We start from the raw sequence: 95,359 nt of genomic DNA, 5'->3' as shown, positions 1-95,359 counted from the left end.
TGCTGGCCACGGGCCACGTTGTCCTGGATGGTGGAGATTTCCTTCTGCAGCTTCTGCTGCTTCTCCTTGGCCCCGTTGTACTTCTCGGTGGCCTGTTCCGCCTGCTCGTAGAGCTTGTCGACCTTCGCCTTGACCTCGTCCTTGCCGAGCTTCTCGCTCGGAGCGGCGTTGGCGGCGTTCGCGCTCAGCACGACGGCGGCGGCTGCCGCGGTGGTCAGCACGGTGACACGCGTGCGGCTCGGCTGCTTGGGTCGACGATGGGACGCCACGAGGGACGGTCTCCTTGCTCCTTCAGCCGCCTGCCGGGCACGTCGGTGGGCGGTCCCCTTCGCCGTCACTCCTGCTGAGTGATCGCCTGAGCGGGGGCTGGAGCATGACCTTAATGACTTTCCTATGGATAGATCAAATGTTTGCATGGAGGGCCCCGTTCGCCGTGCGCGGCCCCGGGACGCCGGGAGGGCGTGCCGTCGGCCGACCGGCACGCCCTCAAGTGAACCTGTTCGCGGGGGAGTTGACGCGCTCCGCCGCCGCTGCGCAGGCTCAGCGCAGACGCAGCGCCTCGCGGACCGTGGTGAACAGGTCGGTCTGGTTGGTGATGCCGAGGACCCGGTAGGCCAGTGGGCCCTGGGCGGCGATACGGACCTCGGTGCCGGTGTGCTCCTGGGACTGGCCCGGGGTGTTGGTCGAGTAGTTGACCTTGAGCTGCTGGCCCTCGTCGGTGACCAGGGTGGAGGACAGGCCGGGCGGGGTGGCCTCCAGCGGCACGATCTGGCTGGTGTGGCCGTGGTCGGCGGTGGTGACGACCAGGGTGTCGGGGTGCTTGGCCGCGTAGGCGCGGGCCACCTTCACCGCACGGTCGAACGCCGCGGTCTCACCGATCTGGCCGCAGGGGTCGGCGGCGTGGTCCTGCTTGTCGATCGAGGCGCCCTCGATCTGCAGGAAGAAGCCCTGCTTGGAGCGCTTGGCCTGCTGCTTGGCCTCCAGCAGCTGGATCGCCTTGGTGGCGGAGTCGGCGAGGCTGGGGGTGCCGGACGGGCGGCTCGGGTTGGAGGTGACGCACCGCTGGGGGGCCGTGCCGCCGACCGCCGCCGCCTTGCCGGTCCACTCGGTGGCCACGTTGCCCGGAGCGAAGAGGCCGAGGACCGGCCGGCCCGCCTTGGCCGCCTTCATGGACGCGTCGTCGGTGACGACCTGGTAGCCCTGCTTCCGCGCCTGCTGAGTGACCGTAAGGCCCTTGTACTTCCCGTCGGTGACGGCCTGGTCGAAGCGCTGCCTGCCACCGCCGAAGAGCACGTCGACCTTGTGGTTGACCTCCTGTTCGGCGATCGAGCCCGGACCGCCGGCGGCGATCGTGTCGCCGGGGCACTTGGCCATGTCGGCCGGCCCCTGGCAGGAGCGGTCGGTGACGTGGGAGGCGAGCACGGCCGGGGTGGCGTCGGTGACTTCGGCGGTGGTGACGTCGCCGGTGGCGTAACCGTTCTTCCGCGCCAGCTCCAGCAGGGTCTTCACCGGCTTGTCCGTGCCGGGGGTCTTGGAGATACGGCCGTTCACCGTCTTCACACCGGTGGCCCAGCCCGTGCCGCTGGCGGCGGAGTCGGTGACGTAGTCCGGGGTGCCGTCGGCGTGCACGGCGTAGGTGGTGTAGGCGCCGGTGAGCGGGAACTTGTCCATGTTCAGGCGCCCGTTGGCGCCCACGGTGTAGTCACGGGCGAGGGTGATCTCCGAGTCGCCCATGCCGTCGCCGATCAGCAGGATGACGTTCTTCGCCTTCCCGTCCTGGATCGCGTTCCGTGCCTGCTCCTTGCCGCCGGAGGCGCCGGCGGCGCTGGTGATGGCCACGGCGGCGGTGGTGGCGGTGACCAGCGCGGTCGCGACAGTGAGGCGACGGCGGGTGGCTCTGTGCATGAAATGACTCCTTGAGGCGTCCGGTGATCGGAAGCGGGGATCGACGGAGACCAGATCACCAGGCGTCGGCGAAGCGGAGGTGAACTACCGGCCGTGTGCACGTATCCAGGTCATGACACGCGGTAGCTCATGAACCAGTGGGTGTCGAAGTAGCGGGCCATCGTGTACGGGTGGTGCGGGTCGACGAGGATGCGGCAGACGAACCGCGCGGTCCCGCTGTCGAAGAGGTGGTCCTTGGTGTTGTCGAAGGACCGGACCACGACGGGCCAGCGGTCGGGGTCGTCGCCGTCGGCCCGCCAGCAGTACAGGTCCTCGTGCTCGGTGCCCGCCCAGATGAGCAGGCCGTCCTCCCTGAGCCCCGCCCACGGCTCCTGGTTCAGGTCCAGATACGCGTCGAAGGCGCCCACGCCGAACGTCTCGACCATCCGCTTGTAGTCGCGCGGCAGCTCGGTGCCCAGCCGCGACTCCATCTCCGCCCAGTCCACGTCCGGCCGCTGGGCGGGCCGTGTCCAGCCGGTGATCTCCTTGAGACGCTCCATCCAGTCGACGTCCTCGTCCGGAACGACCGCCAGGGGCTGCGGCACCTCCCGGTGAGCGACCGTCAGCACCGGCCGTTCGGCCCCCTCGGCGTCCCGTGCCGTACCCGTGGCGATCCACCGATCCCCGTACGCCCACGCCCGTATCGTCACGGCCCGGTCCTCGAAGGGGACGAGGAGGGCCGCGCCCCTGGACTCGTCGACCGTCGGATCGGTGAAGCCGTCGAGGACGAGAGTGCGCGGCACGCCGTACCTGCCGCCGAGCAGTTCGGTCAGTTCACGCACGTCCAGGTCGCCGGGCAGGTACATGTGGCCGTCCCCCGGCCCGAGTCGGGTCAGCAGGTCGTCGACGGCGGCTTGGGTGAGCTCCATTCCGGACAGTGAAGCGCACCGCACCGACAATCGACGCGCTCGATCCGCGCCGGCGTCTCCGCCCCCTGGACGTGCGGGTACTGCGTGTCGCCGCCTGGCCCCGGCGTACCGCCCGTCGCGCGAGGCGAGGGGCGAGGGGCGGTCACGACCGGCCGGCGGTCCTGCCGACCAGGAACCCCACCGCGCCGGACAGCGTGGCCAGTTCCGGGTAGTCCTCCTCGTCGATACGGACTCCCGTCCGCTCGGACAGCAGTTCCACGAGGCTGAGGAAATCGAGTGAATCGAGTTCGAGCACGTCGCGGAACCTGTCGTCCGGTTCGATCAGGCTGAAGTCGGCGTCGGGCACGATCTGCGTGATCGACTCCTTGACCACCGACGCGGCGTCCGCGTTGTTCAGGGGCTTCATCCGGCTCACAGCTCCTCGGGTTTCCGCAGCAGTCGCTCGACCGCCGTGAGGTAGCGCGCTCCCACGGCGCCGTCCGTGGCCCGATGGTCGGCGGCCAGGGTCGCGGTCACCACCGGACGTACCCCGAGCATGCCGCCCGCGGCCCAGGGCCGCTCGACCACCGCTCCGAAGCCGACCAGGGCCACCTGAGGCGGGTGGATGACCCCGAACACCGCCTCCACGCCCTGGTCGCCCAGGTTGGTGACGGTCAGGGTGGCGCCGGCCGTCTCGCTGCCGCGCAGCCGTCCGCGGCGGGCGCGCTGGACCAGGTCCTTGAGGCGGGCCATGAGGTCGTCCGGGGACAGGGTGTCGGCGTGGTGGATCACCGGCGCGAGCAGCCCGCCCTGCCGGATCGACACCGCGACGCCCAGATTGACCTCGGCCCCCGGCACGAACCCGTCGTCCCGCCAGTGGCCGTTGAGAGCCGGCACCTCGCGCGCCGCCGCCGCGGCGGCCTTGAGCAGCAGGGCCGCGGGCACGAGGCGGCCGGCGGGCGGACGACCGCGGTTGATGCGGCGCAGCCAGTCCTCGGCCGCCGTGAGGTCGATGGTGGTGGACAGGTAGTAGTGCGGGATCTCCCGCTTGGACCGGCTCATGAGGTCGGCGATGGCGCGGCGCATGGCGTCCGTGCGTTCCTCCGGGCGGCCGACGGCCGGTGCCGCCGTGTGCGGGCGCTCCTCGCCGTCGCGCGGGCGGCGCTCCGGCCGCTCGGTTTCCTTCACTCCGGCGCCCGCGCGCGAGGCCGTGTGCACGTCCGCCGCCCGTACGGCTCCGCCCTCCCCGGTGCCCCGTACCGTCGTCAGGTCGATGCCGAGGTCGTGGGCGAGGCGCCGGGCGTACGGGGTGGCCCGCACCCCGGGTGCGCGGGGCGGCGGGGCGTGCTCCACGTCGGCACGGGTGACCCGTCCGCCCGGTCCGGTGCCGTGCACCGTCGTCAGGTCGACACCGCGCAGCACCGCGAGGTGCCGTACGAGGGGCCCGGCTCCGCCGTCCGGCACGCTTCCGGCGGACGGCTCCGGTGGTGCCTGCGCGTCGGCCGTCACGGCTCCGGCGGACGGCTCCGGTGGTGCCTGCGCGGGCTGCCCGGGCGGCCGGAGAGCCCGCCCGCGGGGCTCGGTGGCTCCCGTCGTCACCGGCCGCTCCTCACGGGCGCCCGCCCGCACGCCGGGCGCGGCGCCCTCGATCGACGCGAGCGGTGTCCCCACCGGCACCCGGGTCCCCGGCTCGACGAGCAGCCGTTCCACGGTCCCGGACTCGAAGCACTCCACCTCGATGGCCGCCTTGTCCGTCTCCACGACCGCCACGACGTCGCCCCTGTGCACCGGGTCGCCGGGCCCCACGAGCCATTCCCGCAGCACGCCCTCGTCCATGTCCGCGCCGAGTGAGGGCATGGTGAACGCCGTCATCTCAGCCCGACCTCCCGAGGACGGCCCGCGGGTCCGTCGCGTCGGCTCCGGCCGGCACGGGTTCGCCCACGGCGCGACGCGCGGCGGCGACGATTCCGCCCACCTGAGGCAGCGCGGCCTGCTCGAGCCCGCGCGCGTACGGGATGGGCACTTCGGCGCTGCACACGCGCTCGACGGGGGCGTCGAGATCGTAGAAGTGCTGTTCGGTGAGGCGCGCGGAGATCTCCGCGGCCAGGCTGCCGGTGCGCCAGCCCTCGTCGACGACGACGGCACGGTGCGTGCGCGCCACCGACGCGCCGACGGTGGCGTCGTCCAGTGGGCGCAGCGTGCGCAGGTCCACGACCTCAGCGCTGATGCCGCCGCTCCCGAGGTCGTCGGCGGCGGCCAGTGCCTTGGGCAGGGAGCCGCCGTAGGTGATCAGGGAGACGTCCGTGCCGGGCCGGCGGACGGCCGCGTGGTCGATGTCGACCGGGCCCGGGTCGGCGGGCGGCTCGCCGGAGACGTTGTACAGGCTGCCGTGCTCGAAGATCAGCACCGGGTCGGGGTCGGCGAGTGCGGGGGCCAGCATGTACCGGGCGTCGGTGACGGTGGCCGGGGCGAGCACCCGCAGGCCGGGGATGTGGGCGTACCAGCCCTCCAGGCTGTGCGAGTGCTGGGCCGCGAGCTGCCGTCCCGCGCCCGTGGTCATCCGGATCACTATCGGTACGGGGAGCTGGCCGCCCGACATGTGCAGCAGGGTCGCCGCGTTGTTGAGGATCTGGTCCAGGGCCAGCAGGCTGAAGTTGACCGTCATGATCTCGACGACGGGCCGCATGCCCGCCAGGGCCGCACCGATGCCGGCGCCGACGAACGCCGACTCGGACAGCGGGGCGTCGCGGATCCGGTCGGGCCCGAACTCCTCCAGCAGGCCGAGACTGACGCCGAAACACCCGCCGTACCGGCCCACGTCCTCACCCATCAGGAACACCCGCTCGTCGGCGCGCAGGGCCTCGCGCAGCGCTTCGCGCATGGCCTCGCGGTAGGTCGTCCTCCGGTCGGAGGGCGCGCCGGCCCCGGCGGTACGCGTGTGCGTCGTGGTCATGGCCGGATCGCCTCCACCGGACTGGTGACGTACTTCAGCAGGTCCTCGACGGGCTCCTCGGGAGCCTGCTCGGCCGCCGCCACGGCCGCGTCGATCTCGGCGGCCAGACGGTCCTCCAGAGCCGTCCGGGCCTTGTCGGGCAGCTCCTTCGCCTCCCGCAGCCGCCGCGCGAGCCCCTCGACCGGGTCGCGTTCCTTCCACCGCTCGATCTCCGCCTTGTCGCGGTAACGGTCGGAGTCGTACATGGAATGTGCGCGGAAGCGGTACGTGCGCATCTCCAGGAAGTGCGGTCCGGTTCCGCCGCGCACGCCTTCGGCCGCCCGCAGGGCAGCGTCCTCGACGGCGAGCACGTCCATGCCGTCGACGGCCCAGGAGACCATGCCGTACCCGGCGGCACGCAGCGCGAGGTCGGTCTGCGCCTGGTGGCGGGCCAGGGCCGTGCCCATCGCGTACAGGTTGTTCTCGCAGACCAGCAGCAGCGGCAGTCGCCACAGCGCGGCGAGGTTGGCGGTCTCGTGGAACTCGCCCTCCGCGAAGGCGCCGTCACCGAAGAAGCAGCAGGTGACCCGGTCGCGGCCGGTCATGCGGTCGGCCAGGGCGAGCCCGGCCGCGAGCGGGAGCCCGCCGCCGACGATCGCGTTGCCGCCGAAGAAGCGCCGGCCGGTGTCGAAGAGGTGCATCGAGCCGCCGCGGCCCCGGCTGCATCCGGTGACCTTGCCGAACATCTCCGCCATGATCGCCTCGGCCGGGACCCCGCGGGCGAGTGCGTGCCCGTGTTCGCGGTAGGTCGACACGACCGCGTCGTCGTCCGTGAGCGCCTCGTTGACGCCGACGGCCACGGCCTCCTCACCGATGTAGAGGTGCATGAAGCCCCGGATGCGCGCCGCGCTGTACAGCTCCACGCAGCGTTCCTCGAACCGGCGGACGCGCAGCATCGACTCCAGCAGGGCCAGCCGGTGCGCGGCCGGACCGGCCGCCCGGGTGGCGGGCCGCGATGTGCGCCGGGATCGGGTGGTGGTCATGCGGACCGCTCCGTCCTCGCCGTGGCGGACGACGCCTCGGGGGCGGAGTCCTCGAGAGTGGAGATGTCGCCCTCGGGCAGACCGAGTTCCCGTGCCCGCAGCAGGCGGCGCATGACCTTGCCGCTGCGGGTGTGCGGCAGCCGCTGGTCGAAGGCGATCTCGCGGGGCGCCACCGCCGGCCCCAGCCGGCGCCGGGCGAAGGCCAGCAGTTCCCGCCGCATCGTGGTGGTCGCGTCGAAGCCCGGCCGCAGCGTGACGAACGCCTTGACGATGTTCCCCGCCACGGCATCGGGGCGGCCGATGACCCCGGACTCGGCGACCGCCGGATGCTCCATCAGGGCGCTCTCGACCTCGAAGGGCCCGATGAGGTGGCCCGCCGACTTGATGACGTCGTCGGCGCGCCCGACGAACCAGTACCAGCCGTCCGCGTCGCGCCGCACCAGGTCACCGGTCAGGTACCAGCCGTCCGCGAACGCCGCCGCGGTGCGCGGCTCGTCATGGAGGTAGCCGCGGAACATGGACGGCCAGCCGGGCCGCAGTGCCAGCTCACCCTCGACGCCGGGCTCCTCCAGCACGGTGACGTGCCCGTCGGCGACCTCGGCCCGGCCGTCCTCGCCGCGTCGCAGCACCGCCGCCTCCACACCGGGCAGCGGGCGCCCCATCGAACCGGGGCGGATGTCGCAGGCGGCGAAGTTGGCGATCATGATGGCGCCGGTCTCGGTCTGCCACCAGTTGTCGTGCACCGGCAGCCCGAGCGCGTCCCGCCCCCACACCACGGCCTCCGGGTTGAGCGGCTCACCCACCGACGCGATGAACCGCAACGCGCTCAGGTCGAAGGAGCGGGGCAGGTCGAACGGCCCCGTCCTCGGCGTCGTCCGCATCAGCATGCGCAGAGCCGTCGGCGCCGTGTACCAGACGCTCACCCGCTGTTCGGCGAGGATCCGGTACCAGCGGCGGGCGTCGTAGTCGCCCTCGTCCACCACGACCGTCACGCCGTGCATGAGCGGGGCGGTGATCCCGTACGACATCCCGGTCACCCAGCCCGGGTCCGCGGTGCACCAGTAGACGTCGTCCTCGTGCAGGTCGAGGGCGTACAGCGCGGACGTGTAGTGGGCGACGGCCGCCTCGTGCACGTGCACGGCACCCTTGGGAATGCCCGTCGTGCCGCTCGTGAAGTGCAGCAGGGCCATGTCGTGCGGCGAGGTCGGCGGGATGGTGAAGGTGTCGGCCGCGTCGGCCATCAGCGCGGCGAGCGAGAGCGTGCCGGGCAGGTCGTCCGCCCCGTCGCCGACGATCAGCACATGACGTAGGACGGCGAGGTCGTGGCGTCGCCCGGCGACCTTCCTGCGGTACAGATCCGCGGTGGTGACCAGCACCTGCGCGTCGCTCAGCGTCATCCGCTGGAACACCGGGTCCGGTCCGAAGGCGGAGAACAGCGGGCACAGGACACTGGTGTTCTTCAGCGTGCCGAGAACCGCGGTGTACAGCTCGGGGCAGCGCCCCAGCAGCGTCACCACCCGGTCGCCGCGCCCGATGCCGAGGGCCCGGAGCACGTTGGCGAAACGCGCGGTCGACCGGGCCAGCTCGCCGTACGTCACGGAGGTGACGGAGTCGTCCCGCCCGACACAGCGCAGCGCGACCGCCGCGGCCCGGTCCGATGCCGCGTGCCGGTCCACGGCCTCGTGCGCGATGTTGAGCCCCCGCTCACCGGGCAGCCCCCGCAGCCTGGCACGGGCCGCCCGCCACGAGAAGCTCGCGCGCTCCTTGTCGTAGTCGCGCAGATTGGGGGCGGTGCGCGGCGGGGTGGCCTTGCGGACGGTCTCCCATGGCATGCCGGCCCCTCCTTCCTTCGGGCCTGCTTCGACCATCCGCCCGGACCGCGCCGTCCGCACAGGGTCGAAGGGCCCCCGTGCGGGGCCGGACGGCGCAAGTCCACGGCCGCCGCTTCGGCATCCGGGCGCAGGCGGTCGCGACGGGGGCCCAATGGCCCCCGCGCACGTGCCCACGTGGCTCTGTCGGCGCGGCGACATGCCGGAAAAGCTGAGATCGTGGGCCTGGGGGGACGGCAGGGTCCACGTGCCGTCCGCTGTGCCGAAGGAGGTCGGTCATGAGTGCCGACACCCATGGGAACCCGGCCCCGCCTCCCGCCGACGGGCGCGTGATGGGCAAGGACGGCATGGCCGCGCTCGTGGCCGTGCTGATCCGGCGTGGATTCACCGTGATCGGCCCGACGGTCCGGGACGGCGCCATCGAGCTGGCGGAGCTCGGGTCGGCCGACGAACTGCCGTACGGATGGGGGGTGGAGCTGGAAGCCGGGCGGTACCGGCTGCGGGAGCGGCCGGACGGCGCGGCCTTCAAACACGCGGCGGGCCCCCAGTCGTGGAAGTCCTTCCTGCACCCGGCGCGGGTGAGGCAGTGGAGCGCCGACCGGGCGGAGGGGGAACTGGTGCTCACGGCCGACAAGGCCGAACCGCCGCGATACGCCTTCCTGGGCGTACGCCCCTGTGATCTGCGGGCCATCGCCGTCCAGGACCGGGTGCTCACCGGTGGGGCGTACCGCGATCCCGGCTACGAGGGGCGGCGCTCCGGCGCCCTGCTGATCGCGGTCGAGTGCACCGAGCCCGGCGCCACCTGCTTCTGCGTCTCGATGGGCAGCGGACCCGCCGCCGGTCCCGGCTACGACCTGGCGATGACCGAGGTGGCCGACGCGGACGGGCACCGCTTCTGGGTCCGCGGCGGCAGCCGGGAAGGCGCGGAGATCCTGGCCGAACTGCCCACTCGCCCGGCCGACCCGGAGACCCGGGCGACGGCTCGCGCGGACGTCCTGGCCGCCGCGGACCGCATGGGACGGACCATGCCCGAAGCGGACCTGCGGGAGCTCATGGCCGGGACACTCGAGGCGCCCCGCTGGGACGACGTCGCCGGGCGCTGCCTGACCTGCGGCAACTGCACCATGGTCTGCCCCACCTGCTTCTGCACCACGACCGAGGACGTCACCGACCTCACCGGTGACCACGCGGAGCGCTGGCGGCTGTGGGACTCCTGCTTCGACCTGGACTTCTCCCAACTGCACGGCGGCCCGGTCCGCGCCACCGCGCGCAGCCGCTACCGGCAGTGGATGACCCACAAACTCGGCACCTGGTACGACCAGTTCGGCTCCTCCGGCTGCGTCGGCTGCGGCCGCTGCATCGTGTGGTGCCCGGTCGGCATCGACATCACCGAGGAGGCCGCCGCACTGCACGACTGGACACGGCCAGGGGCACCGCCCTCGCAGGAGACGGCGCCGTGACCACCGTGGCGCCCCCGCTGCCGTACCGCGTCGCCGGCACGTGGACCGAGACCGCCGACACCCGTTCGATCGAGCTGGTGCCGGACGGAACGGCACTCGCTCCGTTCGCACCGGGGCAGTTCGCGATGATCTACGCGTTCGGAGTCGGCGAAGTGCCCCTCTCGGTCAGCGCCCTGCGGGGCCGCGCCGGGGGTCTCGTGCACACCGTGCGAGCGGTGGGCGCGGTCTCCGCCGCCCTGTACCGGCTGCGCCCCGGTGACACCGTCGGTCTCAGCGGCCCGTACGGCACCGGCTGGGACCTCGACGCGGCCACCGGCCACGATGTGCTGGTCGTCGCCGGTGGCATCGGACTGGCCCCGTTGCGGCCGGTCGTGCACGCGGTCCTGGAACGGCCGGCCGCGTACGGCCGGCTAGCGGTCCTGGTGGGCGCCCGCACTCCCGCCGACCTGGCCTACCGGGACGAGATCGAGAGCTGGCGCGGCGCTGCCCGGGTTGAGGTGACGGTCGACCGGCCCGGTCCGGGCCGGCGGGGCGCGGTGGGCGTCGTCACCACCCTCCTCGACCGTCTGGACCTGCGACCTGAACGGACCTGTGCGCTGGTGTGCGGGCCCGAGGTGATGATGCGGCACACCGCACGCGACCTCGTGACCCGGGGACTGGTCCCGCACCGCGTCCAGGTGTCCCTGGAACGGAACATGCGCTGTGCCACCGGCCACTGCGGCCACTGCCAGCTCGGCCCGCTCCTGCTGTGCCGCGACGGGCCGGTCGTCGGGTACGACCGCGTGGCACACCTGCTTCTCGTACGGGAGCTGTGACATGGTCACCGAGCCCGGACCGGCCACCGGCCCACGGCCGACGCTCGCCGTGTGGAAGTTCGCCTCCTGCGACGGCTGCCAGCTGACTCTGCTCGACTGCGAGGACGAACTCCTCGGCCTCGCCGAGCGCGTACGCATCGACCACTTCCTCGAGATGACCCCGGTCGAGGGCGGCGGCGCGGAGCGCGCACGGCTCGACGGCCGCGGGCCGTACGACCTCTCCCTGGTCGAGGGGTCGATCACCACCGCCGAGGACGCCGAGCGGATCCGGCACGTCCGTCGCATCTCCCGGTACCTGGTGACCATCGGAGCCTGCGCCACCGCGGGCGGCATCCAGGCCCTGCGCAACTTCGCCGACGTCGAGGAGTTCCTCGCCGCGGTCTACGCCCGGCCGGAGTACATCGAGACGCTGGAGACCTCGACACCGATCTCGGCCCACGTCCCGGTCGACTTCGAACTGCGCGGCTGCCCCATCGACCGCCGCCAGCTTCTCGAGGTCATCACCGCCCACCTGGCCGGACGCAAACCCCTGATCTCCAGCCACAGCGTCTGCTTCGAGTGCAAGAGACGCGGCACCACCTGCGTCACCGTGGCCCACGGCACCCCCTGTCTGGGCCCGGTCACGCACGCCGGGTGCGGGGCCATCTGCCCCGCCTACGGACGCGGATGCTACGGCTGCTTCGGACCGTCGGCCGTACCCAACCTGCGCTCCATGGTCGCCGAGTTGCGCCACGACGGGATGAGCGAGCGGGACGTCCAGCGTGTCTTCCGGACCTTCAACGCCGCGTCGCCGGAACATGCCCCCATACCCGATCTCGCGGCCGAGGAGCGACAGAACCCGACGGCCTGACCGCACCGGCCCGGAAAGGCTCGCATGAACCATCGCGGAACCCGCGACCTGCGACTGGACGCGCTGGCCAGGGTGGAGGGCGAGGCCGCCCTCCACCTGCGCGTCGACGGGGACACGGTCACCGAGACGCGACTGCGTATCTACGAGCCTCCGCGCTTCTTCGAGGCCCTCCTGACAGGCCGGGGCCACACCGAACCCCCCGACATCACCGCCCGCATCTGCGGCATCTGCCCGGTCGCCTACCAGATGAGCGCCTGCCAGGCGATCGAGAACGCCTGCGGCGTCACGGTGGACGGCCCCCTCGCAGAACTGCGCCGCCTGCTGTACTGCGGCGAGTGGATCGAGAGCCACACCCTGCACATCCACCTGCTGCACGCCCCGGACTTCCTCGGATGCGCGGACGTCGTGGAGCTGGCCCGCCGGGAGCGAGCCGCCGTCGAGCGCGGCCTGAGAATCAAGCAGACCGGCAACGCGATCCTCGAACAGCTCGGCGGCCGCCCCATCCACCCGGTCAACGTCCGCGTCGGCGGCTTCTACCGGACGCCCGCACCGGAGGAACTCCGCCCGCTGGCGGAGCGGCTGCGGCAGGCCCGCGAGGACGCTCTGGAAACGGTCCGCTGGGTCGCGGCGTTCGACTTCCCCGACGCCGTCTGCGACCACGACCTCCTCGCCCTGCGCGACCCGGGCCGCTACGCCATCGACTCCGGAACACCGGCGGTCATGGCCGCGCGGGGCCAGGGCCCGGCACCGCGCGAGTTCCCGCTGTCCGACTTCGAACAGCGCGTGCGGCAGGGGCAGGTACCGCACTCCACCGCCCTGACGGCCACCCTCGACGGCCGCCGTCACCTGACCGGCCCGCTGGCCCGCTACGCGATCAACGGCCGGTGGCTGCATCCGGGGGCCGCCGAGGCGGGGCGGGACGCCGGCCTGGGCGACCCGCTGACCGGCGCCGTCTGCGACAACCCCTTCCGCAGCATCGTCGTACGTGCGGTGGAAGTGGTCCAGGCCGTCGAGGAGGCCCTGCGGATCATCGACGGATACGAACGGCCTCCCCGGCCGGCCGTCGAGGTCCAGCCGCGCCAGGGGACCGGCGCCGGCGCCACCGAGGCTCCTCGCGGGCTGCTGTATCACCGCTACACCCTTACGGAGGACGGCACCCTCACCGGGGCCCGTATCGTCCCGCCCACGGCCCAGAACCAGGCGGCCATCGAGGAGGACGTGCGCGGAGCGGCGCAGGCGCGACTGCGCTCGGCGGGGCCCGCCGCCGACGACGAGGAGCTCACCCACCTGTGCGAACGGGCCATCCGCAATCACGATCCGTGCATCTCCTGCGCGGCCCACTTCCTCGACGTGACGGTGCGACGCGCATGACCGGCCGGGTGGTGGTGATCGGAGTGGGCAACCCGCTGCGCGGTGACGACGGAGTCGGTCCGGCGGCGGTGGAGGCCCTGCGGGGCCGTGTCCCCGACGGCACCGTCCTGACGGTCAGCGACGGCGAACCGGGGCGCATGCTCGACCTGTGGGGCGGCGCGGACGCGGTGGTCGTGGTGGAGGCGCTCCGCGCGCGGCCGGGCCGCCCGGGGACGCTGCACACCTTCACGGCGGCGGAAGCGGCCGGCCGGACCCCGGGGACGGCGAGTACGCACGCGCTCGGCCTAGGGGAGTGCCTCGCCCTGGCGGAGACCCTCGACCGGCTGCCGCCGAGGCTCGTGGTGCACGCCATGGAGGTGGCGGACGTCGCACTCGGCGCACGCTTCAGCGACGCGGTGCGGTCGGCGCTCCCCGAGTTGATCGACCGGGTCGCCGCGTCCGTCCGGCAGACAGCGGGGAGGGACTGAGCCGGGCCCCTGTCATTGGAAAGCCGCGTGGATCTCCTGCTCCGTCGCCTCGTGCGACACGAGCAGGAGTTCGTCACCGGGGAGCAGGCGCACCTCGGGGCGGGGCACCGTGGGCCGCCCGTCGCGCACCACGGTGGCGACCACGGTGCCGGCCGGCAGCACGATCTCGCCGAGCGTGTGCCCCGCGGCCCGTGACGCCTCGGTGATCGCGGTCTCGATGACCTCGACGCCCGCCTTGCTCAGCCGCAGCAGGGCCACCGTGTCCGTGGCGCCGGTGGCCTCCTCGATGAGGGAGATCAGCGGAGTGGCCGAAGGGACGGCCACGTCGACACCCCACCGCTGGTCGAAGAGCCAGGCGTTCTCCTCCTCGTTGACACGCGCCGCCACCCGTCCCACCCCGAACTGCCGCTTGGCCAGCAGACCGATGACGAGGTTGTCCTCGTCGCGGCCGGTGGCGGCGATGACGAGGTCGCAGGCGAGGGCACCGGCGTGCTCCAGCACGCCCGGCTCACAGGCGTCCCCGGCCACGACGCGCACCTCCCGCAGGCCGCCGAGTTCGGCCACCCGGTCGTCGTCGTACTCGACCAGGGTGACGTCGTTGCGCGCTGCGGACAGCACCTGGGCGATCTGCGTGCCGAGCCGGCCCGCGCCCGCGATCAGGACCTTCACGTTCCCAGCTCCTTGTCGAGAAAGCCGCTCAGCCGGCCCAGCGCCGTCGCGGCGACGCTGAAGGTCACGACGTCACCGGGATGGGCCAGCACACCGTGGGCGGGCAGCAGGGACCGCCCGGCACGGGTGATCTCCACGACCCGGATCTCGCCCTCCACGTCGAACTCGGTGACCTGCCGTCCGGCGAGATACGACGGCAGCCGGGAGCGGACGAGGAGCGTCTCGCCGTTGCCGAAGGAGAAGTCCGGGGTGAGATGGCGGTGCAACAGCATCTGATGGATGCGGTTGACCGCCCAGCGGACGCTCGAGATCGTCGGGATCCCCAGTTCCCGGTAGATGTCGGCGCGGCGCGGATCATGGATGCGGGCCAGGACGATCGGCACCCGGTACGTCTCCTTGGCGGTCCGGGCGCTGACGATGTTGCTGTTGTCCCCGGACGTGACCGCGACGAAGGCGTCCGCGTGGGCGATTCCGGCCGTCTCCAGCACAGGGCGGCTGAACCCGTTGCCCACGTGGAAACCCCCGGAGAAGCCCGGTGACAGCTTCTTGCGCGCCGCGAGCCGCAGGTCGACGAGCCGTACGTCGTGGCCCTCGGCGGCGAGCCGCGTGGCCAGAGCGGCCCCGACCCGGCCGCAGCCCGCGATGATCACTCTCATGGCGTTCCTCCCTTCGAACCTGTCCGCCGGCGCCGCAGCGCCCACTTCCTGACTTCCTCGGCAGCCAGGAGCAGCGCCCCGAACGCGGTCAGGACCGCCCAGTCGGCGGGCGCCAGTGGTGCGGTGTTGAAGACCGCCTGGAGCGGTGGCGCGTAGCTGATGGCCGCCATCAGGCCGATACCGAAGCACCCCGCGGCCAGCAGCCACGGATTGCCGAGCAGTCCGGCCCGGAAGACGCTCTGCCGGTCGGTGCGCACGGCGAGCGCGTTGAAGAACTGGCTGACGACGATGCCCGCCTGGACCATGGTGATCGCTTCCCGGTAGACGGGATCGCTCCGGGTGAAGTCCGCGTACGGGATGCCGGAGGCGTGGATGTGCCAGAAGAAGACGGCGCACACCCCGAGGGCCTGGATGCCGCCGAGAAACAGGATGCGGCCCATGACAGCCGCCGAGAACAGCCGCTCCCGGCGCGGCCTCGGCGGGTTGTTCATGACGTCGGGCTCCATCGGCTCCGCACCGAGAGCCAGAGCGGGCAGCACATCCGAGCCGAGGTCGATGGCGAGGATCTGCACGGCCGTGATCGGCACCAGCGGGAACCCGGCGAAGGTCGCCGCCAGGATCGGCGCGAGTTCGGCGATGTTGTGGCTGAAGAGGTAGATCAGGAACTTGCGGATGTTCCGGTAGACCGAACGCCCCAGTCCGACGGCGGTCGTGATGGACGCGAAGGAGTCGTCGAGCAGCACCATCACGGCCGCCTCGCGGGCCACGTCGGTGCCCGAGGCGCCCATGGCGACGCCGATGTCGGCGTGCTTGAGGGCCGGGGCGTCGTTGGCGCCGTCGCCCGTGACGGCGACCACCTCGCCGCGCCGCTGCAATGCCGTGACCACCCGCATCTTGTGCTCGGGACTGACCCGGCACAGCAGCAGTTCGGTGGAGCCGGCCAGCAGGGCGTCGACGCCGGTGTCGTCCAGCGCGTCCAGCTGCGGGCCCGTCGCCACGGTCGGGTTGGGCTCGCGCACGATGCCGACACGGCGGGCGACGGCCTCCGCGGTCAGCGGATGGTCACCGGTGACCATGACGATCCGCACCCCGGCACGCCGGCAGGCGTCCACCGCGTCGCGCACCTCCGGCCGGGGCGGGTCGTACATCCCGGCGAGCCCGAGCAGGGTCAGCCGCGTCTCGACCTCTTCCGGTGGCGGCCGCGGACCGGCGATCTCCCGCCGCGCGACCGCGAGCACCCGCAGGCCCTGTCCGGCCATCTCGTCCGCGGCCGCCGCCACTCGACCGCGCCCGGCGTCCGTCAGCGGTGTCCTCGTGCCACCCCGCTCCACGGCGTCGCAGCGGGTGAGCAGTTCGAGCGGTGCGCCCTTGGCGTACGCGAAGAGGCTGCCGTCGCTGTCGCGGTGCACGGTGCTCATGAGTTTGCGGACGGAGTCGAAGGGATGCTCCGCCACCCGTGGTGTCCGGGCCTCCTCGGCCGCCGGATCGAGGCCCGCTTTCCGGGCGGCCACCAGCAGGGCGCCCTCGGTGGTGTCCCCGAGCACCCGCCAAGGGTCCCGCCCGGCCGGCGGCACCAGCCGGGCGTTCCCGCACAGGGCCGCCGCCCGCAGCAGCTCCCGGACGGACTCCGCGTCGGCGATCTCGCCGACGGGCGCGTACCCCACTCCGGTGACGGCGTGCGACACACCGTCCGCCCACAGCCGTACGACGGTCATCTCGGCCTGGGTGAGGGTGCCCGTCTTGTCGGTGCAGATCACGCTGGTCGAGCCCAGCGCCTCCACCGCGAGCAACTGCTTGACCAGCGCGTGCCGGCGGGCCATGCGGCGCACTCCGATCGCCAGGGACACGGAGAGCGTGGCCGGCAGCCCCTCGGGCACGAGGGCGACCATGACGCCCAGGGAGAAGACGAACGTGTCCACGAACGGCTGCCCGCTGGGAACGCGCACCGCGAACAGGAGGGCGCCGGTCGCGAGCGCCACTCCCGCGACCCGGCGGGCCATGACGGCCACCTGACGCTGCAGCGGCGTCTTCTGCCTCGGGGCGGTGGCGGCGAGCCGGAAGATCCGCCCGAACTCGGTGGCCGCTCCGGTGGCGAACACGACGGCCTTGCCGGTGCCCGCGACCAGGTCGGTGCCCATGAACAGGCAGTTGCGCGCCTGGAGCGGCGGCCCCGACGGCACGGGTTCCGCGACGCGGGCGACGGGATCGCTCTCGCCGGTGAGCGCGGCGTTGTTGACGGCCGCCTCCTGGGCCTCGACCAGCCGGCAGTCGGCCGGCACCGCGTCCCCGGCCTCCAGGATCACCAGGTCGCCCGGCACCAGATCCCTTGCGGGCAGCTCTCGTCGCACCGCGTCGCGCAGTACGCGGCAGGTGTGCGGCACCATCGCCTGCAGGGACTCCGCCGTGCGCTCGGCCGAGTACTCCTGCGCGAAGCCGATGCCGGCGTTCAGCAGCACCACTCCGAGGATCGCCAGCGCCAGTTGCAGGGTGGCCGGATCCCGGGGCCGCTCCAGCCAGTACGCGAGGAACGTGATCGCCGAGGAGACGAGCAGGACCACCGCGAAGAGGTCGGTGAACTGTGCGACCAGCAGACGCCAGGCGTGGCCGTGACTCACCGGGGGAAGTTCGTTGGGGCCGTAGCGGTCCCGGCGCGTGGCCGTCTCGGCCGGGGTGAGACCGCGTGGTGAGCCACCGGCGGCGGCGAAGACGCCGGCGACCGGCAGGGTGGCGATGGACGAGGCGGACGGGTCCTGCCGATCCGGTCCTCGAGCCGTCGCCGTGACGCCCGTCCGCGGTCCGTCCGCGCGGACCACGGCCGTTTCCTGCCGAACGGGGCGAGGACTCATGCCCCGGTCTCCGAGGGAGGTCCCGGCGGCTCCCGCAGGACGCTCCAGGCGACCGGGCCCAGCAGATCGGCCAGCCGCCGGAAGACGTCGAGGAAGAGGTCGTCGATCGTCAGCACGCCCACCACCCGTCCCGCGTCCAGAGCCGGGAGCCGGCGGACCCCCGTGCGGCGGAACGTACGGTAGGCCGACTGAAGATCGTCGGTGGCTTCGACCGTGACGACGCTCGGTGACATGACCTCGTCCGCCCGGGCCGACACGCCCAGGCCTTCACCCATGCCGCGTACGGCGAGGTCGCGGTCGGTGACGATGCCGCGAAGTGCTCCGTCCTCGACCACGAGGACGGAGCCGACGGCGGACTCGGTCATCCGCCGGATCACCTCGGCCAGGGAGACGTGCGGGGCGACACACACCGGGGGAGCGGTCATGACCTCGGCGACCTTCATACGACGGCTCCTTGCTCTCCGGTGGGTCCGGCTGGGTCCGGCTGGATCCGGCTCGCAGGACGCCGAGCGGGCCGGCCACCGGCCGCCGTGGACCCGCGGGACCTTCAAGGCCATGACCGAGCCCGCGGTCACGTTGGCTCCCTGGTGCCTGGCCGTGTCGCCCACCTGGACGGGGTGCCCGAGCGCCGTTTCCATGCAAGGCCCTGGCACCGCGGGCCTGCCAGGGGCCATTGGTCCCGAGCGCGGGAGGGGCGGGCCGCCCGGCGCCCGTTGGGGCCGTGTGGCCCCTGATCCGTGCGGCGTCGCGGCGTCACCCTGGTGACGGAACCCCTGACAACGGGAGGTGGAGTCGATGTCCCGCACCGTCACCGTAGGCCTCGACGATGCGCCCGAGAGCCGGGCCGCAGCCGAGTGGGCGGCGCGCGAGGCGCTGCTGCGAGGCCTGCCCCTGAAGATCGTGCACGTCCAGGAACCGACGCCCGGGTACGCGGCCCGGATTCCGCTGCTGGAACTCGACAGCTATCAGCGGTGGGCCGAGCGGTTGGCGCACGAGTCCGCGGACGGTATCCGGCTTCGCCACCCGGACATCGAGGTGATCACCGAGCAGCTCACAGGGACCGTGGCCGACGTCCTGTGCGAGGCCGCGGGCTTCGCCGAGCTGCTGGTCCTGGGCTCCCGGGGCCTGGGAGGACTCGGCGGCTTCATGGTCGGCTCGGCCAGTCTGGGCGTCGTGGCCCGCGCCGAGCGTCCCGTCGTGCTGGTACGCGCGGGAGAGCAGGCCGCTGACGAGCACAGGCCGGATCCGGCGGGCGTGCCGTCCGCCGCGGCGCCTTTCCGGCCCGTCGTGCTGGGCCTCGACATCGATAGCCCGGACGACACGCTGCTGGAGTTCGCCTTCGACGCCGCCGCACGCCGGAGAACCGCCCTGCGGGCCGTACACGCCTGGCCCGAGCCGCCGGCCTCCTTCCCCCGCTTCCCAGGTGACGCCGAGCTCCACGACTCGCTCGAGCGCGCGCAGGCCACCCTGCTGAACAAGGTGCTGCGTCCCTGGCGGCAGAAGTTCCCGGACGTCGAGGTGCTCGAGGCGAGCCGGTGCGGCAGTGCCGCACAGGTTCTCGCGAGCGATTCCCGGGACGCCTCCCTGGTGGTCGTGGGCCGGCGCATCCGCACCAGCCCGCTCGGTCCCCACATCGGCCATGTCACGCACTCCGCCCTGCACCACATCGCCGCGCCCGTCGCGGTCGTCGCGCACAGCTGAGCCGCCACCCCCGAGGGGCCATGGGGGACTTCCGGTCCATGGGGTACGTCCGAGGGGCCAGGGGGCTCTTCACCGCGGTCCGCCGCGGATCAGCCCGTCCTCGGGCCCCACCGCCGTCCCACCGCGGCCCACTCCTGGTCCCAGTCGGCCGCGCGACGGCGGTCGAGCCGCGCTCGCGCGACGGCGCCCGCACCGAGGACCGGGGCCGCGACGGCGAGGGCGGCCGCGGCTGCGAAGAGGGCGGCCTCGACGTGCCCTTCGGCACGGCCCGTCGGCGGGGAGGGCGTGAGCCGGCCCTGGTCGTCCTGCCGGACCACGACCCCGGCTCCTGCCCGCAGCCCTCCGTCCACCGGCGTGCGCCCGGTACGGGAGGCGCCGTCGGGAGCCGTCCAGCGCACGGAGGCCCGGACCCGGTCGGCCGCCGACCAGCCCGCGCCGACGCCGTGCGGCGCGTCGGCGAGCAGGACCGCTCGAACGGGATGCCGATGCGCGCGCTGCTCGGTGAACTCGTGCTCGGCGCTCCGGGCCGTGACCAGTGCGGCAGCGGCACCACCGATCATCACCACGACCCACACGGCAAGGAGGACCCAGGCCTCGACGATGTCCTCGTGCCGCCGCAGCGGATTGCTCCGCCACCGCCACAGCCGCTTCGTGCCACCCATCACGGAGCACCTCCTCCTCGTGGTGACACTCTCGACGGTGACTCCGGCGGGGCCCCGCACACAGGGGTCGACAGGCCCCGGCGCCGGGCCGCCCGGACCCGGATCGCGCGGGGGAAGACCCATCCGGCCCCCTGGGCCGCTCGGCGTCGTGCCGGGGCCGCCCGGCTCGCATGATCGCCGCCCGCTTCGCAGAATGGTGCCGTACCCAACCTGCCACGCGTACGCGCAACGGAGGGGCCGGGGCGATGCCCGATTCACGTAACGACGGCGATCCGCCGCCGCGTGCGAACGTGTCCGAGACCCACACCGCGATCCTGTTCTTCGTCGGCGACCGCGCCTACAAGCTCAAGAAGCCGGTCGACCTGGGGTTCCTGGACTGCACCACGGTGGCGGCCCGCCGCGCCGCGTGCGAGCGGGAACTCACCCTCAACCGCCGGTTCTCTCCCGACGTCTACATCGGGCTGGGCGAGTTCCGCGGCCCTGGGACGGAAGAGCCAGAGCCACTCGTGGTGATGCGCCGCATGCCGGAGCACCGCCGCCTCGCCCACCTGGTGCGGGAAGGAGCCGCCGTCGACGACATGCTGCGCGCCGTCGCCCGGCAGCTCGCCGCGTGGCACGCGGAGGCGCCCCGCGGCCGGGACATCGACGAGCAGGGCACCCGGGACGCGCTGTCCTCACGCTGGGAGGACAGCTTCGCCCAGGTGCGCTCGCTGGGTGCCGACGGTTTCGGGTCCGACGAGGTGACGGAGACCGAGAGTCTGGTGCGCCGCTACCTCGCGGGTCGCGAGCGCCTGTTCGACTCCCGCATCGGGCAGGGCCGGGTGGTCGACGGTCACGGCGACCTGCTCGCCGAGGACATCTTCTGTCTCGACGACGGTCCTCGCGTCCTGGACTGCCTGGAGTTCGACGACCGGCTCCGCTACGTCGACGGACTGGACGACGCGGCCTTCCTCGCCATGGACCTGGAACAGCTCGGCGCGCCGGAGGCCGCGGCGTACTTCCTCGCCCACTACGGCGCGTTCTCCGGTGATCCCGCGCCGCCGTCCCTGTGGCATCACTACGTCGCCTATCGCGCGTTCGTACGCGCCAAGGTCTCCCTGATCCAGGCCCGTCAGGGCGCGTCCGGCGCGCGGGCGGCGGCCGGGCGGCTGGCCTTGACGGCGCTGCGGCACCTGCGCACCTCCGCCGTCCGCCTCGTCCTCGTCGGCGGCCTCCCGGGCAGCGGGAAGTCCACCCTCTCCGCTGCGCTGACCGACCGGCTGGGCGTCACCCTGCTCAGCAGCGACCGGGTCCGCAAGGAGCTGGCGGGCGTCCCCGTGCACCGGTCCGCGGCGGCCGGCTACGGCCAGGGGCTGTACACGCCCGAGTGGACGGCCAGGACCTACGGGACCCTGCTCGACCACGCGGCCGCCCTGCTGTCGTCGGGCGAGTCCGTAGTCCTGGACGCCACCTGGTCCGACGCGGCACAACGCGAGGCGGCCCTGCGGGTGGCCGAACGCACCAGCGCCGACCTGGTGGCCCTGCGCTGCCATGTGCCGGACGAGGTCTCGGCGGCCCGCCTGACCACGCGCGCCCCGGGCGCCTCCGACGCCGGCCCCGACATCGCGGCCGCCATGGCGGCGAGGGAACCGCCGTGGCCCGAGGCCGTCCCGGTCGACACCAGCGGCGCGCTGGAGTCCGCGGTCGCCCGGGCGCTGACGGCCGTTCGCCCGTGGAGCACCGGTCGGGCCCCGGTCTTCCGCCGCCCGTACCCGGAGCCGGACTGAATGGCCCCGACGGTCAGTCCGCCGCGGACGTGTCCGGGGCCGTGGCGGCGGGGTCGCGGCCGGGAGGACCCGACGCCCAGGCGACGGCGTCCTCGAGTTCGGTGTACTCGAACCGCGGTACTTCGGCCCGGACGAAGTGGTTCGCGAAGTGGGGCGCGAGTTCGGCGAACCTGCTGTCGGCCGCCAGCGCGATCCGCTTGACCCGCCGGTGGTGATCACGGACGAATCGAACGTGCCGGAGCAGGCCCTTGATGTTCTCCCAGCCCGGGAAGGCGCGCGCGTGCACCACGACGCCGTCGAGTGCGTCATGGGTGTCGAGCCAGTTGTCGACGGTCTGTGCCAGCGCGTCGAAGTCCTGCACGCGCAGCGGCTGATCGACCTCGATCACGACCACCCCGGCCTCGGACCGGAGCTGGTGGGACACGCCCGGACCTTCGGGCAGGGAGGTGAGCCAGCGCAGAGCCTCCTCGCGGTCCGCGCAGCCGTAGACGCGTACCGGGCAGGGCATCAGGAAGCTCGCAAGCCGGGTCGACTCCCGGATCCAGCGGACGTCGCTGACGACCGCGCATCCCTCGAACAGGCGCATGGCGCCGACGCCCACCTTGAGCTCCTCCCAGCCGGCTGCCGGCGTGTACGACCGGAACTCCGGGCCGCATTCCCACAGGAGCCGGATGCGGCGGCCCTCCCTGCGCGCCTCGTCGAGGAGCGGCTCGATCACGGCTTCGTAGTCGTCCTTCGACACCGTGCCGATCGCCTTGACCGCGTCGACCCCCGGGGGCGCGTCCTGGGCTCTTTCAAGCATGGCGTTCCTTCTCTCGGGTCGGCCCCGGCCCTGCCGCTCAGCACCAGTGTGAAGTGCCCGCCCTTCGCGCGCACACCGGCGGACGGCGGTCCACGCAGCCGTCTCCACATGCGGCGGGGAGGGCACCTGGGGATCCTCGAAGGGGGGAACCCGCCCAGCCCGGCATGCGCGCGACGTCCGGACGAGCCACCCGTCCGGACTCGTTCACCGGCATCGCCGGCTCAGCACCAGACGGAGGCCGCCGCCATGCAACCCGTCGTCACCGTGGGCCTCGACGGCTCGCCCGAGAGTCTGACCGCCGCCCGCTGGGGCGCCGACGAGGCCGAGAAGCGGGGGCTCACCCTGCGTCTGCTGCACGCATGGCCACTGCTGGCGCCGGAACCGGCCCGCGTCCCCGCGGAGGCCGACCAGAACTACTGGGCGAACCGTCTCGTCCATACCGCGCAGGCGGAACTCCGGGCACGCCATCCAGGTCTCTCCGTCGTCGGGGACCTGGTCGCCGACGACGCCCAGAACGCGCTTCTGCGCGCCGCCTCGGAGTCGGAGCTGACCGTGCTCGGCTCGCGGGGTCTGGAGCCCGTCCAGAGCTATTTCCTGGGTGATGTCAGCATGCCCGTCGTGGCACGGGCCGAGCGCCCCGTGGTGCTGGTCCGGGCGGAGCCGGGCGAGGCGACGGCGCCCTCGGCGGTCCGGAGCCGGGTGGTCGTGGGCCTGCAGCCGAACGGCCCCAGCGACGACCTGCTCGAATTCGCCTTCCACACCGCCGCTGCCAGGGCTGTGCCGCTGGTGGCCGTCTACGGACGCAGCGTGCCGCTGCACGCCCGTGTGCCCTGGGGCCTGGACCATGCCGTCACCGAGGAGCTGACGCGCGACGCCCGCGAGCGGTTGAGCGGCGTGCTGCGACCGTGGCGGGAGAAGTACCCGCGGGTGGACGTGGTCGACAGCGTCCGTCTCGAAAGCCCCGCCAAGGCCGTCGTGGAGGCCGCCGAAGGCGCGGCGCTGCTGGTGGTGGGCCGCCGCCGGCATCGTCCCGGTCCGGCGCTTCGCCTGGGTCCGGTGGTGCAGGCCGCCATCCATCACGGACGCTGCCCCGTCGCGGTCGTCCCCCACGACTGAGGGGGCCGGCGCGGCGGGGTGAGCCGCGCCCCTGGGCTCGTCGGCCGCCGGATCGGGGCAGCCGCGCCGGATCCGGCGTCACGTGCCGGTAAGGCCCGCCTCTTCCGGTTCCGGCTCGGTGCGGGCGGCGGAATCGCTCAGGCCGAGGCGGAGGTGCTCGACGTGGTGGATGGCCTGGTCGATGAGTTCCGCGACGTGGTTGTCGTAGAGGGAGTACACGATCGAGCGGCCCTTGCGGGTACCGACGACGAGGCCGAGGTTGCGCAACAGGCGCAACTGGTGGGAACAGGCGGACTGTTCCATGCCGACCTCGGCGGCCAGCTCGGTCGCGGGCAGGGGGCCTTCGCGCAGGCGGGAGAGGATGAGCAGCCGCGAGGGGGTCGCCAGCGCCTGGAGGGTGGTGGCCACCTTGGCGGCGCCGGCCGCGTCCAGGCTCCTGCGCGGGACGTGTCCTGTTGGTGGTGCGGCTCCATGACCCATGCGCTCATGGTACGGCACCACGAATGAACACATGAATGAGTCTTCATTTATTCCTGTTACGGTGGTGAGGACGGACTCCGCTCTGCCCACCAACGAAGGACCCGCGTCGATGTCATCCACTCTCACTCGTCCGGCGCCGCCCGGTGCCGCGTACGACGCCGGCGCGCCCCGTCGCCGCACCCGGATCCTCGCCCTGCCCGAGGCCCGCTGGGCGGCTGCCGCGCTGGTGCTGTTCCTGATCGCGCTGCCGCTGTATCTGTCCGGGGCACCGGCCTGGACATGGGGCACGCTGTTCGCGGCCGTCTACGTGACGGGCGGCTGGGAACCGGGCTGGGCCGGGCTTCGGGCGCTGCGGGAGAAGACCCTGGACGTGGACCTGCTGATGGTGGTCGCCGCGCTCGGGGCGGCGGCGATCGGGCAGGTGCTGGACGGCGCGCTGCTCATCGTCATCTTCGCCACCTCGGGAGCGCTGGAGGCGATCGCCACGGCCCGCACCGCCGACTCGGTGCGCGGCCTGCTCGACCTCGCGCCCGCCACGGCCACCCGGATCGCCGACGACGGCGCCGAGGAGACGGTCCCCACCGGGCGGCTCGCGGTGGGCGAGATCATCCTGGTGCGGCCCGGTGAGCGCATCGGCGCCGACGGCCGCGTGCTGGACGGGGCCGGCGAGGTGGATCAGGCCACCATCACCGGTGAGCCGCTGCCGGTGGCGAAGGAAGCGGGGGACGAGGTGTTCGCCGGCACCCTGAACGGCACCGGCGCGCTGCGGGTGAAGGTCGAGCGGGACCCGTCCGACTCGGTGATCGCCCGGATCGTGGCCATGGTCGAGGAAGCCTCGGAGACCAAGGCCCCGACCCAGCTGTTCATCGAGAAGGTCGAACAGCGCTATTCCATCGGCATGGTGGCCGCCACCCTCGCGCTCTTCGTGCTCCCGCTCGCCTTCGGGGCCGCGCTGCAGCCGACGCTGCTGAGGGCCATGACCTTCATGATCGTCGCCTCGCCCTGCGCGGTGGTGCTGGCCACCATGCCGCCGCTGCTGTCCGCCATCGCCAACGCCGGCCGCCACGGCGTGCTGGTCAAGTCGGCCGTGGTCATGGAACGCCTCGGGGAGGTCGATGCGGTGGCGCTCGACAAGACGGGCACCCTGACCGAGGGGACCCCGAGGGTGACCGGCGTCCGTCCCCTGACCGCCTCCGGCCTGACGGAGGACGAGGTGCTGCGGCTCGCCGCGGCGGCCGAACTCCCCAGCGAGCACCCGCTGGCCCGGGCGATCGTGGACGCCGCCCGCACCCGCGGTCTGGGCCTTCCCCCGGCGCAGGACTTCGACTCCGCGCCCGGCACCGGCGTGCGCGCCACCGTCGAAGGCAGGACGGTCGCGGTCGGCAGCCCGGTCCGCCTGTCGGACAACCGCACGGGCCATCCCGGCATGACCGCGGCGGCGGGCCTGGAGGAAGAGGGCCGCACGGCCGTGCTGGTCACCCTCGACGGCGAGCCGGCAGGGGTCCTGGGCATCGCCGACCGGCTGCGTGACGAAGCCGCCTCCACCGTCGCGGCCCTGGGCGGGCTGACGGGCGTCACCCCGGTGCTGGTCACCGGTGACAACCCACGCGCGGCGGCCCGGCTCGCCGCGGAGGTCGGCATCACGGACGTCCGCGCGGGGCTGCTGCCGCAGGACAAGGTGACGGCGGTACGGGAGCTGGAACGGGCGGGGCGGAAGGTGCTGGTGGTCGGTGACGGCGTCAACGACGCCCCCGCGCTGGCCGCCGCCCACATCGGCATCGCCATGGGCCGCGCCGGATCCGACCTCGCCCTGGAGACCGCCGACGCGGTCGTGGTCCGCGACGAGCTGGCGACCATCCCCGCGGTCGTGCGTCTCTCCCGCCGAGCGCGCCGCCTCGTCGTGCAGAACCTGGTCATCGCCGCGGTGTTCATCACCGGCCTGGTGATCTGGGACCTGGCCGGCACCCTGCCCCTGCCGCTGGGTGTCGCGGGCCACGAGGGTTCCACCGTGATCGTCGGCCTCAACGGCCTGCGCCTTCTCGCCGACGGCGCCTGGCGCCGTGCCCGTACCTGGACGGAGCGCTGAACCGCCGCTCCCGGTGACCGGCCGAGCCGCGGCCGCGCCGCGTCTCATGTGCTTGCCGCGGCCGGCGGGCGGTCCCGGCCGGGTTCCGTCGATGTCCGTGTGCCGTACGGCGATGCGGTACCCCGCTGGTGAACGGCTCGGCTTCCGGGCGCGCTCGGCGCCGCGAGGCCACGACTACGTCCAGGACGACATCCCCCCAGGCTGACCGGGCGGCTTCGACAGGGCAAGACGTACTTGCTGGAGCACCTCACCCTGCGTCCGTTCGACTACCGTCGTGCGGCACACTTCTGGGGCGCCGACGACCCCGTCCTCGGCTGATGCGCGAGGACTTCGACGCCTGGGTGTGCAGAACCGCACGACCGTCCCGTCCGGCTCGACGTCCCGCACCGGGGTCGCGCGCTCCTGCCACGGCGCCTCGGCTCCGGCTCACGCTGCCGGGCCTCGGCGCCAGGCGCCGGTCGCCAGGGTCCCCACGACGAGTCGCCGGCCGAGGTGAGCTCGCATGATCGCAGCCCTCTCCTCAGAATGGTGCTGTATCCAACCTGCCGAGGGTGGGCCGCCGCGCACGGCCGTGGGTTCGTATTCGCGAGGTGGCGGCCCCTGGATGGGAGGCACCATGCAGCATCGAACGGTCGAGGAGCTCATGACCCGGGACGTCGTCCGGGCGCGTCCTGGCACACCTTTCAAGGAACTCGTCAGGCTGCTGTCGGAGAACGACGTCACCGCCGTGCCCGTGGTGGACGATCTCGACCGCCCGATGGGTGTGGTGTCCGAGGCCGACCTACTGCGCAAGAGCGCCGATCAGGCCGACCCGTCGGGCCGGGGCCCGGTTCCGACCCCGGAGGCCTGGGAGCGGGCCAAGGCCGAGGGGGCCCGGGCCGAGGAACTGATGTCGGCTCCCGCGGTGTGTGCGCGTCCGGAGTGGAACGCGGTGGAGGCCGCTCGCCTCATGGAGAGCCAGCACGTCAAGCGGTTGCTCGTGGTGGACGAGACGGACCGGCTCCTGGGTGTCGTCAGCCGTGGTGACCTGCTGAGGATCTTCCTGCGCCGTGACGACGCCATCCGCGACGAGATCAGCCAGGACGTGCTGTGGCGCACGATGCGGCTCGCTCCCTCGGAGGTGACGGTCGAGGTCCGCGAGGGGCGGGTCGACCTGGGCGGCTCCGTCGAGTTCCGGAGTCTGATTCCCGTGATCGAGAAGTTGTGCCGCGGCGTCGACGGCGTGGTCTCGGTCACCGATCACATCGCTCACCGGACCGACGACGTCCGCCGTCCCCCCACCGGCACCTGACCAGAACCGGCCGCCGTATCCGCCGTGCGGCCGACAAGCTCCCTCGTACGGGCCACCTTGCGGCTCTCGAGGCCGGCCGGGGTCGACCGCCCCCGGGCTCACCTCGGATCCGTCGACGCCGGCCACCGGGGGAATCGGCACGGCCCTGCGTCCTCTCGTGCCCGGACTCCAACGTCCCCCGACCACGTGATACCGACGATCACCGGGGCGGCGTGTGAGCTCCCGGCCGCGGACGGCTGTGGGGCGATGACGCGCCCAGGGCGTGGGCATGGTCTCTTCCGTCCGCCTGGTTGCGTTCCTGACGCAGGGCGGCCAGGACGACGGAGCCGTCGACGGTCTCGTGGGTGATCAGTTGTTCGGCCAGGCGTTCCAGGGCGGGCCGCTGGTCGCGCAGCAGCGTGATCGCGCGCTGTTCGGCCTGGCGCAGTAGTCGGGCGACTTCCTCGTCGACGAGACGCTGGGTCTGCTCCGAGTACGCCGGCCGGCCTGTCTCGTCGCCGGTCTCACCGAGGAAGTGCGGATGGACGGAGGCGTAGCCGACCGGGCCGAGTTCGGGGGAGAGGCCGAACTCGCGGACCATGCGGGTCGCGATCTGGGTGGCTCCGGCCAGGTCGTTGGCGGCTCCCGTCGATCCCTCGCCGAAGACCACGAGTTCGGCCGCGCGCCCGCCCAGGCGCACCGTCAGGAGGTCGGTCAGGTAACTCTCGCTGTACAAGTGGCGTTCGGCTTCGGGGAGTTGTTCGGTCACGCCGAGGGTGACGCCGGCCGGCAGGATGGTGACCTTCGCCACCGGGTCGGCGTGCTCGCACAGTGCCGCGACCAGGGCGTGGCCCGATTCGTGCACGGCCACCGAGCGCCGTTCCTCGGGCAGCAGTGCGTTGGAGGACTCCCGGCGTCCGAGCAGTACACGGTCGCGGGCGGCGTCCAGGTCCTGCCGTTCGAGCCGGGTGCGGTTGTCCCGGACGGCGTTGATGGCGCCCTCGTTCACCAGATTGGCGAGGTCGGCGCCGGAGAAGCCGGGGGTCGCACGGGCTACGGCATCCAGGTCGATGTCCGGTGCCAGGTTCTTGTCCCGGGTGTGCACGGTGAGGATGGCGGCCCGCTCGGCCTGGTTGGGCAGCGGCACGGTGACCTGACGGTCGAAGCGCCCGGGGCGCAACAGGGCCGGGTCGAGGGAGTCGGGCCGGTTGGTGGCGGCGAGGACGACGATGCCGGTGGACTGGTCGAAGCCGTCCATCTCGGACAGCAGCTGGTTGAGGGTCTGCTCGCGCTCGTCGTTGCCGCCCAGCCGGGCCCCTCCGCCGCGACGTGACCCGAGCGCGTCGATCTCGTCGATGAAGACGATCGACGGGGCGCGTTTGCGGGCCTCGTCGAACAGGTCGCGTACCCGGGAGGCGCCCACCCCGACGAACATCTCCACGAACGCGGAGCCGGTCACCGACAGGAACGGCACGTCCGCCTCGCCCGCGACCGCTCGGGCAAGGAGCGTCTTGCCGGTACCGGGCGGCCCCACCATGATCACGCCACGAGGGCCCTTGGCACCCGCGGCGGTGTAACGGGCGGGATTGCGCAGGAAGTCGACCACCTCGCTGATCTCCTGCTTGACTCCGGCGTACCCGGCGATGTCGTTGAAGCCGGTGGTGGGCCGCTCCGCCTCGATGATCTTCGCGCGTGAGCGTCCGATGGCACTCAGCCCGCCGGTCATCGACCCCGCGGCGCGGCGCCCCACCCACAGGAAGAAGCCGATCAGCAGCAGGAACGGCAGGAACGTGAAGAGCACGGACAACAGCGCCGAACCGCCACTGCCGCTCTGGCCGGCTTTGATCTGGACGTGGTGTGATGTCAGCTGCTGCTGGAGCTGGGCCCCGGTGCCCAGCGCGGTGGGGATCTGGGTGGTGAACTTCGTACCGTCCTTCAGAGAGCCGCTGACCGCCCCCTTGTCGTTGATGTCGACCTTCTGCACCTGGCTTGCGCCGACCTTGCCGACGAAGTCGCTGTAGGACAGCGATGCCGTGTGCGGCCCGGAGCGGGCCCGGGAGAGCAGCAGGACGAAGACGAGCGTCATCAGAATCCACCAGAAGATCCACCGTTTGCCGACCGGCTGCGGTTGCCGCGACGGAGGCGTGGACGGTTCGCGCGGCGGCCCGGGCTTGGCGGGTGGCGTCAGGTGCCGGTGCGGCATCCGTACTCGTGTGATCACCGATCCCACGCCCTTCGGTCACAGAACCTCGTCTACCAGCCTCGCTCCGGCCGTTCCCGGCCGGGAGGGGTCGAACGGCCCTGATGAGGGCCGTCCGGTCGGAGCCCGCCCAGGCCCGCGGCCCAGCCCGCCGGCCAGCGGCCGACTGATCGGTGCGGGTGGGCGCCTCGGACCGAAGGGCTGGCGCAGGGGAGCGGTGAGCCGAGGCGGCGCAGCGCGGCCAGGACGACCGCAGGGTCACTCAGGGAGGTGTGGTTGGCGATGATGATGCTGCCCGCAACCGGCCCGGAAGTCATATCCGTGGTGACGTCCAGGCGGCCGAAGACCGGCACTACGACCTGGGCGAGGCGACTGAGCACAAAAGCACCCCCAGGGTGGCGAGAATCGGTACGACCCTTGCCGCGGCCGCGACCGGCTCGATCCGATGAGCGCCTCGGCCTGCTGTCGCGGGATCCGCGCAGCGCGCGGCAGGGCCTGTCCTCGTGCGAGGCGGCCCGGCGGCTGGACGGTGGGCCTGCGGCAGGCGGCCGCCCGGCCCCGTACCGCTGGGGCCACCACGGCGCCCGCGCATCCCGCCAGGGGCTGTGGCGTTCAGGAGAGAGGGGGCGCAAGGAACTGGCCGTACGGCCTCACGACGGCATCGGATGCGAGACCGGTCTGCCGCTGCGTAGCGCGCCGTCGACATCCTCGCTGGTGGATTGCCGCCGCGTGAACACGTCTTGCCCGACCACGGTGGACTCCCAGGCCTCCACCGTGGCGGAGCGGGTCAGCAGCCAGGTGCTGAGGATGCGTTCCGGGTCCGCGCGGAACTGGCCGCTCCAACTCGTCACGGAGCCCACATTGCCGTGTTCGTTGCGCCAGGCGACCGTCCAGCCGAGGGCGATGGCGTTCCCCGGGCTCTTCGGCCCGTCATGGCGACCGGTGAGGATGTAGGTCCCGGGCGCGTGTCCTACGGCGGTGACGTAGTGTCCGCTGACGGTTCCTTCCGGGTCCACCTCGAGGTGCACGCGTGAACCGAACTCGTTGTACCACTCTCCAGCAATGGACATGTTCTTCTCTCCACTCGCCCGCGCCCGCGGCAGCTCGGCCCGAAACCGCCGTTCACCACCCGCGGTGACGGCCACCGTAATGTCACATACGCGGATGAATGCGGCAGGCGTGCCGAAGGTCGAAAAGCCGGACCGACGAGAGGGGGCACACCGTGCGCTCCGTCCCGGGTGGGTTCAAGCTGGAGGCAGATCTCCATACGGGCACTGACCCCGCTCAAGGCCGGGCCGGTGGTGCCCGGGGTCGGAAACCGTGACACGCCGCCGTGCCGTGATACGCGTGATCACGATGTGCGAAGGCAAGGGAGAGCGATCATGCGGGTGGGAGTGCTGACCGGGGGTGGCGACTGCCCCGGTCTCAATGCGGTGATCCGCAGTGTCGTACGCAAAGGCGCACAGCAGTACGCCTGGAAATTCGTGGGGATCGTCGACGGGTGGTCCGGAGTGGTCAAGGACGTGACCGTGCCCTTGGACGTCCCGGCCGTGCGCGGAATCCTTCCGCTCGGCGGCACGATTCTCGGCTCCTCTCGCACCAACCCCCTCCGGCTCGAGGACGGCATCGACCGCATCAGGAACACTCTCAGCGCGCACGGGATCGATGCCCTGGTCGTCATCGGCGGCGAGGACACCCTCAGCGTCGCGACCGCACTGTCCGACGCGGGGATCAACCTGGTCGGCGTGCCCAAGACCATCGACAACGACGTGGGCGGCACCGATTACACCTTCGGCTTCGACACCGCTGTCAGCATCGCGACCGAGGCCATCGACCGCCTGCACACCACCGCGGAGTCCCACAAGCGCACGCTCGTCGTCGAGGTGATGGGACGCCACTCCGGGTGGATCGCTCTGCATGCCGGCGTCGCCGGGGGCGCGAATGCCATCCTCATCCCGGAAGTGGAGTTCGATGTCGATCAGGTGTGCGCGTGGGTGGAGAAGCGCTTCGAGATCAACTACGCGCCGATCGTCGTCGTGGCGGAGGGAGCGGTTCCCAAGGCCGGACAGATGGTCGTCAAGGACGAGTCGCGCGACGAGTTCGGACATGTGCGCCTGTCCGGGATCGGTGACTGGCTGGCCCGGCAGGTCGAACACCGCACCGAGAAGGAGGCCCGCACGACGGTTCTCGGTCACGTCCAGCGTGGTGGCACACCGAGCGCGTACGACCGATGGCTCGCCACACGCTTCGGACTGCACGCGGTGGACGCGGTCAAGGACGGCGACTTCGGCACGATGACGGCGCTGCGCGGCACGGACATCACACGTGTCCCGCTCGCTGACGCGACCAAGGCGACCAAGCGGGTCCCTCAAGAGCTCTACACGGAGTTCGACGTGTTCTTCGGCACCTGAGGCTGCCCCGTGGTGGCGTCACGCATGCGGAACGATGACCACCGGGCAGCGAGAGTGATGCAGGGCGGCGTGGGCCACGGGGCCCAGCCGCCGCTCAGCCACCCGTGGGCTCGAGCGCCGGCCCAGGACGAGCAGGTCAGCCCGCTGCGAGGTGCGTACCAGGGCGTAGGCCGGGTGCAGGAGTACGACATCAGGCAGCACCGGCACTCCCGGACACCTGGCCTGCCTGCTCCGGAGCACGTCGGACAGCTGTTGCACCTCCTCGTCCTCCCAGGTCGCCCGGTCTTCCTCGGGCACTCCGGCCGCCGTCCACGAAGCATGACCAGACAGCGCCCAGGCGTGCACGGCACGCAACCGAGCGCCGTGCAGCCGGGCGGCGCCGAACGCGAAGGCCAGAGGTGGCTCGGCCGCGTGCCGCACGTCGACGCCGACGGACACCTCGGCATCATGTGCTGCCGCGGCCGGGTTCCCGGTCACGATCGCGACGGCGCAGGAGGCGGTGCTCGCCGCCGCCAGCGCCGTCGAGCCCACGGCGAGTCCGTCGAACCCGCCCTCGCCCCGAGCCCCGACGACAAGGAGCTCGGCCGTCTCGGAAGCCGAGAGCAACCCGGTCGAGGCTTCATCGGCGACCTGTACGCCGCTCATCGCCACGCGGGGATACCGATCGGCGAGGCCGGTCTTCGCGCGCTGGAGCAACTCCTCGCCGGTCCGCTGCCACGAGAGGGCGACCGGCTCATCGGGGTAGGCGCGGACGGGGGCGGGCGCGGCGTGCACCAGACGCAGTGGGAGGTCTCGAAGGGCTGCCTCCCCGGCGGCCCACTCGGCCGCGACGCGACTCTCCCGGGATCCGTCGATCCCGACCACGACAGAGCGGGTCATCCTGTACTCCTTCCCTGCACCGCCTTGTGTGCGGCCGGACAGGCCCTCTTCCGCACACGCGACCGAGGCGTCCGTCTCCTGACGGTCGTCACCTCCTCCTGGCCATTGTGAACGCGGAACCCCGGTGACACCCGTGGAGGCGGTCGTGCCGGACGTTTCACCCTGAATGCCGCTCTTGGGGCGTGAAGAGGCAACCAGGTAAAGGAGTCAACGGCGCTGGGCTCGGCCCGGGGAAGAAGACCCGCGTCCACCGGATCCTTCACAACAGCATCCGGCCGGCGCTGGAGGGAGCGTTCAACGGGATCGCCGTCCGGCGTCGCTGAGCGGACACGGGCGTGCCCGGCCTCAGCGCACTCGGCCCCGCGGCTTCAGAGGCACCGGCGGCAGCTCCGGCGCAGGCAACGGAGCCCCGCCGTATCCCCTCACCTCCCCGAATCCCGACCCGTTCATCCACTCCTCCCGGGCCTGCTCGATGTCGTCCTGTGTGCGCCCGACGAAGTTCCACCACATGATCAGCTCCTCGGCGAACGGTTCGCCGCCCAGCAGCATGATCCCGGCGTCCGACTCGGCGCGCAGGGGGAGTTCGGCGCGGCCGCAGCCGAGGTAGAGCATCGAGCCCGGCAGGACCGGTACGCCGTCCACGTGCACCTCGCCGGACATGGCCAGCACCCCGTACTCGAAGTCGGGGTTCAGGGGCAGGCGTACGTCGGTGCCCCGGGTGAGGGCCAGGTCGGCGCCGACGATCGGGGTGAACGCCGTACCGGGGGAGGACGCTCCGTCGAGGTCGCCGAGGATCACGGTGGCGGTCAGACCGGGGGCGGTGACCTGGGGCAGCTCGGCGTGGTACTCGAACTTCGGTTCCGTGTGGCGGTGTTCGTCGGGGAGCGCGACCCACAGCTGGGCTCCGTGCAGGAAGCGCGCGTGCGATCGGGGGCTCTCCTCGGAGTGGCTGATCGCCCGGCCCGACGTCATCAGGCCCAGCTGCCGGGGGCCGATGGTCTGGAGGCTGCCGGTGGAGTCCCGGTGCAGCACCTCGCCCTCGTGCAGCCAGCTCACCGTCTGCAGACCGATGTGCGGGTGCGGCGGGACCTGCATACCGGGCTCGTCGGCGATGTCGTCGGGGCCGTAGTGGTCGACGAAGGCCCAGGCGCCGATCATGCGCCGGCCCAGGTTCGGCAGCAGTCGGCGCACCTCCGTCGACTCGCCCAGCTTCACACGGCGGGGGCTCAGGAGCTCACGGACGGGCTCGGCGACGACGAATCCGCGGCCGCCGCACACACTCGGTACCGGCGCGCGGTCAAGGTTGCTCATGCGGCACAACCTAGTCGCCTCCGGACCGCGACGCAGACGGACCTGCGCCCCGGCACCCGGCGTGGCTGCCAGGCCCTACGGCGCCGGGCTGCTCGGGGACGGCTGGGCCGGCGACGGGCGGACGGTGGTGGGCACGGGGGTCGGGGCGCCGGTCGCAGGCCGGGGGGAGCGGGCCGGCTCGGCCGGGCGGGGCCGGTCGTCCCGGCCGGTGAGGAACACCAGGGCCACCACCGCGGCCAGCGCGAGCAGGCCCACGGCGATGCGGCGTACCGGCAGCCGGCGGGGGTGCGTCGCGGCGGACGGCGGGCGCGGCGGCCGCAGGCCGGCCGGGCCGACGGACTGCGCGCGTGCGGCCAGGGCGGCCCGCAGCCGCTCCTCGACCGGAGTCGGCGCGGTCCCGGTTCCGGTGACGCAGTCGTTCATCGCAGACCCTCCAGACGTCGGCCGAGGGCGTCCAGGGCCCTGCTGGCCGTGGACTTCACGGTGCCCCGCGACAGGCCCAGCGTCGCCGCGATCTGGGCCTCGGTCAGGTACGACCAGTAGCGCAGGACCAGGACCTCGCGCTGCCGGGCGGTCAGCGTCCGCAGGGCCGCCAGCACCTCCCGGTGGTCCTCGTGCAGCAGGACGTCCTCCTCCGGCGCGGGCGCGTGCTGCTCGGGTTCGGGGGTGTGCGCCCGTACGGTCCTGCGCCTCCGCAGTACCGAGCGGGCGCCGTTGACCACACTCGTCCGCAGATACGCCTCCGGGTCGTCGAGCGAGCCGAGGCGGTGGCCGTGGCGGCGGAACAGGGCGGTGAAGGCGTCCTGTACGACGTCCTCGGCCGTGGGCAGGTCGTCGACCAGCAGCACCGCCAGGCGCACCAGGGAGAGCCGGCGGTGGTGGTACAACTCCTCGATGCCCGGCGGGGTCTCGGCGGTGGCGGGACCTCGTGCGCCGATGCGGGTGCCGCCGGTCGGTGCCGGGGCGGCCGGGCCCCCGGCGCGGACGCGGGCGAGGAGACGGGCGCGCAGGGGTGCGAGCCGAGGTGCCAGGCGGCTCCGCCTGCGCGCCGGGGTGCGGGACGGGCCCCAGGGAAGGGGCGCCGCCGGGGGTGTGGCTGTCGTCATGGATCTCCCGGCCGGTGTGCGGGGAGCCGCTCCGGGCGGCTCCCCGCACACCGGCGCTTGCCTCAGTGGTGCCGCGGAACCGGAGCGGGCGTGGCGAGCCGGCTCGCCGGAACCGGACTCGGCGACGCCGTCCGGTGGCCGTGGTGCGGCGCCGGGACGGGTTCAGGGGTGCCCGGACGCGTGGGGGACGGCACCGGGGACGGGGCGTTCGTGCCCGGCACCGACGGCACGGGGGTCGGCGTGTGCGGGCTGGAGGGCACGGGGGTGGGGGCGACTGTGGGCGGGCGCGACGGCGAGGGGACGGGCTTCGAGGTCGGCGGACGGGTCGGGGACGGTACGGGGGACGGCGTCGCGTGGCCGCCCGCGGGCACCGGTGTGGCGGTGGCGCCGGAATGGGAGGCGGGCCGGGCGTCGCCCTGCACCGCCTGGGCGGTCATGGTGCCGCCCACGGCCAGGGCCGCGCCGACGGCGGAGACCCCCAGAACGGTGCGCAGCCTGCGCGTACGGCCGGGGCGGGGGAGCTTGTGTGCGGACATGGGTTCCTTCGGTCGCTCGGGGTCGGACGTGGTCGAAGTGGAGGCCTCCACCCGGACAGACGTCCGACCCTGGACGAGGTTGCACCCGGCGACCGGCCAATTTTCCGCACACCGGCCCGCCCGGACGTGCCCGTCTCCGCCACCTCCTGCCGGCGTCCGGGCGGACCTGGTGGCACCTCGGGTGGCAGAGCGGCCCGCGGGGGAGCGGGACCCTCGATTGACGGCCCCGGGAGGGCGGGCCGACGATGGAGGCGAGGGGTGCGGTCGCCGTCATTGTGCTGCCGGTGCCGTCCGTGGCCGCCGGGGACGGCGGCCCGCCCCGGCCGTGGTGAGCGGCCGGAAGGGAGGACACCGTCATGCTGGAAGTGAAGACGGTCGACAAACCCGATGAGCGGCGTGACTTCCCCCGTGGCCACCTCGAAGCCCTCCACCTGACCGGGCTCGACTTCGCGGTGGGCACCTTCGAACCGGGCTGGCGATGGTCGGAGTCCGTGGGACCGATCGCGGGCACCGCGAGCTGCATGGTCCACCACAACGGCTATGTGGTCCAGGGACGGATGCACCTGCGGATGGACGACGGCGGCGAGAGCGAGGTCGGCCCCGGTGACGTCTTCGTCTGCCCGCCCGGCCACGATGCCTGGGTGGTGGGCGACGAGCAGGTCGTGGTGTTCGACTTCGCCGGGTCGATGGCGAACGAGTACGCCAGGAGTTGAGACCGGTACGCCAAGGGCGGACGGGCCGCGGGGCGCACCCGGCGCCCCGCGGCGGCGCCCCGCCTCACACCGGCAGCAACCGGGCGATCAGCCCGCCGAGCTGCCGGGCCGTGCGGCACTCGTGCATCTCGACGAGTTCGGCGTAGGCGGGCGCCGCCGAGTCGCCGGTGCCCCACTGGGCCCGCGGCTCGGGGTTCAGCCAGTGCACGCGCCGGGCGCGACGGGCGAGTTCACGGACGGCGGGCAGGTTCGGATCGCTCATGTTCGTACGGGCGTCCCCGAGTACGAACACCGTCGTCCGGGGCCCGACCGCCGCGCCGTACCGCTCGGTGAACTCCCCCAGGGCCACGCCGTAGTCGCTGCTGCCGTGCCAGCCGGTGAGCGTGGCCTCCGCGTTGATACGGGCGCCGAGCCCGTCCGGGTCGGCCCGGCCGTGGGCCAGCAGCCCGGTCACCTCGTCGAGCCGGTTGACGAAGGCGAACACGCGGACCTTGCTGAACTGGTCGTGCAGGGCCTGCACCAGCAGCATCGTGAAATCCGAGAACCCCGACACCGAGCCCGACACATCGCACAGCAGCACCAGTTCGGGCCGGACCGGACGGCGCCTGCGCAGCACCGGCCGCATCGGCACCCCGCCCGTGGACAGCGAGGAGCGCAGCGTGCGGCGCAGATCGATCGTGCCGCGGGCGGCCCGGCGGCGGCGCGCGGCCAGCCGGGTCGCCAGCTTCCGCGCCAGCGGCCACACCACCCTGCGCAGCTCGGCGAGCTGGTCGCGGCGGGCGTACAGGAAGTCCACCCGGTCGGCGGTCGGGGCCACGGCCCGCCGGGCGATCTCGTCCCGTCCGCGCCGCTCGGCGACCCGGCGCCGGGCCTCCGCCCCGACCAGCCGCCGGAACACCTCGATGCGGCGCCTGATCTCGTCGTCCAGCAGCCGGTCCGCGAACCCCGTGCCGCCGTCCCGGCCCCGCACGTCGGCCCGCACCCGGGCCAGCAGGGTCTGCGGCCTGAGCCGGTCGAGCGTCTGGTGCGCCGACCAGCCGTCCGATCCCGGTGAACCCCCGTAGCCGCCGTACCCACCGAAGCCGTCGACGGCCTCCGCGGCCAGCCGGGCCAGCAGCGCCCGGTCGTCGGCCGCCAGCGCCCGCGCGAGGCGGTCGCGCAGCTCCTCCCGGTCCGCCGGCGCCTGCTCCGGGCCGCCCACGCCGCGCGGGAAGTACAGGTCGAAGACCGGGTCGAACACGGCCCGCTGGGCCGGACCGTGCAGCAGCGTCGCGGCCAGCCCCTCCCGCAGCAGCTCCCGGTCGGTGAAGCCGAGGGCCTCGACGGCGAGGGCCGCGTCGACCGTCTCCCCGGTGCCGATCCGCACACCGTGCTCGCGCAGCGCGCCGACCAGCCCGGTGATCCGGCCCTCGACACCGGTCACAGCGCGTCCAGGTCCAGCTTGGCCGCCGCCTTCAGTACGTCGTCCTGGTGCTTGAGGAGCACGCCCAGGGTGTCCCGTACGACCGTCTCGTCCAGCGTGTCCGCGCCCAGGGCCAGCAGGGTGCGCGCCCAGTCGACGGTCTCCGCGACGGACGGCGCCTTGCGCAGGTCCATCGCGCGCAGCGCCCCGACCACCCGCACCACCGACTCGGTCAGCGCCGCGTCCAGCCCCGGCACCTTCAACGTCACGATCCGCCGCTCCAGCTCCTCCTCCGGGAACCCGATGTGCAGGAACAGACAGCGGCGGCGCAGCGCCTCGGACAGCTCGCGGCCCGCGTTGGAGGTGAGGACGACGAAGGGGCGGCGGGTCGCGGTGACCGTGCCCAGTTCGGGGACCGTCACCTGGAAGTCGCTGAGCACCTCCAGCAGCAGGCCCTCCATCTCGACGTCGGCCTTGTCGATCTCGTCGATCAGCAGGACGGTCGGCTCCTCGCCGCGGATCGCGGTGAGCAGCGGGCGGGGGAGCAGGAACTCCTCGCTGAAGATGTCGGTGCGGGCCTCGTCCCAGCTCTCGTCGCGGCCCGCGCTGATGCGCAGCAGCTGCTTGGCGTGGTTCCACTCGTACAGGGCCCGGGACTCGTCGACGCCCTCGTAGCACTGCAGCCGGACCAGCCGGGCGTCGGCGACCTGGGCGACGGCCTTGGCCAGTTCGGTCTTGCCGACCCCGGCGGGCCCCTCCACCAGCAGCGGCTTGCCGAGCCGGGCGGCGAGGAAGACGGTCGTGGCGACGGCGGGCGAGGCGAGGTACCCGGTCTCGGCGAGGCGGGCGGAGACGTCGTCGACGGACGTGAACAACGGGGCCTCCGGTGGGTCGAGGAACGGCGTCCGGGCCACTATCTAAGCGCTTGTTCAGCGCTCCTGTCACGTGGTTCCGCTTCCCGCCCGCCCGCGGACACCGATCGGCTGGACCGGCAGAAAGGTGGCCTGCGCACCACGGAGATCGCGCGGTCCGCGGGCGACGTCGGCCGGCGATCACCCGTAGAGCGAGCGGGCTCCCGGGCTGTTGCCCGTGAAGCGCTGGCCCATGGCGATCTCATCGCCCACTACCGACCAGACGGTCTCGTCGTCCTGGAAGGGGAGCGGGTCGGTGGTGCTCGTCTCCGCACGGATGCGCTCGACCTCGGCGTCCAGGCGCTCGAAGTCGGCCTCCTCGTCGTCCTCGTCACCGCTGAAGGTGAACTCTTCGAGCAGGCGCTGGAACCGAAGGGAGACCTGGACGAGGGAGGAGACGTCCGTGTGGAGTTCCTGCACGATCTCCTCGTCAGGGTCGAAGGCGTGCACCTTGCCGGACACGGGGTCGAGGGCGAGGTGCGCGTTGAGCAGCCAGCCGATGACGGGCCAGTCACCCGCGCCCTCCGCGGCGTCCTCGAAGTCCTCGATGTGGACGACGTCCTGGACGAGGGGCAGCAGGCCGTCGTCCTCGTCGGGCTGACGCAGCAGGAGCGTCCCGGTGGGGACGCCGACGGCCTGCAGAAGGCGGCCGCCCTCGGTGTCCGCGGCGGCGGGCGGGAAGGCGGTGGCCGGCACGGTCGCGATCCGGTCCTCGCCGAAGATGTCGACGAGCTCGCTGCGTGTGACGTCGAAAAGCACTTCCAAAACTCCGAACTCGGCGGCGACGGGCGTCGTGGGATTCTTGGCCGCCCCGCCCGCCTAGGGAAGGAACCTGCGGTCCGAGGGCGAGAGGTTCATCACCGTATCAGTGCGTCCGCCGGCGACACCGTGCTGGTCCCACTGGTCTTCCAGCCACTGGACGTAGGCGCGGTGCTCCCGGTCCTTCTTGTACTTGCTGAGCTCTGTGCCGTCCGGCCCCTTTTCGGACTGGTCGTATTTCGAGCTGTGGGTGACCTCGAGATGGTCGGGGAATTCCCTAGCAAGATATCTGTCGCACTTGGGATTCTTCTGGCAGGGCTCTCGTTCCGTGTAGAGATCGCTGACGTTGCCCTCGTGACCCTGCTTTATCAGCGGGTGTCCGATGGAGCGTTCGGAGTGTGCCTTACCGCTGGCGCCGACCAGGATGAACCGGTTCCCCTTGCCGTCGTCGTACAGCGCCGAGGCGTAGTTGCCGCCGGGAATATAGGAGTCGGGGCGTTCGGCGCGGTTGGCGTAGCGGCCGAGCTGGGTGGCGCGGGCCAGCTCGGTGGAGCCGGGCGCGACCTTCTTGGAGTCGACCGTCTCGCCCTTGCTGGGCTTGTCCTTGCGCTGCTTCTCGTTTTTGTGGTTCCACGGGTACCAGGCCTTGTCACCGAGTACGTCGTTCACTCCGGAGGAGTCGTTGTGATGGACGGGACTGGTGGTCCCGTCGTGGTGCAACTGGCGGACCGATCCGTCGTCGCTGAGAAGGTACATGGGTGTGTCGCCGTCACGCTTGACCTTCTTGACGTCGACCTTGTCGGCCTCGTCGCCGACATCGTGGTCCTTGCGCTTCTGGTGCCGGGAGGCAGCCTTCACCCGCTCCGGGATGGTGTCGGTGACGTGGTCGGTCACCTTCTTGGCGGCCTTCTCCATGCCTTCGATGGCATCCTCGAGGATGCCATCGAAGGCCTTGGTGAAAACGTCCTTGCCCTTGGTCCTGCCGAAGGAGTGCTTGGACTTGCCGAGGTGGATCCCGGACTGGCTGCCCATGTCGCCGCCTTGGCGGGAGACCTTGCCGGCGCCGTCCTCGAACTCGACGTGGTCGATGACCGTCTTCTTGCCCCCGCTGCCGGAGCCGTCGCTGTCGCCCGCGGAGGCCAGTTGCATGCCGCCCGGTGCGTCACCGGGGTTGAAGGCTCCCTCGGCGAGGTCGAGGACCATGTCCGAGATGAGTGCCTGGAGTTTGCCGGTGACGGGCTCGGTGACCTTCGCGATGAGCGCGTCGACGATCTGATCGACCGCCTCGTCGATGAGCCGCTTCACGATGGTGCGCATCAGCGCGATCTCACCGGCGGCGGCCGCGGCGGAGATACCCAAGGTCACGGGTGCGGCGGCGAGTTCGGCGACGATGGTGCCGGCGAGTACACCGAGTTCGACGCCCGCCTTGACCTTCATGCCGCGAATGATCTGGCCGACACCGTCACAGGCGTCCGCGAACAGCCGTGCCACCTCGGGAATCTTCTCCAGGTGACGGGTCTTCACATGCGACCAGTGCTTCTGCATGGACTCCACGGCCCAGCCCTCGGAGGAGGCGAGGATGCGGCTCACGGCTTTGTGCGCCTCACCGCCGTGGCCCTCGAACTGCTCGGCGAAGTCCCGCATGGACGTCGCCATCTCGAAGTAGTCGTCCTCGTCGACATTGGGCCAGTTGACCCCGATGAGGTCGAGTGCCTCGTCGATGATGCTCGGCAGTACCAGACCCATGGCCGCGTGCTCCGTCCCCCGTCGACTACTGGCTCTCCCGCCCCCAGCCAACGGGGCAGGTTGTCAGGTACACAAGGGTAAACCGACCGCGTCACGGTTATGTGACAAGACTTCCATCTGACGATGACAGCAGCGGAGTTGACCGGGCTCGCACGGGCCATGGAATGCAACGAAATGCAACTGGCGGGCGCATGGCCGGTGGCTGTCCGGCACGTACACCGGTGGCGGGCGCGCCACGTGGGTGTCCGCCGTTCACCGCGTGGCAGCCGTCACCGTCCCCGCAGCCGCACGAGCGCCTCGTCCGTCCCCACCACCAGGTCCCCTTCCGCCGTGAAGGCAAGGGCGTTGGCCTGGCTGCCGGGGTGGAAGGTGCGCAGTCGGTCGTCGTCCAGGACTCGGTGTTCGACGAGGCCGTCGGCCCACGCGATCGCGAGGACGAGCCCGGCGTCGGCCGTCGCCACCGCCACCGCGTTGACGGCGCAGTCGCGGGCGGCCACCGGCTCGGGCATGGGGTCGGTGTGGGGGGCCCATGCGCGTACGGTGCCGTCGGCGCCGCCCGTGTACAGCAGGATGACGGTGTCACCCGCCGCGGAGACGGGCAGGGCGGTCCCGGCGACCGCGGTGACGCGCCCCTGGTGCAGAGTGGAGGTACGCGGCTCGGCGCCGACGGTCACCACGTGCACCGTTCCGGCGGCGTCACCCAGGACAACACTGTCCTTGGCACCGGTCAGCGCGGTGACCGTCTCCTGCTGACGCCGTGTGTACTCCTGTACGGCCTCGCGGAGTTGTCCCTGCACGGAGAGGCCGTCGTCAAGCAGGGCGGCAAGGCCCTTGGGCCTTGAGGACTCGGCGGCGCGCTGGGTGTGCAGCAGGCCGTGCTCGTCGAGGACGCTGACGGTGCCGTCGCCGTGCTCGGCAGTGGCGCGGACGCCGGGCGCGGAGTGCGGGAGGCGTCCGGTGGAGCGTGCGCTCTCCGCGTCGAGGACGCGCACGGTGCCCTGGTGGTCGGCGACGACGAGCTGCCCGGTCAGGGGGCCGGTGCCGGCGGTCAGGGAGCGGACCGGGCCGGGCCACGGCGGGGTGACGTCGCCGCGCACCCGGTGCCAGACGACGGTCCAGGAGGCGTCCCTGGCAATGGAGTCGAGGACGGCGGGCAGCCGCGGATCAGCGGCGTCACCGAGGGCGGCGAGGAGGACCAGGGCGCGTTCGGCGGCCGGCTGCTCGCGGGTCAGGGAGGCGCCGGCCCGCAGCCAGGCGGCGCGCAGTCCGCCATGGCTCTCCTCGGAGCGTTCGTACGCGGTGGTCACGCTCCAGGGGTCGGCGGCGCAGACCGAGGCGGGATCGTCCAGGTCGAACGGTTCCTCCGGCTCCGGGTCCTGCCCCGCCGGCCCGGCGGGGTGGGCCGCGTCCCAGGACTCGCGGCGGGCCTCGTCGGTCCACCGGGGCTCGTCCAGGTCCATGCGGGCGCAGGGTCCGGCGGTGAGCGCCTGCGCCCATTCCGTACCGGAGCGGACCTCGACAAGTACCCGGACGTGCTCCAACGAAGCGAGAGACAGGGCGAGTTCGACGAGGGAGCCGGGCTGCTCGGCGGAGTGCAGTTCGGGCAGCGCGATGACGGTGCGGCGCCGGTCGGCGGCAAGCGCGGCCAGCAGGTCGCCCGGGGAGCGGGCGGCGATCGACAACTGTTCGCCGAGCATCCAGGCGGCCGTGGTCGCGCTCTGGCCGGGCAGCGGTACGAAGCCGTGGACGCGGCGTTCGCTGACGGTGCCGGGCCGGGTGCCATGGCCGATCAACCAGGCCAGGAGCCGCGACTTGCCGCTGCCCTCGGTGCCGGTGACCACGGCGAGGCCGGGGGCGCGGGGGTCGCCGAGCCAGGACAGCAGGGCGGCCGCGGCGGGCTCCCGCCCGGAAGCGGGCCGGGACCAGCGCGGGGCGGGATCGGCGGTCATGAACCCACCTCCGTTCCCGCGGCGTCCGGGCGGCGAGTCACTGCCGGGCCTGCCGCGCGGCGTGGGTGATGAGTTCCTTGAGGCCCTCCTCACGGGACTCCGCGGTGTTGCCGTAGTCGAAGCTGTGCGTGAACTCGGCATGCGGGAGGACGGCCTGGAGCCAGGCGGCGCAGTAGTGGCCCGGCATCATGCACGGTTCGAGTTCGCAGTAGACGCGGTGGACCTGCTCGGGCTCCACACCGGCGGAGGAGAGCCGCTGCCACAGCTGTTCCTCGGGGTGCGGGCGGCCAGGACCGGCCTGGGCGGTGACGATCTGCTTCGCGCCGTCCTTGCCGACGTACTCGAAGGCGGACGAGAAGGGGAAGTTGAGGGTGTGGCGGACGTCATCGAGCACCCGCGACCACCAGTTCTCCCGGTCGGCGACGGCCTCCGGGTCGATCTGCCGGATCTCCCGGACCAGCGCGGCGAACGCCTCGGCGGCGGACTGGAGTCCGTCGGAGGCGGCGATCACCGGGAGGGCGTGGTCCAGGGCGGCGGCGCAGTGCGTGAAGGCGGCGACGTCCGAGTTGACGAACAGGGCGGCTTCGCCGCGACCGAGGAAGAGGGCCTGTACGGAGCCGTCGGTGCGGACACACAGGTTCGCCAGCCGGTCGGTGCCGATGCGCACCCACTCCGCCCAGTCGCCCTGCAGGGCCACGCCACGGTGGCCGGTGTACATCCCGAGGGTGGGCCCGTCGTTGTCGTCCGCGGCGATGAAGTACGGGCCGACGTGCAGCGGCACACCGACCTGCGCGAGGTGGGTGCGGGCCGAGGCCGGCACGGTCCCGTACGAGGCGGGCACGCTGATGCGGCGCAGCCCCTGGGGGCCGAACTGTGCGACGGCGGGGTCCGAGGGGAGCTCGGGCATCACAGACCTCTCACGGTGGCGGGCATACCGGCTCCACCCTATGCGCAGTCCGGGATTCTCAGGGCGGGGACCTCGATGCCGACTCCCCACGCCCGTTCGCTCGCGGGACGGGATCCCCAGCGCGCCGGCGCCCTCCTCGGAGCGGATCACGACGGCGCGCCAGGCGCGCCGGTCACTCCCCGCTCATCAGCACCACTTCCAGGGTGCGCGGCCCGTGCACCCCCTCCACCCGGTCGAGTTCGATGTCACTGGTGGCGGAGGGGCCGGAGATCCAGGTCAGCGGGCGGGCGGGGTCCAGGCGCCCGAGGGCCTGCGGGACGGAGGCCACCACCTGGTCCGGGACGCGCACCACACAGATGTGGTGATCGGGGATCAGGGTGATGCGGCGCCGGCCCTGGTCGGGGGAGCCGTCCAGGACGAGGGTGCCGGTCTCGGCGATCGCGACCGCGCAGCCGGTGACCACGCTGTCCACCCGGTCGAGCTCACGCGCCGTGCTCACGGCACGGTCGTGGATCCGGGTGGGATCGGCTGCCGCCAGCCACCCGGGCGGCAGCCCCGGCGGCACGAGCACCCGCTCGGAGCCGCGTGCGGCGAGCAGCCGCATGAGCAGATCCGGCAGGCCCTCGGGGTCCGTGCGGTGCACGACCGCCCGGTAGTCCGCCAGGTTCTCGGCCAGCAGTTCCACGGTCTGCCCGGCCGTACGCTCACCGTGCTCGCGCAGATAGTCCCGCGTCACCGCCTCCTCGTACGGCCGCTCGTCCGCGGGCAGGTCCGCGAGCGCCCGCCGCACCCGGCCCAGGATCCGTTCCCTGCTGCTCACTTCGCCGTGTCCTTCCCGCCGTTCGTACGCTGCCACCAGTCCCGGAACGGCTCCGCCGGCACGGCCGGAAGGTCCCGGGTCCCGCTCCACGCCCGGCCCGGACCCGGCAGCGTGCGCGGATGCAGCCGGCGGGTGCGGGAGGCGAGCCGCTGCCCGGCGCGCAGCGCGCCCGGATGGGCGAACGCCCAGCGCGCGGCCCGCATCGCCGCCCGCTCGGCGGCATGACCCCGGGCCGGTTTCAGCACCACCTTGTTGCCCGCCCGGACCGCCTGGCCGCCCTGCGCGACCCGCTCCCGCAGATGCACCAGCACCTCCGGGATGTCGATGGCGACCGGGCACACCTCGTAGCAGGCCCCGCACAGCGAGGACGCGTACGGCAGGGAGGCGTCGATCTCGCTGCCGGTGCCGCGCAGTTGGGGGCTGAGGATGGCACCGATCGGCCCCGGGTACACCGAGCCGTAGGCGTGGCCGCCCGCCCGCTCGTACACCGGGCACACGTTCAGGCAGGCCGAGCATCGGATGCAGCGCAGCGCCTGCCGGCCGACCTCGTCGGCGAGGGTGTCGGTGCGGCCGTTGTCGAGCAGGACCAGATGGAACGCGTCCGGGCCGTCCTCGCCGGTGGTGCCGGTCCACATCGACGTGTACGGGTTCATCCGCTCGGCCGTCGAGGAGCGGGGCAGCGTCTGCAGGAAGACCTCCAGGTCCCGCCAGGTCGGCACGATCTTCTCGATGCCGACGACCGAGATCAGCGTCCGGGGCAGGGTCAGGCACATCCGGCCGTTGCCCTCGGACTCCACGACCACCAGCGTGCCGGTCTCGGCGACCATGAAGTTGGCACCGGAGACGCCGACCCTGGCCCGCAGGAACTTCTCCCGCAGGTGCAGCCGGGCGGCCTCGGCGAGTTCGGCGGGGGTGTCGCTCAGGCCCTCGGGAGCCGGGCGGCCCCACTCGGCCATCTCGGCGCGGAAGATGTCCCGGATCTCGCCCCGGTTGCGGTGGATGGCCGGGACCAGGATGTGCGAGGGCCGGTCCTTGCCCAACTGCACGATCAGCTCGGCGAGATCGGTCTCGTAGGCGCGGATGCCCTCGGCCTCGAGGGCCTCGTTGAGCCCGATCTCCTGCGTGGCCATCGACTTGACCTTGACGACCTCCGACTCGCCGGTGGCCCTGACCAGTTCGGTGACGATCCGGTTGGCCTCACCGGCGTCGGCGGCCCAGTGGACCGTCCCGCCCGCCGCCGTCACCGCCTCCTCCAACTGGACCAGGTACCGGTCGAGATGGCGCAGCGTGTGGTCCTTGATCCGCTTGCCCGCCTCCCGCAGCGCCGCCCAGTCGGACACCTCGGCGACCGCCCTGGCCCGCTTGGCCCGGATGGTGTGGGTGGCGTGGCGCAGATTGCCGCGCAGGGTGGGGTTGTCCACGGCCTCGCGCGCGGCCTCGGGGAAGGCCGGCATGCCCAGATACATTTCGCTCATGCGGCCGGCTCCTCCTCCGTGCTCGCCAGGATCTCCGCGATGTGCACCGGCCGCATGTCCGTCCGCAGCCGGCTCATCGTGCCGCCGATGTGCATCAGACACGAGTTGTCGGCCGCGCACAGCACCTCCGCGCCCGTCGACTCGGCGCGTCGTACCTTGTCCGCGCCCATCGCCGCCGACACCTCGGCGTTCTTCACCGCGAACGTGCCGCCGAACCCGCAGCACTCCTCGGCCCCCGGCAACTCCACCAGTTCCAGGCCCTTCACGGCGTTCAGCAGCCGCCGGGGCCGGTCACCGAGACCCAGGGCGCGCAGTCCGTGACAGGTGGGGTGGTACGTCACCCGGTGCGGGTAGTGGGCGCCGACGTCCGTCACCCCCAGCACGTCCACCAGGAACTCCGTCAGCTCGTACGTCTTGGGCGCCACCGGCGCGAGCACGGTGGCCAGCTTCTCGCCCCGCCCCTCGGCCCGCGCCCGCTCGCCCATGCGCGGATACAGCTCTCTGACCATCGCCCCGCAGGACCCGGACGGGGTCACGATCGCCTCGTACTCACCGAAGACCTCGGCGAAGTGCCGGGCCAGCGGTTCCGCCTCATGCCGGTAGCCGGTGTTGTAGTGCGCCTGCCCGCAACAGGTCTGGGCCATCGGGAAGTCGACCTCGACCCCCAGTCTGGTCAGCAGTCTCACCACCGCCCGGCCGGTGTCCGGATAGAGCGTGTCGTTGACACAGGTCAGGAACAGGGCGACACGCATCGCGGCTCCTCGGCGTCGGTCGTCGGAACGTTTGCAGGGTAATCGGCGGAATCCGCCGGGCGCAGAGCGCGGCTCACCGCGTGGCGAGCCGCGCCGCCGCCTCCCGCCAGCGGGCGGTGCCGCCCCGGGGCGTGTAGCGGGTCAGCGGCTGGGTGCGGGTGAGCAGCCGGCGCTTGCCGGCGAGGTCGCCGGCCAGTCCGTGGGCGCGGGCCTGCACCAGCACGTTGCCGAGGGCCGCGGCCTCCGTCGCGCCCGCCACCACAGGCAGCCCGCAGGCGTCGGCGGTGAGCTGGCACAGCAGCGCGTTGCGGGTGCCGCCGCCGACGACGTACACGACGTCGACCGGATGGTCGGCCAGTCGCTGCGCGTCCTCGACGGCCCTCCGGTGGGCGAGGGCCAGCGAGTCGAGGATGCAGCGTGTCACCTCGGCCCGGGTCCCGGGCACCGGCTGCCCCGCGGCCCGGCAGGCTTCGGCGATCCGTTCCGGCATACCGCCCGGCGCCAGGAACGCCTCGTCCCCGGCGTCCACCACCGACCGCAGCGCGGGCACCGCGGCCGCCTCACGCAGCAGCGGTCCCAGATCCGGCTCGCCCCAGGCGCGTACGCACTCCTGGAGCAGCCACAGCCCCATGATGTTGCGCAGATAGCGCACGGTGCCGTCGAGCCCCAGCTCGTTGGTGAAGTTGGCGGCCCGGCTCTCCTCGGTGAGCACGGGCGCGTCGAGTTCGAGACCGGCCAGCGACCAGGTGCCGGTGCAGACGTAGGCGAAACGCCCGTCCACCGCCGGGACCGCGGCCACCGCCGAGGCCGTGTCGTGCGAGGCGACCGCGGTGACCGGCACCGGCCCGGTGAGCCCGGTCTCCGCCAGCACCTCGGGGCGCAGCACCCCCGCCGGATCACCGGGCCGCCGCAGCGGCGCGAACAGTCCGAGGTCGACGTCCAGCCGCTCGGCGACGCCGTACGCCCAGTCGCGGGTGCGGGGATCGATGAGCTGGGTGGTGGAGGCGTTGGTCAGCTCGGTGCCCTGCTCGCCGGTCAGCCAGTACGTCAGCAGATCGGGGATCAGCAGCAGTCTCCTGGCCTGGGCGAACTGGGCGGTCGGGCGGGCGGCCGCGAGCTGGTACAGGGTGTTGAAGGGCGCGTACTGCAAGCCGGTCGCCGCGTACAGCTCGGCGGCCGGCACGGTCGCCCACACCTTCTCCGCGACGCCCTCGGTGCGGGCGTCGCGGTAGTGCACCGGGTTGCCCAGCAGGGCGCCGTCCGCGTCCAGCAGGCCGTAATCGACGGCCCAGCTGTCGATGCCGACGGAATCGACCCGCCCCGCGGCCCGCAGCCCGTCCAGCACACCGGCGTACAGCGCCGGCACGTCCCAGCGCAGGCCCTCCGGGAGCCGCACCGGCCGGTTGGGGAACCGGTGCGCCTCGGTCAGCTCCAGCGAGTCGGGCCCGACCCGGCCGACCATCACCCGCCCGCTGGAGGCGCCCAGATCGACGGCCGCGTAGGACCGCGCACCGCCGCTCATCGCAGGAAGGCGGCCGCCACACCCGCGTCGACCGGGATGTGCAGCCCCGTGGTGTGGGTGAGCTCCCCGCCGGTGAGCGCGAACACCGCGTTCGCCACGTGCTCGGGCAGCACCTCCCGCTTCAGGATGGTCCGCTGGGCGTAGAACTCGCCCAGCTTCTCCTCCGGCACCCCGTACACCGCGGCCCGCTGGGCACCCCAGCCGCCCGCGAAGATGCCGGACCCGCGGACCACGCCGTCCGGGTTGACCCCGTTGACGCGGATGCCGTGTTCGCCGAGCTCGGCCGCCAGCAGCCGCACCTGATGGGCCTGGTCGGCCTTGGCGGCGGAGTAGGCGATGTTGTCGGGGCCCGCGAAGACGGCGTTCTTCGACGCGATGTACACGATGTCGCCGCCCAGCCCCTGCGCGGTCATCACCCGCGCCGCCTCCCGGGAGACGAGGAAGGAGCCGCGCGCCATGATGTCGTGCTGCAGGTCCCAGTCCCTGGCCGAGGTCTCCAGCAGCGGCTTGGAGATGGAGACGCCGGCGTTGTTCACCACGAGGTCGACCCCGCCGAAGGCGAGCACGGCGGCCGCGAAGGCCTCGGCGATCCGCTCCTCGGAGGTGACGTCCACGGTCACGGCGACGGCCTTGTCGGCGCCGCCCAGTTCCTCGGCGACGGCGGCGGCGTTCTCCGCGTTCAGGTCGGCCACGACCACACAGGCGCCCTCGGCGGACAGCCGGTGCGCGATGGCCCGGCCGATCCCGCTGCCCGCCCCGGTCACCAGCGCCACCCGGGTGGCCAGCGGCTTCGGCTTCGGCATCCGCCGGAGCTTGGCCTCCTCCAGCGCCCAGTACTCGATGCGGAACTTCTCCGACTCCTCGATCGGCGCGTACGTGGACACCGCCTCGGCGCCCCGCATGACGTTGATCGCGTTGACGTAGAACTCGCCCGCCACCCGGGCGGTCTGCTTGTCCTTGCCGAAGCTGAACATGCCCACCCCGGGGATCAGCACGATCGCCGGGTCGGCGCCGCGCATGGCGGGGGAGTCGGGCAGGGCGTGCCGCTCGTAGTAGGCGGTGTACTCCGCTCGGTAGGCGGCGTGCAGCTCACGCAGCCGGCCGACCGCTTCCCGGAGCGGGGCCGACGGGGGCAGGTCGAGGACGAGCGGCCGTACCTTCGTGCGCAGGAAGTGGTCCGGGCAGGAGGTGCCGAGGGCGGCCAGCCGCGGGTGCTCGGCGCGGGCGACGAAGTCCAGCACCACGTCCGCGTCGTCGAAGTGGCCGACCTGCGGCCGGTCCTGGGAGGCGATGGCCCGTACGTACGGCGCGAGCGCGGCGGCCCGCGCCCGCCGCTCGCCCTCGGGCAGCGGCTCGTACCCCGCGATGACGGGCCCGAAGGGCTCGGCCCTGCCCCTGTCCGCCAGGAAGGCCTCGGCGGTGTGGATGATGTGCAGCGAGTTGCGCTCGCACTCCTCGGCGCTGTCGCCCCAGGCGGTGATGCCGTGCCCGCCGAGCACGCACCCCATCGCCCGCGGGTTGGCCGCCTTGACGGCCGCGATGTCCAGCCCGAGCTGGAACCCGGGCCGCCGCCACGGCACCCAGGCCACCGAGTCGCCGAAGCACTCGGCGACTCGCTTCTCCCCGTCGGCGGCGCAGGCGAGGGCGATACCGGAGTCGGGGTGCAGGTGGTCCACGTGCGGGGCGTCGACCAGGCCGTGCATGGCGGTGTCGATGGAGGGAGCGGCCCCGCCCTTGCCGTGCAGGCAGTAGTCGAACGCGGCGACCATCTCGTCCTCGCGCTCGACACCCGGGTAGACGTCGACGAGGGCGCGCAGCCGGTCCAGCCGCAGCACGGCGAGCCCGGCCCCGGTGAGCGTGCCGAGGTCGCCGCCGGAACCCTTCACCCACATCAGCTCCACGTCACCGCCGGTGACGGGATCGGTGCCGGTTCCCTTGGCGGAGGCGTTGCCGCCGGCGTAGTTGGTGTTGCGGGGATCGGCGCCCAGCCGATGGGAGCGGGCGAGGAGGGCGGCGGCTTCGGGATGGGTGGACATGAGTGGTCCTTACTTCCTGAGAAGGGGTGAGTGGAATGCCCTGGGGGCGCGGGGCCGTCTCAATACGCGGCTACCGCCGCGTGGGCGCGACCAGCCACGACCGGCCCGCACCCCGCGAGCGACAGGACGCGGCAGACGCTCACGCACCCCACCCCGCCTGCTCCCCGCCCACCCGCTCGGCGACGATCCGCTCCGCCCACCCGGACCGGGCGTACGCGGAGACCGGGTCGGGGTCCAGCCCCGTCTCCTCGCGCACCTCACGGAGCAACGGGCGCACATCGGTGTTGTAGGCGTCCATCAGCACGGCGTTGGCACCCAGGACGTCACCGGAGGCCTGGGCCGCGGCCAGCGCCGCCCGGTCGACCAGCAGCGCCTTGGCCGTGGCCTCCTGGACGTTCATCACGGAGCGGATGATCGCGGGGATCTTCGCCTCGATGTTGTGGCACTGGTCGAGCATGAACGCCACCTCGGAGGTGAACCCGCCGCCGCGCACCACCTCGTACATGATGCGGAACAGCTGGAACGGGTCCGCGGCCCCGACCATGAGGTCGTCGTCGGCGTAGAAGCGCGAGTTGAAGTCGAACCCGCCGAGCTTCCCCTCCCGCAGCAGCGTGGCGACGATGAACTCGATGTTGGTGCCCGGCGCGTGGTGCCCCGTGTCGACCACCACGTGTGCCTTGGGCCCCAGCTTCAGGCAGTGCGCGTACGCCGTGCCCCAGTCCGGCACGTCCGTCGTGTAGAAGGCCGGCTCGAAGAACTTGTACTCCAGCAGCATCCGCTGCCCGTCCCCGAGCCGGGCGTACACCTCCGCCAGCGCCTCGGCCAGCCGGTCCTGCCGGGCCCCTATGTCGTCCTGGCCGGGGTAGTTGGTGCCGTCCGCGAACCACAGCTTCAGGTCCCGTGAACCGGAGGCGTCCATGATGTCGACGCACCGCAGCAGATGGTCCACCGCCTTGCGGCGCACCTTCGCGTCCGGGTGGCAGACGCTGCCCAGCTTGTAGTCGTCGTCCTGGAAGGTGTTGGAGTTGATCGCGCCGAGCCGCACCCCGTGGTCCTCGGCGAACCCGGCCAGCGCCGCGTAGTCCTCGACCGTGTCCCACGGGATGTGCAGGGCGACCGTGGGCGCGGCCCCGGTGAACTCGTGGACCTTCGCGGCGTCGGCCAGTTTCTCCCAGGGCGAGCGCGGTACGCCCGGCTGGGCGAACACCTTGAAACGGGTTCCCGAGTTCCCGTACGCCCACGACGGCGTCTCGACGGCCTGGGTCCTGAGGGCGGCCTTCACCGCGGCGAGGTCGGTCACTTCGGGGCTCCTGTGGTGTCGGGTGGAACGACTGAGCTTGTGAAACGATTCAGAACGGCAAGCTATGAGCCCCTCGAAGGGGTGTCAAGCACTCCGGCCGACACCGTTGTTCGTGACTCGCCTGTGACCTTCGGCTACCGAAAGTTTTTCGACACGGACCCATTGACGTGACATGCCCGGGATGCCTAACGTCCCGGCAATCCAGTTGAAACCTTTCACGACACCGAGGGGCGGTGCCGCCGGTGTCGTCGAGGAGCCCTCATGACCCACCCGCCTGACCCGGGACCGACCCCGGTGCTGGCCCTGCGGGACGTCTCCAAGTCCTTCGGTGCCGTACGCGCCCTGCGAGGCGTCTCCCTGGAGCTGCTGCCCGGCGAGGTGCACGCCCTCGCCGGGGAGAACGGCGCGGGCAAGTCGACCCTCATCAAGACGCTCGCCGGGGTGCACCGCCCCGACTCCGGGCAGGTGCTGCTCGACGGCGAGCCCGTCGTCTTCCACGGACCCGGCGACGCCCGTGACGCCGGGATCGCCGTGATCTACCAGGAGCCCACGCTCTTCCCCGACCTGTCGATCGCCGAGAACATCTTCATGGGCCGACAGCCCCGCCGGGCCCTCGGCCGGATCGACCACAAGGCCACGCACGCGGCGACCGCGGCCCTGATGAAGCGGCTCGGCGTCGAGCTCGACCCGGACCGCCCCGCCCGCGGACTGTCCATCGCCGACCAGCAGATCGTGGAGATCGCCAAGGCGCTCTCCTTCGACGCCCGGGTCCTGATCATGGACGAGCCGACGGCCGCCCTGACCGGCAGCGAGGTCGCCCGGCTCTTCGGCGTCGTCCGCACTCTGAGCGAGCAGGGCGCCGCGGTGCTGTTCATCTCCCACCGGCTGGAGGAGATCTTCCGGATCTGCCGCCGGGTGACCACGCTGCGGGACGGCGCCCGGATCGCCGGCGAGCCCCTCGACGGCATGACCGAGGACGACCTGGTGCGCCGGATGGTCGGCCGCGACCTGGACGAGCTGTACCCGAAGCAGGACGTCACGCCCGGCGAAGTCGCCCTGAGCGTCCGCCGGCTGACCCGCGAGGGGGTCTTCACCGACGTCTCCTTCGAGGTGCGGCGCGGTGAGATCGTCGGTCTCGCGGGGCTGGTCGGCGCCGGCCGCACCGAGGTGGCCCGCGCCGTGTTCGGCGTCGACCGGTGGGACGCGGGCGAGGTGGAGGTCGAGGGCCGCAGGCTCACCCGGGGGGCACCCTCCACCGCGATGGCCGCCGGACTCGCGCTGGTTCCCGAGGACCGGCGCGCCCAGGGCCTGGTGATGGAGATGTCCATCGCGCGCAACATCGGGCTCACCGGCCTGCGCACGACCGTGAAGGCCGGCCTGATGGACCGCGGCGCCGAACGCAGCCGCTCCCTCGACTGGGCGGTACGGCTCCAGGTGAAGTACGCCCGCATCGCCGACGCCGTCTCCACCCTCTCCGGCGGCAACCAGCAGAAGGTCGTCCTCGCCAAGTGGCTGGCCACCGGCCCGAAGGTACTGATCGTGGACGAGCCGACGCGCGGGATCGACGTCGGCACCAAGGCCGAGGTGCACCGGCTGCTCAGCGAGCTGGCCGCCGAGGGCGTCGCCGTCCTGATGATCTCCTCCGATCTGCCCGAGATCCTCGGCATGGCCGACCGGGTGCTCGTCATGCACGAGGGCCGGATCACCGCGGAGATCCCGCGCTCCGCGGCCACCGAGGAGACGGTGATGGCCGCCGCCACCGGAAGGGCCGCCGCATGACAGCCGCCGGAAGGGCCGCCCCCATGCCCCCGACCGTCACCAGGAGGGCCGCCGCATGACGGTGACCGCCCCGAACGAGACACCGCTCACCGAGGTGCCCAGGTCCAGCGGGACCCGGCTGGTGGACCGGGTCTTCAGGATGCGCGAACTCGCCATCCTGGCCGTCTTCCTGGTGATGATCGCCGTCACCCAGGCCGGCAACAGTGAGTTCCTCTCCGCGCAGGGCATCAAGGACCTGCTGCTCAACGCCACGATCCTGGTGCTCGTCGCCACCGGCCAGTCCCTGGTCGTCATCACCCGCAACGTCGACCTGTCGGTCGGCTCCACCCTCGGCATCAGCGCCTTCGCCGCCGGCACCTGTCTGCACGGCGGCGGGAACGCGGCCGTCGCGCTGCTCCTCGCCGTACTGCTCGGCGTCGGCTGCGGGCTGCTGAACGGCCTGCTCGTCAGCCTCGGCCAGGTGCCCGCGCTGGTCGTCACCCTCGGCACCCTGTACATCATCCGGGGCATCGACTCCATCTGGGTCGGCTCCCGGCAGATCACGGCGGCCGATCTCCCCGGCGGATTCGTGGACTTCGGCTCCGGCGGCCTCTCCGCCGTCCCGTGGCTCGCCCTCATCGCGCTCGCCGTGCTGGCCGCCACCGCCTACTACCTCAGGCACTTCGGCAGCGGACGGGAGCTGTACGCGCTCGGCTCCAACCCGGAGGCCGCACGACTGGCCGGCATCCCGGTGCGCAAGCGCATCCTGGCCGCCTACACCGTCTGCGGCGCCCTCGCCGGACTCGCCGGCGCCCTGTACCTGGCCCGGTTCGGCAACGTCGACTCCGGCACCGGCAACGGCTACGAACTCACCGTCGTCAGCGCCGTCGTCGTCGGCGGCGTCGCCTTCACCGGAGGCTCCGGCAGCGTCTACGGCGCCGCTCTCGGCGGACTGCTGCTCACCTCCGTCAACAGCGTGCTCCCCGCCCTGGGCGTCAGCTCCGTGTGGGTGCTCGCGATCAACGGCGTCCTGCTGCTGCTCGCCATCGCGGTCGACCGGGTCGTCGCGCTGCGGGTGGCCGCCGCCCTGAAGAACAAGTCGGCCCTGAGCAAGGCCCCCCTGACGAAGGAGAACGCCGGTGCCTGAGTCGCTGAGCCGCGCCGTCCGCTGGGACACCGTCGTCGGCGCCCTCCTGATCGTCCTGCTGCTGCTGTCCTTCGGCTTCGTGGACGGCTTCGGCAACGCCCTCAACCTGTCCTTCCTCATCGGCAACACGCTGCCCATCGCGCTGATCGCCCTGCCCATGACCCTGCTCGTGGTCTCCGGCGAGATCGACCTGTCGGTCGCCTCCACGGCCGGGCTGTCCGGCGCGATGATGGGCAAGCTGTGGAACCAGGGCATGGCCATCGAGACGATCATCCCGCTGTGCCTGCTGCTGGGCGTGGTGTGCGGCCTGGTCAACGGCCTGCTGGTGACCCGGCTGGGGCTGCCGTCCCTCGCCGTGACCATCGGCACGCTCGCCGCCTACCGGGGCATCGCGCAGATCGTGCTCGGCTCGGACGCGGTGACCGACTTCCCCGGCCAGTACCTCGACTTCGCGGCCGGGCGGCTCGGCGGCACCTTCCTGCCGCAGGCCTTCCTGCCCTTCCTGGTGCTGCTCGCCGTCGCCGTCGTCGTCCTGCACGCCACCCCGTTCGGCCGGTCGCTGTTCGCGGTCGGCGCCAGCGAGGAGGCAGCGCGGTTCGCCGGTATCCGGGTCAAGCGGGCCAAGCTCGTCCTGTTCGTCGCCACCGGGTTCATGTCCGCGCTCACCGGCGTCTTCTGGGCCCTGCACTACGCCAGCGCCCGCTACGACAACGCCACCGGCCTCGAACTCTCCGTCGTCGCCGCCGTGCTGCTCGGCGGCATCGACTTCGACGGCGGAAAGGGCACGCTCGGCGGCGCGATCGCCGGGGTGTTCCTGCTGGGCGCGCTGCAGAACGTGATGAGCCTGCTGAACGTCTCCGCGCAGTCGCAGATCGTCGTCACCGGCGTGCTGCTCGTCGTCTCCGTGCTCGGACCCCGGGTCGCACGGCAGATCACCGTCGCGAGGGTGGGCCGCAGAGCCGCCTCGGCACCGACGTCGTAACTCCCCGCCCACTCGACCCCCGTAAAGGAATCCGATCATGCGCCAGCCCACCCTGCGCCGCACCTGCGTGGCCCTCGCCGCCGTCACCTCCCTCGCGCTCGCCGCCACCGCCTGCGGCGGCACCACCAAGAACGACGTCAAGAACGACAGCGGGCCGGTCGCCTCCGCCGGCAAGGCCGATCCGAACGCGGCCACCAAGAAGGGACTGACCGTCGGCTTCCTGCCCAAGCAGGTGAACAACCCGTACTTCACCACCGCCGACCAGGGCGGCGAGAAGGCCCTCGCCGAACTGGGCGAGAAGCACAAGGAGGTGGGCCCCTCCAGCGCCACCGACACCTCAGGGCAGGTGAGTTACGTCAACACCCTCACCCAGCAGCGGGTGAACGCGATGGCCGTCTCCGCGCAGGACCCGGGGGCCCTGTGCACCGCGTTGAAGCAGGCGATGACCAACGACATCAAGGTCGTCACCTACGACTCCGACACCAACCCGGGCTGCCGCAACGCCTTCGTCTCCCAGGCGTCCGCCGAGGACCTCGGCCGCACCGAGGTCCAGCTCCTCGCCGAACAGATCGGCTACAAGGGCGAGATAGCGATCCTGTCCGCGGCCCAGACCGCGACGAACCAGAACACCTGGATCGGCTACATGAAGGACGAGCTGAAGGACCCCAAGTACAAGAACGTCAAGCTCGTCAAGACCGCCTACGGCAACGACGACGCGCAGGCGTCCTTCCAGCAGACCCAGGGCCTGCTCCAGGAGCACCCGAACCTGAAGGGGATCATCTCCCCGACCACCGTCGGTATCAAGGCCGCCGCCCAGTACCTGTCCGGCTCCAAGTACAAGGGCAAGGTCAAGCTGACCGGCCTCGGCACCCCCAACGACATGCGCAAGTACGTCAAGAACGGCACCGTAGACGGCTTCGAGCTGTGGGACCCGGCGAAGCTCGGCGACCTGGCCGCCCGTACCGCCGTGGCCCTGGCCTCCGGGCAGATCACCGGCAAGAAGGGCGAGACCTTCAAGGCGGGCGGCACGACGTACACCATCGGCAAGGACGGCGTGATCAACCTGGGCAAGCCGACCGTGTTCGACGCGAAGAACATCGACCGGTTCGACTTCTGACGGACGAGGGGGCGTTGATGCGACGCGTGTGCTTCCTGCTGAAGGTCAGGGCGGACCGCCTCGACGAGTACCGGGAGCGGCACTGCGCCGTCTGGCCGGAGATGCTCGACGCGCTCCGGGCGACCGGCTGGCACAACTACTCGCTGTTCCTGCGCGAGGACGGCCTGCTGGTCGGCTACCTGGAGACCGAGGACTTCGCCGCCGCCCAGGCCGGCATGGAGGCCACCGGCGTCAACGCCCGCTGGCAGGCGGAGATGGCGCCGTTCTTCGAATCGCTGGACGGCGCCCGGCCCGACGAGGCGATGACACCGCTCACGGAGGTGTTCCACCTGTCATGACCGCCGCCGTGAGTGGGCCCGCCGCACCTGCCGTCACCGAGCTGGGCCGGACCCGGCTCGACGACCGGGCGCTGTACTTCGTGTCGTACGACGGCCTCGTGAACACCAACTCGTTCCGGAAGCACGGGCTGTTCACCCACCTCGGCCACCAGTACGCCGCCTGGTACACGGCCGATCGCGGCGCCGTCGTGGCCCGCCGGGCACTCGGCGCCGACCAGTGGTCCATCGTGCCGCTCGGCCACCGGCTCAAGAGCGACGACTCGCACAACGTGATCTGCACGGGCGCGTCCGCCGTGGACGGCCGGCTGCACGTGATGATGGACTCGCACAGCGACGGGTTCTTCTACGTCCGCTCCGTCGCCGGGCTCCTCGACGGCACGTCCCCGTTGACCCCGGCCGTCCTCGGCGCCGTCGATGAGACCCTCGGCGGGCTCCCGCTCACCCCCTGGTTCACCTACCGTTCCTAATCAGCGAGCAGGAGTGAGTCTTGGACTCGCGCCTGGTCAACTGGCGCATCCCGAGCGGTTGTGGATGCACTGGTCTCCCGCGTTCGCGCCGCGTCCGGCGGCACGGATCGTGTCCGTGGTCCGGGGATGCGTGGGCGGGTTTCCTCACGCCCTCGGGTGCCGTGTCCGGCCTGGGCGGTCCGATGCCCCACACGATCGCTCTGGTCGTGTGGGGGCGGTGCCGTCCGTCGCCGGATGCGGTGCCCGAGAGCGCGTCGTCCGATCGCGACGCCAGCGGCGTCGTGGCGGGTGGTTTTGCGGTTCTTGCTGCTGAGGGGCTTTTGCCAGTGCGCGGCGCCCCAGCGGGAGGTGTATGCGGGGTCGACGACGACGATGCTGATGCCGAGTTCGGCGGCCATGGAAACGAGCCGTGCCCGCAGTCTGGCGACGGGCATGCCGGAGATCAGCTTGCGGAACCGCTTCCTGCGGCCGTGCTTCTCCCGCGTCTTCTCCGCGCCGAAGTCCAGGTCCTCGATCGCGATGGAGACGTCTTCGCGCCGTGCCCAGTGAAGGAGGCGGGTGAGGGCATGCCTCACCTGGGCGTCCCGATAGGTGGCCGGCCCGTCGAGGTCGTAGAGGAATCGGCGAGGCTCACCCGTCGGGTTGCCGTGCTCATCCAGACGCCACGCTGCGAAGTGGTCGGCGTTGGTGTCCACACCGATGAGCCCGTTCGCCCTGGCTACGGCCAGGGGAACAGGTTGGACCGGGAGGATCGTCCACGACGCTGTGAGGTGCCAGCGGTCCCGGTTGACGTCCAGGTGGATGCGGTAGGCGACAGCACGGTTCGCCGATACGCGATCGGCCCACTCTTCGCCACGGTGACGGAAGTCGATCCGGCCGTCGAGCACGTACCGGCCGTGCGGGGCGTTGGCCAGATGAGCCAGCGGAGCCGGGAGCTTGATGCCGACCTCGCCGTCGGAGCCGACGCGGATGGTTTCGTTCCCGAAGCGCTTCCCCGACTCCCCGTCTGCCTGGAGGAACCAGCGTTCGGCATCCCAGCGTCTGCGCCACTCGTGCTCGGTGAGCTGGGCAGCTTCCAGGTTGTGCCGGTTGCGAGCCAGTCGCTTCCCGCCCCGCACCACGCGCACGACACCGGCCTCACGGTCGGACCGCTCGCGTTCCAGCCGGTCTTTCAGCACATGCAGGCGCCGGGTCTTCTGGAACCACTCCTGCTTCGTACGGTAGCCGCCCGGCTCTCGCTTCGTGCCCTTCTGCCCGACCGGCTGGGACAGGCGCGCGGCCTCGAGGTTGTGGATGTGGGCGAGCTGGGCACGGTGCGCAAGGCCCCACTGGTCATGGGTGGCCTTCGTGACACTCCCGGCCCAGCGGGAGGACGACTCCTCGGTCAGAGCCCGCTTGCGCTGCGCCCACTGGCCGCTGTCGTGACCGGTACCCGCCTGGCAACGAGCCTTGAGGTCGGCGCAGGCCAGCGAACCCAGGTGTGCGCCCACCAGCGCCAGCACCTCACGGTCCCGCTGGGACATGCCCTTCATGCTGGTGCGGATCGCCACCCCGGACGGTCCCGGCGCAACGAACGGCGGCTCGATGGTGCGCAGTGTGGAGTCAGCCATGCTGGGCGGCCTCGAAAGCCTTGCGGGCACGGTCCTTCGCCGACCGGCGACCGTACAGGCGAGCACAGAACGAGGTCAGCACCTCCACCATGTCGCGCACCAGGTCGTCTTCGACCTCGCCGTCATCAACGACCACGAGGCGGCGCCCATGCGCGGACAGGGCAGCTTCGACAAGTTCGGTGTTCATCCGACCCAGCCGATCCCTGTGCTCGACCACCACGGTGGACACATCCGGATCGGCCAGCAGCCGCTTCGCTTTAGGGCGGGCACCGTTCATACCGGATGCGATCTCCACCTCCACGCGCACCACCCGGTGGCCGGCCTGCGCCGCCCACCGAGTCAGCCGGGTGACCTGCCGCTCCAGGTCGGCCTTCTGGTCATGGGAGGAGACACGGGCATAAAGGCCCAGCCCGCCGAACGCCTCGGGCGCGGCGTTGACCCCAATGTTCACCAGGATGGTGCGCGGGCCGACCCTCTGAGCCGGGACCGGCAGCGTCCCCTCACGGAACCAGCGATACGCGGTCTGCGGGTGCACACCCTGCGCCTTCGCCCATTGCGTGAGATTCATACCCTGACAACGACACTCACTCACGCACGGTTACGCTCACTCACTCGACCCCGAACAGCAGCAGTTGAAGACCCCCAGTTCGTCACCACGCCCGAGGCCCGCTCCAGCTCGGCTACCGGGCCGGCGTCTCCGGTGACGGCCGCAACGCCCTGGCCGAGTACGACGGTTCGTGCTGGACCGAGCTGGGGGAGTGGACCGCCGCCACCGGCACGTACACCACCGGGCACGGCTCCAGCACGGCCCGCAGCATGTACCTGCACGGTCTCGACTACGGCGGAGACGGCCGCCTGCACGCCTTCTTCACCTGGCGGGAGCGTGACCCGGCCGTGACCCGGGCGGGCGGCGGCCTCACCAACCACGACACCGGCTACGTGTACTCGGCCGACCGCGGCCGCACCTGGCGCAACGACGCGGGCACGGTCGTGGGCACCACCGGTGGCGCCGACCCGGTGGCCGTCACCTCGCCCGGACTCGTGGTCGACGCGCTCGGCCCGGACCACGCCCTGATGAACCAGGAGGGCCAGGCCGTCGACTCGGCCGGGCTGCCGCACGCGATCATCAGCCACGTCCCCGGGCGCCTCGGCCCGTGCACCAAGGACTACGCCGCCGACCGCACCGCCGAAGGCCACGCCTTCCACCTGCGCAGGGGCTCCGCCGGCGGCTGGCGGAAGACGGAGATCCCCGTCCCGCTGAACTCGACGCAGCGCACCAAGCTGGTCCTGGACCGCCACGACAACGCCTACGCCGTCCTGCCGTACGGCAGGATCGCCGCGGCCTCCAAGGCCTCCGGACACACCGACTGGGCGCTGCTGTACGACGGGAGCGGCCCGAACGCCTTCGGCGAGGTGGTGATCGACGAGACCCGGGTGAAGGCCGACGGCGTGCTCTCCTTCCTGTACCAGGAGAGGTCGGCCGGCACGGTGCCCTCCCCGCTGTACGTCGCGGACTTCGCGCTGCCCGCCCGGACCGGGCCGTGAGGCCGGACGTGACGGTAATGTGAGGGCCCTTCCGCCCCCGAGCGCGCGCGAGTCGGCCCTCGAGCGCCCGTGGTGCCCGTGAGCGCCTTTCCCTGCCGCCCCTCGTCCCCTGGAGGTCTCCGCCCGATGGCCCAGTCGGTGGGTATCAAGGACGTCGCCCGCGCCGCCGGAGTCTCGGTGGGCACGGTCTCGAACGTCATCAACCGCCCGGAGACCGTCGCCGGCGAGACCCGGGCGCGGGTGCTGTCCGCGATCGACCGGCTCGGCTACGTCCGCAGCGAGTCCGCCCGGCAGTTGCGCGCCGGCCGCAGCCGGATCATGGGCCTGCTGGTGCTGGACATGGGCAACCCCTTCTTCGTGGACGTGGCGCGCGGTGCCGAGCGGGCGGCCCGGGACGCGGGGCTCGGCGTGATGGTCTGCAACAGCGCGCAGAACGCGGCCGAGGAGGCGGAGTACCTGTCGCTCTTCGCCGAGCAGCGGGTGCGCGGGGTGCTGCTCACCCCGGCCGACGCCACCGGCCGCAACATCGCGGCCTTCCGCCGGCACGGTATCCCCTTCGTACTGGTCGACCGGGTCGCCGAGGGCACCACCGAGTGCTCGGTCTCCGTGGACGACGTGGCGGGCGGCGCCCTCGCCGTCCGGCACCTGGTGGACGCCGGTCACCGCTCGATCGCCTACGTCAGCGGTCCGCCCGGACTGAACCAGGTGCGCGACCGCCGCACCGGCGCCCTGAACGCCCTCGCCGAGGCCGGGCTCGGCCCCGACGCCCTGCGCGAACTGCCCACCGAGCGCCTGGACGTGGCCGCCGGCCGGGACGCGGGCGCCCGGCTGCTGGGCCTCGCCGACCGGCCCACGGCCGTCTTCTGCGCCAACGACCTGCTCGCCCTCGGCGTGCTCCAGGCCCTCTACGCGGCCGGCGTGGTCGTCCCCGACGACCTGGCGATCGTCGGCTACGACGACATCGAGTTCGCCGCGGCCGCCGCCGTACCGCTGACCTCCGTACGGCAGCCCGCCGTCACCATGGGCGCCCTCGCCGCGGAGCTGCTGCTGGAGGAGACCGAGGCCGGCGCCGAGGGTGGCGCGGGCCGGCACGAGCACCGGCGGGTGGTGCTCCAGCCGGAGCTGGTGGTGCGCCGCTCCAGCCTCACCGCCCGCTGACCGGAAGTTCAGTAGGAATCCTTGATCCCAGGTGGGTGGACCCGGCCGCCGGTGTGCTGAACTGGGACGCGTCCGTGCCGTCCGTCCCGGGAGATCCGTTGACTTCCAGCTACCGCCAGCCCGGTGTCGTCCTCACCGACCGCCGCTTCACCGTGCCCCTCGATCACGCGCGGCCGGGCGGCGAGACCATCGAGCTGTACGCCCGCGAGGCCGTCGCCGGCGACAAGGCGGGGCAGGACCTGCCGTGGCTGCTGTATCTGCAGGGCGGGCCCGGTTTCGGGGCGAATCGTTTCGTCGGGCGGCAGGCCTGGCTCGACCGCGCCCTGAAGGACTACCGCGTCCTCCTCCTGGACCAGCGCGGCACCGGCGGCTCGACGCCCGCCACCCGGCAGACCCTCCCGCTGCGCGGCGGTCCCGCCGAGCAGGCCGAGTACCTCACCCACTTCCGCGCCGACTCCATCGTCCGGGACTGCGAGGCCATCCGTCCCCGGGTGACGGGCGGCGCCCCGTGGACCGTGCTGGGCCAGAGCTTCGGCGGCTTCTGCACGGTGTCGTACCTCTCCCTCGCCCCCGAGGGCCTGAACACCGCCGTCATCACCGGCGGCCTGCCCTCCCTCGACGCCCACGCCGACGACGTCTACCGGGCCGCCTACCCGCGCATCGAACGCAAGGTCGCCGCGCACTACGCCCGCTACCCGCAGGACGTCGAGCGGGCCCGGCGCATCGCCGACCATCTCCTCACCCACGACGTCGTCCTGCCCGGCGGCCACCCTCTCACGGTGGAGGCGTTCCAGTCCCTGGGCCTGATGCTCGGGGCGAGCGACGGCAGCCACCGGCTGCACTTCCTCCTGGAGGACGCGTTCGTCCGCGCTCCCGGTGGCCCGGAGCTGTCCGACGCCTTCCAGGAGCAGGTGCGGGGCCTGCTGTCGTACGCCGGGCATCCGCTGTACGCGCTCGTCCACGAGACCATCTACGGCCAGGACGCCCGCCCCACCGCCTGGGCCGCCGAGCGGGTGCGTGCCGAGTTCCCGCAGTTCGACGCGGCCAAGGCGATCGCCGGTGACGCCCCGGTGCTGTTCACCGGCGAGACGGTGCACCCCTGGATGTTCGCTACCGACCCGGCCCTGCGCCCGCTGCGCGAGACCGCCGAACTGCTCGCCGCCCGCACCGACTGGCAGCCCCTGTACGACCCCGCCCGGCTCGCCGCCAACGAGGTCCCGGTCGCCGCGGCGGTCTACCACGACGACATGTACGTGGACACGGCCCACTCCCTGCGGACGGCCCGCGCCGTGCGGGGGCTGCGGACCTGGGTGACCGACGAGTACGAGCACGACGGTCTGCGCGCCGGGGCGCCGCGCGTCCTGGACCGGCTGCTCGCCCTCACCCGCGACGAGGCGTGAGCCAACGGGGCGCGCGGGAAAGGGATTTGCGACGGCGGGCGGGCGGCATAGTCTGCGGCCAGGGGCGAGCCGACGGTCACCGGGCCGCTGCCGCTGCCCGCGACGGGGCCGGTGCCGGCGCCCCGCCGACACCGACCGAACGGGGACCTCATGAACGGCACCGACCTGCTCGCCGACCGCTTCGAGGAGCACCGGGGGCAGTTGCGCGCGGTGGCCTACCGGATGCTCGGCTCGCTCACCGAGGCGGAGGACGCGGTCCAGGAGGCCTGGCTGCGGCTCGGCCGCAGTGACGCGGAGATCCGCAACCTCGGCGGCTGGCTGACCACCGTGGTCGGCCGGGTCTGCCTGGACATGCTGCGCTCGCGCACCGCGCGCCGCGAGGAGCCGTTGGACGCCACGTTCGTCCCCGATCCGGTGGTCCGGCCCCTCGGCGAGACCGACCCCGAGAAGGAGGTGCTGGAGGCCGACTCGGTCGGGCTGGCGCTCCTCGTGGTGCTCCAGACGCTGGAACCCGCCGAACGGCTGGCGTTCGTCCTGCACGACATGTTCGCCGTGCCCTTCGACGACATCGCCGCGATCGTCGAGCGCACCCCGGCCGCCACCCGGCAGCTCGCCAGCCGGGCCCGCCGCCGGGTGCAGGGCGCCGGCCCGGCGGCCGACCCCGACCTCGGCCGGCAGCGGCAGGTGGTCGACGCCTGGCTGGCCGCCACCCGCGGCGGTGACTTCGAGGCGCTGCTCGCCCTGCTCCACCCGGATGTGGCGCTGCGCGCCGACGCCGGCGTCCTGGTCCGCGGTGTCGGCTCCTCCAAGACGGTCAGCGGGGCCCGGACGGTCGCCGAGCAGGCCTCGATGTTCTCCCACCTCGCGGTGTACGCCCGTCCGGTGCTGGTCAACGGAGCGGTGGGCCTGGTCACCGCGCCCGAGGGACGGCCGGTCTCGGTCACGGCGTTCACGGTCGCCGACGGCCGGATCACCGGCGTGTACATCCTCGCCGACCCGGAGCGCCTGGCCCGGCTGGATCTGCCCGCGCTGGAGGACTGAGAGCTGCGGGCCGGGGCGGGGGCCGGGTGCGGGGGCCGCGGGGCGCGGCAGCGCGCCCCGCGGTCTCGCAGGTCAGTAGGCTGGGCACCATGCCGGATCAGATAGCCGACCTCGCCGATCTGCGCGGCGACTGCGCCCAGTGCTTCGGGCTGTGCTGTGTCGCCCTGCCCTTCGCCGCCTCCGCGGACTTCGCGCTCGACAAGCCCGCGGGCAAGCCATGCCCGAACCTCCGGGCCGACCACCGCTGCGGCATCCACGCCGGCCTGCGCGAGAAGGGCTTCACCGGCTGCACGGTCTACGACTGCTTCGGCGCGGGACAGAAGGTCTCGCGGCTCACCTTCGGCGGGCAGGACTGGCGTACCGGTTCCAAGGAGCAGGCCCGCCGGATGTTCGAGGTATTCCCTGTCGTCCGCCAACTGCACGAACTGCTCTGGTACTTGACGGAAGCGCTGCGTCTGGAGGCCGCCCGGCCCGTCCACGCCGGTCTGCGCCGGGCGCTGGAGCGGACCGAACTGCTGACCCGGGGGACCGCCGAGGAACTGGCCGGGCTGGACGTGGCCGCCCACCGGCAGGAGGTCAACGTCCTGCTGCTGCGCGCCAGCGAGCTGGCGCGGGCGGACGCCACCGGCGGGAAGGACGGCAAGGGCGGCAAGGGCGGAAAGCGCAGGGCCAAGGACCGCCGGGGCGCCGACCTCATCGGGGCCCGGCTGCGCGGCGCCGACCTGCGCGGGGCCAGCCTGCGCGGCGCCTACCTCATCGCGGCCGACCTCACCGGCGCCGATCTGCGCGAGGCCGACATGATCGGCGCCGACCTCCGGGACGCCGACCTGACCGACGCCGACCTCACCGGCGCCTTCTTCCTCACCCAGCCCCAGGTCAACGCCGCCCGCGGCAGCACCGGCACGAAACTCCCCGAGTCAGTCTCCCGCCCCGCCCACTGGGCAGCGCGCGGCTGAGCCGGGGGCGTCGGCGGGCACGGTGACCGGAGTCGGTGCCGGTGCGGGGCGTCGTTCCAGGTGCAGGCGCAGTCCCTCCGGCATCACCGTCAGGCGTTCGGTGACCCGGAGGCGGTAGGCGGGGTCGGCCCTCAGGTCGTAGCGGCGCAGCAGCAGGCCGAGGACGAGGGTCGCCTCGTGCAGTGCGAACTGGCGGCCGATGCAGGCCCGCGCGCCGGTGCCGAACGGCTTGAAGGTGTGCGGGGCCCGGCCCCGTACGGCGCCCGCCTCGAAGCGGTCCGGGTCGAACCGCTCGGCGTCCTCGCCCCACACCTCGGGGTCGCGGTGCAGCAGCGGCAGCAGGACCAGCGCCCACGCCCCGCGCCGCATCGGATGCTCCCCGGCCAGCACCGTGTCCTGCCGGGCCTCCCGGGCGTAGGCGGGCGCGGTCGGCCACAGCCGCAGCGACTCGTCCAGCACCCGGCGGACGTAGCGCAGCTTGGCGACCTGCTCGTAGCCCGGCTCCGGGGTGTCGCCCCAGACGCGGTCCACCTCGGCGCGGGCCCGGGCGGCGACCTCCGGGTGCCGGGCGAGGTAGTACAGGGCGAAGGACAGTGCGCCCGAGGTGGTCTCGTGACCGGCCACCAGGAACGTGATCACCTGCTTGCGCACGTTCTCCGCGGACAGCCGCTCCCCGGTCTGCGGGTGCGCGGTGTCCAGCATGCGGTCCAGCAGGTCCCCGTCCCCGCCGCCCGAGCGGCGCCGGGCCGCCACCACCTCGTCGACCGTGCGGTCCAGATGGGCGATGTCGGCGGCGTTGCGCCGGGCGGCGCCGCGCAGCAGCAGCGGCACCAGCGGCACGGGCACGCTGTTCAGGCGCTGCGCGTAGCTGAGCGTGCCGACCATCGCGGTGACGAACGGGTGCGGCCGGTCCCGTTCGAAGGAGCCGAAGTCGTGCCCGAACCCGGTGCGCGCGATCGTCTCCAGGGTCAGCTTGGTCATGTCGCCGGGCACGTCCACCGTGCGGCCGGCTGCCAGTTCCCGGTCCCAGTGGCCGGTCAGCCGCGCGGCCACCGCCAGCATCATCGAGTGGTAGCCCGCCATGGCCTCCCGGCTGAAGCCGGGCGCCAGCACGTCGTGAGCCAACTGCCAGTTCGGCTCGTGGTTGTACGCCGTGAACAGCCCGTCCCCGGCGACCGGGCGGAGATTGGCCACTCCGAGGCCCACGTGCTTGGCGAACCGGGACTCGTCGGCGAGGTCGGCGACGAGCCGCGACCCCCACAGGAACACGAACTCGTTGCCGAACACCTTTCGGCGGAAGACCGGACCCAGCTCACGGCCGAAGCGCATCGAGTCCTGCAGCGGCCGGCGCCGGTCGACGCCGAGCACATCGCCGAGCAGCGGCAGCCGGCGCGGCGGATGCGGGATGCGGTGCAGCTCGGGCCAGCCCTGTTCCGCCCCCCGGAACCCCTTGGGCAGCCCGGTCTCCGTCGTCTCCGCCATGACGCGATCTCCCTTGACCCAGCGGATGATTGAACCTGTGACGCGCGCGTGTTGTACGTGGGTTCAATAACGCGTCCAAGTGTGGTCCGCTTGTTGAACCGGCGTCAAGTAAAGTGACGGCATGCCCGCGAACCAGGGGGAACGCGCCCGGCGCAGACTCAGCACCGAGGAGCGCCGTGAGCAGTTGCTGTCGGTCGGCGCGAGGCTGTTCTCGGAGAGCCCGTACGACGAGGTGTGGATCGAGCAGGTCGCCGAGATCGCGGGAGTCTCCCGCGGGCTGCTGTACCACTACTTCCCGACCAAGCGGGACTTCTTCGCCGCGGTCGTGGAGCGCGAGAGCGAGCGGATGCTGCGCATGACGGCGGCCGTGCCCGGGGTGCCGGTGCGCGACCAGCTCCTCGCCAGCCTCGACGCCTATCTCGCCTACGTCCAGGCGCACGCGCACGGCTTCCGTGCCTTCCACCGCGCCGACGCGGCCGGTGACCAGGCCGTGCGCCGCGTCTACCAGCGGGCCCTCGCCGCCCAGGAGCAGCAGATCCTGGCCGCCCTGGCGGTGGACCCGGAGTTCGGGCCGGCCTTCGAGGGCACCCCCGGGGTGCGGCTCGCCGTGCGCGGCTGGCTCGCCTTCACCACCGCCGTCTGCCTGGAGTGGCTGCGGGACGGCGAACCGGCCCGGGAGCAGGTCCGCGACCTGTGCGCCCGGGCGCTCCTGGGAGTCATCGCCTGACCTGCCCGCTACCGGGAGGCGTGGTTGGCGTGCGCCCGGATCTTCGATAGGTTAGGCAAGGCTTACCTAAGGAGGTATGGGGATGGGTGACACCCAGGACTGGGCGGCCGGACCCGGTGCGGCTCAGCGGGCGCGGTCGGTGGCGGCGGCCGCGTGGTCGTGTGCCGTGACGGCGGACGGTGCCCGCGAGGAGTACGTCGGCGCGCACCGCGTGACCGGTGACGGCGGAGTACTGCTGGACGTGCCCGAGGACAGCGCCCTGGTCGCGGCCGCGCTGTGCGCGCCGCGCGGAGAGCCCACCGCCGTACTCGAGTTCGCCGACGTGGCTCCCGTACCGGTGCGCCGGCGGATCCGGTCCCGGCTGTGGCTGGCCGGCTGGTTCACCCCGGTCGGCGGCTCGCTGCTCCTGCGGCCCACCCGCGTGGTGCTGTGGCAGCCGTCCGGTACCGTGCCCGTCGACCTCGACGAGTTCGCCGCCGCCCGCCCCGACCCGCTCGCCGGCGCCGAGGCCCGGCTGCTGACCCACCTCGCCGACGCCCACCCGGACGCCGTCGAACGGCTCACCCGGCTCGTGCGCCCCGAGAGCCTGCACGCCGCGACCCGCGTGGTGCCACTCGCCGTCGACCGGCACGGCCTCACCCTGCGCGTCGAACGCGCCCGCACCCAGGGCGACGTACGGCTGCCGTTCCACACCCCCGCCGACGACGTCGCCCAACTCGCCGAGCGGATGCGCGCACTGCTGGCCCGGGCGAGCGCCGCCGCCTGCCCCCGCGCCCTACAGTGGCAGCGCGCAGACGGCGACCGGTGACGCGAACGGCTCACCCGCCAGGCGCAGCCCGCCGCTTTCCGCGTCCACGTGGAACACGCTGACCGTGCCGGAGCGCTGGTTCGCGGCGAACAGCAGCCGGCCGTCCGGCGAGAACGCGATCTGCCGCGGGAAGTCCCCGGCCACCGGCACCGTACCGAGCAGCCGCAGCCGGGCCCCGGCGTCCTCGACGGCGTACCGCGCGACGCTGTTGTGGCCGCGGTTGGCGAGGAACGCGTAGGAGCCGTTCGCGGTCACCAGGAACTGCGCCGGGTAGTTGGTGCCCCCGGACGAGCCCGTGGGCAGCGGATCGCCGATCGTCAGGCGGCCGGTGGCCGGGTCGTAGGCGCAGACGGCGACGGTGTCGTCCACCTCGTTCGCCAGGTAGGCGTGGCGGCCGCCTGGGTGGAAGGTCAGATGGCGCGGGCCCGCGCCCGGCCGGGTGTGCGCCCGGGCCACTTCGGTGAGCGTGCCCCGGTCCTCGTCGAGGCGGTAGCTGTAGACGGTGTCGGTACCGAGGTCGACGGAGAGGACATGGCCGCCGTCCGGAGCGGTGGTGAACTGGTGCGCGTGCGGGCCCTGCTGGCCGGGGCCGGGCGCCGGGGTGGTGTGGGCGACCAGATCGGTGCGTTCGCCGAGCGCGCCCGAGGCGTCGATGGGGTGCACGGCGACGCTGCCCGACTGGTAGTTGGCGCTCAGAAGCCAGCGCCCGCCGGGGTGCACCGAGAGATGGCACGGTGCCGCCCCGCCCGTGCTCCGGGCGCCCAGGACCTTCCGGTCGGCCAGTCGGACGGCGGTGACCGCGCCGTCCTGGCGCTCGTCGACCGCGTACAGCGTGCGGCCGTCGGGATGGACCGCGAGATACGACGGGTCGGGGACGCCGGTGAGCGTCCCGGTGCCGGTGATCCGGCCGGTCGCCGGGTCGTACTCGGTCAGCCGGACGCCGGCGCCGCCGCCCTCCGCGGAGGTGTAGGTGCCCACGTACAGCGGACGGGGACGGTCCGCCCCGTGGGGCGGCCGGACCGCCGTGCGCTCACCGGCCCGCGGCGGCGGATCGGCCGGCGGCGCGGGGCCGGGCGGCTCGGCCGCCGTGACGGGCACCGCCACCACGGCGGCGGCACCCGCCACGGCCCCGACGAACCGGCGTCTGCTCCAGCCCGTCCCGGGCTCCCGGCCCCGGCCGGGCGCGGGGGAGCCGCCGCGCGCCGTACGTTCCTCCTCGTCCATGCCGCACCTCAGGTCGTCGGTCGTCCCGCTGGTGCAGTCACCTTGGCGTGGATCGACCGGCGAAGGCAAGAACGGCAACGGCCGTTGCACACCGCGCAACCGGATCCGGGTCTACCACTCCCCGTTCTCGACCGGCTTGCCCGGCGCGTCCTTCAGCGGGGTCACCTGCCCGGGGGACGGCTGCTGCCAGGGGTCCAGGTCGTCACCGAGCCAGTCGCCGACCGGCTTGACGTCCGTCAGGGTGCCGGTGGGGTCCAGGTCCTCGGCGTCCTCGTCGTAGTAGTCGTACCAGGGCAGTCCCGCCCGCGTGTACGCCGCCCGGTCCACCGGCGACGGCGGGGGCGCCTCGCCGGTGATGCGGCGCCATTCCGGAGGCGTGACCAGGTGGACGAAGACCCGCCCGGCGGGTGTCTCGGACCAGTCCTTGAGCGGCCGGTCGTCCCGGTAGACCTCCTGGCGCATCGAGCCGCCGACGCCCAGTCCCATCGCCGCCGCGCGCCGCGGGGGAGCGGCGCCGGCCGGGGCGGAGGGCGGTGGCAGGGGCCCGCCGGGAGCGGCCGCCGCCATGGGCACGGGCCCGCCGCCGGGCGGGGGCGCGCCGTAGCCCGCGAACGGCCCGGCCGCCCGCAACCGCCGCTGCCGCTCCCGCTCCTCGCGCCGCCACTCGGCCAGCGCGTGCTCCTTCAGCCCGAACGCCTGGAGCTGTACGCCGCCCCACACCTCCTCGCCGGTGACCTGGCCCTCCACCGTCGCCCCGAGACCGAGCGGCACGGCGACGAACTGCCGGACCGTGCCCTTGCCGGAGTTGATGCCGTCCAGCCAGGGCTGACGTGGCAGCACCACATAGTTCTGCGGCTTGCGGACCAGGTGATCGCGCCACGGCTTCCCGGACACGGCGCACACCTTGCCCACGCCCACCTGGAGAGCGGCCGGCTCCGTCGTACCGGTGAAACTCAGCCACATCGCCTCCCGCAGGTACACCGGAAGCATCACGCCACCACGCCGGCGCCACTCCTGCGGAACCCGGTCACCGAAGTCGGAGACCCGGCGCACCGGGAACTCGCCGAGCCCCGGCGGCAGCGGATGCGTGCCCTTCTCGGGCAGCCGCAGCGTGCGGATGAACCGCACCGCCACGCCGCCCGGCAGCCTCAGTGTGTTCCCGTCGATCCGCACCTCGGTGTCGGCCACCGGCCCGCCCCCTCGCCTCGTGGTGCCGGCCCCGCCGCGGCACCTCTCACGGAGAACGCTCGCCGAACCCCGTACGGTTCCGCCACAGGTCCTCCTGCACACCGAGGCGCTCACGCAGCCGGGTCATCCGCGGCAGCCTCGCCCGCTGCTCCCGGGACACCCGGTCCAGCTCCTCCAGCAGGCGGCGGGTGCGGTGCTCGGTGTCGAGCTCGGCGATGATCCGGTTCACCTCGGTCAGCACGGCGCCCATGAGCTGCCAGTTCTCCCAGTCCTTGCCGACCTCCTCCTGGAGCAGTTCGGCGAGCCGGTCGCGGGTGCCGGCCGCCGTGTGCAGCTCGGCGGTGAGGCGCGCCTCCGCCGACTCGGCGCTCTCACTCAGATCGGTGGTCACCAGTACCGCGAAGCTGACGATCGCGTCGGCGATCTCGGAGAGCAGTTGCTCCACGGCGGCGCCGATCTCCTTCGGGAACAGGTCCTCGGAGCCGCGGGCCTTGGCCAGGTCCGTGAAGGAACGGGCCAGCACCCGCAGCACCACCGTGCAGATCTCCAGCGTGTCCAGGCCGGTGCGCAGCACCACCCGGTGCAGCAGGCCCTCCTTCACGCGCGGGTTGAGCCGCAGGCTGTCCTCGGCCTGCCGCAGCGAGGCGTCCACCTGGGCGATGTGCTGGTCGAGGCGGCGGGCCTCGTGCAGCCGTTCGGCGGCCAGTTCCCAGGAGACGCGGCCCGCGGCCTCCTCACCCATCCGCAGCATCAGCTGCCGCACCCGGCGGGCCAGGTCCTCGATCGACTGGCCCGCCTTGTCCACCCACACCGGGGGCGGCAGCAGCAGGTTGCAGGCCATGCCCACGAACGCGCCGATCAGCGTCTCCACGATCCGGGCCCAGGCGGTGAAGCCGACGGTGGTGACCCCGAGCACCAGCATGGCGCTGATCGCCACCTCGGCCACGTACTCGTCCACCCGCACCAGGTGTCCCACGCCCAGCGAGGCCACGATCAGCAGCGCCAGGCTCCACCAGGTCAGGCCCACCAGCAGACTGAACGCGATGGCGACCAGCACCCCGGCGACCACCGAGTTCACCCGGCGGATGCCGTTGGTGAGGGTGGCGTAGAAGGTGACCTGGACGACCAGCAGGGCGGTCAGGGGTGAGGTCAGCGGGGCCGGTTCGGGACTCAGGCGCAGCGCGATGACGTAGGCGATCGTCGCCGCGGCGGCGGACCGCAGCGTCTGGACGATCACCGGCTCCCGGTAGCGCATCATCAGACGCTTCAGTGCCGCGGTCCACTCTCGTACGTCGTGCATCCCTTGGCCTGTTCCCACTCCCCGGCCGGGCCGAACGTCCCCGATCGGGGAGGCGTCCATCCGTGACGCCGGCCGCCCGCTCGGGGGTGTCAGGCGCGGATCTTGTCGAGGAAGGCGTACAGACTGCCCCTCGCACGGGCGATCTGCTCCTCCAGGGTCAGGCTCTCCTCGAACCGGCCCCCCGACTCCGGCACCTTCTTCCCACGGACGTACAGCGAGCAGGCCAGGTCCGTGCACATGTACACCCCGACCGAATTACCCTCACGGCCCGCCGGACCCGCCTTCCGGGCCGTCATCAGGGACACCCCGCCGCCGGGATGCGTCGTCAGGCACACCGAGCACAGGCTGCGGTGCAGGAGCCCGCGCCGCGCGGCCGGATAGCGCAGCGTGACCCCGACGAGCCCGTCCTCCCGGTCGGCGACCAGATAGCTCCGGTCGGGCGCCCCCGGATCCCGCCACCCGAGAAAGTCCAGGTCGTCCCAGGGCCGTTCGCCCAGGTCCCGCGGCACCGCCAGCCGCTTGGCCTCGCCCTTGGAGCAGTTGACGAAGGAGTTGCGAATGTCCTGCTCGGTGAGCGGTCGCATGAGAGGGGTCCTTCCGGATTCCGTGTTCCGTACCGTGAACCTAGAGCCTCTAGGTTCACGGCTAGCCTAGATAGCCAGGGGGAGGGCGGGCCACCGGATTTCCGTACGCTGTACCGCGAGGGGTGGGCGGGCGAGGGCCCGTCGTGGCCGCCATGGTTAGCTCAGTACATGAAATAAGGGTTGTCGGAAAGTCGCGTTCCGGCTGGCGCGAGGGGTATGTTGCGGGTCGGGACAGGGTTCGGAGGGAGCCACATGGCGGGGCGGAACGGGCGGACGGTACGGGACCTCAGGCGGGGGAACCGCACGGCCGTGCTGCAACGGCTGTACTTCGACGGCCCGCTGAGCCGCTTCGAGCTGGGCCCGGCGACGGGGCTGAGTTCCGGCTCCGTCAGCAACGTGGTCGCGGACCTGGTCGCCGACCGTCTGGTGGAGGAGGCCGGCAGCGTCGACTCCGACGGCGGCCGCCCCCGTACGCTGCTGCGGGTCGCCCCGCACAGCGGCCAGATGATCGGCGTCGACGTCGGCGAGACCCGGGTCCGGGTCGAACTGTTCGACCTGGCGCTCACCGAACTCGCCCGCACCGAACGCCCGCTGACCCAGGACGGCTACGACGTCGACGGGATCGTCGGACACATCCGCGACGGCATCGCCGAGGTGCTCGCGGCCCGGGAGGCCGTGCCCGAGCGGCTGCTCGGCGTCGGCGTCGGTGTCCCCGGCATCGTCGAGTACACCGCCGACCGGGGCGCCGTCGTGCACGGGCAGACCATCGGCTGGGACGCGGTGCCGCTGGAGGAGCTGCTCCGCTCGTCCTCCCAGCTCCCGGAGGCCGTGCGCTACTTCATAGACAACGGGGCCAAGACCCTGGGGCAGGCCGAGATGTGGTTCGGCGCCGGGCGCGGCGCCCGCAACGCGGTGGTCGTGCTCTTCGGCTCCGGCGTCGGCGCCTGCCTGGTCACCCCGGAGGTGGAGCACGGGCGGGCCGTCGAATGGGGCCATCTGACGGTACGGGTGCGTGGTCGCCGCTGCCGGTGCGGGGCGCCGGGCTGCCTGGAGGCGTACGCGGGCGCCGAGTCGCTGCTCGCCCGCTGGCGGGAGGAGGGCGGACGGCCGCCCGAGGACGTCGACGAGGAGACCGCGCTCACCGCGATGCTCGCCGCCGCCTATCCGCTGGACGGCGCCGCCCCCGATCCGGTCGCGCTCGCGGTCCTGGAGGAGACCGCCGAGTACCTGGGCGCCGGGCTGTCCGACCTGATCAACCTCTTCCAGCCCGAGCGGATCCTCATCGGCGGCTGGGCCGGACTCCAGCTCGGCACCCGGTTCCTGCCCGCCGTGCGCCGCCATGCGGCGACGTACGCCCTGCGTCACCCGGCCGACAAGGTCACCATCGAACTCGGCCGGCTCGGCCCCGACGCGGTCACCGTGGGCGCCGCGATCCTGCCGCTCGCCGACTTCTTCGCCCGCGGCGGCCGCCGCGCCGAACCGGTCCCGGAGGACCGCCACCCGGCCTGGCGGGCCGCCCTGGAGGAGCGGGCACCGCGCTAGGGCCTGTCCGCGAAGTCGCGGCGCAGGCGTGACCTTGCGGACACGACCCAGTGCTGTGGCCGGAAAGGTGTGCCGGGAACCTCGCGGCGTCCGGTGAACCTTTCCGGCCACAGCGCCAGGCTCCCGGGCCGTTGCCCGGCTGTCAGGCGGAGGGCTCGTCCGGTTGGGGCTGCTCGTCCGTCCCTATCCCTTCGTCCGTCCGGGTCACTGTCCCCTCGTCCGGCTCCGTCCTCTCCTCGCCGGGCGGTCGTTCCGGGGCGGCGTCCAACGAGTCCGCTCCGGGGCCTGCCTGCTGGTCGGGCGGGTCCCGGGGAACGGGATGCTCCTCGCGCCCGGGCTCCGGCTCGGGTTCCGACTGTACGGTCATGGGTTTCCTCCCCTTCCGTCGGCCGCGGTTCAGCCGACCTTGCGTCCGCGCATTGGCTCGGTCTCCATGCCGCCGCCCTGCTGCAACCCGTCCAGGAACTCCCGCAGGACCTCCTCGGCCGTGTGGCGCGGGCGCCAGCCCAGCTCGGTGCGGGCCCGGGAGCAGTCCATCAGCGGCAGCCGCAGGACCGCGTCGAACAGGTGCGGGGAGGCCGGGACCAGCCGCAGCCCCCAGGCCGCGGCGAGCGCCGACCGGGCGGCGGCACGGGGCAGCCGGACCGGGCGGCTGCCGAGCATCTCGCCCAGCATCGAGGCGTCCACCGGTGGGTCGGCGGCGAGGTTGAAGGCGCCCCGGGCGGCCTCCGAGTGCACCGCGAGCCGATAGGCCTCGGCGGCGTCGTCGGTGTGCAGCACCTGCATCCGCAGCCCCGGCACGTCCGGCAGGAACGGCAGCATCTCGGGCCGGGCCAGCGGGCCCGGCAGGAAACGTCCGCCGAAGATCCGTCGCTGCTCGCTCGCCGACTCCCGCTTGAACAGGAACCCCGGCCGCATACGGACCACCCGCACCTCGGGGTGGTCGCGCTCGAAGATGTCCAGGGTGCGTTCCAGGTACGCCTTCTCCCGGCAGTACGCGGCGTCCGGCCAGCCGTGCGTCGGCCATGACTCGTCCACCGCGTGGTCCTTCGGGCCCGGCGAGTACGTGCCCACGGAGGAGGCGTGCACCAGCACCGGCACCCGGGCCGCGGCGACCGCCTCGAACACCCGGTTGCTGCCCAGCACATTGGTCCGCCAGGTGGTCGCCGGATCGTGCGTCGGCTGGAACGCCCAGGCCAGGTGGATCACGGCGTCGGCGCCCTCGAACCGCTCGGCCAGGTTGGCCGTCTCGGAGGCGAGATCGACCGCCGACCACTCCGTCTTCGGCGGGGACCACACCGGTGTCCGGCGCGCGATCCCCCGAACCGACTTGATCCCCGGATCGTCCGACAGGACGCGCACCACACTGGTACCGACGTTGCCGGTGGCGCCCGTCACCACGACCCTGCTGCCCGTTGCGCTGGTCACCTTCGGCTCCTTCCGCGGAGACTTCGGCGGACCGGCCGGGTACCCGGCGGCCCGGCGCGCACACGGCGGCGGCACGAGAAAGCCCCGGCCGTGACGGGGGAGACACGGCCGGGGCGGCTTGTGGTGGGCGCGGATGGCGGTCGCCTCTCGGCGAAAGGCTCCACAGGGCTTCAGCCGAACGATCGTCCCTGTGGGCAAAAGGTGAGGCCCGGGGACACTGTCCCATCCGCACCCACGGCTGGTTCAACGGGCAACCACCCCATGGTGTTCCGGCGGCCCACCATGACCTGCGTCACTCCTCCGGGGCTCAGGCCAGTGGGCCGTCGGCCAGCCGCGCGAGCAGGTCCGCGGGATCCTCGTACACCGCCTCGGCCCCCGCCTCCTCCAGGTCGGCCCGCGGGATCCCGCCGCACAGCAGGCCCACGCGGCGCACGCCGGCCGTGGCACCGGCCCGCATGTCCCACACGGTGTCCCCGACGAACACCGCCCGGGACGCGGGCACCCCGGCCAGCTCCAGCGCCCGCTCCACCGGCTCCGGAGCCGGCTTGCCCCGTGCCACGTCCTCGGCGCTCGCGGTGCCCGCGATGACCTCGTCCGCGTCGATCGCCCGGCGCAGCGCGCCCAGCTCGGCGCCGCTCGCGGAGGTGGCCAGCACCACCCGCCAGCCGTCCCCGTGCAGCCGTCGCAGCAGCTCACCGGCCTTCGGCAGGGCCGGCAGCCGGTCGAAGTACTGGCCGTACAGGACCTTGTGCGCCGCGCTCAGCTCGGCGTCCTGGTCCTTGTCCCGGCCGTCGCCGAGCAGATGTGCGATCAGATCGGTGGAGCCGAGGCCCACGGCCCGGTGCACGGCATGCATGGGCACGTCGTGCCCCGCCTGGCGGAAGGCCTCCCACCAGGTCACGACATGCAGATGATTGGTGTCGACGAGGGTCCCGTCGACGTCGAACACGGCGGCGCGGTCCATCCAGGGGGTTCCTTTCTCTCGGCCCTCTCCGGGTACCACGTCAGGAACCCGCCACGCGCGCCGGTACGCGGCCCTCACGCGTCCAGGCCAGCAGCTCCCCGGCAGGCCAGGTGTTCACCACCCGCCCGGCCGGCACCCCGCACTCCTCGGCACGGGCGCAGCCGAGGATCTGCCAGTCCAGCTGGCCTGGCGCGTGCGCGTCGGTGTCGATCGCGAACAGCGTCCCGGCGGCCACCGCACGGCGCAGCAGCCGCCGGGGCGGGTCCAGCCGCTCGGGCCGGCTGTTGATCTCCACGGCCGTGCCGGACTCGGCGCAGGCCGCGAACACCGCGTCCGCGTCGAACTCCGACTCGGGCCGGCCGCGCCCGGTGACCAGCCGTCCGGTGCAGTGACCGAGCACGTCCGCGTGCGGATCGCGGACCGCGGCCACCATCCGGCGGGTCATCGAGCGGGCGTCCATCCGCAGCTTGGAGTGCACCGACACCACCACGACGTCCAGCCGCTCCAGCAGTTCGGGCTCCTGGTCCAGCGAGCCGTCCTCGAGGATGTCGCACTCGATACCGGTGAGCAGCCGGAACGGCGCCCACCGCGCGTTGAGCTCCGCCACCACCGCGAGCTGCTCGCGCAGCCGCTCGGGCGACAGCCCCCGGGCCACGGTCAGCCGGGGGGAGTGGTCGGTCAGCACCGTCCACTCATGGCCCAGCCGGGCCGCCGTCAGCCCCATCTCCTCGATCGGGCTGCCGCCGTCCGACCAGTCCGAGTGCGTGTGGCAGTCCCCGCGCAGCAGCGCCCGCAGCTCCGCCCCGGGGCGGCCCGCGTCCGGCGCGCCGGCCTCCTCCTCCAGTTTGCGCAGATAGCCGGGCTCCTCCCCGGCCAACGCCTCGCGGGCCACCTGCGCGGTCTTCGGGCCGACCCCCTTCAGGGCCTCCAGCGTCCCGGCCGCCGCCCGCTCGGCGACCTCCTCGTCCGGCAGCGCGGACAGCACGCGGGCGGCGGTCCGGAAGGCCTTGACCCGGTACGTGGGAGCCAGCGACCGCTCCAGCAGGAAGGCGATCCGGTCCAGCGCCGCGACGGGATCCATGCGTGCACCTCCAGCTCGGTGAAGCCTCTACAGGGTTCCCCGGACGGGCCCGCCCCGCACGTCGCCGGGTGCGGCGGGCCCGCTCCGGCCCCGGCGGTTTGCCGGCGCGGCCCCCGGGTACTGCGATGTCCCGTCGACGTGCCCGCCCGCGAGGAGGCCCGCCATGCCCGTTTCCGCCGAGACCCCCAGGGTGGCCGTGATCACCGGCTCGGACTCCGGCATCGGCCGCGCCACCGCCGTACGCCTGGCCGAGGCGGGGCTGGACATCGGCATCACCTGGCACAGCGACGAGAAGGGCGCCGAGGAGACGGCGCGGGAGGTGCGGGAGAAGGGTCGCAGGGCGGCCGTCGCCCGGCTCGACCTCACCGAACTCCCCGGCGCCGCTGACACCGTGGACGAGCTGTGTGCCGAGCTCGGACGCGTCGACGTCCTGGTCAACAACGCGGGTACGGGCACCATGACGCCCTTCCTCGACCTCGGCCTCGAGGACGTGCGCCGGGTGCTCGACGTGGACCTCGTCGGGCCGTTCCTGTGCGGGCAGAAGGCGGCCCGGCACATGATCGCGCAGGGCGGCGGCGGCCGGATCGTCAACGTCACCTCCGTCCACGAGCACCAGCCCCGGGTGGGCGCGGCGCCGTACTGCGCGGCCAAGGGCGGGCTCGGGCTGCTCACCCAGGTGATGGCCCTGGAGCTGGCCGAGCACGGCATCACGGTGAACGCGGTGGCGCCCGGTGAGATCGCCACCCCGATGACCGGCCAGGAGGACACCGACGTGCACACCGAGCACCGCCCCGGCATACCCCTCGGACGGCCCGGCGACGCCCGCGAGGTCGCCGCCGTGATCGCGTTCCTCGCGAGCCCGGACGCCTCCTACGTCACCGGCGCCTCCTGGAGCGTCGACGGCGGCATGCTGCGCATGGGCCCGCAGGCCGGTTCGCATCTGACCGGCGACGACTGGCGACGGCCCTGACGGCGCGGTGGGACTGCGCACCAGCTCCTGCGACCGGCCGGGCTTCACCTGGGTCCGCTCCGGCCGCGGCTTCCGCTACCGGGACGAGACCGGTGCGCCCCTGACCAACCCCGCCCAGCGCGACCGTGTCCGGCCCCCCCCACCGTTCCGCCGGCCTGGCGAGATGCGTGGATCTGCCCCTGGCCGAGCCGCCGCCTCCGGGCCGTCGGCACCGAGCGGGCCGGCCGGGGGATCACGGGACTTCGGGCGCCCCGCCACCCAGGGAGCCGTCGAGGCGGTAGTCCTCGGTCTCCTGGACGGCGCACACGGATGAGCCGTCGGCCCGCGAGGCGTTCTACGCTCTATTGCATGACCGAACAAGGAGTTCCGCACATCTCCCGCCCCCGGATCCTGGTACTCGGTGTGTGCCCGGGCAGGCACGGCGAGCCGCCCTTCCGGATCATGGAGATCGACGGTCAGGTCATCGGTGAGGCCAGGACCATCACCGACGTACTGGAGGCCGCCGCGTCCCATGGTCTGCCGATCCACGATCTGGACGACCCGGACTCCATCCGGTGGGTGGGCGGCGGCAAGTACACCTGGACCCTGCGCCACTGAGGGCGACCGCCCGTCGGGGGTCGGCCGCCGGTGCCACGCCGGTGCCTGATCCGGACCAGTGCCGCGCCGGTGGCGGGGGCGCGGTGGCGGTGCCGGCGACGGACGGCACCTGGGTGCCGGGCCGCGGCCGGGGGCCGGGGTGCCTCTCGGCCCACCGGTGGGCCGGCCGCCGGGGCTGGGCGACGGGCCGCGCGTCGGCCTCGTGCGGGCCGGGCAGCGGACCGGCGACGAGCGCGGTCGCGCCGGGTACGTCGACCGCCGCACGCGACCCCGCCCAGCCGGGTACGCGCAGCGCGGAACGCGTCTGTGTCCCCCGGGGCGCGGAGTTCCGGCCCCGGACGCGGCGCGCGGGACGACACCAGAGCGGCTCACGGCTCTCCTATTGACGCCGCCGCCCCACGGCACCCGGACCTCCTCCACCCCCTCGGTCACAGGAGAGGCACGGGCACGGTGCACAACAACCACATGGCTCGCGGCTCCACTTGGCGCCGGAGCAGCGCCGACGCCTACGCTTCCGCACCATGACCCCAACCCGGGCTCCGCGGCCCACGAGCGGCTCCTCGACCGGTGGCTGCCCGCTGGAACTGCTGCGCGGCCTCGTCCGCTGCGGGCCCGGCTACCACCTCAGCGGGGCCGTCGCGGAGATGTAGCCCTCCGCGACGGCCCCGGGTGCTGGCGGGTTCAGCCCACCGTCCACTTCTGGTTGGCGCCGCCCGTGCACGTCCAGATCTGCAACCGGGTGCCGTTGGCCGAGTTGTTCCCGGTCACGTCCAGGCACTTGTTCGCCTGTGGATTGACGATGTCGCGGGCCGCCGGGAGGGCCCACTTCTGGGCGGGGCCGCCGTTGCAGTCCCACAGCTGGACGGGCGTGCCGTCGGCCGTGCCGTTGCCGGTGACGTCAAGGCACTTGCCGAGCGCCCGGATCGTGCCGTCCGAGCCCACCGTCCACTGCTGGGCCGCCGTGCCGTTGCAGTCGTAGAGCTGCACCGGGGTGCCGTTGGCGGAGTTCGCGGCGGCCACGTCCACGCACTTGCCCGCCAGGCCCCGGATCGGGACACCGGCCGCGCTGTTGCTGGTCGTCACCGACACCGAGTCGACCACCAGTTGGGCCGGGAACTGGGTGGAGCCGTCCGGGTCGCCCGGCCAGTAGCCGCCGACCGCCAGGTTCAGGATCAGGAAGAACGGCTTGTTGTACACCCAGGTCTTCCCGCCCAGGTCGGCGGGCGTGCGGCGCTGGTAGACGTTGCCGTCCACCGACCAGGTGATCGAGTCGGGCGCCCAGTCGACGGCGAAGGTGTGGAAGGCGTCCGCGAAGGCCTGGCCGCCCGGCAGGGTGTAGCCGGCGCCTATGCCGCCCGAGCCGGAGTAGCCGGGGCCGTGGATCGTGCCGTGCACGGTGGAGGGCTCAAAACCAACGTTCTCCATCACGTCGATCTCGCCCGAGTCCGGCCAGTTCACCGGCGTGCCGAGCATCCAGAACGCGGGCCACATGCCCTGTCCACGCGGGATCTTCATCCGGGACTCGACATGGCCGTACTGCGCGGTGAACTTCCCCGAGGTGTTCAGCCGGGCCGAGGTGTACTGGCAACTGCCGTACCAGCACTGGTAGCCCGCCGGATTCTCCTTCCGGGCCGTGATGACCAGGTGCCCCTGGCCGTCCAGGGCCGCGTTCTTGGTGCCGGAGGTGTAGTACTGCCGCTCGTGGTTGTTGACGTTGTCACCTGTCTCCAGTGTCCACTTCGAGGAGTCGACGCCCGAGCCGGCGGCCCCGTCGAAGGTGTCGGAGAAGGTGGAGACGGCCGCGGCGGTCGCGGCGGCCGGGGTGGTGCCCTGCGCGCGGGCCGGACCGACGGCGGCCGGGGTGGTGCTCTGCGCGCGGGCCGGACCGACGGCGGCCGGGGTGGTGCTCTGCGCGCGGGCCGGACCGACGGCGGCCGAGCCGACCAGCGCGGCGGACAGAGCGGCGAACAGACATCTGCGGAGCAGGCGTGGGGAGGGCATGACTCTCCGTTCGGCGTGGGGGGTGAGATGCCCTCTTGATTCAAGGCGTGAGATAAGAACGGGTCAATACTCTGGTCCGGACCAGTTTCTGACGCTCACTCAGTTTCCGTCGGCTTCACCCGGCGGTGCACCGACCGTCCGAGGCGCCGGCCGAGCAGCAGCCAACCGAGCAGCGCACCCGTGGTGTTGAGGATGACGTCGTCGATGTCGAAGGCCCGCCCGGTGACCAGTGCGCCCTGGAACAGCTCCACCATCAGCATCACCAGAGCCGTGAGCACCAGCACGTGGAGCATTCCCCGGGCGCGCGGCGCCAGGACCGGGACCAGCACGCCGAAGGGGACCCCGAGGAGCACGTTCCCGCCGATCTGCTTGACCGTGTCCCGCCACGACGCGTACTCGAAATAGGCCGACAGCGAGCGCCCGGGGTGCAGATTGCTGTGCGTCAGCGACACCGACGCCGGGGACGGCTGCAGCGTGAGCCGGGCCAGCACGACGGCGAACGCCACCATGAACGCGAAGGCGATCAGCATCGCCAGCAGTCGCAAGGGGAGCGCGAGGGCGTGCGGTGCGGCCGCCGGGCGGGTACGGGCGGGCCGCTCCCGCTTTTTCGGCGTACGCAGCACGGTGGGCAGGCGCAGCGCGGTCCGGGCCATTCGGTCACTCTCCTGGAATAGGCAACGTCCCCGTTTCACAGCGCGGTTACCCCTGAACCGGCGCGGAATGCCGCCGCCCGGAGGGCGGCCGGAGCGCGTCGGCGGTTTCCGTTCACGCCTCCGGGGCACTCCGGCCCGGGACCCGCGTGCCGCCCGCCCTCCGGGGCCGGGCGGTGCTTGGATGCCCCGAGCGGCGTATCGCCACGAAACGCCGCACAACCCTGCCGAGCGGACCGAGGAGGCGGCGATGACCGGGCGCACGGCCCCGCGGACCACCACCCGTACGGTCCTGCTCGCCCTGGGCGAGCTGCTGGCCTGGTGGACCGCCCTCGCCCTGCTGTGGCTGGTGTTCATCACCTCGGTCGACACCCTGGAGCGGATCGTCGGCGCGAGTGCCGCGGCGGCGGGGGCGCTGCTGGCCCGGGCCGGGCGGCGGGCGGTGAACTGGCGGTGAACGGCTGGATCCTGGCGGCGACCGTCGTGCTGGCCGGGGGAGGGGCGGCCGTCCTGTGGGGTGTGACCTCCGGTCCGATGTCCCGCCGGGTCGTGGCGCAGAACCTGGCCACCTCCGTGGCCTGCCCGGTCCTGTTGCTGCTCGCCCAGGGCTACGACCGGCCCGCCTACGTCGACCTCGCCCTGCTGATGGCCCTCCTGGGCCCGATCGGCACCCTCGTCTTCGCCCGGCTGCTGGCCGTTGACCTGGCGGGTGACCGACCCAGGGCCGGTCGCGGGAGTCCCGCCTGCCGGGCGAACGGCGGGGCTTTCGCAACAGGCCCTGCCGCCTGGGGACCGACCTGGGCCGCGGCCGCACTGGGCGCGGTGGTCGTGGTGGCCGTGTGCGTGGCCACCGGACCGGGCCGGGCCATGGTGAAACTGCTGGTGACCGGCGCTCTGCTGATCGGTGGGAACGTCATCGCCTCCCGCGCGCTGTCGGGCGGGTTCGAGGGGGTGCGCGGTGGCTGACACGGTGCCGGGAGGTCGTCCGGGAGGTACGGCATGGCCGACGCGGTGATCGTCGTGGCGCTGCTCCTGGTGGCCGGCTCCGCCACCGCCGCGGTGGCGGTGCGCGACCCGGCGCGCCAGGCCCTCGTGCTGTCCGTGCTCGGCGTCGCGCTGGCCGTCCTGTTCACCGTGCTCCAGGCCCCGGACGTCGGTCTGTCGCAACTGGCCGTGGGCTCCGCGCTCACCCCGCTGCTGATCATGCTGGCGGTGCGCAAGGTCCGCCGGTGCGGCCGGACCGGGGACGAGACCCGGTGAGCCGCCGGCTGCGGCTGTGGCTGCTCGCCGTGGGCGGCGCCGGGGTGACGGCCCTGCTGGTCGCCGCCGGCCTCGACCTGCCCTCCTTCGGCGGCCCGAGCCACCCCTACGGCGACCGGGCCGTCCGGGCCTCGCTCGCCCGGCACACCGCCAACACCATCGCCTCCGTCAACTTCGACCAGCGGGCCTACGACACGCTCGGCGAGATGGGCATCCTGTTCGCCGCCGTCCTGGGCTGCGTCGTGCTCCTGCGGCAGGCTCGCGACGAGCACCGCGCGGAGCCGGAACCCGCCGAGGTGGCCCGGCCCGTCCGCCGCTACGCGCTGATCGTGCTGCCCGTCGCCCTGGTCACCGGGATCTACGTCGTCGCCCACGGCCAGCTCAGCCCCGGCGGCGGCTTCCAGGGCGGGGTCGTCGCCGCGACCGCGCTGCACCTGCTGTACCTCGGCGCCGACTACCGCGCCCTGGAACGGGTCCGCCCCATCGGTCTCTTCGAGGCCTCCGACGCCCTCGCCGTCTGCGCCTACCTGGTGCTGGGCCTCACCGGCATCCTCGCGGGCACCGCCTTTCTGGCCAACACGCTGCTGCCGTACGGGACGTTCAACACCCTGGCGTCCGGCGGCATCGTCCCGCTGCTGAACGCGGCCGTCGGGGTGGAGGTGGCCAGTGCGGTGGTCGTGCTGCTCGCCGGGTTCCTGGACCAGGCCGTCGAGATCGAGGAGCAACAGGGGAGTTGAGAGCGCCGTGATGCACGTGCTGCCCTACCTGGTCGCCGCCTACATCTTCCTGGCCGGTTGCTACGGCCTGGCCACCAGCCGCAACCTGATCCACGCGGTCGGCTGCCTGGCCGTGTGCCAGTCGGCCACCTACGTCCTGCTCCTGGCGGTGGGCTACCGCGACGGGGCCACCGCGCCCGTCTTCTCCGACCTGAAGCCGGGCTCGCGGCCGGTCGTCGACCCGGTGGTGCAGGCCCTCACCCTCACCGACATCGTCGTCGGCGCCACCGTCACCGCCATGCTGCTCGCCCTCGTCCTGCAGATCGCCAAACGGCACGGCACGGTCGACCCCGACGAACTGAGAGAGCTGCGCGGCTGATGCACCATCTGCTCCCGCTGCTGGTCGCGGTGCCGCTGCTCGGCGCGGCGCTGCTCGTGGCCATGGGCCGCTTCGTGCCCCGGGCCGCCGCCGAGATCACCGGCTGCGCGGTCTCCGGCGGCACGGCCGCGCTCGCCCTGGTCCTGCTGCTGAACTCCTCGCCCCCGCTGGTCGAGTGGGCCGGCGGCCGGCGGCCCACCGGCGGCGGCAGCGTGGGAATCGTGCTGGTGGGCGACGGTCCCGCGCTCGGCATGGCCATGCTCGCCTCGCTGCTCACCCTGGCGGCGCTCGCGTACTCCTGGCGGTACTTCGACGAACCGCCGCGAGGCCACGCCGGCTCCTTCCCGGCGCTGATGCTGGTCTTCCAGGGCGCTATGTGCGGCTTCGCGATCGCGGGCGACCTGTTCAACGCCTTCGTGTTCTTCGAGCTGATGAGCGTGGTCGCGTACGCGCTGACCGGCTACCGGATCGACGAGGCGAAGGCGGTGCAGGGCGCGCTGACCTTCGGGGTGGTCAACTCCCTCGGGGCGTACGCGCTGCTGATGGGCATCGGGCTGCTGTACGCCCGCACCGGTGAGCTGGCCATGACGAGGATCGGCCGGGGTCTCGACGCGCACGGCGCACCGGACGCCCTGGTCCTCGCCTCCTTCGTGCTGGTGCTGACCGGGCTGCTGGTGAAGGCCGCCGCCGTACCGTTCCACTTCTGGCTCCCGGACGCGCACGCCGTCGCGCCGACCCCGGTGTGCATGCTGCTCTCCGGCGTCATGGTCGAGCTCGGCTCGTACGGCGTCTGGCGGGTGTACGGCACCGTCTTCGCCGGACCCGGCGGCATCCCCGCCGCGGGGCTGACCCGCGCCCTGGTCACGCTCGGCACGCTCACCGCCGTGACCGGTGCCGCCATGTGCTGGTACCAGCGGCACATCAAACGCCTGCTGGCCTACTCGACGGTCGCGCACACCGGCCTGTTCCTGGTCGGTCTCGGCGTGCTCATCCCCGAGGGCGACGACGGGATCGCGCTGTACATCCTCGGCCACGCCGGTGTGAAGGCCGCGCTGTTCGCCTGCGCCGGCGCCCTGCTCGACCGGTACGGCAGCGTCGACGAGCACGCCCTGCACGGCAGGGCCCGGGAGCTCGGCGCCTTCGCGGTGATGTTCGCCGTCGGCGGCCTCGCCCTCGCCGGTCTGCCGCCGTTCGGCACGGCGCTCGGCAAGGCGATCGCCGAGGAGTCGGTGGGCGGCCCGCTCACCGTGGTGTTCGTGGGCGCGTCCGCGGTCACCGGCGGAGCCGTGCTGCGGGTCACCGCCCGGGTGTTCCTCGGCCTGGGGCCACGCCCGCGGGACGCCGAGTACGAGACCAGCGGCTCGGACGAGCGGCCGGAGACCCGAGGCATCCTGCGGCGTGTCCCGGACAGCATGACGGCGGTGCCCGCCGTGCTGCTCGCCGCCGCGTTCGCCGCCGGAGTGGCCCCGGGCTTCGGTGATCTGGTGTCCCGGTCCGTCAACGAGGCCGGCTCCGGCGGCGCCCACGCGTCCGCGCACTGGACGCTCGCCGGCGTCCTGCTGGGCCTGCTCTCGGCGCTGCTCGCCGTGGCCCTCGCCGCGCTCGCCGTGGCCCGGCCGGGCCGGGTGGGCGCCCCCGACCGGGCCCTGCCCCTGCGCCGGCTGCAGTCGGGCCATGTCGGCGACTACGTGGCCTGGCTGCTGGTGGGCGCCACCGCGCTCGGGGCGCTGGCCCTGCCGGGCCTGCTGGGCGGCTGAGGTCAGGCCCCGTAGGACACGTGCACCTCCTTGAACCCGAGGGAGCGCAGCAGCCCCTGCAGCATCTCGGTGGTGTTGGACTCGGCCCGCCCGGTCAGCCCGCTGCTCTTCGCGGCCTCGCCGATGTGCCGTACGGCGAGCTTCTGCACCGCCTGTTCGCCGTTGGGATTGTCCGAGAACAGGTCGCCGAGCCGGTCGAGCAGACCGCGCTGCTTGGACACGGCGTAGGAGCGGTCCGGGTCCAGGGCCGGCCTGCCGAGCCGCGCGTGCGGCAGCCGGAGCGTGGCCTTCGTCCGGTCGCCGTCGACCGACACGTCCTTGTCCCCGATCGCGCCGAGGTCCACAAAGGCCTCCACGGTGCCCGCGCCGACGTACAGGGTGCGGGTGCCGCGGATCGCGTCGGGCAGGAACTTCGCGTCCTTCTCCAGGTCCACGACCACCTGGAAGTTGCCGGAGGCGGCGTCGTAACGGCTCATGTCCTGGATGGACTTCAGGAGCGCGGGGCCGCTCCGGTCGTGCGTCTCGGTGCCGAACAGGTCCTTGATGCCCGGGAGTACGGCCAGCCGGATGCCCGCGAACAGCACCACCAGCACCAGTACGAACGCGGTCACCGCCTTGGCCCAGCCCGGCATGCGCCGGGGCAGGCGTCTGACGTGAGTCGTCATGGCGACCCTCCTTCCTGCTGACACTGATGCCCGCCAAACGCGGTGCCAGACCGGAGAGTCGGCCGGAAGAGGGGGCCTGGAGCGCGCGCCGTACCACGGCCGGGGCTGGCGCGCCCGGCGCACCGCTGCCCGGGGTGGGGGAGTGCCGCCAGTAGCATGACGGCGCAGCCCGTGCTGATCATGCGAGGAGCGGATCGTGCGAGACATCGCCGTCTTCAGTGGCAGTGCCCATCCCGAGCTGGCCGAGGAGGTCTGCGCACACCTCGGAGTGCCGCTCAGCCCGACCCGGGTCAGCCGGTTCGCCAACGACTGCCTGGAGGTGCAGCTCCAGGCCAACTGCCGGGAGCGGGACGTCTTCCTGATCCAGCCGCTGGTCCGGCCGGTGCAGGAACACCTGGTGGAACTGCTGATGATGTGCGACGCGGCCCGGGGCGCCTCCGCGGCCCGGATCACCGTCGTCATGCCGCACTACTCCTACGCCCGCTCCGACAAGAAGGACGCGCCCCGCATCTCCCTCGGCGGGCGGCTGGTCGCCGACCTGCTGGTGGCCGCGGGCGCGAGCCGGGTGCTCGCCATGACCCTGCACGCTCCCCAGGTGCACGGCTTCTTCTCGGTACCGGTGGACCATCTGCACGCCCTGCGCGAACTGGCCGAGTACTTCGGGCGGTACGACCTGACGTGCACCACGGTGGTCTCCCCGGACCTCGGCAACGCCAAGGAGGCCGCCGCCTTCGCCCGGCTGATCGGCGCCCAGGTGGCGGCCGGCGCCAAGCAGCGGTTCGCGGACGACCGGGTGAGCATCAGCTCCGTCATCGGCGAGGTCACCGACCGGGACGTCATCGTCCTGGACGACGAGATCGCCAAGGGCAGCACCGTGCTCGAACTGCTGGACAAGCTGCGCGAGATGAGGCCGCGCTCGATCCGGGTGGCGTGCACGCACGGGCTGTTCGCGGCCGGCGCTCTCAAGCGGCTCGGCGAGCAGCCGGACGTGCTGGAGATCGTCTGCACCAACACCGTGCCGGCCCCTGCGGACGAGCAGACCGACAAGCTCCGCGTCCTGTCGATCGCGCCGGCCCTGGCCGAGGCCGTGCGCCGCATCCACAACGGTGAATCCGTCAGCGCCCTGTTCGAGGAGCCGCGCGGCGTCTGACCCTCACAGGGAGCCGGACGCGGCCTCGGACTGCTCCAGGGCGGCGTCCAGCGTCGGCTGCGGCGGCAGCAGCCGGGACAGGCCGGTGACCCGCAGCACCCGGAGGGTCAGCGGATGGGTGCACACCAGGTGCAGCCGTCCGCCCCGTTCCAGCACCCGGCCGCGCGCCCGGTACAGCAGGCGCAGCCCGGAGCAGTCGAAGAAGTCGACGGCGCGCAGGTCGATCACGATACGGGCGCCGGGCTGACCGGTCGCCCGGTCCAGCGCGGGCACGATCTCGGCCGCCGCCGCGATGTCGATCTCACCGCTGAACTCCAGCACGGTGTGTCCGCGCTCCTCACGCACGCGCAGATGCCGGGTGCGTGGCGTGGGCTCCTGTCGCACGACGGCACCACCTCCCACCCGCGCCCGGAAAAGCATGTCCCTCGACCGTCAAGTTACCCTCGATGGAAGGAATTTGAGCATGTTCGATTGACATATGTCTTCGGGTTTCACGCGTGTCGCGCTGTGGCGTGGGTGACAAAGCGGCGGCGGCGCGCGAGCGCGGGCCGGCGGCGACCGGCCCGCGCTCCCTCTCCTGCCCAGGTCAGTCCCCCAGCAGGACCAGCTTGCCCGTCGTCCGGCCGGTCTCGCCCAGCTCGTGCGCCTTGGCGGCATCGGCGAGCGGGAAGGTCCCCGCGATGGTGGCGCGCAGCCTGCCCGACTCCGCCAGTTCCGCCACCGCGTTCATCCCGGACCGGTCGGCGTCCACCAGCATCCGTACCGCCCGCACCCCGAGCCGCTCGGCCTCCTCGTGGAACTCCCGCGAGCCGACCGGCAGGATCGACACCACGACACCGCCCGGCCGCAGCACCCGCAGCGACCGCACGGAGGTGTCCCCGCCGAGGGTGTCCAGAACGACGTCGACGTCCCGTACCGCCTCGGTGAAGTCGGTGGAGCGGTAGTCGATCGCCTCGTCGACGCCGATCTCCCGCAGGAAATCGTGCTTACCGGCGCTCGCGGTGCCGATCACGTACGCGCCGCGTGCCTTGGCGATCTGCACGGCCACGTGCCCCACCCCGCCGGCCGCGGCGTGGATCAGCACCCGCTGCCCGGGCCGCACGTCGGCGTGTTCGGTCAGGGCCTGCCAGGCGGTCAGCGACACCAGCGGGAGCGCGCCCGCCTGGACGTGGTCGATCGAGGCCGGCTTGTGCGTCAGGGCGCGGGCCGGGACGGTGACGTACTCGGCGTGCGAGCCGTGACCGAAGGGGTAGGGCAGCATGCCGAAGACCTCGTCACCGGGCCGGAAGGCGGCCACGCCGATCCCGGTCTCCGCGACCTCGCCGGCGACGTCCCAGCCGAGGACGAACGGCGGCTCGCCCAGGAATCCGCCGGTCGCCCGGTGCTTCCAGTCGGTCGGGTTGACCCCGGCGGCCCGCACCCGGACCAGCACCTCGTTCGGCCGCGGCACGGGCCGCTCCACCCGTACCTCCTTCAGGACCCCGGGACCGCCTAGGACGTCCTGGCCGATGGCACGCATCGTGTTCACATCGCTCATGGTCACCCAGCCTGCCGGGCGGCGCCCGTCCGGGAAATGGCAGGATGGCCAAGCTCCGATAGGATCGTGCCATGCGTGGCACAGTGAGCCCGGAACGGGTGGCGGTTTTGGCTCTCGACGGCGTCTACCCCTTCGAACTGGGCATCCCCAGCCGGATCCTCGGCGCCGCCGACGGCCGCTACGAGGTGCTGACCTGCAGCGTCGACGGCCAACCGGTACGCAGCAGCGCGGACTTCACGATCGGCGTGGAACACGGCCCCGAGCTGCTGGAGACGGCGGACACGGTGGTGGTCACCTCCGTCCCTCCCGCCTACCTCCCCACCGAGCTGCCGGAGGCCGTCGCCGCCGCCCTCGCCCGGATCCGCCCCGACGCGCGGATCGTCTCCATATGCACCGCGGCCTTCGTGCTGGCCGAAGCCGGACTCCTCGACGGCCGCCGGGCCACCACCCACTGGCACGTCGCCGACCTGTTCCGCAGCAGATACCCGCGGGTCGCGCTGGACCCGGACGTGCTGTTCGTCGAGGACGGCCGGATCCTGACCTCGGCAGGGGCCGCCGCAGGCGTCGACATCTGCCTGCACCTCGTCCGCAGCGACCACGGCAGCGCCCTGGCCAACTTCGTCGCCCGCTGCTGTGTCGTCCCCCCGTTCCGGGAGGGCGGCCAGGCCCAGTACATCGAGCGGCCGGTCCCCGAGAACGGCTCCTCCGGCACGGCCGCCACCCGTGCCTGGGCCCTGGAGCGACTGGCCGAGCCGCTCACCCTGGCCGAGCTCGCCCAGCACGCCCGGATGAGCCTGCGCACCTTCGCCCGCCGGTTCAACGACGAGGTCGGGGTCAGCCCCGGCCGCTGGCTCATCCAGCAGCGCGTCGTCCGCGCCCGCCACCTGCTGGAGTCCAGCGACCTGCCGGTGGACCGGATCGCCGCCGAGGTCGGCTTCGCCACCGGTGCCTCCCTGCGGCAGCACCTGCACGCCTCCATCGGGGTCTCCCCGCAGGTCTACCGGCGGACGTTCCAGGAGGCCCGCTGAACGTTCCGGGCCCGCCCGCCGTCCAAGGAGCGGAGAACGGCAGCCGGGAACAGGGGTGGGACATGCGCGCGGGACTCGTGGCAGTGGCGGTACTGGCGGCCGTGGCGGCGGTGGGATGCGACGACGGCACCGGTGTACGGGTGGTGGTCCGCGGCACGCCGCCGGCCACCCCGTACGACGGACCGCTCCACGTGGCCACCCGGAGCACGGACGAGTCCGGTCCGCGTGCGCTGCGCCAGGCCTCCGGGGCGGCCGGCCGGGCGCTGGAGTGCGACGGGGAGATCTACGACGGCGGCGGACCCGACGGCTGGAGCAGGGTCGACGGAGGTGACACGCCCGAGGACGGGCTGAAGCTCTACTTCGACATGTTCGAGCCCGTGCAGCCCGACCACGGCTTCCGCGCGGAGCGCGCGGAGGTGGACCGGGTGCTGTACTCCTTCGACGTCCACGGGCGCACCAAAGTGGCCGTCGTGGTGGCCAAGGACCAGCCGGGGCGCCCGGGTTGGGGACCGGAGACCAACGCCTCCTGCGATCCCGCCGAACTCCCCGCGCGCTACACCGAGGCGGCGGGCCTCGAGGTGTGGACGGACCGCGGCGGCAGGCGCGTACCGGTGCGCACGCTCAGCGGTTCGGCCGGACCGGAGCACTGCGGCTGGCAGTCGGCCCGCTTCCTCGTCCTGGACGACCGTACCTACGCCCGTGACCCCGAGGGCGTGCTCGCCCGGGACGGCCTGCTCCGGGCGCCGTACCGCGCGCACGTGCGGATGCCGGCGACGGCCCGTGACACCGGGTACCACCACCGCGGACTGCGGCTGTGGCTGACGGACGACCGGGACACCGCCTACGTCCGCACCGCCGCCGGAGTGGAGGCCTGGCCGGAGGTGAAGAGCGGCGTCGGCTGCAAGTGAGGGCTCAGCGGCTGCGGTGCAGCGCGACCAGCAACTGCCAGACCTGACCGGCCACTTCCTCCGGCGTCCCGGCCAGCAGCCCGTGCAGCCAGTCCGCGAGCACGCCGGCGAACGTCGCGGCCACCGCCGAGGCGACCAGCGGGGCGTCCGCGGCACCCGCCAGTTCGCGCTCGGCCAGGCTGCGGGCCCGCAGGTCCCGGTGCAGCACCCGGCCGAGCGGCCCGCCGCCGCCCGGCGCCAGCAGGGAGCGGTACAGGGCCGCGTGCGGGGCGAGGCCCGCGAAGAACTCCCGCAGCGCCGGCGGGGCGTGGACCGGATCGGGCCGCCCCCGCCAGGCGTGCAGCGCGTCCACCGCCTGCCGTACGACGTCCGCGCAGGCGTCGACCGCCAGTGCCTCCAGCCCGTCGTAGTGCACGTAGAACGTGGCCCGGCCCACCCCGGCCCGGCGTACCAGCGCGGCCACGCCCACCTCCGCCAGCGGGCGTTCGGCGCACTCCTCGAGCAGGGCCGCACGGAGCCGGGCGCGGGTGCGGGCCGCGCGCGGGTCCTCCTGGGGTGCCCGGTTCACCGGGCGGCGAGGACGGCCGCGAGGGCGACCGCGCCGGGCAGTGCCTGGGCGAACAGGATGCGGCGGTTCGCCGTGACGGCGCCGAACACGCCCGCCACCACCACGCAACCCAGGAAGAACACCCGCGCCCCGAACCCCGTCGGACCGGCCGCGACGAGCCCCCACACCAGACCCGCCGCCAGAAAGCCGTTGTACAGGCCCTGGTTGGCGGCCAGCGGAGCGGTGGCCCGGGCCAGGTCCGGACCGAATCCGTGCAGGCTCCGCCCGGGCTGCCGCTGCCACAGGAACATCTCCAGCACCAGGATGTACACGTGCAGCGCGGCCACCAGGCCGACCAGCACCTTCGCCACGAGTTCCATGACCGGTGGGCCTCCTCTATTTCTTGGACGGGTGTCCAGAATAACCGGACACCCGTCCAGGAAGTCACTCGGGGGCCATGGCACCCCCGCGCAGCTCCCGCGCCCGCAGCGCCAGCTGCGTCTCGAAGCGCGCCTCCGGGTCGTGCAGCAAGTCGCCGAACAGCTCGTCGAGCTGACGCATCCGGTACCGGACCGTCTGCGGGTGCACCGCGAGGCGTGCGGCCACCTCGGCGACGCCCCGGCCGGATTGCAGCAGGGCCAGCAGGGTCTCCGCGAGCCGCTCCCGCTGCGGCGGGCGGACCTGGTCCAGCGGGCGCAGCCGGCGCTCGGCCATCGCGTCCAGCAGCGCGTCGTCGCGCAGGAGCAGCAGCGTGGGCAGGTGGTCCTGGCAGCGCAACACGCCACCGGCCGGGTCCGGGCCGGCCAGCACCCCGCGCCGTACGAGGCCGAGGGCCTCCGTCGCCCAGCGCAGCGATCTCGCCCCTTCGTGCAGCGCCACCGGCGGCCCCATCGCGGCGGGCAGCCCCTGCAGCGCCCCGGCCACCGCACGCGCCCGGCCCGGCCCCTCCGGATCGGGCACCACCAGCAGCGCGGGCTTCAGGTCGAACCGGGTGAGGAACTCCGGCGGCACGATCGGAGCCGCGCCGGGGCCGGGGTCCACCGCCACCACCGCCACCGCCCGCGGCACCGTCCAGTGCGCGGCGTGCGCCAGATCGGCGATCGCCCCCGCCGGAGCCGGCGGATCGGCGGTCAGCAGGTCCGCCAACCGGGCCCGGCGCTGCTGGAGTTCACCGGCCGCGTGCAGCCGGGCCTCGGTGTAGGCCGCGGTCGCGGCGGCCGCCATCTCGTCCAGGTGCAGGAACAGCGCCTCGCCGAAGGCGCCCAGCACGTCGCGGGGGAGCAGCCCCTCGTCCACCAGCGCGTTGACCCGGCGCCAGGTGACCCGGGCGCCGAGCCGCAGCGCCGACTGGAACGAGTCGAGGCTGCGGCCCTCCTCGGCCTCCCCGCGGCCGATGCGCTCGTACGTCTCCTTGACCGGCCGCCAGTCGGTGTCCGGCTGCGCCATCCGCTCCAGCAGTCCGCGCAGCGCGTGGTCCACACCCCGGTGCACGCCCTGCATGTAGGTGTCGTCCATCGGGCGCGCGTATTCGGCTATCTGGGTCCCGATGGCGCGGACGACCTCCTCGGTGATCTCGGCTGCGTACGGTCTGAGGCGGTCGGGAAGTCCAGGGGGCAACGCCTTGAACGGGCCGCCCGTGTCGGCGCCCACCGCCGCGGCTCTCTTCGGCACGGCGGCGACGATACCCGCGAGTAACCCGCACGGGCTCATCGGTGGACAACAGTTGTGGGGGCCACTTTTGTGCGCCGATGACAGACGTCCCCGTGGACGGTGGCCCGGACACGCCTTGATCGCCTCCGTGCGCGGACGGAAGGCGGACGGTCACACTTGACGGCGTTCGCACGTCGTACGAGCGAGAACCGATGCCGAGGAGGCACCACCATGACCCCGCCGCCCGCCCGCACCGCCGAACAGCGCAAGAAGGACACCCTCCACCGGCTGGAGCACGACGTGGACGCCTGGGTGGCCACCGCGGGCGCGGACGGCGGCGCCCCCTACCTCGTCCCGCTGTCCTTCGTCTGGGACGGCGCCACCCTGCTGATCGCCACCCCGGCCGAGAGCCCCACCGGGCGCAACCTGGCGGCCACCGGACGGGCCAGGCTGGGCATCGGGCCGACCCGCGACGTCGTCATCGTCGAGGGCACCGTACGGGCCGTGGCGCCCGAGGACCTGCCGGAGGAGGACGCCGAGGTCTTCGCGGGGAAGACCGGCTTCGACCCGCGGCGGCTCGCCACCCGCTACCTGTACTTCAACGTGCTCCCGCGGCGCGTCCAGGCCTGGCGCGAGGAGAACGAGCTGGCGGGACGGGAGCTGATGCGTGACGGAGCGTGGCTGGTCGCCGACTGAATCGGTGGGACGGGGATATCAGCAGGGAGACAGAGAAGTACGGAACTCCCCGGGAGGAAACATGCCCCTCGTGACCGCGGGCGTCGTGGTGCTGGACTGTGCCGAGCCGGAGAAACTCGCCGAGTTCTACCGGCAGTTCCTGGACGGCGAACAGACGGACGCGTCCGCCAACCTGGTGGAGATCCGGGGCGGCGACGGCCTCCGGCTCGCCTTCCGCCGGGACGCCAACGCGACCCCGCCGAGCTGGCCGCGCCCGGAGAACTCCCTGCAGGCCCATCTGGAGTTCCTGGTCGCCGACCTGGACGAGGCGGAGCGCCGGGTGGTGGGGCTCGGCGGCCGGCCGATCGAGGCGGGGGACCCGGCGGGGACGTACGAGGAACGCGGCTTCGCCGACCCCGCCGGACACTCCTTCACCCTGCGCCTCGTGCCGTCGCCGGCACCGAAGCAGGGATGACGGACCTGGCCCTCTCGTCTGGATCATGCCGGGCTCGCGGGCCCTGGCACCGCCCCTCGCCGCGTTGTCGTCGGGGGGCCAGGGGGCCCCCAGGGGGGCCCCCCCCCCGCGGGGGGGGCCCCGCCCGCCCCCCCCCCCCCCAGCCCCCCGGGCCCGACCCCGGGGGGTATAAACAAAAACCAGCCCCCCACACAAATAA

90 protein-coding genes and 4 pseudogenes are annotated in these 95,359 nt (G+C 72.9%); 41 read left to right on the top strand and 53 right to left on the bottom strand.

All coding sequences use genetic code 11. The annotated features are described in order from the left end of the window. The 8 genes and pseudogenes from ACFVVO_RS31070 to acsA all read right to left on the bottom strand — a co-directional run. Positions 1–269, bottom strand: a pseudogene (locus tag ACFVVO_RS31070) (hypothetical protein); the annotation flags it as partial. Between the two features lie 271 nt (positions 270–540). Further along, entirely contained in the window at positions 541–1,905 is a 1,365-nt protein-coding gene (locus ACFVVO_RS31065) for an alkaline phosphatase (RefSeq protein ID WP_390059350.1), read from the bottom strand. Positions 1,906–2,015: 110 nt separating this feature from the next. Continuing rightward, positions 2,016–2,813, bottom strand: coding sequence for a hypothetical protein (locus ACFVVO_RS31060; RefSeq protein ID WP_390059349.1), 798 nt, complete (start codon positions 2,811–2,813; stop codon positions 2,016–2,018). Positions 2,814–2,955: 142 nt separating this feature from the next. Continuing rightward, entirely contained in the window at positions 2,956–3,219 is a 264-nt protein-coding gene (locus ACFVVO_RS31055; RefSeq protein WP_390059347.1) for an acyl carrier protein, read from the bottom strand. Positions 3,220–3,224: 5 nt separating this feature from the next. Then, entirely contained in the window at positions 3,225–4,664 is a 1,440-nt protein-coding gene (locus ACFVVO_RS31050; RefSeq protein ID WP_390059346.1) for a 2-oxo acid dehydrogenase subunit E2, read from the bottom strand. Position 4,665: 1 nt separating this feature from the next. Next, entirely contained in the window at positions 4,666–5,745 is a 1,080-nt protein-coding gene (locus ACFVVO_RS31045) for an alpha-ketoacid dehydrogenase subunit beta (RefSeq protein ID WP_390059345.1), read from the bottom strand. Further along, the gene (gene pdhA, locus ACFVVO_RS31040; RefSeq protein ID WP_390059344.1) at positions 5,742–6,767 is read right to left on the bottom strand and encodes a pyruvate dehydrogenase (acetyl-transferring) E1 component subunit alpha; all 1,026 of its coding nucleotides are present in this window, start codon (positions 6,765–6,767) and stop codon (positions 5,742–5,744) included. The genes ACFVVO_RS31045 and pdhA overlap by 4 nt, the downstream gene beginning before the upstream one ends. Beyond that, positions 6,764–8,599, bottom strand: a complete 1,836-nt coding sequence (gene acsA / locus ACFVVO_RS31035) for an acetate--CoA ligase (protein ID WP_390059343.1) — start codon at positions 8,597–8,599, stop codon at positions 6,764–6,766. The genes pdhA and acsA overlap by 4 nt, the downstream gene beginning before the upstream one ends. Positions 8,600–8,874: 275 nt before the next feature. On the opposite strand from acsA, the gene ACFVVO_RS31030 reads away from it, so the two are divergent. Genes ACFVVO_RS31030 through ACFVVO_RS31010 form a run of 5 tightly spaced genes read left to right on the top strand, consistent with a single transcriptional unit; the run spans position 8,875 to position 13,559 of the window. Continuing rightward, positions 8,875–10,056, top strand: a complete 1,182-nt coding sequence (locus ACFVVO_RS31030; protein WP_390059342.1) for a 4Fe-4S dicluster domain-containing protein — start codon at positions 8,875–8,877, stop codon at positions 10,054–10,056. Continuing rightward, a complete protein-coding gene (locus ACFVVO_RS31025) occupies positions 10,053–10,871 on the top strand; it encodes an FAD/NAD(P)-binding protein (protein WP_390059341.1) in 819 nt (272 codons plus the stop codon). Before ACFVVO_RS31030 ends, ACFVVO_RS31025 begins: the two co-directional genes overlap by 4 nt. A 1-nt stretch (position 10,872) precedes the next feature. Continuing rightward, positions 10,873–11,721, top strand: coding sequence for an oxidoreductase (locus ACFVVO_RS31020; RefSeq protein WP_390059340.1), 849 nt, complete (start codon positions 10,873–10,875; stop codon positions 11,719–11,721). A 24-nt stretch (positions 11,722–11,745) separates the two neighbouring features. Beyond that, the gene (locus ACFVVO_RS31015) at positions 11,746–13,092 is read left to right on the top strand and encodes a Ni/Fe hydrogenase subunit alpha (RefSeq protein ID WP_390059339.1); all 1,347 of its coding nucleotides are present in this window, start codon (positions 11,746–11,748) and stop codon (positions 13,090–13,092) included. Further along, a complete protein-coding gene (locus ACFVVO_RS31010; protein WP_390059337.1) occupies positions 13,089–13,559 on the top strand; it encodes a hydrogenase maturation protease in 471 nt (156 codons plus the stop codon). The genes ACFVVO_RS31015 and ACFVVO_RS31010 overlap by 4 nt, the downstream gene beginning before the upstream one ends. A 12-nt stretch (positions 13,560–13,571) precedes the next feature. Here ACFVVO_RS31010 and ACFVVO_RS31005 read toward each other — a convergent pair whose 3' ends face one another. Genes ACFVVO_RS31005 through ACFVVO_RS30990 form a run of 4 tightly spaced genes read right to left on the bottom strand, consistent with a single transcriptional unit; the run spans position 13,572 to position 18,173 of the window. After that, complete coding sequence (locus ACFVVO_RS31005; protein WP_390059336.1) at positions 13,572–14,228, bottom strand: potassium channel family protein; 657 nt, start codon at positions 14,226–14,228, stop codon at positions 13,572–13,574. Further along, complete coding sequence (locus ACFVVO_RS31000; RefSeq protein ID WP_390059335.1) at positions 14,225–14,884, bottom strand: potassium channel family protein; 660 nt, start codon at positions 14,882–14,884, stop codon at positions 14,225–14,227. Before ACFVVO_RS31000 ends, ACFVVO_RS31005 begins: the two co-directional genes overlap by 4 nt. Beyond that, entirely contained in the window at positions 14,881–17,697 is a 2,817-nt protein-coding gene (locus ACFVVO_RS30995) for a cation-translocating P-type ATPase (protein WP_390059333.1), read from the bottom strand. Before ACFVVO_RS30995 ends, ACFVVO_RS31000 begins: the two co-directional genes overlap by 4 nt. Positions 17,698–17,726: 29 nt before the next feature. Beyond that, positions 17,727–18,173, bottom strand: a complete 447-nt coding sequence (locus ACFVVO_RS30990; RefSeq protein ID WP_390059331.1) for a cyclic nucleotide-binding/CBS domain-containing protein — start codon at positions 18,171–18,173, stop codon at positions 17,727–17,729. 352 nt (positions 18,174–18,525) lie between these two features. Here ACFVVO_RS30990 and ACFVVO_RS30985 point away from each other — a divergent pair, with 352 nt between their 5' ends. Continuing rightward, positions 18,526–19,431, top strand: coding sequence for a universal stress protein (locus tag ACFVVO_RS30985; protein WP_390059330.1), 906 nt, complete (start codon positions 18,526–18,528; stop codon positions 19,429–19,431). 89 nt (positions 19,432–19,520) lie between these two features. On the opposite strand, the gene ACFVVO_RS30980 is transcribed toward ACFVVO_RS30985, so the two are convergent. After that, the gene (locus ACFVVO_RS30980) at positions 19,521–20,093 is read right to left on the bottom strand and encodes a hypothetical protein (RefSeq protein ID WP_390059329.1); all 573 of its coding nucleotides are present in this window, start codon (positions 20,091–20,093) and stop codon (positions 19,521–19,523) included. Between the two features lie 245 nt (positions 20,094–20,338). Between ACFVVO_RS30980 and ACFVVO_RS30975 the strand changes: the two genes are divergently transcribed. Continuing rightward, on the top strand, positions 20,339–21,859 hold the full coding sequence (locus ACFVVO_RS30975; protein WP_390059328.1) for an AAA family ATPase: 1,521 nt from the start codon (positions 20,339–20,341) through the stop codon (positions 21,857–21,859). A gap of 13 nt (positions 21,860–21,872) precedes the next feature. Here ACFVVO_RS30975 and ACFVVO_RS30970 read toward each other — a convergent pair whose 3' ends face one another. Further along, positions 21,873–22,661, bottom strand: a complete 789-nt coding sequence (locus tag ACFVVO_RS30970) for an STAS/SEC14 domain-containing protein (protein ID WP_390059326.1) — start codon at positions 22,659–22,661, stop codon at positions 21,873–21,875. A 246-nt stretch (positions 22,662–22,907) separates the two neighbouring features. Between ACFVVO_RS30970 and ACFVVO_RS30965 the strand changes: the two genes are divergently transcribed. After that, the gene (locus ACFVVO_RS30965; protein WP_390059325.1) at positions 22,908–23,777 is read left to right on the top strand and encodes a universal stress protein; all 870 of its coding nucleotides are present in this window, start codon (positions 22,908–22,910) and stop codon (positions 23,775–23,777) included. 78 nt (positions 23,778–23,855) lie between these two features. Here ACFVVO_RS30965 and ACFVVO_RS30960 read toward each other — a convergent pair whose 3' ends face one another. Then, complete coding sequence (locus ACFVVO_RS30960) at positions 23,856–24,257, bottom strand: ArsR/SmtB family transcription factor (protein ID WP_390059323.1); 402 nt, start codon at positions 24,255–24,257, stop codon at positions 23,856–23,858. Between the two features lie 109 nt (positions 24,258–24,366). Here ACFVVO_RS30960 and ACFVVO_RS30955 point away from each other — a divergent pair, with 109 nt between their 5' ends. Further along, positions 24,367–26,343, top strand: coding sequence for a heavy metal translocating P-type ATPase (locus tag ACFVVO_RS30955; protein ID WP_390059322.1), 1,977 nt, complete (start codon positions 24,367–24,369; stop codon positions 26,341–26,343). A gap of 616 nt (positions 26,344–26,959) precedes the next feature. Further along, positions 26,960–27,634, top strand: a complete 675-nt coding sequence (locus tag ACFVVO_RS30950; RefSeq protein WP_390059320.1) for a CBS domain-containing protein — start codon at positions 26,960–26,962, stop codon at positions 27,632–27,634. Positions 27,635–27,833: 199 nt separating this feature from the next. On the opposite strand, the gene ftsH is transcribed toward ACFVVO_RS30950, so the two are convergent. Together ftsH and ACFVVO_RS30940 are read right to left on the bottom strand one after the other, a co-directional pair. Continuing rightward, positions 27,834–29,816 carry an ATP-dependent zinc metalloprotease FtsH gene (ftsH, locus tag ACFVVO_RS30945; protein ID WP_390059363.1) on the bottom strand — a complete coding sequence of 661 codons (1,983 nt, stop codon included), beginning with the start codon at positions 29,814–29,816 and terminating at the stop codon, positions 27,834–27,836. Positions 29,817–30,463: 647 nt separating this feature from the next. Further along, positions 30,464–30,883, bottom strand: a complete 420-nt coding sequence (locus ACFVVO_RS30940; protein WP_390059318.1) for an avidin/streptavidin family protein — start codon at positions 30,881–30,883, stop codon at positions 30,464–30,466. A gap of 312 nt (positions 30,884–31,195) precedes the next feature. Here ACFVVO_RS30940 and ACFVVO_RS30935 point away from each other — a divergent pair, with 312 nt between their 5' ends. Then, positions 31,196–32,224, top strand: coding sequence for a 6-phosphofructokinase (locus tag ACFVVO_RS30935; RefSeq protein ID WP_390059317.1), 1,029 nt, complete (start codon positions 31,196–31,198; stop codon positions 32,222–32,224). Positions 32,225–32,242: 18 nt separating this feature from the next. Here the strand turns inward: ACFVVO_RS30935 and ACFVVO_RS30930 are convergent, their stop codons facing one another. The 5 genes from ACFVVO_RS30930 to ACFVVO_RS30910 all read right to left on the bottom strand — a co-directional run bounded on the left by ACFVVO_RS30930 (position 32,243) and on the right by ACFVVO_RS30910 (position 36,056). Then, on the bottom strand, positions 32,243–33,103 hold the full coding sequence (locus tag ACFVVO_RS30930) for a universal stress protein (protein WP_390059315.1): 861 nt from the start codon (positions 33,101–33,103) through the stop codon (positions 32,243–32,245). Positions 33,104–33,448: 345 nt separating this feature from the next. After that, the gene (locus ACFVVO_RS30925; RefSeq protein WP_390059313.1) at positions 33,449–34,414 is read right to left on the bottom strand and encodes a pirin family protein; all 966 of its coding nucleotides are present in this window, start codon (positions 34,412–34,414) and stop codon (positions 33,449–33,451) included. 75 nt (positions 34,415–34,489) lie between these two features. Further along, a complete protein-coding gene (locus ACFVVO_RS30920) occupies positions 34,490–34,837 on the bottom strand; it encodes a hypothetical protein (RefSeq protein WP_390059311.1) in 348 nt (115 codons plus the stop codon). Beyond that, a complete protein-coding gene (locus tag ACFVVO_RS30915; protein ID WP_390059310.1) occupies positions 34,834–35,520 on the bottom strand; it encodes an RNA polymerase sigma factor in 687 nt (228 codons plus the stop codon). Before ACFVVO_RS30915 ends, ACFVVO_RS30920 begins: the two co-directional genes overlap by 4 nt. Positions 35,521–35,582: 62 nt before the next feature. Beyond that, positions 35,583–36,056, bottom strand: coding sequence for a hypothetical protein (locus tag ACFVVO_RS30910; protein WP_390059308.1), 474 nt, complete (start codon positions 36,054–36,056; stop codon positions 35,583–35,585). A 356-nt stretch (positions 36,057–36,412) separates the two neighbouring features. Here ACFVVO_RS30910 and ACFVVO_RS30905 point away from each other — a divergent pair, with 356 nt between their 5' ends. After that, the gene (locus tag ACFVVO_RS30905; protein WP_390059307.1) at positions 36,413–36,769 is read left to right on the top strand and encodes a cupin domain-containing protein; all 357 of its coding nucleotides are present in this window, start codon (positions 36,413–36,415) and stop codon (positions 36,767–36,769) included. A gap of 64 nt (positions 36,770–36,833) precedes the next feature. On the opposite strand, the gene ACFVVO_RS30900 is transcribed toward ACFVVO_RS30905, so the two are convergent. The 12 genes from ACFVVO_RS30900 to rhaI form a co-directional block, all read right to left on the bottom strand. Beyond that, on the bottom strand, positions 36,834–38,192 hold the full coding sequence (locus ACFVVO_RS30900; RefSeq protein WP_390059305.1) for a VWA domain-containing protein: 1,359 nt from the start codon (positions 38,190–38,192) through the stop codon (positions 36,834–36,836). Further along, positions 38,189–39,046 carry an AAA family ATPase gene (locus tag ACFVVO_RS30895; RefSeq protein ID WP_390059303.1) on the bottom strand — a complete coding sequence of 286 codons (858 nt, stop codon included), beginning with the start codon at positions 39,044–39,046 and terminating at the stop codon, positions 38,189–38,191. Before ACFVVO_RS30895 ends, ACFVVO_RS30900 begins: the two co-directional genes overlap by 4 nt. Positions 39,047–39,223: 177 nt before the next feature. After that, positions 39,224–39,841: an SUKH-4 family immunity protein gene (locus tag ACFVVO_RS30890; RefSeq protein WP_390059301.1), complete on the bottom strand. Its 618-nt coding sequence runs from the start codon at positions 39,839–39,841 to the stop codon at positions 39,224–39,226. 60 nt (positions 39,842–39,901) lie between these two features. After that, positions 39,902–41,587 carry a nucleic acid/nucleotide deaminase domain-containing protein gene (locus tag ACFVVO_RS30885; protein WP_390059299.1) on the bottom strand — a complete coding sequence of 562 codons (1,686 nt, stop codon included), beginning with the start codon at positions 41,585–41,587 and terminating at the stop codon, positions 39,902–39,904. Positions 41,588–41,856: 269 nt separating this feature from the next. Next, positions 41,857–43,536, bottom strand: a complete 1,680-nt coding sequence (locus tag ACFVVO_RS30880; protein WP_390059297.1) for a hypothetical protein — start codon at positions 43,534–43,536, stop codon at positions 41,857–41,859. A gap of 37 nt (positions 43,537–43,573) precedes the next feature. After that, a complete protein-coding gene (locus ACFVVO_RS30875) occupies positions 43,574–44,443 on the bottom strand; it encodes a nucleic acid/nucleotide deaminase domain-containing protein (protein WP_390059295.1) in 870 nt (289 codons plus the stop codon). A gap of 172 nt (positions 44,444–44,615) precedes the next feature. Continuing rightward, the gene (locus tag ACFVVO_RS30870; protein WP_390059293.1) at positions 44,616–45,263 is read right to left on the bottom strand and encodes a lactate utilization protein C; all 648 of its coding nucleotides are present in this window, start codon (positions 45,261–45,263) and stop codon (positions 44,616–44,618) included. Further along, complete coding sequence (locus ACFVVO_RS30865; protein WP_390059291.1) at positions 45,260–46,738, bottom strand: lactate utilization protein B; 1,479 nt, start codon at positions 46,736–46,738, stop codon at positions 45,260–45,262. The genes ACFVVO_RS30870 and ACFVVO_RS30865 overlap by 4 nt, the downstream gene beginning before the upstream one ends. Beyond that, the gene (locus ACFVVO_RS30860) at positions 46,735–47,490 is read right to left on the bottom strand and encodes a (Fe-S)-binding protein (RefSeq protein WP_390059289.1); all 756 of its coding nucleotides are present in this window, start codon (positions 47,488–47,490) and stop codon (positions 46,735–46,737) included. Before ACFVVO_RS30860 ends, ACFVVO_RS30865 begins: the two co-directional genes overlap by 4 nt. A gap of 73 nt (positions 47,491–47,563) precedes the next feature. After that, positions 47,564–49,012 (bottom strand): rhamnulokinase family protein, encoded by a 1,449-nt coding sequence (locus tag ACFVVO_RS30855; RefSeq protein WP_390059287.1) that lies wholly within the window; start codon positions 49,010–49,012, stop codon positions 47,564–47,566. Further along, complete coding sequence (locus ACFVVO_RS30850; RefSeq protein WP_390059286.1) at positions 49,009–51,048, bottom strand: bifunctional aldolase/short-chain dehydrogenase; 2,040 nt, start codon at positions 51,046–51,048, stop codon at positions 49,009–49,011. Before ACFVVO_RS30850 ends, ACFVVO_RS30855 begins: the two co-directional genes overlap by 4 nt. A gap of 139 nt (positions 51,049–51,187) precedes the next feature. Continuing rightward, complete coding sequence (gene rhaI, locus ACFVVO_RS30845) at positions 51,188–52,348, bottom strand: L-rhamnose isomerase (protein WP_390059285.1); 1,161 nt, start codon at positions 52,346–52,348, stop codon at positions 51,188–51,190. A 261-nt stretch (positions 52,349–52,609) separates the two neighbouring features. Here rhaI and ACFVVO_RS30840 point away from each other — a divergent pair, with 261 nt between their 5' ends. From ACFVVO_RS30840 to ACFVVO_RS30815, 6 genes and pseudogenes are all read left to right on the top strand, one after another. Further along, complete coding sequence (locus ACFVVO_RS30840) at positions 52,610–54,127, top strand: sugar ABC transporter ATP-binding protein (protein ID WP_390059283.1); 1,518 nt, start codon at positions 52,610–52,612, stop codon at positions 54,125–54,127. A 55-nt stretch (positions 54,128–54,182) separates the two neighbouring features. Beyond that, positions 54,183–55,253: an ABC transporter permease gene (locus ACFVVO_RS30835; protein ID WP_390059282.1), complete on the top strand. Its 1,071-nt coding sequence runs from the start codon at positions 54,183–54,185 to the stop codon at positions 55,251–55,253. Continuing rightward, on the top strand, positions 55,246–56,235 hold the full coding sequence (locus ACFVVO_RS30830; protein WP_390059281.1) for an ABC transporter permease: 990 nt from the start codon (positions 55,246–55,248) through the stop codon (positions 56,233–56,235). Before ACFVVO_RS30835 ends, ACFVVO_RS30830 begins: the two co-directional genes overlap by 8 nt. Before the next feature lie 37 nt (positions 56,236–56,272). Further along, positions 56,273–57,352 carry a rhamnose ABC transporter substrate-binding protein gene (gene rhaS, locus ACFVVO_RS30825; RefSeq protein ID WP_390059280.1) on the top strand — a complete coding sequence of 360 codons (1,080 nt, stop codon included), beginning with the start codon at positions 56,273–56,275 and terminating at the stop codon, positions 57,350–57,352. A gap of 17 nt (positions 57,353–57,369) precedes the next feature. Continuing rightward, positions 57,370–57,690, top strand: coding sequence for an L-rhamnose mutarotase (locus tag ACFVVO_RS30820; RefSeq protein WP_390059279.1), 321 nt, complete (start codon positions 57,370–57,372; stop codon positions 57,688–57,690). Then, a pseudogene (locus ACFVVO_RS30815) lies at positions 57,687–58,148 on the top strand (BNR-4 repeat-containing protein); the annotation flags it as partial. The gene ACFVVO_RS30820 and the pseudogene ACFVVO_RS30815, both read left to right, overlap by 4 nt. A 5-nt stretch (positions 58,149–58,153) precedes the next feature. On the opposite strand, the gene ACFVVO_RS30810 reads toward ACFVVO_RS30815, so the two are convergent. Both ACFVVO_RS30810 and ACFVVO_RS30805 read right to left on the bottom strand, forming a co-directional pair. Further along, positions 58,154–59,767 (bottom strand): IS200/IS605 family accessory protein TnpB-related protein, encoded by a 1,614-nt coding sequence (locus tag ACFVVO_RS30810; RefSeq protein WP_390059278.1) that lies wholly within the window; start codon positions 59,765–59,767, stop codon positions 58,154–58,156. After that, positions 59,760–60,335: an IS607 family transposase gene (locus ACFVVO_RS30805; RefSeq protein WP_390059276.1), complete on the bottom strand. Its 576-nt coding sequence runs from the start codon at positions 60,333–60,335 to the stop codon at positions 59,760–59,762. The genes ACFVVO_RS30810 and ACFVVO_RS30805 overlap by 8 nt, the downstream gene beginning before the upstream one ends. A gap of 72 nt (positions 60,336–60,407) precedes the next feature. Here ACFVVO_RS30805 and ACFVVO_RS30800 point away from each other — a divergent pair. The 5 genes and pseudogenes from ACFVVO_RS30800 to ACFVVO_RS30780 form a co-directional block, all read left to right on the top strand. Beyond that, positions 60,408–61,312 (top strand): annotated as a pseudogene (locus tag ACFVVO_RS30800) (BNR repeat-containing protein); the annotation flags it as partial. Between the two features lie 126 nt (positions 61,313–61,438). Beyond that, positions 61,439–62,470 carry a LacI family DNA-binding transcriptional regulator gene (locus ACFVVO_RS30795; RefSeq protein ID WP_390059275.1) on the top strand — a complete coding sequence of 344 codons (1,032 nt, stop codon included), beginning with the start codon at positions 61,439–61,441 and terminating at the stop codon, positions 62,468–62,470. A 98-nt stretch (positions 62,471–62,568) separates the two neighbouring features. Beyond that, positions 62,569–63,870, top strand: coding sequence for an alpha/beta fold hydrolase (locus ACFVVO_RS30790; protein WP_390059273.1), 1,302 nt, complete (start codon positions 62,569–62,571; stop codon positions 63,868–63,870). A 150-nt stretch (positions 63,871–64,020) separates the two neighbouring features. After that, positions 64,021–64,911 (top strand): RNA polymerase sigma factor SigJ, encoded by an 891-nt coding sequence (sigJ, locus tag ACFVVO_RS30785; RefSeq protein WP_390059272.1) that lies wholly within the window; start codon positions 64,021–64,023, stop codon positions 64,909–64,911. A gap of 89 nt (positions 64,912–65,000) precedes the next feature. Then, positions 65,001–65,867 (top strand): pentapeptide repeat-containing protein, encoded by an 867-nt coding sequence (locus ACFVVO_RS30780; protein ID WP_390059271.1) that lies wholly within the window; start codon positions 65,001–65,003, stop codon positions 65,865–65,867. On the opposite strand, the gene ACFVVO_RS30775 is transcribed toward ACFVVO_RS30780, so the two are convergent. Next, on the bottom strand, positions 65,829–67,349 hold the full coding sequence (locus ACFVVO_RS30775; protein WP_390059269.1) for a cytochrome P450: 1,521 nt from the start codon (positions 67,347–67,349) through the stop codon (positions 65,829–65,831). The genes ACFVVO_RS30780 and ACFVVO_RS30775 overlap by 39 nt on opposite strands. Before the next feature lie 121 nt (positions 67,350–67,470). Here ACFVVO_RS30775 and ACFVVO_RS30770 point away from each other — a divergent pair, with 121 nt between their 5' ends. Then, entirely contained in the window at positions 67,471–68,076 is a 606-nt protein-coding gene (locus ACFVVO_RS30770; protein ID WP_390059268.1) for a TetR/AcrR family transcriptional regulator, read from the top strand. 82 nt (positions 68,077–68,158) lie between these two features. After that, positions 68,159–68,884 (top strand): DUF2470 domain-containing protein, encoded by a 726-nt coding sequence (locus ACFVVO_RS30765; protein WP_390059267.1) that lies wholly within the window; start codon positions 68,159–68,161, stop codon positions 68,882–68,884. Here ACFVVO_RS30765 and ACFVVO_RS30760 read toward each other — a convergent pair. The 4 genes from ACFVVO_RS30760 to ACFVVO_RS30745 all read right to left on the bottom strand — a co-directional run bounded on the left by ACFVVO_RS30760 (position 68,852) and on the right by ACFVVO_RS30745 (position 73,180). Then, on the bottom strand, positions 68,852–70,009 hold the full coding sequence (locus tag ACFVVO_RS30760) for a lactonase family protein (protein WP_390059362.1): 1,158 nt from the start codon (positions 70,007–70,009) through the stop codon (positions 68,852–68,854). The genes ACFVVO_RS30765 and ACFVVO_RS30760 overlap by 33 nt on opposite strands. 210 nt (positions 70,010–70,219) lie before the next feature. After that, the gene (locus tag ACFVVO_RS30755) at positions 70,220–71,296 is read right to left on the bottom strand and encodes a hypothetical protein (protein WP_390059266.1); all 1,077 of its coding nucleotides are present in this window, start codon (positions 71,294–71,296) and stop codon (positions 70,220–70,222) included. A 46-nt stretch (positions 71,297–71,342) separates the two neighbouring features. Continuing rightward, the gene (locus tag ACFVVO_RS30750; RefSeq protein ID WP_390059264.1) at positions 71,343–72,596 is read right to left on the bottom strand and encodes an aromatic acid exporter family protein; all 1,254 of its coding nucleotides are present in this window, start codon (positions 72,594–72,596) and stop codon (positions 71,343–71,345) included. A gap of 89 nt (positions 72,597–72,685) precedes the next feature. Beyond that, the gene (locus tag ACFVVO_RS30745) at positions 72,686–73,180 is read right to left on the bottom strand and encodes an FBP domain-containing protein (RefSeq protein WP_390059263.1); all 495 of its coding nucleotides are present in this window, start codon (positions 73,178–73,180) and stop codon (positions 72,686–72,688) included. 252 nt (positions 73,181–73,432) lie between these two features. On the opposite strand from ACFVVO_RS30745, the gene ACFVVO_RS30740 reads away from it, so the two are divergent. Then, a complete protein-coding gene (locus ACFVVO_RS30740; protein WP_390059261.1) occupies positions 73,433–74,722 on the top strand; it encodes an ROK family protein in 1,290 nt (429 codons plus the stop codon). 142 nt (positions 74,723–74,864) lie between these two features. Here the strand turns inward: ACFVVO_RS30740 and ACFVVO_RS30735 are convergent, their stop codons facing one another. The 4 genes from ACFVVO_RS30735 to ACFVVO_RS30720 all read right to left on the bottom strand — a co-directional run bounded on the left by ACFVVO_RS30735 (position 74,865) and on the right by ACFVVO_RS30720 (position 78,195). Next, positions 74,865–75,089 carry a hypothetical protein gene (locus tag ACFVVO_RS30735; RefSeq protein WP_390059259.1) on the bottom strand — a complete coding sequence of 75 codons (225 nt, stop codon included), beginning with the start codon at positions 75,087–75,089 and terminating at the stop codon, positions 74,865–74,867. Between the two features lie 29 nt (positions 75,090–75,118). Further along, the gene (locus ACFVVO_RS30730) at positions 75,119–76,150 is read right to left on the bottom strand and encodes an SDR family oxidoreductase (RefSeq protein WP_390059257.1); all 1,032 of its coding nucleotides are present in this window, start codon (positions 76,148–76,150) and stop codon (positions 75,119–75,121) included. A gap of 307 nt (positions 76,151–76,457) precedes the next feature. Further along, complete coding sequence (locus tag ACFVVO_RS30725; RefSeq protein WP_390059255.1) at positions 76,458–77,114, bottom strand: HAD family hydrolase; 657 nt, start codon at positions 77,112–77,114, stop codon at positions 76,458–76,460. A gap of 40 nt (positions 77,115–77,154) precedes the next feature. Then, positions 77,155–78,195 (bottom strand): PHP domain-containing protein, encoded by a 1,041-nt coding sequence (locus tag ACFVVO_RS30720; RefSeq protein WP_390059254.1) that lies wholly within the window; start codon positions 78,193–78,195, stop codon positions 77,155–77,157. A gap of 163 nt (positions 78,196–78,358) precedes the next feature. On the opposite strand from ACFVVO_RS30720, the gene ACFVVO_RS30715 reads away from it, so the two are divergent. The 4 genes and pseudogenes from ACFVVO_RS30715 to ACFVVO_RS30700 all read left to right on the top strand — a co-directional run bounded on the left by ACFVVO_RS30715 (position 78,359) and on the right by ACFVVO_RS30700 (position 80,412). Next, positions 78,359–79,165, top strand: a complete 807-nt coding sequence (locus ACFVVO_RS30715) for an SDR family oxidoreductase (RefSeq protein WP_390059253.1) — start codon at positions 78,359–78,361, stop codon at positions 79,163–79,165. Positions 79,166–79,192: 27 nt separating this feature from the next. Continuing rightward, a pseudogene (locus tag ACFVVO_RS30710) lies at positions 79,193–79,348 on the top strand (hypothetical protein); the annotation flags it as partial. Between the two features lie 165 nt (positions 79,349–79,513). Beyond that, positions 79,514–79,762: a hypothetical protein gene (locus ACFVVO_RS30705; RefSeq protein ID WP_390059252.1), complete on the top strand. Its 249-nt coding sequence runs from the start codon at positions 79,514–79,516 to the stop codon at positions 79,760–79,762. 521 nt (positions 79,763–80,283) lie between these two features. Then, on the top strand, positions 80,284–80,412 hold the full coding sequence (locus ACFVVO_RS30700) for a hypothetical protein (protein WP_390059251.1): 129 nt from the start codon (positions 80,284–80,286) through the stop codon (positions 80,410–80,412). Between the two features lie 31 nt (positions 80,413–80,443). On the opposite strand, the gene ACFVVO_RS30695 is transcribed toward ACFVVO_RS30700, so the two are convergent. Together ACFVVO_RS30695 and ACFVVO_RS30690 are read right to left on the bottom strand one after the other, a co-directional pair. Then, a complete protein-coding gene (locus ACFVVO_RS30695) occupies positions 80,444–81,763 on the bottom strand; it encodes a ricin-type beta-trefoil lectin domain protein (protein ID WP_390059250.1) in 1,320 nt (439 codons plus the stop codon). A gap of 95 nt (positions 81,764–81,858) precedes the next feature. Next, complete coding sequence (locus ACFVVO_RS30690) at positions 81,859–82,416, bottom strand: VanZ family protein (RefSeq protein ID WP_390059249.1); 558 nt, start codon at positions 82,414–82,416, stop codon at positions 81,859–81,861. 247 nt (positions 82,417–82,663) lie between these two features. On the opposite strand from ACFVVO_RS30690, the gene ACFVVO_RS30685 reads away from it, so the two are divergent. The 6 genes from ACFVVO_RS30685 to ACFVVO_RS30660 are packed head-to-tail and all read left to right on the top strand — an operon-like array spanning position 82,664 to position 86,525. Next, on the top strand, positions 82,664–82,870 hold the full coding sequence (locus tag ACFVVO_RS30685; RefSeq protein ID WP_390059248.1) for a hypothetical protein: 207 nt from the start codon (positions 82,664–82,666) through the stop codon (positions 82,868–82,870). Continuing rightward, a complete protein-coding gene (locus tag ACFVVO_RS30680; RefSeq protein ID WP_390059246.1) occupies positions 82,867–83,379 on the top strand; it encodes a monovalent cation/H+ antiporter complex subunit F in 513 nt (170 codons plus the stop codon). Before ACFVVO_RS30685 ends, ACFVVO_RS30680 begins: the two co-directional genes overlap by 4 nt. A 33-nt stretch (positions 83,380–83,412) precedes the next feature. Beyond that, the gene (locus ACFVVO_RS30675) at positions 83,413–83,673 is read left to right on the top strand and encodes a Na(+)/H(+) antiporter subunit B (RefSeq protein ID WP_390059245.1); all 261 of its coding nucleotides are present in this window, start codon (positions 83,413–83,415) and stop codon (positions 83,671–83,673) included. Further along, complete coding sequence (locus ACFVVO_RS30670) at positions 83,670–84,410, top strand: MnhB domain-containing protein (protein WP_390059244.1); 741 nt, start codon at positions 83,670–83,672, stop codon at positions 84,408–84,410. Before ACFVVO_RS30675 ends, ACFVVO_RS30670 begins: the two co-directional genes overlap by 4 nt. Before the next feature lie 10 nt (positions 84,411–84,420). Further along, positions 84,421–84,768, top strand: a complete 348-nt coding sequence (locus ACFVVO_RS30665; protein WP_390059360.1) for a sodium:proton antiporter — start codon at positions 84,421–84,423, stop codon at positions 84,766–84,768. Continuing rightward, positions 84,768–86,525 carry a complex I subunit 5 family protein gene (locus tag ACFVVO_RS30660; protein WP_390059243.1) on the top strand — a complete coding sequence of 586 codons (1,758 nt, stop codon included), beginning with the start codon at positions 84,768–84,770 and terminating at the stop codon, positions 86,523–86,525. Before ACFVVO_RS30665 ends, ACFVVO_RS30660 begins: the two co-directional genes overlap by 1 nt. A gap of 2 nt (positions 86,526–86,527) precedes the next feature. Here the strand turns inward: ACFVVO_RS30660 and ACFVVO_RS30655 are convergent, their stop codons facing one another. Beyond that, entirely contained in the window at positions 86,528–87,190 is a 663-nt protein-coding gene (locus ACFVVO_RS30655; protein ID WP_390059242.1) for a DUF4230 domain-containing protein, read from the bottom strand. A 196-nt stretch (positions 87,191–87,386) separates the two neighbouring features. On the opposite strand from ACFVVO_RS30655, the gene ACFVVO_RS30650 reads away from it, so the two are divergent. Next, entirely contained in the window at positions 87,387–88,340 is a 954-nt protein-coding gene (locus ACFVVO_RS30650; RefSeq protein WP_390059241.1) for a ribose-phosphate diphosphokinase, read from the top strand. Positions 88,341–88,343: 3 nt separating this feature from the next. Here the strand turns inward: ACFVVO_RS30650 and ACFVVO_RS30645 are convergent, their stop codons facing one another. Further along, positions 88,344–88,760: an anti-sigma factor antagonist gene (locus tag ACFVVO_RS30645; protein WP_390059240.1), complete on the bottom strand. Its 417-nt coding sequence runs from the start codon at positions 88,758–88,760 to the stop codon at positions 88,344–88,346. Positions 88,761–88,926: 166 nt separating this feature from the next. Next, positions 88,927–89,877 (bottom strand): NADP-dependent oxidoreductase, encoded by a 951-nt coding sequence (locus ACFVVO_RS30640; RefSeq protein ID WP_390059238.1) that lies wholly within the window; start codon positions 89,875–89,877, stop codon positions 88,927–88,929. 71 nt (positions 89,878–89,948) lie between these two features. Here ACFVVO_RS30640 and ACFVVO_RS30635 point away from each other — a divergent pair, with 71 nt between their 5' ends. Further along, positions 89,949–90,905, top strand: a complete 957-nt coding sequence (locus ACFVVO_RS30635; RefSeq protein ID WP_390059236.1) for a GlxA family transcriptional regulator — start codon at positions 89,949–89,951, stop codon at positions 90,903–90,905. A 62-nt stretch (positions 90,906–90,967) separates the two neighbouring features. After that, the gene (locus ACFVVO_RS30630; protein WP_390059235.1) at positions 90,968–91,813 is read left to right on the top strand and encodes a hypothetical protein; all 846 of its coding nucleotides are present in this window, start codon (positions 90,968–90,970) and stop codon (positions 91,811–91,813) included. 4 nt (positions 91,814–91,817) lie between these two features. Here ACFVVO_RS30630 and ACFVVO_RS30625 read toward each other — a convergent pair whose 3' ends face one another. The 3 genes from ACFVVO_RS30625 to ACFVVO_RS30615 all read right to left on the bottom strand — a co-directional run bounded on the left by ACFVVO_RS30625 (position 91,818) and on the right by ACFVVO_RS30615 (position 94,031). Then, complete coding sequence (locus ACFVVO_RS30625; protein WP_390059234.1) at positions 91,818–92,381, bottom strand: TetR/AcrR family transcriptional regulator; 564 nt, start codon at positions 92,379–92,381, stop codon at positions 91,818–91,820. Further along, complete coding sequence (locus tag ACFVVO_RS30620) at positions 92,378–92,740, bottom strand: DUF1304 domain-containing protein (protein ID WP_390059232.1); 363 nt, start codon at positions 92,738–92,740, stop codon at positions 92,378–92,380. The genes ACFVVO_RS30625 and ACFVVO_RS30620 overlap by 4 nt, the downstream gene beginning before the upstream one ends. A gap of 64 nt (positions 92,741–92,804) precedes the next feature. Next, positions 92,805–94,031 (bottom strand): helix-turn-helix domain-containing protein, encoded by a 1,227-nt coding sequence (locus ACFVVO_RS30615; RefSeq protein WP_390059230.1) that lies wholly within the window; start codon positions 94,029–94,031, stop codon positions 92,805–92,807. A gap of 210 nt (positions 94,032–94,241) precedes the next feature. Here ACFVVO_RS30615 and ACFVVO_RS30610 point away from each other — a divergent pair, with 210 nt between their 5' ends. Then, positions 94,242–94,706, top strand: coding sequence for a pyridoxamine 5'-phosphate oxidase family protein (locus tag ACFVVO_RS30610; RefSeq protein ID WP_390059228.1), 465 nt, complete (start codon positions 94,242–94,244; stop codon positions 94,704–94,706). A gap of 61 nt (positions 94,707–94,767) precedes the next feature. Next, positions 94,768–95,160, top strand: a complete 393-nt coding sequence (locus ACFVVO_RS30605; protein WP_390059227.1) for a VOC family protein — start codon at positions 94,768–94,770, stop codon at positions 95,158–95,160. The last annotated feature ends 199 nt before the right edge of the window (positions 95,161–95,359 follow it).

This window comes from Streptomyces sp. NPDC058145, from assembly GCF_042884245.1.
Lineage (GTDB): Bacteria > Actinomycetota > Actinomycetes > Streptomycetales > Streptomycetaceae > Streptomyces.
The sequence above is the reverse complement of the archived record's forward strand: the minus strand, read 5'-3'. Positions and strand labels throughout refer to the sequence as shown.

What these genes read in the sequence shown, in the direction of transcription:
- ACFVVO_RS30835 (WP_390059282.1), top strand. Translation starts at nt 54,183, where the DNA reads ATGACGGTGACCGCCCCGAACGAGACACCGCTCACCGAGGTGCCCAGG.
- ACFVVO_RS30885 (WP_390059299.1), bottom strand. Translation starts at nt 41,587, where the DNA reads ATGGGTCTGGTACTGCCGAGCATCATCGACGAGGCACTCGACCTCATC.
- ACFVVO_RS31000 (WP_390059335.1), bottom strand. Translation starts at nt 14,884, where the DNA reads ATGAGAGTGATCATCGCGGGCTGCGGCCGGGTCGGGGCCGCTCTGGCC.
- rhaS (WP_390059280.1), top strand. Translation starts at nt 56,273, where the DNA reads ATGCGCCAGCCCACCCTGCGCCGCACCTGCGTGGCCCTCGCCGCCGTC.
- ACFVVO_RS30630 (WP_390059235.1), top strand. Translation starts at nt 90,968, where the DNA reads ATGCGCGCGGGACTCGTGGCAGTGGCGGTACTGGCGGCCGTGGCGGCG.
- ACFVVO_RS30850 (WP_390059286.1), bottom strand. Translation starts at nt 51,048, where the DNA reads ATGTCCACCCATCCCGAAGCCGCCGCCCTCCTCGCCCGCTCCCATCGG.
- ACFVVO_RS30660 (WP_390059243.1), top strand. Translation starts at nt 84,768, where the DNA reads ATGCACCATCTGCTCCCGCTGCTGGTCGCGGTGCCGCTGCTCGGCGCG.
- sigJ (WP_390059272.1), top strand. Translation starts at nt 64,021, where the DNA reads ATGAACGGCACCGACCTGCTCGCCGACCGCTTCGAGGAGCACCGGGGG.
- ACFVVO_RS30645 (WP_390059240.1), bottom strand. Translation starts at nt 88,760, where the DNA reads ATGCTTTTCCGGGCGCGGGTGGGAGGTGGTGCCGTCGTGCGACAGGAG.
- ACFVVO_RS30775 (WP_390059269.1), bottom strand. Translation starts at nt 67,349, where the DNA reads ATGGCGGAGACGACGGAGACCGGGCTGCCCAAGGGGTTCCGGGGGGCG.
- ACFVVO_RS30915 (WP_390059310.1), bottom strand. Translation starts at nt 35,520, where the DNA reads ATGACGACAGCCACACCCCCGGCGGCGCCCCTTCCCTGGGGCCCGTCC.
- ACFVVO_RS31045 (WP_390059345.1), bottom strand. Translation starts at nt 5,745, where the DNA reads ATGACCACGACGCACACGCGTACCGCCGGGGCCGGCGCGCCCTCCGAC.
- ACFVVO_RS30685 (WP_390059248.1), top strand. Translation starts at nt 82,664, where the DNA reads ATGACCGGGCGCACGGCCCCGCGGACCACCACCCGTACGGTCCTGCTC.
- ACFVVO_RS31050 (WP_390059346.1), bottom strand. Translation starts at nt 4,664, where the DNA reads ATGACGGCGTTCACCATGCCCTCACTCGGCGCGGACATGGACGAGGGC.
- ACFVVO_RS31065 (WP_390059350.1), bottom strand. Translation starts at nt 1,905, where the DNA reads ATGCACAGAGCCACCCGCCGTCGCCTCACTGTCGCGACCGCGCTGGTC.
- ACFVVO_RS30740 (WP_390059261.1), top strand. Translation starts at nt 73,433, where the DNA reads ATGGCGGGGCGGAACGGGCGGACGGTACGGGACCTCAGGCGGGGGAAC.
- ACFVVO_RS30805 (WP_390059276.1), bottom strand. Translation starts at nt 60,335, where the DNA reads ATGAATCTCACGCAATGGGCGAAGGCGCAGGGTGTGCACCCGCAGACC.
- ACFVVO_RS30920 (WP_390059311.1), bottom strand. Translation starts at nt 34,837, where the DNA reads ATGAACGACTGCGTCACCGGAACCGGGACCGCGCCGACTCCGGTCGAG.
- ACFVVO_RS30770 (WP_390059268.1), top strand. Translation starts at nt 67,471, where the DNA reads ATGCCCGCGAACCAGGGGGAACGCGCCCGGCGCAGACTCAGCACCGAG.
- ACFVVO_RS30865 (WP_390059291.1), bottom strand. Translation starts at nt 46,738, where the DNA reads ATGAGCGAAATGTATCTGGGCATGCCGGCCTTCCCCGAGGCCGCGCGC.
- ACFVVO_RS31055 (WP_390059347.1), bottom strand. Translation starts at nt 3,219, where the DNA reads ATGAAGCCCCTGAACAACGCGGACGCCGCGTCGGTGGTCAAGGAGTCG.
- ftsH (WP_390059363.1), bottom strand. Translation starts at nt 29,816, where the DNA reads ATGCCGCACCGGCACCTGACGCCACCCGCCAAGCCCGGGCCGCCGCGC.
- ACFVVO_RS30985 (WP_390059330.1), top strand. Translation starts at nt 18,526, where the DNA reads ATGTCCCGCACCGTCACCGTAGGCCTCGACGATGCGCCCGAGAGCCGG.
- ACFVVO_RS30705 (WP_390059252.1), top strand. Translation starts at nt 79,514, where the DNA reads ATGACCGAACAAGGAGTTCCGCACATCTCCCGCCCCCGGATCCTGGTA.
- ACFVVO_RS30935 (WP_390059317.1), top strand. Translation starts at nt 31,196, where the DNA reads ATGCGGGTGGGAGTGCTGACCGGGGGTGGCGACTGCCCCGGTCTCAAT.
- ACFVVO_RS30905 (WP_390059307.1), top strand. Translation starts at nt 36,413, where the DNA reads ATGCTGGAAGTGAAGACGGTCGACAAACCCGATGAGCGGCGTGACTTC.
- ACFVVO_RS30840 (WP_390059283.1), top strand. Translation starts at nt 52,610, where the DNA reads ATGACCCACCCGCCTGACCCGGGACCGACCCCGGTGCTGGCCCTGCGG.
- ACFVVO_RS30655 (WP_390059242.1), bottom strand. Translation starts at nt 87,190, where the DNA reads ATGACGACTCACGTCAGACGCCTGCCCCGGCGCATGCCGGGCTGGGCC.
- ACFVVO_RS30725 (WP_390059255.1), bottom strand. Translation starts at nt 77,114, where the DNA reads ATGGACCGCGCCGCCGTGTTCGACGTCGACGGGACCCTCGTCGACACC.
- ACFVVO_RS31020 (WP_390059340.1), top strand. Translation starts at nt 10,873, where the DNA reads ATGGTCACCGAGCCCGGACCGGCCACCGGCCCACGGCCGACGCTCGCC.
- ACFVVO_RS30765 (WP_390059267.1), top strand. Translation starts at nt 68,159, where the DNA reads ATGGGTGACACCCAGGACTGGGCGGCCGGACCCGGTGCGGCTCAGCGG.
- ACFVVO_RS30665 (WP_390059360.1), top strand. Translation starts at nt 84,421, where the DNA reads ATGCACGTGCTGCCCTACCTGGTCGCCGCCTACATCTTCCTGGCCGGT.
- ACFVVO_RS30950 (WP_390059320.1), top strand. Translation starts at nt 26,960, where the DNA reads ATGCAGCATCGAACGGTCGAGGAGCTCATGACCCGGGACGTCGTCCGG.
- ACFVVO_RS30820 (WP_390059279.1), top strand. Translation starts at nt 57,370, where the DNA reads ATGCGACGCGTGTGCTTCCTGCTGAAGGTCAGGGCGGACCGCCTCGAC.
- ACFVVO_RS30930 (WP_390059315.1), bottom strand. Translation starts at nt 33,103, where the DNA reads ATGACCCGCTCTGTCGTGGTCGGGATCGACGGATCCCGGGAGAGTCGC.
- ACFVVO_RS30955 (WP_390059322.1), top strand. Translation starts at nt 24,367, where the DNA reads ATGTCATCCACTCTCACTCGTCCGGCGCCGCCCGGTGCCGCGTACGAC.
- ACFVVO_RS30960 (WP_390059323.1), bottom strand. Translation starts at nt 24,257, where the DNA reads ATGGGTCATGGAGCCGCACCACCAACAGGACACGTCCCGCGCAGGAGC.
- ACFVVO_RS30810 (WP_390059278.1), bottom strand. Translation starts at nt 59,767, where the DNA reads ATGGCTGACTCCACACTGCGCACCATCGAGCCGCCGTTCGTTGCGCCG.
- ACFVVO_RS30605 (WP_390059227.1), top strand. Translation starts at nt 94,768, where the DNA reads ATGCCCCTCGTGACCGCGGGCGTCGTGGTGCTGGACTGTGCCGAGCCG.
- ACFVVO_RS30990 (WP_390059331.1), bottom strand. Translation starts at nt 18,173, where the DNA reads ATGAAGGTCGCCGAGGTCATGACCGCTCCCCCGGTGTGTGTCGCCCCG.
- ACFVVO_RS30720 (WP_390059254.1), bottom strand. Translation starts at nt 78,195, where the DNA reads ATGGATCCCGTCGCGGCGCTGGACCGGATCGCCTTCCTGCTGGAGCGG.
- ACFVVO_RS30700 (WP_390059251.1), top strand. Translation starts at nt 80,284, where the DNA reads ATGACCCCAACCCGGGCTCCGCGGCCCACGAGCGGCTCCTCGACCGGT.
- ACFVVO_RS30875 (WP_390059295.1), bottom strand. Translation starts at nt 44,443, where the DNA reads ATGCCCGAGCTCCCCTCGGACCCCGCCGTCGCACAGTTCGGCCCCCAG.
- ACFVVO_RS30610 (WP_390059228.1), top strand. Translation starts at nt 94,242, where the DNA reads ATGACCCCGCCGCCCGCCCGCACCGCCGAACAGCGCAAGAAGGACACC.
- pdhA (WP_390059344.1), bottom strand. Translation starts at nt 6,767, where the DNA reads ATGACCACCACCCGATCCCGGCGCACATCGCGGCCCGCCACCCGGGCG.
- ACFVVO_RS30940 (WP_390059318.1), bottom strand. Translation starts at nt 30,883, where the DNA reads ATGTCCATTGCTGGAGAGTGGTACAACGAGTTCGGTTCACGCGTGCAC.
- ACFVVO_RS30675 (WP_390059245.1), top strand. Translation starts at nt 83,413, where the DNA reads ATGGCCGACGCGGTGATCGTCGTGGCGCTGCTCCTGGTGGCCGGCTCC.
- ACFVVO_RS30880 (WP_390059297.1), bottom strand. Translation starts at nt 43,536, where the DNA reads ATGACCGCCGATCCCGCCCCGCGCTGGTCCCGGCCCGCTTCCGGGCGG.
- ACFVVO_RS30690 (WP_390059249.1), bottom strand. Translation starts at nt 82,416, where the DNA reads ATGGCCCGGACCGCGCTGCGCCTGCCCACCGTGCTGCGTACGCCGAAA.
- ACFVVO_RS30975 (WP_390059328.1), top strand. Translation starts at nt 20,339, where the DNA reads ATGCCCGATTCACGTAACGACGGCGATCCGCCGCCGCGTGCGAACGTG.
- ACFVVO_RS31010 (WP_390059337.1), top strand. Translation starts at nt 13,089, where the DNA reads ATGACCGGCCGGGTGGTGGTGATCGGAGTGGGCAACCCGCTGCGCGGT.
- ACFVVO_RS30745 (WP_390059263.1), bottom strand. Translation starts at nt 73,180, where the DNA reads ATGCGACCGCTCACCGAGCAGGACATTCGCAACTCCTTCGTCAACTGC.
- ACFVVO_RS30860 (WP_390059289.1), bottom strand. Translation starts at nt 47,490, where the DNA reads ATGCGTGTCGCCCTGTTCCTGACCTGTGTCAACGACACGCTCTATCCG.
- ACFVVO_RS31030 (WP_390059342.1), top strand. Translation starts at nt 8,875, where the DNA reads ATGAGTGCCGACACCCATGGGAACCCGGCCCCGCCTCCCGCCGACGGG.
- ACFVVO_RS30695 (WP_390059250.1), bottom strand. Translation starts at nt 81,763, where the DNA reads ATGCCCTCCCCACGCCTGCTCCGCAGATGTCTGTTCGCCGCTCTGTCC.
- ACFVVO_RS30980 (WP_390059329.1), bottom strand. Translation starts at nt 20,093, where the DNA reads ATGGGTGGCACGAAGCGGCTGTGGCGGTGGCGGAGCAATCCGCTGCGG.
- ACFVVO_RS31060 (WP_390059349.1), bottom strand. Translation starts at nt 2,813, where the DNA reads ATGGAGCTCACCCAAGCCGCCGTCGACGACCTGCTGACCCGACTCGGG.
- ACFVVO_RS30965 (WP_390059325.1), top strand. Translation starts at nt 22,908, where the DNA reads ATGCAACCCGTCGTCACCGTGGGCCTCGACGGCTCGCCCGAGAGTCTG.
- ACFVVO_RS30925 (WP_390059313.1), bottom strand. Translation starts at nt 34,414, where the DNA reads ATGAGCAACCTTGACCGCGCGCCGGTACCGAGTGTGTGCGGCGGCCGC.
- ACFVVO_RS30635 (WP_390059236.1), top strand. Translation starts at nt 89,949, where the DNA reads ATGCGTGGCACAGTGAGCCCGGAACGGGTGGCGGTTTTGGCTCTCGAC.
- ACFVVO_RS30795 (WP_390059275.1), top strand. Translation starts at nt 61,439, where the DNA reads ATGGCCCAGTCGGTGGGTATCAAGGACGTCGCCCGCGCCGCCGGAGTC.
- acsA (WP_390059343.1), bottom strand. Translation starts at nt 8,599, where the DNA reads ATGCCATGGGAGACCGTCCGCAAGGCCACCCCGCCGCGCACCGCCCCC.
- ACFVVO_RS30640 (WP_390059238.1), bottom strand. Translation starts at nt 89,877, where the DNA reads ATGAGCGATGTGAACACGATGCGTGCCATCGGCCAGGACGTCCTAGGC.
- ACFVVO_RS30780 (WP_390059271.1), top strand. Translation starts at nt 65,001, where the DNA reads ATGCCGGATCAGATAGCCGACCTCGCCGATCTGCGCGGCGACTGCGCC.
- ACFVVO_RS31015 (WP_390059339.1), top strand. Translation starts at nt 11,746, where the DNA reads ATGAACCATCGCGGAACCCGCGACCTGCGACTGGACGCGCTGGCCAGG.
- ACFVVO_RS30750 (WP_390059264.1), bottom strand. Translation starts at nt 72,596, where the DNA reads ATGCACGACGTACGAGAGTGGACCGCGGCACTGAAGCGTCTGATGATG.
- ACFVVO_RS30910 (WP_390059308.1), bottom strand. Translation starts at nt 36,056, where the DNA reads ATGTCCGCACACAAGCTCCCCCGCCCCGGCCGTACGCGCAGGCTGCGC.
- ACFVVO_RS30620 (WP_390059232.1), bottom strand. Translation starts at nt 92,740, where the DNA reads ATGGAACTCGTGGCGAAGGTGCTGGTCGGCCTGGTGGCCGCGCTGCAC.
- ACFVVO_RS30855 (WP_390059287.1), bottom strand. Translation starts at nt 49,012, where the DNA reads ATGAGCGGCGGTGCGCGGTCCTACGCGGCCGTCGATCTGGGCGCCTCC.
- ACFVVO_RS30970 (WP_390059326.1), bottom strand. Translation starts at nt 22,661, where the DNA reads ATGCTTGAAAGAGCCCAGGACGCGCCCCCGGGGGTCGACGCGGTCAAG.
- ACFVVO_RS30735 (WP_390059259.1), bottom strand. Translation starts at nt 75,089, where the DNA reads ATGACCGTACAGTCGGAACCCGAGCCGGAGCCCGGGCGCGAGGAGCAT.
- ACFVVO_RS30715 (WP_390059253.1), top strand. Translation starts at nt 78,359, where the DNA reads ATGCCCGTTTCCGCCGAGACCCCCAGGGTGGCCGTGATCACCGGCTCG.